The organism is Colwellia psychrerythraea 34H, from assembly GCF_000012325.1.
Classification (GTDB): Bacteria; Pseudomonadota; Gammaproteobacteria; order Enterobacterales; family Alteromonadaceae; genus Colwellia; species Colwellia psychrerythraea_A.
The window spans coordinates 1095757-1211099 of the sequence record NC_003910.7 but is presented as its reverse complement, the minus strand read 5'-3'; the positions used below and the strand labels follow the sequence as shown (position 1 = coordinate 1211099).

The following is a 115343-nucleotide window of genomic DNA, read 5'->3' as shown; positions in this document are numbered from 1 at the left end:
CTTTAGAGGTGATTAAAACAAAACGAAGCTCATCACCCAATTTAGCTAATTTAGCGGCTAGGTCAGCAGTTGCGAACAAAGTAACTTGCGCTTCTAGTGCTTTACCAACAGACTTATCTTTTCTTGCTTGCTCTAACGCGCGGTTAACTTCACCACGAACAGTCAGCAATTCAGTCCAGTACTCATTACCAAGCTCATCTGAAGATTCAGTGCTTTCGTCTTGCTTACTTTCCTGCTTCATAAGGCCATCAAACCAAACACCAGTGAAAACAAACTCATCGCGTTCACCACTAACAGGTAACGGTAAGGCTTCCCAGATTTCTTGTGCAGTAAATGACAAGATTGGTGCCATCCATGCAGTCATGGCTTCAGCAATTAAGTACATAGCTGTTTGACATGAACGACGTGCATTTGAATCGCTCTTAGCTGTGTATTGTCTGTCTTTGATAATATCTAAGTAAAAGCCACCCAATTCATTCGTACAAAAGTTCATTAACTTATGTACAACTACATGAAATTCATATTCATCATACGCGTTGATAATTTCTTCTTGTAAACGAGCTGCTTTATCGATAACCCAGCGATCAAGCGCAACCATATCTTCAACAGCAACCATGTGGTTAGCTGGTTCAAAACCAGTTAAGTTAGATAATAAGAAACGTGACGTATTACGAATACGACGGTAAGCATCGGCTTGACGTTTGAAGATTTCATCACCCGCAGTTATTTCTTGCGTGTAATTTACTGAAGCAGTCCACAGACGTAAAATATCAGCGCCTAAGTTGTTAGTAATTTCTTTTGGCGTAATAACATTACCTAACGACTTAGACATTTTGTGACCTTTAGCGTCAACCACAAAACCGTGAGTAAGTACTTGCTTATATGGCGCTGCACCATTCATCGCTACTGATGAAATCATTGATGACATAAACCAACCACGATGTTGATCAGAGCCTTCAAGATATAAATCTGCAATACCGTCAAATTCGTCACGCGCTTTGATAACTGATTCATGGGTAGTACCTGAATCAAACCATACATCTAACGTATCAGGTACTTTAATGTATTCTTTCGCATCATCGCCAATTAACTCGATCGCCTCTAGATCGAACCAAGCTTGAATACCTGATTTTTCAACAAGAAGAGCAACTTCTTCAATAAGCTCAATGCTACGCGGATGCAATGCACCCGAATCTTGATGAATAAACAATGCCATAGGCACGCCCCACGTGCGTTGACGTGAAATACACCAATCTGGACGACCTTCAACCATAGATTCTATACGGCGTTGACCCCAATCAGGGATCCACTGTGTTTTTTCGATTTCGTTTAATGAATCTTGACGTAAACCTTTTTTGTCCATGCTGATAAACCACTGCGGCGTAGCACGGAAAATTAGTGGTGTTTTATGTCTCCAACAATGCGGGTAAGAATGATCTAACGCATGATGATGTACTAAAGCACCCTTTTCTTTTAACAATTCAACAACACTAGCATTGGCTTTAAATACATGTTGTCCAGCAAGTAATGGCGTATCTTCAAGGTATACGCCGTTAGCGCCAACAGGGTTAGCCACTTCTAAGTCATATAGTTTACCAACAACAAAATCTTCTACACCGTGACCTGGTGCAGTATGTACACAACCGGTACCTGAGTCTGTCGTTACATGTTCACCTAAAACAACAGGAACCGTGAAGTCATAGAACGGATGTTGACATTGTACTAGCTCTAGCTCGCTACCTTTACAGAAACCTAATGCATGGTATTTATCAAAGCCAAAGCGGTCCATACAGGTAGTAACTAAATCAGAAGCAATGATTAAACGTTGCTTTTCACCTGCCTGTTCACATTGAACTAAAGTATATTCAACCTCAGCATTCACTGCTATTGCACGGTTAGCTGGAAGTGTCCAAGGTGTTGTTGTCCAAATCACAGCGCCGATTTCACCTTCGCCTTTATGGCCTTCTGGGTGAGAGAATTTATCTGCTACTGATTCGTCGCTAATAGTAAATTTCACATCAATAGCTGGAGATTGCTTGTCTTTATATTCAACTTCAGCTTCAGCTAAAGACGAACCACAATCAGTACACCAATGCACAGGTTTAAAACCTTGATGTAAGTGACCATTTTCAGCAATTTTACCTAATGAACGGATAATATTGGCTTCTGTACCAAAATCCATGGTTAAGTATGGCTTTTCCCAATCTGCGAAAATACCTAAACGTTTGAAATCTTCACGTTGACCATTAACTTGCTTAGCGGCGTATTCACGACATTTTTGACGAAAGTCGCTAGCGCTAATCTTATGACCAGGTTTGCCTACTTTTTTCTCAACCATTAATTCAATCGGTAAACCGTGACAATCCCAACCGGGTACGAAAGGAGAATTGAAATCAGATAAGTTTTTTGATTTAACAATAATATCTTTTAAGATTTTATTAACGGCATGGCCTAAGTGAATATTACCATTGGCATAAGGAGGGCCATCATGAAGAATAAATGACTTTTTACCTTTCTTGGCTTCACGAATCTTGCCATAAAGATCTTTAGCTGCCCAATATTTGAGCATATTAGGTTCACGGTTAGCCATATTACCTTTCATAGCAAAGGAGGTGGCTGGTAAATTCAGGGTCTGTTTGTAATCACTCATTTAAATCATTATCCGTTTATGTTGGCTGATAACTTAACAAAACGCTATAAATATCAACCAAGTTTATAACTGTTAATTGAATATATTATTTTTAATCATTACAAGTAAAGCATTAAGCTAATACTTGTTTTGCTTGTTCACTGTCTTGACGAATTTGCGCGGTAAGCGCTTCAAGGCTGTCAAACTTAATCACTGGGCGTAGTTTTCTCTTAACGACCACTTCAATGCATTGCCCATAGAGATTTTCATCAAAATCAAAAATATGTACTTCTAATTGTTGCCTAATGCCGTTAACTGTTGGCCTAGCACCAATATTTGCAACCCCTTTAAATTCACCATCATTTGTTTTTACCATCACAGCAAAAACACCACTAAGGGGAGAAACACGCCTTTTAAGTAAGACATTAGCGGTTGGAAAGCCTAACTGTCGACCTCGCTTGTCACCATGGAACACGCGACCAATTATCGAATATTCTCTGCCTAGCATCTGTTTAACTGACACTAAATCATCTTGTTCTAATGCTTGACGAATAGCGGTTGAACTAATGCGGCAATCCGCCATTTTATAACTTGCGGTATCTGAAACATCGAAGCCAAACTTTTCTCCTGCTTGACGTAACATAGAAAAGTTACCGGTTCGATTCTTACCAAAATGGAAATCATCGCCGACGATAAGATGCTTTATTCCTAATTTAGCTACCAACAAATTTTCTATAAAATGTTTAGCGCTTTGATTAGCAAATTTAGCGGTAAAATTGACACAAATAAGTCGCTGCACACCAAGTTTTGCTAATAAATTATATTTATCGCGTAGACGGCATAATCTAGCAGGTGCTGTTTCTGGTGAAAAAAGCTCTTGTGGTTGTGGTTCAAAAACTAACACTGCAGCCACACAATTCAAAGCTTTCGCTTTACTTACCAACGCCTTAATCACTTGCTGATGTCCTAAATGAACACCATCAAAATTACCAATAGTTAACACACAACTATGATCATTTAATTGAATATTATGTATTCCGCGAACTAACTGCATTAGCTATTATTCTGCCTTTTTACTATCACGCTAAATGACTCAGATAAGTCACTGACGAACATCAACTTTGACATTCGCATAAATAGTACCACTCCATATAAAGAAGTAACCACTTAGAATGACATGGACGACATTAAAACAAATAAAATATGTGTAGGTATAGTTATTCTATATCAAACAAATTTTGTGCTGTTATCATGGTGTCCATGCATTCCCGAAGGGTGGTTTTAAAGGCTTACAAGCTTCGTTATTGACCTTGATAAGGAAGTACCATTACCTACGTTCAATGTCTTGCCTGTAAGCCTTTAAAATCTCACTAAGAGGCTACTTTCTTATATGGATTGGTACAAATCGACGAATTATATAACAGCGCGCGCGAATAATCAGTAGCCCGAGCACTTTATTTATGCTTATTTTTATCTTTTTATAACCTTAAAGTCACTAAAACGTACACCTAACAAAATAATCATTACCAAATAGCTAGCAACACCGGCAACAATGCACAGGGTTAGTTGCTCTACTTGTTCTAAAAATTTCATCGTTAGCCAAACATCAAAGCTGCTGGATAATTGATAAACAACCAATGCCATAACCCCAGCACTTAACACTAATTTAGCAATAAAAATGAGTGTTTTAGCCGATAACTGATAAACACCTTGTGCCTTTAAGCCTCGATATAACAGCCAAGCATTTAATGTTGCAGATAATGAGGTTGCTAAGGCAAGCCCTACATACCCGATAAAAGGTGCCAGCATTAAGTTAAATATCATATTGGCAACCATAGCTATAATGCCGATTTTAACTGGTGTTTTGGTATCTTGTCGTGCGTAATAACCGGGAGCAAGTATTTTGATAAACATAAAACTCAACAACCCTGATAAATAGGCAAATAATGCCATGGAAACTTGTAATACAGTTTGTTGGTCAAACTCGCCCCGCATAAATAGCACCATAATAATAGGCTGAGCTAACACCATTAATCCTGCCAACGCTGGCCAGCCAAAAAGACAAATCACTCGGATCCCCCAATCTAAGGTGGCACTAAATTCTTCTGGGCTATTTTTACTGTGTAATTTTGACAAGCTAGGCAGTATCACTGTCGCAATACCAATACCAAAAAGACCCAGCGGGAATTCAAGTAGTCTATCGGCATAATAGAGCCAGCTGATAGATCCTGTAATTAAAAAGCTGGCAATAACGGTATCAAGCAATAAATTAATCTGTGTTACTGACACACCAAATAACGCAGGCACAATCAGTTTTCGAATCTTTGTGACTCCTTCACTGTGCCAAGCCCATTTAGGTTTTACCAACATGCCCGCTTTGTACATAAAAGGAATTTGAAAAAGAAATTGTATAAGACCACCTAAAAACACGCCCCAAGCTAACGCGTGAGCAGGACTTTCGGCATAAGGGGAACCAAAAATGGCCATTCCGATAATAGCAATATTTAGCAGAACAGGCGTAAAAGCAGCAACGGCAAATCGGCCCAAGGTATTAAGCACCGCCCCCGTTAGTGCTGCAAAACTAATAAACCATAGATAAGGGAAAGTGATTGATAATAAGTTACTCGCTAAATCAAACTTCTCGCCTCCTGGCGCGTCATTTAACCAATCGATAAACCAACCAAAGCCAAAAAGCATTACAAACAGAGGTGAGGCTAACATACCGAATAACGTCACTCCGGTGATAATTATGCCTAGCGTACCGGAAGCCTGTGCTATCAGTAATCGTGTTTGCTCATGGGCATTTTGTTTATCGTTTTGCTCTGCTTGTTGTTCATCTTTTACCTGATATTCACTGAGTACAGGTACAAATGCCTGAGCAAATGCTCCTTCAGCAAATAGTCGCCGAAAAAAGTTTGGGATTTTATTGGCAAATAGAAATACATCGGCCATTACCCCTGCGCCCATCACATTGGCAATAACGACATCTCGAATTAATCCTAACACTCGAGAAATCAATGTCATCACACTGACAATCATCCCTGATTTAATTAACTTTTTACTCAAAAAAACATCCTCAAACCCAAGTTAAACATGGCTATTTTATAACTATTCACTCATGTAAAAATAAAAAAAAACACAGCAAAAATAAATAATGTGTATTATGTGATGATTTTAGCTATTTAAACAATGTATACTTAACGCTGTTCACAACATGTTTTGTTATATCGGCATAGTTCTAGTCGTAAACATCAACCATATTCTTTTTAATTGCTTTTTATCGTTAACTTTTACCGTCAACATTAAATTAAACAATTAAAACATTTGACATATAGCAAAAAAAAAGGCATATTTCGTCGCCTTAAATTTAAGCTTATAATCACTCTTTTAGGAGAATACCTTGGCTAACTCAAAGCAAGCTAAGAAGCGCGCAGGACAATCTGAAAAGCGCCGTCAACATAATGCAAGTCGTCGCTCAATGATGCGTACTTTAGTAAAAAAAGTACTAGCAGCAATTGAAGCTGGTGACAAAGAAGTAGCAACTAAAGAATTAGCTGCTGCTACACCAACTTTAGACCGTTACGCAAGTAAAGGTCTTATTCATAAAAACAAAGCAGCTCGTTCTAAGAGCCGTTTAAACGCAGCAATCAAAGCACTTTAATTATTGCTTTAGCTGTACTGTTTTATGAAGTGAAAATATGGTGCACCTTATTTTCCATTGAAAAACCGACTTAGGTCGGTTTTTTTATGCCTAAAATTCCTCGTTCATGCCTATTTGAACATGCCCTATTGAAGTACACCGTTAGCTTTACAGTCAATACCACATTATATTACCCTCCACTATTGCACTCCCGTCAGTTTTTTTTTAACCTTTACGCAACTTATATGTAGAGATCTCTTATGAAAGCACTAAAACTTACAAAAATAGCCGCCGTGGTATTACTTGCAGGCGCAACGTTAACCGCTTGTAACTCTGCCACTGAAAATAATGCCAAAGACAAAACGAGTAAAGAAAACATCACCCAAAAGGCTGCTGTAGATGCACAAAGTGATAACATCTCAAGCCAACCTGAACTTCTTTCAGGTTTTGAACAACGTTTAAATATATACAAAGAAGTCACCTTAACGGCAGATTTAAGCCACTTATCTGCAAACCAAAAGCAGATGGTAGCGCTACTTATTGATGCTTCAAAAATAATGGATGACTTATTTTGGCAGCAAGCTTTTTCACAAGACAAAGCAAGTTTTTTAGCCAGTATTAGTGATTTGACAGTAAGACGCTTTGCTGAAATAAACTATGGTCCTTGGGATCGCCTGAATGGCGACAAAGTATTTTTAAGTCAAACGACGACAAAAGCACATGGCGCCGAATTTTATCCTGCAGATATGACTAAAGCAGAGTTTGAACAAAGTGAATTTAGCGATAAGAAAGGACTTTACTCCGTTGTTCGTCGTGATAATGACGGTAAATTGATGAGTGTTCCTTTCTCTGAAATTTATCATGACCAAATGACTCGCGCAGCGGCAATTCTTGATGAAGCTGCAAAGTTTGCCGACGATAAAGAATTTGCTAACTACCTAACTATGCGAGCTCAAGCATTACGCACTGATGAATATCAAGCATCAGATTTTGCTTGGATGGATATGAAAAACAATCCAATTGATGTTGTTATAGGGCCTATTGAGAGCTATGAAGACCAACTTTATGGTTACCGCGCCGCTTTTGAATCATACGTATTAATTAAAGATTTAGCTTGGAGCGAAAAGCTCGCTAAATACGCTCAGTTTTTGCCTGAATTGCAAAAGGGTCTGCCTGTAGGCAAAAAGTATAAAGCAGAGGTCCCAGGCTCTGACGCTGACTTGAATGCCTATGATGTTATTTATTATGCGGGACATTCTAATGCGGGTAGTAAAACTATTGCGATCAACTTACCCAATGATGAAGAAGTACAGCTGAAAAAAGGCACCAGACGTTTACAATTGAAAAATGCCATGCGTGCCAAGTTTGATGCCATCATGTTACCTATCGCTGATACGCTTATCGTGCCTGAGCAGCGTAAGAACGTAACTTTCACTGGTTTCTTCGCTAATACCATGTTTCATGAAGTTGCTCATGGCCTAGGCATTAAAAACACCCTTAATGGCCAAGGCCCAGTTCGCCAAGCATTAAAAGAGCATGCATCTGCATTAGAAGAAGGTAAAGCCGACATTCTTGGTTTATACATGATTCGCCAACTACTTGTTAAAGGCGCGATCACTGACGGTACATTAGAAGATTACTACACCACCTTTATGGCTGGAATTTTCCGTTCAATTCGCTTTGGCGCAAGTTCAGCACATGGTAAAGCCAACATGGTTCGTTTTAATTACTTCCAAGAGAAAGGTGCTTTTAGCCGAAATGAACAGGGCTTGTATAGCATTAATGTTGATAAAATGACCGCTGCAATAGACTCTTTGTCTGAGCTTATCTTAACCTTACAAGGTAATGGTGACTATCAAGGCGTTGATAGCTTAGTAAAAGAAAGTGGCGTTATTGGTGAAACACTTGCTGCAGATTTAGCCCGCTTAGAGGAAGCTAAAATCCCGGTAGATATTGTCTTCAAACAAGGTAAAGAAGTTTTAGGCCTTTAACGAAAAAACAAAAAAGGCGCTGTTCGAGTTTAATCGATAAGCGCCTTTTTATTAAGTAACCTGAACTATGGATAAGCAGCACTTGCTCAACATTCCTCTTCATCCAATTCTCAGCGTTAAAACGTCGATAAATAGCCGGCTATTCATAAACGTTTTGCCTTGATAATTGAATAAAATGAAACATTGATAAAGCTTATAACTACTTTAACTTTATTATTTTTTATACGTAACAATCTAAGTTGTTGATTTTACTTAAACATCAAACACTCATTATCCAGAGTTCAGGTTAAGTAAGCAAAAGGAAGTTAGCATTTACCTAAGCTAACTTCTTAAAGCAAATAGCAGCCTAGAAAGAAAAATCATCTGCATCGAGTGCCATCATCGATTCTGCACCATTTTCAACACAAGCGGCATGGCCATTGGCACGTGGCAGTATACGTTGAAAATAGAAACGTGCTGTTTTAATTTTTGCTTGATAAAAAGCTTCATCATCACAACCCTCTTTGAGCTTATCTTGCGCAACTTTTGCCATTTTAGCCCAGAAGTAAGCGAGGGTTAAATAACCTGAATACATCAAATAATCAACAGATGCAGCACCAATTTCGTCTGGGTTTTGCATTGCTTTTTCACCAACTTTTTCTGTCATTTTCTGCCAATCACCACCAAAACTCATGATAGGTTGAATGAACTCTTGCATAGCATCGTCTTCAGCATTTTCTAAGCAGAACTTAGTAACTTCACTACCGAAAGGTTTAAGAATTTTTCCTTTTGAGCCCAAGATTTTTCGCGCTAATAAGTCTAATGCTTGAATCCCTGTAGTACCTTCATATAAACAACTAATTTTTGTATCGCGCATTAGTTGTTCCATGCCCCACTCTTTGATGAATCCATGACCACCAAATACTTGCACGCCATGACTAGTACATTCTAAACCAAGCTCTGTGAGGAAAGCTTTAGCAATAGGTGTTAATAAAGCCAGCTTAGCTTCTGCCGTTGCTTTTTCTTCTTCGCAGGTACTCGCATGACCAATGTCTACTAACTGTGCTAAATAGGCGATCAGTGCTCGACCTCCTTCTGCAATAGATTTTTGCGTTAATAACATACGACGAACATCAGGATGAACTATGATTGCATCTGCCGGTCCATCAGGATTTTTAACACCCGATAAAGATCGCATTTGTAATCGGTCTTTTGCATAAGCTAATGCACCTTGAAATGATGCTTCTGCCGCTGCAACGCCTTCAGTAGCTACGCCTAAACGCGCAACATTCATAAAGGTAAACATGCAGTTTAAACCACGATTTACTTCGCCAATTAAATAACCTTTAGCGCCATCAAAGTTAATCACACAGGTTGCGTTAGCGTTGATACCCATTTTGTGCTCAATAGAGCCACAATTAACCGCATTACGATCGCTCGTTTCACCTTCGTTAGTAACATTAAATTTAGGCACAATAAATAGCGAAATGCCTTTACTGCCTTCAGGGGAACCGGGGATCCTTGCAATAACAATATGAACAATATTGTCTGATAAATCATGTTCACCCGCAGAGATAAATATTTTAGTACCGGTTAACGAGTAACTACCATCATCGTTTAACTCGGCTTTTGTACGCAACATACCTAAATCTGTACCACAATGAGGTTCAGTTAAACACATGGTGCCTGTCCAGCTACCCTCAACTAACTTAGGAATGAACTGATTTTTTTGCTGTTCGCTACCATGTGCTTCAATGGTTGCTAATGCTCCATGACTCAAACCTGGGTACATAGCGAAACTATGGTTCGCACTAGAGAAAAGTTCTGTAATTGCAGTATTTAATGAATGCGGTAAACCTTGACCACCAAAATCTACATTTTGTGCTAATGTTGGCCAACCACCTTCAACATATTGTTGATAAGCCTCTTTAAAACCATCAGGCGTCGTGACTTCACCATTTGTCCAAGTACAACCTTGTTCATCACCACTTTGATTGATAGGGGCAATAACTTGTTCAGTGAATTTTGCCGCTTCGCTAATTATGGCGTCAACCATATCTAAACTAGCATCTTCATAACCTAACTTTTGATAATGATTATCGCAATCAAGTAATTCTTGCATAACAAACTTAATATCTCTGATCGGTGCTTTATACTCTGGCATGACTTTCTCCAATGGTTAACTTTTTTGGCTTAACAAAAGCCAACTGGTCCGAGGTCTGACTTTCAAACAGGTGTTTGATTAAATCACGTTATTAACACTTTTTAAAGTATAAATAACAAAAGCTGTGATATTTCACTCATTTTAAGTCACGATTTTTTAAATTTAAGCGATAGAACACTTTAATATTCCAGTACATTTTCACCTATTTCATTTATATCTCATCGCCTTATCAACTGGGCTACAGCGAATTTAAAACTCAACACGAACAAAATTATCATTTTCGAAAAACAGTTTACACACCAACATAAAATCATCATTTTTATAGGGTTCAATTGAAGGAACACCTAAAATATCTTTAGCAACCTTGACTGAATAATTTAAATTTCCTTGTCTATTTACCAGCAGAAAAACAAAAAAACCAGCTAAGTGAGCTGGCTTTTTACTAAAAGTGGATAATAAAAAAGCTTAGTAACGTTAATTACTAAGCTTTCTTTGTCTAAATTTTTATTTCAAATAGATTCATTTAAAATGAATGATTTAAAACTTATAGCGCGATAAAATATTAATCTTCTTGATTATTATCTTCAGAGTCTACTCTATAGGCATTGTTTTGCGATTCTAAATAAGCAAAAACAGTAGTAAATGCTTGCTCTTGAAATTGCTTTAAGCCGGTATCACGAAAATCAATATCGATTTGACTTTTCGATAATTCTTTCTTAATAAAAGTACCTGATAAAACTTCAACTTCTAGTTCAGCAATTAATTGAATAGCTGCTTCAATTTTAAAACCAATAGGTCCGCCAGCAAACTTACCTTTTAAAGCACGACCTTTAATTTGCACATGAGTAACTTTGTAATCTTCCATTAACTTGGCAAAAGTAAATTGAAACTTTTTCACTTCTTCTGCATCGCCTGCATTATCAAGGCTAATTTTTTGTACGCGCGTATGAGGGATATCATACAAGTTGTTTTCTTTTGACACGATACAAATAATCGCATCATTACTTTTAATTTCTACGCCACAAGCTCTCATGGAAAAACCTCATTAATCTAATTGCCAATATTATATACTCATTATCATTCAAAGTGCAGGATTTCAGTGGGAATTAAAATGACTTTAGCCAAGAAAAATAATTCAGGCATAGTCATTCTATATTTTGATTATTTAGCTGGGTATAAACACGCAAATTATACAAAGAAGTAATTGGAACTGAACTTTATGGAACTTGATGGTGCTTACAGGTATCATTTCTACTAATTGCGTTAATTGAGTAAATTTAATGAAAAAAGTGTGTGTAATCACCGGTGGAAGCTCTGGCATTGGTTTAAGTATTGTAAAATTATTCATCAAGAATAATTACCAAGTCTTTAATTTAGATTTGTCCCCTTCTGCTGAAGGAGATTTTCGCCAGTGTGATGTTACTAACGTTAGCCAGGTAACCGAGATAATTAATGATATTACTAAGCAACACACCATAGATGTTCTAATTTCAAATGCCGGTATTCACTTTTCAGCCACGATTGAAAATACCAGTGAAGCTGATCTAGATACAGTATTTAACATTAATGTTAAAGGTGCTTATGCTGCAATCAAAGCGGTGTTACCATCAATGAAAGCTAACAAAAATGGGTCGATTTTGTTGATGGCTTCTGATCAAGCATTAATCGCCAAGCATAATTCGTTTGCGTATAACTTAAGTAAAAGTGCCCTCGCCTCTATCGCTAAAACAACAGCGCTTGATTACGCCGCTTTTAATATTAGAGCTAATGCCGTTTGCCCGGGTACCATTGAAACACCGCTGTACCACAAAGCCATTGATAACTATTGTCAGCAATCAGGTGCTGATAAAAGCGAAGTGCATAGGGATGAAGAGAAGTTGCAACCTTTGCAACGCTTAGGTCAACCAGAAGAAGTTGCTGAGTTAGTACTATTTTTAGCATCAGATAAAGCTAAGTTTATCACCGGTAGTTTACAAGTGATCGACGGCGGTTATACCGCACAATAGTTTTACTTGAAACTAAAGTTGAACTTGAACCTGCTAGCCATTGAAATAATAGAAAGTTAAACACTATGACCGTAAATATTATTGATCCACATCTGCATTTATTTGATCGCTCGCGTGGAGATTATCATTGGCTTAAATCAGAAAACCCACCCTTTTGGCCCGATAAGTCACTTATCCGACACGATTTTGATATTGAAGCATTAAATAATACCTTACATACCAACAGTAAAATAAACTTGGCTGGTTTTGTTCATATTGAAGCAGGTTTCGATAATGCAGAGCCTTGGCATGAACTTGAGTATATTGAAAGTTTACCCTGTCAAAAAAATAGAACTATCGCTAGCATCGACTTATTAGTAACGCCCGAGCACTTTCAAGCAACATTACAAAGATTGCAGCAATATCAGAGTTTAATTGGCGCTCGTCATATTTTAGATGAACAAGCGGCGGCTATTTTAACGAATAAAAACGCACAACAAAATTTTGCCAAACTTAATGAGATAACTGACTTTATTTTTGAACTGCAATTACCATTAGCTGATGAAAGTGCGATTAACCTTATACCGCTATTAACCCAAACCATCACCACAAATAGCCAACTCCGGTTCGTTATCAATCATGCTGGCTTCCCTCCTAAAAGAGTACCTAAAGACATAAACTGTCATGCATGGCAGTTATGGCAACAACATATCAGTGAACTTGCGAAGTACCCCAATGTCTTTATTAAGTGCTCTGGTTGGGAAATGCAAGACCGAGAATATTCAATGTCATGGTTTAGTGAAGTAACCAGTTTTTGCATCAGCACCTTTTCAATTGAGCGAGTGATGCTAGCCAGTAATTTTCCGCTGTGTTTACTCGGTAAAAAGCTAGGTAAAGAGGTAGGTAAAGAGCTAAGGCATAAGAGCTATGTTAGTTATTGGCAGGATATTCTTGAATCCACAGTAATTGAGCAATGCAGTAAAAATGAAAAAAACGCATTACTTTTCAGTAATGCGCTTCGTATTTATCAACTTTCTAACTGACAAAGCTAGCAGCTTAAACTATCTACTAATTCTTTATTTGATAGTTACGTTTGGCGACTTCTTAACGATTGCATCATTAAGTTCTATACCAATACCTGGTACTTCAGTCACTTGGAAAAAACCATCTACTGGTTGTGGATCTTGCAAACATAACTCCCTGTTCCAGTCTTTAATCGCGTAAGTATGGTGTTCATGAATCAAGAAGTTTGGGATAGCAGTTTCTAAGTGTAATGATGCCGCTGTTGCCACCGGACCACCACATACGTGCGCTTGTATACGAATATCGTAAACGTCAGCATAATCACAAACTTTTTTCGATTCAGTAAAACCACCACATAAACCCACATCTGGTTGTAATACATCGATACTCTGATCTTCAAAATAAGGTCTTACATCCCAACGATGATACAAACGTTCACCACCGGCAATCGGTACATTAACATTATCAGACACTTTTTTATGTACGGCTGGATTCAAATAGTTAACCGGCTCTTCGTACATCATACAGCCAACTTCTTCGACAATTCTGCCCATTTGTATTGCTGAGGCTGCGCCCATTAATGAGTGCGATTCAAAAATAATATCAACATCTTCGCCTACAGCATCACGAATAGCACGTAGTCGGTTACCAAATAAACGCATTTGAGGTTTGGTAAATAATTTTGTTCTATCAAAAGAAGAACTGCCATCACCGTTATAAACTATTGGGTCAACTTTAACCGCATCATAACCTTGTGCAATGGCTTTTAATGCGGCTTCAGCATATTGCTCTGGTTCAATTAGCTTACTTATCTCAGTATCCCAATCAAACTGAAGTTGGCTAGCATAAGTACGCAATTTATCATTTACTTTACCACCCAATAATTGATAAACCGGCACGCCTAGTGCTTTACCTTTAATGTCCCAAAGTGCGGTATCAATTGCGCTCATCGCTGAATATAAAACAGGTCCGCCGCCTAAGCCCCAAAAACTTTCGCGTAACATGCGAGACCATAAAAGCTCGGTATTAAACGGATTAAAACCAATAAGTACCGCTTCACTGATTTCTTTAATCATGGCTGCTGCGGCGCTATGCCCCCAATCATAAGCTAACCCAGCCTCACCAACACCACTAATACCTTCATCAGTATGTATACGTATAAAAACAGGGTTCCAACCAATGCGCTTAGGGCAATGGATATCAAAAACTTCAACGTGAGTAATCTTCATATTTTTCTCAACTAAGTTAATTCTTTATTTAGTTAACCTCTATTTAGTTAACTCTCATTTTCAAATAATTTGTTATGTAACGTATTCATAAAACTAGAGACAGTAGTTGCTTATCTTGAAGGTGTATCATTCTATTTAAAGGAAAACGCACGGAGTTGACGTTAGTCAATGAGTACTTTTGACGTGTAAATTGGACGATACAACAAAAAGATAATAACTACTCTGCAAAGGTTGGATCATTACGATAAACTCTTCGTAACATCGCTGGCCATGCTTTTTGACCGCCAGTTTCCCCATCGTGCACAATATTAGCTTGCGCTTTAATACCATCAATAATGCTTTGCGGGGCATAAATAGGTTTCATACCCGTTGCCATTACTTGCAACTGTATTTGGCAAGCACGCGTTAAATCGTACATATGCATAAAAGCATCACCAATGGTTTTGCCCATGGTTAAGGCACCATGATTTCGCAATAACATAAAGTTTTTATCACCTAAATCATTTTGTAATCTAAGCTTTTCATCATCATTCACCGCTAGGCCTTCATAATCATGGTAACTCATCGAAGCTAACGCAAACATAGAATACTGGCTTAACGGTAACAAACCTTCTTCAACACTAGCAACGGCAATGGTTTCATTGGTATGCACGTGCAAAGCACAAATATCATCATGGCGTACTTCATGTACTGCACTATGAATAGTGAAACCAGCAGGGTTTATTTCAAACGGGCAGTCTTTGTCGATAATATTACCCTTGATATCAATTTTAACTAAATTTGAAGCGGTTATTTCTTCAAAAGCTAGACCAAAAGCATTAATCAAAATATGTTCTGTACCAGGAATACATACAGAAATATGGGTATGAATAAGGTCATCCCAACCATGCATTTGCAATAATCGATAACAAGCCGCTAAATCAACCCGTAATTGCCATTCTTGGGCTGATACTTTATTTTTTAAGTCGAGTTTAGGCAATTGTTGCATCACAGATCTCTTTGTAGGTAAGACAAGGGGTTTATTGCACCATTTTACCTGATGATGAATAAGCAATAAAGTCGTTTAAAACATGGTTTTGATAATAGCTGCCACTATCAGAACAAATACCAATATTCGTATGATTTTACTGTATTTACCTTGTTGCTCATCGGTCATGGGTTTACCAAATTTTTCCCCCAAAGTAACCATCAAAAATACAGCAATGAAGACACAAGCCAAAATAATTATCAATGTCATTTTTATCTCTCTTCTCGTTATTTTTTTATACCCAGTTTTAGTAAAATCGATTACCATAGCGAACAGTGCAACTTACCATTTTATATCGCAATGCAGAAAACCGATAATTTTTACCAAAAACGCCGTTTTATCATCAAATTAGGCAAAGCTTTACATAAGCTGGGTTCTACGGCTTATCGCCTAGAAGACAACTTATTATCTATTGCTAAGTTTCTCGAACTTCGAGCTTCTTTTATCATCACGCCTACCGCATTAACATTCATCTTATCTGATGATGAAGATGATCAACAATATAATCACTTAGTTCGAGTGAGCCCTGGCGATATTGATCTTGGCTCTTTAGCACGTATTGATGAACTCGTTGATGAGTTAATTGATGGCCAACGCACGCTCGAAGAAGCGATCGAGCGTTTAGCCGAGGTAAAAAATAAACCAGCGCCTTACGGCACACTGTTATCTTTTTTAGCTTTTGGTGCATCAAGTGGCGCTTTCGCCATGTTAATGCATACCAGCTGGCACGATGTCTTTTGGTCAACTATTTTAGGTTGGGTTACCTTTGCCTTTGTACTTTGGTCAGAACGTTCACGGCGCATGTCAGATTTACTCGAGCCTATGGCAGCGCTCACGGCATCGCTATTAGCCTCCGCAATTTCTATGATTGACCCTAGTATTAATATTCCTATGGTTATTCTATCTAGCATCATTGTTTTTATTCCAGGTTTGTCTTTAACGGTCGGTTTATCTGAACTTGCCGCTCGACATTTAATGTCTGGTACAGCACGCATCATGGACAGTATAATGGTGCTGTTTAAGCTTTATTTCGGCGCGGTATTGGGTATGGCTTTAGGTAACTTAATGTGGGGAACCGCAATATTCCTGCCCCCTGAAACAATGCCTGTTTGGACTTCTTGGTTAGCGGTAACCACGTTATCAGTAAGCTTAGTTATTCTTTTTAAAGTCCGATTAAAAGATGCACCTTGGGGTATGATTGCTGGTTATATTGCTTTTGGTGTCAGCATATGGGCTACCGAATATTTAGGCGTGGCGCTAGGTGCATTCGTTGGCGCTTTTGCACTTGGCTTATATAGCAACTTATTCTCTCGACTGATGAACCTACCTTCTAGCATTGTAAGACTGCTTGGTTTAGTTGTGCTTGTGCCGGGTTCAAAAGTATATATTGGTTTAAACAGCGCAGTATCAGGTCAAAATATGCTAAATGTACCCGATTTAGGCTCACAAACATTTTTAATATTTATGTCTCTGGTCGCAGGTATAATATTCTCCAACGCAGTATTGCCCCACGGTAAAAACTTATAATGAGTTAGCCGTTAACTAATGTTGTGAACATCAATATTAGTTCCAATAAGGCTTGTTAACTCAATGTTGCAAGCCTGTTAACCAAACAAAACCAACGACTTACATTCAATAGCGCTTTCATCATGAATTCTGGCTATTTTTCCAAATAAAACAAATATGTAAAATGATGTTTCACTTGCTGGAAATCCTTAAAAATTCCCCGTAGAATCGAGAAATCGTGCGCATAAAGCATGTTATAGCAAACAAATTAAAAGTATAAATAATTAAAAAAATTAAAATACGATTTATATTGTGCGCACTTAAACACATTCTATGACTTATAAATAAGGACTTTTCATGAAAGCAATTATTACTAGTGCAATTTGCTCATCATTATTACTAATGAGCGGTTGTACTACTCAAGCTGATAGTAGCAATAACGCACCATTAGTGACTCAAAAAACGGCACTGGCTTCAGGCATCGAAAAAGCTAATTTAGACACCAGCGTTCGTCCACAAGATAATTTCTATCGTTATGTAAATGGTAACTGGCTAAAAAGCCACGAAATTCCAGGTGATAAAACGGCTATTGGTTCATTCTATGATCTTCGCGATCAAGCCGATGATGATGTTAAAGCAATCATAGAAGAGCTTGCTGCAGAAGATAACTTAGCTAAAGGTAGCGATGAACAAAAAGTAGCTGATATTTTTCGCTCATACATGAACACGGAAAAACGTAATAATTTAGGTGTTAAACCAATTCAACCTGTTTTTGATGCTATTAACAATATTAATGACAAATCAGAATTAGCGACTTTTTTTGGTAAATATCAAGCCGTAGGTGTAGGCAGCCCTTTAGCTTTTTACATTAGTGTTGATGCTAAAGACTCTAGCAGCTATGCCACTCACATCTGGCAAAGTGGCCTAGGTCTACCTGATAAAGACTACTATTTTAATGAAACAGAACGTTTTATCGCTTTACGTGCTGGTTATATTGCCCACATTGAAAACATGTTCAAACTAGCTGGTCTTGCTAATGGTAAAGAAGCCGCTGAAACTATCATGTCACTAGAGACAAAGTTAGCTAAATTTCACTGGACCCAAGTTCAAAGTCGCGACAGTGAAAAACGCTACAACAAGTTTGCTGTTAATAAGTTAAATGAATTAACAGATGCTTTTGATTGGTCAGCTTATTTAGCTGCGCAAGGTGTTGCCTCTCAAAAAGATATTATTATCAACCAACCAGATTTTGTTGCTGGTTTCGGTGGCATATTTGCCGAAACTTCGTTAGAAGATTGGAAAACCTATTTGAATTTCCACAGCTTAAGTAATTTCGCTAGTTACTTAAGTACTGATATTGATAACGAAAACTTTGATTTTTACTCTAAACAATTAAGTGGTAGACAAGAGCAACGACCACAATGGAAACGTGGCGTTAGTGTCGTTAACTCAAATTTAGGTGAAGTCATTGGCAAAGTATATGTTACTCGCCACTTTACTCCACAAGCTAAAGCACGCATGAGCGAGTTAGTTGAAAATTTACGTACCTCTTATGGCAATAGCATTGATGATCTTGAATGGATGTCAGCAGATACCAAAAAAGCAGCCCATGTTAAGTTAGCCGCTTTCACGCCTAAAATTGGTTACCCTGATAGATGGGAAGATTACTCTGGACTTAGCATCGACGCTGACGATTTAGTGGGTAATATTCTACGTTCTTCACGCTTATCTCATGATAAAGAAGTTTCAAAACTTGGTGGTCCAATTCAAAAATGGGAATGGGGCATGACACCGCAAACAGTTAATGCTTACTACAACCCAACGGTAAACGAAATCGTTTTCCCTGCAGCTATATTACAAGCGCCATTTTTTAATATGAAAGCTGATAGCGCTGTTAACTACGGCGGCATCGGTGCAGTAATTGGGCATGAGATGGGCCATGGTTTTGATGATCAAGGTAGTAAATATGACGCCGAAGGCAACCTTAGAAATTGGTGGACTGAGCAAGATTTAGCTGAGTTTGCTAACCGTACTAAAGCCTTAGTTGAACAGTATGATGCATATCACGTTTTTGACGACTTAGCTGTAAATGGTAAATTGACTTTAGGTGAAAACATTGGCGATTTATCGGGTGTAACTATCGCGTATAGAGCCTATAAAGCATCATTGAACGGTAAAGAAGCACCTATCATTGATGGTTTAACCGGCGATCAACGTTTCTTTATGGGTTATGCTCAAATTTGGCGCGCAAAAATTGTAGAGAAGTCTGCACGTAATCGTGTAGCGACTGACCCACATTCACCTGCTGAATTCCGTGCACTTGGCTCTCTTTCAAACATCAATGAATTTTATGAAGCATTTGATGTTAAAGAAGGGGATGCTATGTATATAGCACCAGAAAAACGCGTTAAAATTTGGTAATTAGTTTACGAATATAACGATAAGAAATAACAATTAAAAAAAGGAGCTTCAGCTCCTTTTTTTGTTCTCATTTTAAAGCTAAACTCGGAAATATTCCCGATACATAAAAATTAAAGCAGATAGAGAACCTGACTTTCATTCAAAATGAGTTATTAACGTCCCTGGTTGAGAAAAACTTTATAGAAAACTCTCTTTGATTTAACACAAAAAGACTAACTTATTAATTTCATTACGAAACAATCTTATTGATAATTGTTATCATTAAGGTTACTATATGCATCATTAATTAAGCAATATTTTTTGAGTCGAGAGTTTTTCTATGTACGTTTGTATTTGCCATGGTGTTACCGATACCCAGATAGAATCCGCTATTGATAATGGCGTAGAAACTATGAAAGGGTTAACCCAAGAGCTTAATGTAGGATCGCAATGTGGTAAATGTTGTCAATGTACTAAACGCGTACTCAACAGAAAGTTAATACAAATTGCTGAGGCACAGCCACAGGTCGCTTAAATCCTATTTAACGGATAAAATAATTAGCTAACGTTAAAGCTGCACCTCGCATATTCAAATAACATAAAAAATTAACTCATCATGGATTGTAAGTAATTCTCGATACCTGCATGATCAATTATGTATTGTTGCGATTCAATCCAATCAATTTGCTCTTCTACATTTTCCAGTAAGTCTTCAGCTAAGTCTCTACTGATATAATCTTGCACTTTCTCACTTTCTACAATTAATGTTTGTAAAGCCTGACGAGAGGCATACTCTAAATCCATATTTGATTGCAGCATCTCTGTCGTATGTTCACCAATATGTAAGCGGCCTAAATCTTGTAAGTTTGGCAGGCCTTCTAAAAATAATATACGTTCAATAAGATCATCTGCTTGCTTCATTTTCTCAATGGATATTTTATAATCTGCTTTATTGAGCTTTTCTAAGCCCCAATTTTTATACATGCGTGCATGCAAAAAATATTGATTAATCGCGATGAGTTCAATTGCCAACGCACTATTTAATAACGCAATAACTTGTTTATTACCTTTCATGACAACCCCTTAACCCGGTAAATGCTGACCCATATGAGATTGGATGTAATTTTGCAGCCCTATTTTATTAATGAGTCCAAGCTGCTTTTCAAGCCAGTAAACATGATCCTCTTCGGTATCTTCCAGTAGTTTTTCTAACATCTCTCTACTTTGAAAGTCCCCTTCGCTTTCACACAAGGTAATAGAGGCTTTTAATGCAGCGACAACTTCCATTTCAAGTGTTAAGTCATTAGTGAGCATGCTAGGAACATCGTCACCTATAATTAAATCTCGGCGGTCGGCTAAGTTAGGAATGCCTTCAAGAAATAAAATCCGCTTTATCAAAGCATCTGCATGAGTAATTTCTTCTTGCATTTCATGATCAAGTTGGTCAAAAAGTTTATCTAGTCCCCAATCTTGATACATTCGAGAATGAATAAAATACTGATCAATTGCGGCTAACTCGTTATGTAATAAGCCATTTAGACTTGCTATAACTTTTGGATTACCTTTCATTTTATACCTCTTTAATATTTTGAGAACATATTGAGAATACTGAAAATCAGTTGCCTTAAAGCGTAGTAGATGGATAAGAATTTATCGAATTATTAAGAAGAATTAATGTTACTAACTGTTTATATTTTAAGTGAAAATAATTTGTATTTTCATTAGGTATAAATAATGAAAAGTGTATCTAAGAATATCAAAGGCCCTCCTAATTATAAATATAGGCAAGCATAACTAATAGCCATCTAAACATCTAAAGTTTGCTAATGATTCTGATTCAAGATAGAATTCGTTCTCAAAGGTTTTATTGTGTTATCGAAGATGGTGTAAATCCATCGCTGTACCCGCAACTGTGAATGAACTGATGTTTATTTTTACAATAAATATTAAATCAAAGTCAGATAGCTAACGAACAAAACTATACTTATTACCGTGCGGGAAAACACGAGTCTAATTATGTCTACTCTGCTAAATATCTCTGGGCTCAGCTGGAAAGTTCTAAATAAAACGATCTTGCAAGACATTAATTTTACTGTCCGCAAAGGTGAAGTGATCGGTATTATTGGCCCTAATGGTGCAGGTAAAACCAGCTTATTACGTTGTATAATCAACCAAGCCAATATTCTTGCCAGTGCAAACGTTAGCGGCTGTGTACATCTTAAAAATCGTCTTATAACACAATTCAGTGCTAAAGAAATTGCTCAACACTTCGCTTTAGTTATGCAAAAAAATGACTCTATCTTTGCTTTATCAGTACAAGACGTGATGAAAATGGGTCTATTACCGCACAAAAGTTTGTTTTCACTCGATAGTGATTATGATAAGTCTCAGATTGAATTAGCCCTAAGTAAAGTAGGATTAAGTCACGCCCTAGAGAGTCTATTTAATCAACTCTCTGGCGGTGAACAGCAACGCGTATTAATTGCTCGAGCACTGGTACAGGCTAGCCAAATATTAATTCTTGATGAGCCGACCAATCACCTTGATGTTTATTACCAGCATCAAGTATTACAGTTAGTAAATAAGCTCAATATTACCGTGATTATGACAGTACATGATCTCAATTTAGCCAGTTTATACTGCCAGCGATTGTTGCTATTAGATAAAGGCCAATTAATTTGCGATGGTTCCCCTAAAGAAGTTTTGGCTCCAGAGCAACTAAGCAGAATTTTTGGCTTACCCTGTCAGCAGAATGTTGATGTTATCACTGGTGCCACTCAAGTCTCTTTTTATCTTGAAGAAAACAGCATGCAATACAGCGCCATTTCGGAGCCTTTAAGTGAATAAAGTATCAACTAGTTTATTCGCATTAGCGATACTAGTCATTCTATCTGCACTCGCAGCCATAACATTTGGCCCTGCCGACATCGATTCATCTCAGTTGATGGCCTGCTTAGTAGGATCTTGCCAAAACCAAATAGCGAACATTGTTATTTGGCAAGTACGTATTCCAAGGGTATTAGTTGCGCTAGTTGCAGGAATGGGCTTAGCTATAGCCGGTGCTATTTTACAAAACACTACGCGTAATCCCCTCGCCGACCCTTATCTTTTCGGGATTGTTTCTGGTGCTGGTTTAGGTGCAACAATCGCGAATATTTCCTTGGCCGATAATCTCACTATTGCGCTACCACTAGCGGCATTTCTCGGAGCACTCTTTTCAGTCATCATAGTGGTATTCATTGCTAAGGTACTCCAACGTATGGAGCAGTTATTACTCGCTGGTGTAGCCGTATCATTCATGCTTGCATCAATAACCCAATTCATTCTCTATTTTGGCGAACCTTTTGCCACCAATCGTGTCATTTTTTGGTTAATGGGCAGTTTAGCGCGCGTTGAAATGAGTAACTTCTATGTCATTGCCAGTATTTTATTAATCGCAATGATCACCGTATTTGCACTACATAGACAAATTGACGCGCTATTATTAGGCGATGAAAGTGCTGCTAGTTTGGGCGTTGATGTAGATAAGTTACGTTTACTGATGTTAGGTATTTGTGCTGCACTTACCGCGACTATAGTGGCTTATTGTGGAGGTATTGGCTTTGTTGGTTTGATGATCCCTCATATTGTTAGGCAACTCATTGGCGTAACAACGCTAAAATTAATTATTGGCAGTGCGTTAATCGGCGCTATATTTCTTATCTGGGTCGATGTAATTGCCCGATCATCACTACCTCATGCCGAGATCCCTATTGGTATTATTACCTCAGCACTAGGTAGCATATTTTTCTTATTTATCATGTATCGCTCGAGAGCGACAACTTAATCAACTTATGTTTAACAAACTAATCTTTAATAAATTAGCACAGTGGAGATAACCCTATGACTGATAAAAAAACAACTGACAGCAACATTGCTGATAACCACAAACAAAGAATGCAAAAGTTAAAAGAGAAAGTTGATTCTCGCATTGATAATGCAACGGATGAGCGCGGTTTACTTATTGTAATAACAGGTAATGGGAAAGGAAAAAGCACCTCTGGTTTTGGTACGGTTGCCCGTGCGGTTGGCCATGGTCTTAATGCTGCAGTAGCCCAATTCATTAAAGGTACATGGGCTTGTGGCGAGCGACAATTACTTGAAAATGCTGGTGTAAAATTTAGTGTCATGGGTACAGGTTTTACTTGGAATACTCAAGACAAAGAAAAAGACATCGCCGCTGCGAAACAAGTATGGATTAAATGTAAAGAGTTACTCAGCGATACAAATCTTGATGTGGTTTTACTCGATGAAATGACCTACATGCTGTCGTATAAATACCTCGATTTAGATGACGTAATTGAAACATTAAACAACCGTCCTAAACATCAACATGTCATTATTACTGGCCGCGCATGTCATCGCGCCATTATAGAACTTGCCGATACGGTTAGCGAAGTACAATCTATCAAACATGCTTTTGATAACGGTATAAAAGCGCAAAAAGGTATCGATTGGTAACGACTGTTCCCTTTTGAATTAACTAAGAGCTAACGTTTTATGAGTTAGCTCAATAATTGATGACCACATAGAAACAACCTAATGAAATTAATCTCTCTACTTTTTATTTTACTCTTTATTTCAAGCGCATCGTATGCTGAACAGAATAAAGAAACTGATAAAAAATTAACTAAAGAAAAAAGTAAACCCACCATTATCGCCCTTGCCCCTCATATTGTTGAAATGCTTTATGATGTTGGCGCCGGCGAGCAAATTATTGGTACAACATCATTTGCTGATTATCCCGAAGCAGCTAAGAAAATACCGAGAATTGGTAATTATGTACGTTTACAACTAGAACGAGTGATTGAACTACAGCCTGACTTAATTATTGCTTGGAAAAGTGGCAATCCAAGTGATGACTTAGCGCGATTAGAGCAACTTGGTTTCAACATCATATACTCCCAACCGCACACGTTTGAAGACATAGCAAACGAAGTACGCAGCTTTGCTAAAATTACTGGTCACACGACACGGGGTGAAGAAGTAGCAACAAAGTTTGAACAAGCGTTAATAAAAATAAAGCAGCAATACCAACATAAAACAGAGATAACTGGTTTTTACGAGCTTTGGTCTAGACCTTTAACAACGGTTGCAAAAGGAAGCTGGCCTCAGCAGTTCTTGAACATATGCAAAGTAAAAAACCCATTTGAGCATGTGATCACTCCCTACCCTCAAATTAGTATTGAGCAAGTACTACCCGCGTCAGTGGAACTTATTATCCAACCATTATCAGTAAATCAAAAAGAGCGCGAAGCCTTTAACTGGCAAGATTGGTCAATAATACCAGCCGTAGCTAATAAACAAATACTACAGCCTGATGCCGATGCTATGCATCGAATGACATTACGTAGCTTAACGGCATTAAAAGATTTGTGTGCAGAAATAGATCAAACAAGATCATTTCTACAACAAAAGCATAGCTAGCCTCAACGCTAGTCACTAAGAAATATTTTAGGTGCCTATTAGCTTTACATGTGAGTAAGAGAATAACTTCAGTAATAGCTAAAGGTGAAACGGGAAATTGGTTAAACCAATACTGCCCCCGCAACGGTGTGAGCTGCCAGCTATACCCAAACTACATGAAGATACAGATTTCAGCTGGAATTAGAAACGCCTTTAGGCAAGGCATTGATTGAAGAAAATAGTTATTCTATTGTCGAAATCAATAACGTAGCTTAAAGCAATTCTAAACCAGCCCAACGGGGACGTCTGAGCAAAACATGCTCTTCGTTACCTCATTTATTAAGGGGATAACCCTTAATAAAAGGAAGCGCCTTGATCATAAATTGCTCAGGCGTCCTGAAGCACACATCTTCAAGTAGTTTGGGTATATTGGTAACTCAAGTCCGGAGACCGGCCTGAAATTTAATTTATCATTGTAAGCACGGTGGGTGCTTATAACTGAGGAAAACATGAACAAAACAATAATAGCACTAAGTATAAGCAGCCTACTTTACTCATCACTTTCTTTTGCAGAGCAAACTAGCCCTACAACGATTGATAAAGCAGACGAAACCATTGTCATTACTGCTAACCGCAGTATTCAAGACAAATTTGATACCTTAGCTTCGGTGAATATATTCACTAGAGAAAACATAGAACAAATTCAGCCTTTATCTATTAGTGACTTACTTGGCCGAGTTGCCGGTATCTCTATTAATACGCAAGGTACTTCTGCGCATAAAACGTCTGCCTTTGTACGTGGTACTAATTCAGACCACGTATTAGTATTAGTTAATGGAGTTCGGATTGGCTCTGCCACACTTGGCTCGAAAAGTCTTGCTTCGATACCGGTACAGTTGGTTGAACGTGTAGAAGTCATTAAAGGACCTAGAGCTGCCTTGTGGGGATCTGATGCCATTGGTGGTGTAATCCAAATTTTTACCCGTGACTTAGCTGCAGGTGAAGGCCAGGTAGGAATAAAAGTAGGCAGTGATAGCTTATACCAAGGTTATGGTGCATTAGGCTTTGGTAATAAAGAACACGGTTACACATTAAGCGCAACGGCAGAAAAATCTGATGGTTTTGATGTAGTTGTCCCTGATGGTAATAGCCAATATACCGTAGATCAAAACGATGACGATGGTTATGACCGTCAATCAATAGCACTTTCTGGTACCAGTCAGTTTACTCAAGCCTATGCACTTGAGTTAAATACACAGTACGACCAAGGCACTACTGAATTTGATGCTAACACCAAATACGGTGGTGACGAAACCACGTATGAAAACTACCACTTTCTATTACGAAACCATCTTCAGCTAGAACAGGTGTATTTGCAATTAGGTTTAAGTACTTCAGAAGACAGCACTGAAGATAACTACAGCAAATATAACAGTCAAAATAGCGCCAGTAATGCAAATAGCTTATTCACTACCAATCGTGAGCAAGTTACCGCGTTAGCTCAACTGCCATTAGCTGACTCATCAGAAATCACTGCAGGATTTGAGTGGTATACAGAAAGCATTGAAAGTAATAAAGAATATGATGAAACCGATAGAGATGCTAACGCAGTTTTTGTCACGGGTCGTCATGATATTGAGCAAGTGAAATTAGAAGCTTCTGTTCGTTATGATAAAGTAGGCGACATTGATAGCGAGACAACGTATCAAGTAGCTGCGGGTTACCAAGTTAATGATCAACTACTATTCTCACTAAGTCACGGAACTGCTTTCAAAGCGCCTAGCTTCAACGACTTATACTACCCTTGGCAAGGCAACCCTGATTTAATATCAGAAACCGCGGATACCTCGGAATTTTTAGCACGTTTTCAAAACGATACTCTTTCTGCTGAAGTATCTATTTACCAATCAGATATTGATAACTTAATTGAGTGGGCTCCTACTGCATCAGGTGCATATAAGCCTTCAAATGTTGCAAAAGCTAAAATATTAGGTGCTGAAGCAACTTTTACTGCTGCTATTTACAACACCAATAACACATTAACATTGAGCCATGTTGATGCTGAAGACAAAACGACAGATCATCAATTAGCTAGACGACCAAATTTTTCTGCAAATTATAACTTCGTTTACTCACTCAAGCAGTTTGATTTCACCTTTGATGTAGACTATCAAGGTAGTAGATATGATGGTGCTAACGATCCAGTAAAAACATTGAAAGCCTTTACTTTGCTTGATGTTGGTTTAAATTACCGACTAAACAACCAAGTAAGTTTACTAGCGAAGGTAACAAATCTAACTGACAAAGATTATCAAACATCAAGTGAATATCCTGGTTCAGAGCGTGGTTATACCCTTACTGTAGATTATAAGTTTTAACCTAACCTTGTATTAATCAAAGCCTAATTTTCATTCACAAAAAAGCCTGCAATTGCAGGCTTTTTTTATGTAGAAATAATTAAACTATTTCAGCTTAATGCTAATTTCAACTTCATTAAGGTTTTTAACAAAATCATTGTTAGCATCTAAAGCATTCTCAACCGTATTGCCGGCTTGATAATACTTTATATAGTCTTGATAGTTATTTGTCATCATACTTTTCATTAAGTGGATATCAGTAGATTTTTTATCGGTATCAATATTAATAATGTCGGTATAACCTGTCAGGTCAGCACTGATTGCCAACATGCCTTGCTCTGGCCCGTAGAATGTCCATTTAGCAGGCATTAACAATTTAGTTGTCGGATCAAAAGTGGTAAAAGTAAAGCTTATCACTGCCACAGGGTAACCTGAGACGGCCGAATAATCGTAACTACCATCTTCTTTTATTTCTGAAAAATTTCTATCATCAATAGGTGGTTTTTGCTCATTTGCATTCACTAAAAACGAGTCTTTTGCAATGGTCGAAATCAATTGATGATGGGTCTTAATGACTGAACTACCGAAGATAGAACTGCTTTCATCAAAGGTCACACTGGCTTGAGATTGATAAAAAGTTTTACTGATATGATCATGGGTGCTAAAAACTAAGACACTATCATCGTCTTTAGTGACTGCTATAGGAAAATGCGTAGTGCCTTCAATCAACTGATTAGTATTAAAATCCTGATGTGGCATGACTAAGTCAACCGCATCCGCTACTTGAAAAGCCGATAAAGTCCAAACGCCTGCTACATTTTCCGTAAAGTCATCTGAAAAATCGGCAGCAGCTATCGCTTTTTGATTTGCATCAGTGCCCTTCACTGAAAAAGAATGTAACGGCCATTCCCCCTCTACAGCACGACACACCTTCACATCTTCAAATAAGGTTGTACTATCATCAACCTCTTTCCAGTTATCAAAGGGTAATGAACTAGTTACTTCCAATTGTGTAACAAAAGGACGATGTGAAAGCTCAAGGTTCTGCGTTACACACTCACAGCTAGTATTATCGACTAACTCATCAAACTGGGCTTGATAGTGCGATGGCGTGGCACTGCTTGCTTGATAAAAACTCACCACATTCAAGCCTTGTGCTTCACTACCTTGCTGATCTTTCGCCACTAGCGTGTAGTTTATAAACTCACTGGTAGTAACAAAACTGATCACACCACTGTCATCTGCTTTATAGGTATTAAGCGTTTGCCAAGTATCATCTTGAAGTAAAAGTTCCACGTCACTAAAGGCACTTGCCACGCCACAATCGTTAGTCAATTGTGCGGTTAATGAGAAAGTGTATTCAACTGGGTCTACTGGCACTTCAGGCGATGATGATGAACCACCACCGCAACCTTGAAGAAGAAGGGTTAACAATAAAGGAGAGATTAAATGTTTATGCAAGGGGGAGATCCTCAAGATGTTATTTCAAAATAACGGATAAGTAAAAATAATATATACCCGCTCTACTTCAAGATGCAAGTTCAGGAACACAGAGCAATTTCATTTCTAGGCGCATCAATGAAGTCATGGCATTCCCTTACAAATTGATGCAACAACGAAGTGATGTTGCTCTGTGTCCCCCTTCGGGTGGGTTTTAAAAGACTTTGTGCAGCGTTATTCATTTTAAGAAGGGAATAACCATTCTTTGCAATGAATGCCTTGCCTAAAGTATTTTAAATTCCCACTGAATCCAGCAGCTTGAAGTGGAACGGGTATAAGTATTGTATTTTTCGCATACGAATCAAAATTTTAATATGGTAAAGACAACGCAATGCCTACCGAATTATACCCAATTTTAACTTTAATTAGCTAACTTTTGTTACCTCTATGCCGATGTAATCATCTAAGAAAGACTACAAGACCATTCTTTTTGTAAAGCATACTTGACTTACAAAACAAAACCCCTACAATAAAGTCAAATAAACTTTACAAAAAATCAAAGAGAGCTGACTTATGACAAAGCAAGATTGTGAACATAATAATTACCAAGCAAAAAATAATGCTAATACCAGAACATTAAGAAATTGGACAACTGTTTGGGTTATTACTATGGCCATCGCCGCTTTTGCGCCAAGATTTATTTGGGATTTTAATACAAGCTTAACCATTATTACCTTGTTAATTAATTTAGCTGTTGGTTTTCGAATGTTAGTTGCTAATAGAGACTATTTACGTGGTTTAGACGAAATGCAGCAAAAAATACTTTTCGATGCAATGGCTTTCACCTTAGGTGTTGGATTAGTATTAGGTCTAAGTTATGAATTGTTAGAAGATATTAAACTGATTGGCTTTGAGCCTGAAATATCTCATTTAATTATTGTTATGTGCCTTACCTATTTAACCGCGATGATTGCTGGTCATAGGAAGTACCGATGAAAAACCGCTTAAAAGTATTACGTGCTGAACGTGACTGGACACAAGCTCAACTTGCTAGTGCCCTAGAAGTATCAAGGCAAACAATTAATGCTATTGAAAAAGGTAAGTTTGATCCAAGCTTACCACTAGCATTTAAAGCAGCAAGACTATTTAATTTAATGATTGAAGATATCTTTCATGATGAAGTTGAAACACTATAACTTTGTTTGAAGATACACTAGGTTACAAAACTGTCGCGCTAACCATGGTTAACACGACTTCAACCTATCCACTGCTAGCATTAATCACTACCCATTTAGTTTGTTAGTCTCGATAACTTGATATGCCTAGCGCAAGCCCCCATCTAACACCAATAAATATTAATCACTACCAGATACACTACCCTATTATGCGTTTACTCAAATCAACTATTCACCCTGACATCAACGATCTTTCTGCCACACGTTTCACCCGGAATGCGACTAGAGCGATTGTGCTTAATGGGGATAATATATTACTGCTATATACCAAGCGATATCACGATTACAGTTTGCCTGGTGGCGGTATAGATGAGGGTGAGAGTAATATCGAAGGACTCATTCGTGAGCTAAAAGAAGAAACGGGTGCGCATAGTGTTAAAGATGTTGAGGCGTTCGGTCTTTATGAAGAATTCAGGCCATGGCATAAAGAAGGCTTTGATATCATCCATATGCAATCTTATTGTTATACCTGCACCATTGATGATGAGTTACTTGAACCTGAACTTGAAGCCCATGAATTAAGTAACGGTATGCACCCAGTGTGGATGAATATCCATCAGGCTATTAGCCATAACGAAGAAACAATCGCTAAAAATGACAAAAAAGGCCTTTCAATAGAACGTGAAACTTTTTTATTAAAGCGTATTGTCAGTGAGTTACTAAATGAAGCAGAGCCTGCTATATCTCGTTAGACTTCTCATTAGTTAACGCCAAATAAAATATCTTGCTGGTTATCTAGCCACAAAGGATGTTTAGCCATCACTTTCGTAAAAACAGGGCTCTGCAAATAGCTATTTAACCATCGCCTTACCCTAGGGTAAGGTGATTGCAAATACCACTGACGCTCAACGCGAGCAAACTGTCGAATGAAAGGTACTAGCGCAATATCCGCCAAACTTTCTTTATCTGACATTAAGAACATATGCTCAGTTAAACGTTGTTCTAATTGTTCAATATACTGCTGACAAACGACTCGGCACTGGGCAATATTATCTTCTTGATAACGCTTAGCGCACTTGTAAGCTTCTAAACTGGTTTTAAAACCATTATCGAATTCATTAATAAGTGAGAGCATTTCAGGTAATGCGCCCTCTTGTTGACAATGAAGCAGATCATCAGGATCCGTTTGTTGTAATGCCCATAACATTACCTCTAAACTTTCTTCGATTACCGTGCTATTAGCTAGCACTAATACTGGCACTGTGCCTTTAGGTGAAACTGCTATCATTTCTGCTGGTTTATGACTTAATACCAAATCTCGTAGTAATACCGCCTGCTTCGCTTTAAAAATAGCGAGTCTTGCCCGCATGGCATAAGGACAATTTCTTAGCGAATAAATAATGGGTAACATACTCGTGTCATTAGTCTTTTTATTACTTTTTTCATGAAAAGTGTCATTCATTGATAGGGTATTCCAGTACAGTAATTATTAATGATCATACAAATCAGAATAAATAAGCGACTTAAACGGTATTCATTGCCTCATTTTACCAGTAAAATCCCCCCTTTGAAATTTAACCGCCGTTTAATTGGCTAAAGTTGTAAAATGAGTCCTAAAATAGAATTATTAGCCCCAGGTGGTGATATCGACGCGATCAAAGCAGCCATTATTGCTGGCGCAGATGCGGTGTACTGCGGTTTAGATACCTTTAATGCTCGAAATAGAGCTGCTAATATTTCTTTTGATGAACTCGTTGGAATTATTAGACTTGCACATGAGTATGAATGCCAAATATTCTTAACGCTCAATATCATTATTCTAGAGCGAGAATTTAAAACGCTTGCTAAATTATTAAGTAAATTGGCGAACACCACGCTCGATGGTGTCATTGTGCAAGATTTGGGCATGCTTTATATCCTTAATAAGCATTTCCCTACTCTAGATATTCATGCCTCAACGCAATTAACAACCCATAACATTGGTCAAATCCCCTTTTTGAAAAAGCTGGGTGCTTCACGTGTTAACTTATCTCGCGAATTAGACTTAAAAGAAATCAGCGCCATTACTGCCGTATCACAAAAAGAAGAAGTACTTACCGAAGTATTTGTGCACGGCTCATTATGTGTTGCCTTCTCAGGTTTATGTTATTCCACCTCAGCAAGTGTTGGTAATTCAGGTAATAGAGGCCGTTGTAGTCAAGCGTGTCGTGAAGAATATAAACCGACCGAATCAGGTAATAAATTTCCATTAAACATTAAAGACAACTCGGCATTTTTTGATTTACCAGCCCTAATCGAAGCAGGTGTTCATTCATTCAAAGTTGAAGGACGCATCAAGGGTGCTAGTTATGTGCATACCGTTATTGATAGCTTCCGTAAACAAATAGACGGATTTGTAGAAACAGGCGAATTACTTGAAGATGGCGAACGCCTTTACAAAGTATTCAACCGTGATTTTTCTAATGCCTTTTTACGTGGTGATTTAAACCAATCGATGTTTATTGAAAACCCGCGTGATAACTCTAAATACCACGCCATTGATAAAAGTAATGCTATTTCTGTCGTACAAATTCAAGACGTTGAACAAAGCTTAAATGATGAAAAAGAACAAATACACGCTGATGTATTTGATAAAATAAAACACCTAAGTATTGATAAACGTAAGCTGTCATTAGTATTCTCAGGTGAAGTAGGCGAACCATTAGCAGTAACCATAAAAATTAATGAGGCCCATGACCAGAAAATAACCCAAGGATTCAGTGAAGAAACGGTACAAGAACAAGTTCATGTTATGCATTCACAACGCGCACTTGTCGCGAGTGATAAAAACTGCATTGATCATAGTGCCATTGAAAAGCGCTTTAAAAGCTTCAATAACGCAGAATATAACTTAACTGAGCTAAGTACTGATGATATTCCAGCAAGTGCTACTATTCCTTTTAAAGAGCTTACTGCGCTTAAAAATAAAATAGCAGCTTTACTCAATGATGGTAAATCGGTATTAGCTGAAGTGGAGTTACCCAAACTAGTACGCCATGCTAAAAAAGAAACTGGTGCAAAATTATCGCTGTTAATATGCGATGAAAATGACATCAACCTTGGCGATGTAACTGATGCCGACATCTATTTCAAACTGCCTGATGCGTATAAACGTGGCTGTACTAAATACGTTAGCTTTTTCCAAGAAAACCCTCGTCTTATTCCATGGTTCCCGTCGGTATTAATTGGCAAAGACTACGATGTTGCGGTAAATATCTTAGAACAAGTTAAGCCTAAGTTAATCGTCACCAATAATACAGGTATCGCCAATAGAGCCTTTGAGTTAGGAATCGAGTGGATTGCAGGTCCTTTCTTAAATACCACCAACTCCTATGCATTATTAGCGATGAAAGAGAGCTTTAACTGTAGCGGCGCCTTTATTTCAAACGAAATAAACCGTCAACAAATGAAAACTATCGCCCGTCCTGAAAACTTCAAAATGCTCTACAGCGTTTACCACCCTATTTTATTAATGACCAGCAGACAGTGTTTCTTCCAGCAAAGTGTTGGTTGTGAAAAGCCACGTATTGATAATGGTTGTATGTTGTCGTGCGATAAATCAACGAGCATTACTAATCTTAAAGGCGTATCTTTTGCTATTGATAAACAAAAAGCCGGCTATCCAAGTATTTATAATAAAGATCAATTTTTAAATACCGAAATTATCCAAGACCTAACGCAGTTATTTGATGGTTTCATGATTGATTTAACTAATATTGGCGCTGGTGATAAAGAATCACCTGATAAAACAGTGCTCATCAAACAATTTGAACAATTACTTAACAATGACAGTAACAAAGAAAATAGCGAATCGGTTGGTTACTCAAATACATTATCAAGCGAGCAAACAGAAGCACAAAATGCGTTAAACTCACTAGTGCCAGATTCAACCAATGTGCAATACCATAATGGTCTGTAATTAACTCTGCTGTGATTAATCGAATTTTAAGAGAAATTGAACAATAAAAAAGCTGCTAGCATATACCCGATCCATTTGAATATGCTCGTTTCAGGAAGTCTGAGCGATTCATAATCAAGGCACATTTTTTATTGAGGGTTGTTCAGGAGCATATGCTCCTGCATTCTCTAATAAGCTACTTCCATGTAGCGTCCTTAAAAATAAATGTAACGCAGAGTATTATTTGCTCAGCCTTCCCCAAGGGGGCTGTTGTAGAAACGCTTTATGCTGCGTTATTGATTTCGACAATAGAATAACTATTCTCTTCAATCAATGCCTTGTCTAAAGGCGTTTCTGATCCCAGCTGAATCCTGCATCTTCAAGTGGAACGGGTATATACCTGTTAATGGCTTTTAAGTTCATTTCTATCACACTTAGCAGAGCCAGTGCATCTAACCCAGACTAACCGTATAATGCGATACCACTAAGACTTTACGATCAAGACCAAGTTAATGCCTACCACTAACCAAAGCAGTTTAACAGAACTCGCTAAGCCTACTGAAAATCACCAGCACTTCAAAATATTTAAGCCATATGGTTTTTTAAGTCAGTTTGTACCCGAATCACGCAAGAAGAAACATCTACTAGGCGAACTATTTAATTTCCCCGATAAAACGATGGCCATTGGGCGATTAGATCACGACTCTGAAGGGTTATTATTACTCACAACTGACGGGATGATGAGCTACAAAGTCAGAGACAAAAGTATAGTAAAAGAGTACTACGTACAAGTAGATGGAGAGATCACGACAGACGCAATATCACAGCTGCAAAATGGTGTTGAAATTGGTATCAATAGCACTAAGTATCTAACCATGCCTTGTAAAGCATTCAAGCTGGACTGTGAACCTCAACTCCCCGCACGTGGTCGTAAAATCCGCGATCCGAAACATGGCCCTACTAGCTGGATCTCTATAACGCTCTGTGAAGGAAAAAATCGTCAGATAAGAAAAATGACGGCTGCCGTGGGCTTTGCCACATTAAGACTGGTCAGAGTTCGAATTGGCAACATAGGTATCGATAACTTAATTGCCGGTGACGTTGTTGCGCTACCTAATTTTGGCGCTGCACTTAATCGCTAACGCATTACGCATTACGCATACTCCTTTATTCTTCAGAACACCAACTCGATAACCTTCCCTTTAATTAATTATCATATTTGCAGCCATAACTAACAATAACGCCGAGAATATTCTTTTAATCGTTGAAACGGGTAAATAATGTGTCGCTTTTGCGCCTAACGGCGCGGTAAACCAAGAAGTACACACAATACCTAATAAGGCAGGTAAATAGACAAAGCCAGCAAAACCATCGGCTAAAGCAAAATAAGCACTACCTGAGCTGATGTAACCTATTGAACCAAATAATGCGATGACAATGCCGCAAGCAGAAGCACATCCTATGGCTTTTTTCATATCCAGTGAGAAGAACGTCAACAAGGGCACTAAGAGTGCACCACCACCGATACCTATCATGGCAGACAAGCCACCGGTAATCGTGGTAAAAAAGGTTAACAGACCTTTATTAGGTAGTTGACGTTTGCTAGGAGCATCACTTTTACTGCTGTAAAACATTTTCACCGCAATAAGTACCACAGTCACGGCAAACACGATTCGAACAACTTGCTCTGGTAATAGTGCCGCTATAAAACCACTGATAAGCGCGCCGAGGGCAACGCCCGTCATTATCCAAGGGGCTAGGTTCCACGGCACATTACCATTTTTATGATGAGCTATTGCTGAAGAGGTTGATGTGAACAATATTGACGCCAATGATGTTGCAATGGCAACGATAACCACCTGCTCTGTTGGTAAAACGTCAAAGTATAGTAAAAGACTGCTCAGCACAGGAACAATAACTAATCCTCCGCCAATACCTAACAACCCCGCCAAAAATCCTACGCCACTGCCAAGTAACGCGCAGTATATAATCAATAATATTAATTCATTCATTCAATTTACTTCTTTATTTACTCTAGGGATTATTTACTACATAACTGCTGTTATGTTCACATTATGCTAATTAATATAACTGAAAAACATCCGAACATTCAATTAGATAAGACATGAATATTTCTCATGTACGGTGTGAAATAAATGCGCTTTTAATCATGCATCTATCCAAGTATAAATCCTACTCAGCTATTAATTCTCGACAAAATCACCATTGATTCTTAGTTAGGTTAGAAGCACAAATCAAATAAGACTGTGAAGATGACTGATTAAGAACATTAGAAAATAGGATACGGATCACAATGAATAAAGATTTCAGCTTTACTATCAAGAGCATTTGTCTCGATGAAAATTATCACCCGTCAGACAAGACGCGTATCACTACTAACTTTGCTAATTTGGCAAGAGGAAGCTACCGTCAAGCAAACTTACGCAACGCTTTAAAGATGATTGATAATAGTTTTAATGCCTTGGCGCATTGGGATAACACCAAAGGAGATCGTTATTCTGTTGAACTTGAAATCATTTCCGTTGATATCGATATTAAAGGTAGTGGTCAAGCTTTCCCATCGATTGAAATATTGAAAACGAATATTGTCGACCATCAAACTAACAAACGCATTGAAGGCATTGTAGGGAATAATTTCTCCTCTTATGTGCGAGATTATGATTTTAGTGTATTACTGTTGGATCATAATAAGGATCAACCTAAATTTAGCATTCCAAATAACTTTGGCGAACTACATGGCAAACTCTTTCAGTATTTTGTTAATTCAGATGTTTATAAACAAAATTTTACTAAAACACCTGTTATATGCCTCAGTGTTTCGGATACCAAAACCTATCATCGAACTGAAAATCAGCATCCGGTATTGGGTGTTGAATACCAGCCAAATGAATCTTCTTTAACTGAGCAATATTTCAAAAAAATGGGCTTACAGGTTCGTTATTTCATGCCGCCAAACAGTGTTGCGCCTTTGGCTTTCTATTTCTTTGGTGATTTACTTAATGATTACACTAGTCTTGAGCTTATAAGCACTATTAGCACGATGGAAACTTTCCAAAAAATATACCGACCTGAGATTTATAATGCGAATGCTGTGGCTGGAAAATCCTATCAACCAAACTTAAAGAACCTAGATCATTCATTAACTCAAATTGTTTATGATCGAGAAGAGCGTAGTCAGTTGGCTAATGAGCAGGGAAAGTTTACTGAGGAACACTTCATTAAACCGCACCAAACTGTACTTGAGCAATGGTCTGCTAGTTATGTTAATAGTTACGCTCAATAGCTAGGTTAAATACTTACCTTCAATCATTACGTTCAATACTTACCTCAATAAAAAAGTTCAAAAGTTAACCCTTAATACGGCATCATTTATTATGAAAACTAATATCCTTAAAGCACTACTACCTACTTCCACTGCTGGCAGTTTACCTAAACCTGCTTGGCTTGCAGAGCCTGAGACACTTTGGTCACCTTGGAAATTGCAAGGTGAAGAATTAACAGAGGGCAAACACGATGCATTACGTTTGTCATTGCAAGATCAACAGCAAGCAGGTATTGATATTGTCAGTGATGGCGAACAAACGCGCCAACATTTTGTCACTACATTTATTGAGCACCTCAACGGCGTTGATTTTGAAAAGCGTAAAACCGTTAAAATTCGTGATCGTTATGATGCAAGTGTACCAACAGTCGTTGGTCCGGTTAGTCGTCAAAAGTCTGTTTTTGTTGAAGACGCCAAGTTTTTACGCCAGCAAACCAAGCAACCGATTAAATGGGCCTTGCCTGGTCCCATGACGATGATAGATACGCTTTATGATGACCATTATAAAAGTCGCGAAAAGCTTGCTTGGGAGTTCGCCAAGATTCTCAATCAAGAAGCTAAAGAATTAGAGGCGGCTGGTGTTGATATTATCCAATTTGATGAGCCTGCATTTAATGTCTTTTTTGATGAGGTAAATGATTGGGGCATTGCTTGTTTAGAGAGAGCAATTGAAGGACTTAACTGTGAAACTGCAGTGCATATTTGTTATGGCTATGGTATCAAAGCCAATACAGATTGGAAAAAAACCTTGGGGTCAGAGTGGCGACAATATGAAGAAGCTTTTCCCAAACTACAAAAATCGAATATCGATATTATCTCACTAGAATGTCACAACTCTCATGTGCCAATGGAGCTACTTGAACTTATTCGCGGTAAAAAAGTGATGGTCGGCGCCATTGATGTGGCAAGCAATACTATTGAAACACCTGAGGAAGTAGCCAATACGCTACGAAAAGCACTTAAGTTTGTAGATGCCGACAAGCTCTACCCTTGTACTAACTGCGGCATGGCACCTTTATCTCATCAAGTAGCGAGAGGCAAGTTAAATGCATTAAGTGCAGGTGCGGAAATTGTTCGAAGAGAACTGTCGACCTAGGCCATGATTGATAGCTTTGCTGTCTATAGAATGAAAGTAGACTACGTCTTTACGCTGTAAATAGCCCAGTCCTTTTGTCGGGCGAACTGTCGTTAAAAGATATAGTCGCTTCCAACAATAAACATCAATGCTATCTCGGTTTTTACCTCGTTCACTGTTATGTTCAATTGGTAGCTGGTTAAGGGAGTAAAACTCCCCTTCTTCGCTAATTAATGACTACACGTACTGCAAGTAATAGTAAAACTATGCCAGTAATTTTATCAATAATATGACTATTCGCTTTCAATTTTTCCAATACGGGCCCTCTTGTTAAGCCAAAGACCACAAGGCAGTACCATAGTGTATCGAGCCCACCAACGGTAAAAATCATAATTAATTTATGGGTTAAGCTGGCATTAACATCAACAAACTGACTGAATAAGGCTAAAAAGAATATCGCCAACTTAGGGTTTAAAAAGGCCAATAAAAAACCGTCGCGCCAGCCATTTATACGTTTATCGTTTTGCCCTTTTACAACATCAAGGTCAATATTACTGCCATTGCTTTTTAGCGCGTTGAAGGCCAAATAAAGTAAAAAGGCGGCACCTGTATACTGAATAATTTGAAAAACTATGGGTGACTGGACAATCACAAGGCCAATGCCGGTTACCGCAATAGCCGCATACAAGCCAACACCAAAGCCATGACTGATGGCGGTAGCTAAACCCGGTTTATGGCCACCCAACATAGTATTACGCACAACTAATGCCAATGAAGGACCGGGTGATAATGCTCCTAACACACAGATAACAACTAACGATAACCACAACTCTAAACTCATAACTCATTCTACTATTTGATTAAAATTACACTTAATTAATACCAATTTGCTTAATTAAATGAGCTACTTTTTCATAAGAAAAATGAGCAGATAGTTATGCAGATTGGTACGGATACGGATATATACCCGCTCTACTTGAAGATGCTCGTTTCAGGAAGTCTGAGCGATTCATAATCAAGGCGCATTTTTTTATTAAGGGTTACTCCCTTAAAAAGAAATGCAACGCAGAGTATGATTAGCTTAGCCTTCCCCAAGGGGCTGGTTTAGAAACGCTTTATGCTGCGTTATTGATATTAAGAAGGGAACAACCATTCTCTTCAATCAATGCCTTGCCTAAAGACCTTCAAATTCCAGCTGAATCATGCATCTTCATGTGGAACGGGTATATGCTTATCTAACCATAAAAATCGGTAATAAAAAACAGGCAACTTACTATAAAGAAGATGATTACCAATCAAGGCCCTTTTGCGCCTTTACCCCAGCTTTAAATGCATGCTTTATTGGTTGTACTTCTGAAACGGTATCAGCCAGCTCTACCAGTCGGCGGTGACAGGCACGTCCAGTAATTAATACATGCTGCATTTTAGGCCGATTATTTAGTGCGTCGATAATATCATCTAATTCAATGTAACCGTACTTGACCATGTAGGTCATTTCGTCCAGTAACACGATATCAAGGCTTTCATCCTTCAACATCTCTTTACTTTTTTGCCACGCAACTTTGGCTGCAATGGTATCTGTTTCAGTATTTTGTGTTTCCCAAGTAAAACCCGTACCCATGACATAGTGTTGAACATCGAATTGCTTTAAAATATTCATTTCGCCACATTCCCACTTAGTGCCTTTAATAAATTGCACTACACCTGCTTTTTGTCCATGGCCAATAGCGCGTAATACCGTACCAAAACCAGAGGTACTTTTACCTTTACCATTACCAGTTATCACAACCAATACACCGCGTTCTTCGGTGGCTTGAGCAATACGTTTATCGACATTTGCTTTAATCTTTTTTTGTCGCTCAATATGTTTTTGTTCTTTAGCTTCAGCTAATTCATCTTGTTTTTCAATTTCAGTATCTTTTTTAATATCATTCATCACTTTCTCACTCTCTATTTATTCATAGCAATTAGAAAACACACCACGTTTTTATTATTTTTCATTACTAATCAAGATTAACTTACCTGTTTCAGGGGCGAGATACACTTGCCCTATAGATTGATAACCTTCTTGGCTATACAGCTTTTTTTTAAGGCTTCTGGCGCTGAGGTTAGCTCTTTACCAACAAAGTCTACCGGCTGAATTTTGGCCGACGACTATTTACTTGCTGAAGACTATTGATTAACTGCGGACTGCTGATTTACCTAAAAATGTTGTTATAAATATGGACTTAACGCGACAAGTACCGCGATCAATCCCTACGAAAAAACGAGCATAATATCAATTAAGTTTGCTAACGGACTTAAAGGCTGTTTTGCTTGACTGTCTAACTGGCTGCTGCGCCATTACTAGAGCTAACGACTACAAGTAACGTGCTTTATCGAAAATTCGTAACGTTAGACTCGGGTTGCTTGGGAAATACCAATGCATATATGAAGCTAAAATATTGTTGTGTTGGTAAACATACTCGCCTGCACGCTCACTTGGATGATGAGTAGTTTGACTGCTAGGCTCTAATTCAATCTCGGCGCAAGAGTAATGGAAGCTATGCCCTCGCATAATGTTGTCTGCGCTATCTTCAGCAGCATCAGCAAATGAGGGTAAAGGAACCCATTGCGATCCAATGGCCGCAAGTTTTTTCTGCATAGTGGCTTTACCCGGCATAAGACCTAGCATTGAAAACTGTTGCCCTTCCATATCGGTAAGCTGTTCAAGCAAATACAACATGCCACCACATTCAGCAACAATGGGTTTATTACTGGCAGAAAATGCTCTTATATCACTAAGAAAAGTTACATTGTTCATGAGTTGTTCGGCATAAAGCTCAGGGTAGCCACCTGGAATATATAAGATATCGCCATCAGGTAAATGGACATCAGCCATTGCCGAGCAATAAATTAATTCCGCTCCTGTTTGCGTTAAGAAGGCAATATTGGCGGCATAAATAAAGCTAAAAGCACTATCTCTAATGATAATAATGCGCGTACCCGCTAATGCACCTTCAATAATGTTTTCTTGGTTATCATCTTCTTGAGCAAAAAACTCAACTTGCGACGGTAACTCTGTTAAACCGGTATTAGCAATGTGACTGGCCGCTTTATCAAGCTGAACATCAATATCACTAAGTTCTTGTGCTTGCACTAAACCTAAATGACGCTCGGGTAATGTTATGGTGTCATCTTTAGGAATTCTGCCATAGAAACGAAACGCTTTAGGTAAACTAACACTGAGTAATTCTGCATGACGTTCGGTATTTACTCGATTTGCAATTACGCCTGAAAAGGGCAAGTCTTCGCAAAATTTTGCTAAACCAAAGGTCACTGCAGCAAAGGTTTGTGCCATCGCTTTTGCATCAATTACGCCCAGTACTGGGATATTAAAATACTTAGCTAAATCGGCACTGCTGGGTGTGCCATCAAACAGCCCCATAACACCTTCAATTAAAATAAGATCTGAATCCATAGCCGCTCGATGCAGCAAAGCTCGACAACCTTGCTCCCCGACAAGCCACAAATCTAATTGATACACTAACTCACCACTGGCTTGGCGTAATATCATGGGGTCAATAAAATCGGGACCGACTTTAAACACAGTGACTTTACGCCCTTGAACACGATGATAACGCGCTATTGCGGCTGTTACAGTCGTTTTACCTGAGCCAGAATGTGGTGCGGCAACAACAAGGGCCGAACACATAACACCACTGCCAATTTGCTGCTCTGGCTTATGTTGGAATGCTGTATTTTGAATTACTTTATTTTTTGCTGATGACATTAAATTTGCCTTTAAAACACCTGTAATATGAACTTAGCCGTTGTGAGAGTAACCGACTAAAGTTTGCCGCTGTTATTAGCACTTTCACTAGCCGCAGTACTGGTATTTATCGCTTTGTCAGTGAAAAAATGACTGACAGTAAAATCAATAACAACCGCCGAAATCACATAGAAAACAGGATTAGAAATAGATTTAAAATAGTACTTATCAACACGTGTGCCATATTCTGCCCACGATAACTCTGGGAACTTACCCGACAGTGTGTAATAGCTACCATTTGAAATAAAGAAGGCAATTGAACTGGCAATAAATAAAGCGAGTGCCACTTTAATAATATTGATTTGCCAACTATTTTTTTGCCAGTTTGGTTTGCTGTAATAGCCAACCGTAAACATAGCGCCATAACTTAGCACTAACATAGGGTAAGAAGAGGTGATGCAATCGCCAAACTGACCGCGAGAATAGGATGAAGCCAAATCGATGGTGATTGATAAAGTATAAAAAAACCAGAAGGCTTTAATATTTCTCAAGTACATTCCTGCGAGGAAAAAAATTGCAATTGATGCGCTTGGCAGGTGATTTAAACTGGTAAAGTGATGTGTACGAGTGGCAAGCATAAGTAATGTTAACAAGGCAAATACAGCGATAAGCAAGCTAACAGGAGATGTTTGGTTGACTGATTTCATAACGTTCCCGTTGTCAAAAATGTACAAAAGAGTAACGGTGTAGGAAATCAAAGTCAGTAAATGCTAAGGAGCAGGCCTACGCTATATCCTATATGATAAAACGCTATCAACAACTCAATCATCGAGCAATCAATAGGTAAAATCAATAGTCAGGTAAATCAATAAACCCGTGTTCATGCGTTAACGATCACTCTTTATAGCTATTAATTGCTGTAATTCAGCGCATTTACTTTTCTCTGAATTACCGCCCACCGCAGTTGTCGAGTAATAGTTATTTATCATTGATAAATAACTATAATTTAGGCCGGTCTCCGGACTCCTGATCATCGCACTTGCAACACCTTCCCATACGTTCATTATTGTGATGACCTAATAATGATTCAATACAGTGGTTTTGTTGCTGCTCACAGTTACCGTTGCGGGGGCAGTACTGGTATTTAACCAGTTTCACGTTTCATCTTCATTAGTGCCATTTACCTAATAACGTTTATCAGGATAAATTAACACCGAAGACACCTAAATCTGCGCGGATACTACGTTATACATGATACTTATTCAACAATTAACGATGTCATAGTTAAACATGTTAATGAAAAGAGAATAGCCACTAGAAATAATATTTGCGTTGAACCTATGTAACGATTTAGTTATCCTCCCTCGCTTAAAGGATAAGAAAGCGTCATAATTGCTATTGGAATAAAATGAAAACAACTTTATATTTAGCTCGTCATGGGCAAACAAAATGGAACAAAGTCCAACGTTTTCAAGGCCAATTAGATAGCAATCTGACACAAGTAGGTAAACAACAATCTGAACAGCTTGCCTTAAGCCTTGCCAACCAACAAATTGATTTAATTGTTTCATCAACCCTAGGACGTGCTGTTGATAGCGCTCTAATTTGCCAGCGCATATTAAATACTCCTATTGCACGTTTAAATGACCTCACGGAAAGAGATTTGGGGTCTTGGCAAGGGCAATATATTGCTGCCATTAAATCCGACGAAAACTACCATGAAATATTGCATCAATTTACCGAGATAACACCGCCAAGTGGCGAAAGTGCAATAAGCTGTGGATCACGTATTTATCAAGCACTTAAAGAATTAGCCAATAATCATTGTAATAAAAACATATTGGTTATTTTCCATGGTGAAGCGTTGCGCTGTTTTTTAGCTAAATTAGGCCATAACTCAACCGATAATGCCTATGAGTTATTCGATAATGCTTGTCTATTACCATTAACTTACCGCCATGATGATGATAGTTTTCAGCTAGCAAGATAATTTATTTTTATACCTCAAAAAGACGTAAAAAAAATTAATATAACGAAGCATTTAATTACTCAACCTTGAATAGTACTAGAGCGTCTTAACTTCATGTCAGAATTTATCGCAAACATCTACCAGCAAGCCATAACGCTACTACCTGATTTTGCTACGTTCATTACCTTATTACTGGCGCTATTGCTTGATAAATATTTAGGTGAAGCAAAGCGTTTTCATTACTTAGTTGGTTTTGGTTGGTTAGCAAAAAAACTAGAGACTAAACTAAATCCTTATCAGAAAAAAGCTCAATATCAAGAGAGTAACACTGGCGATAAAGCTACTTTAAAAGCAAAGTTACTGGGTACTTTGGCTTGGTGCCTATTGGTTTTACCTTTGCCGCTGATTTATTTTTATCAGCTGAATCATCTAATATGGTATTGGCAAGTATTGCTCGATGCTAGTGTGATTTATCTAGCCATAGGTTTAAATAGCTTGCATCAACACGCTATGCAAGTATACAAGCCCCTTAACGCTGAAGACTTAACAAGCGCCAGGCATTTCACCGGGTATCTGGTAAGCAGAGATACCTCCAACCTGTCAGAGCAAGAGATGTCTAGAGCGACTATAGAGTCGATGTTAGAAAACGGTCATGACTCGGTTATCGCATCTTTACTTTACTACCTTATTGGGGGGGCGCCACTGGTAATAATACATCGATTAGCCAACACCTTGGATGCAATGTGGGGATATAAGAACTCACGTTTCAACGACTTTGGTTATGCCAGTGCTCGACTTGATGATTTACTCGGTTTTATTTCGGGTAAGTGTTGTACCCTGCTTTATGCCATTCAAGGAGTGAAACAAGGGAAGATCATTAAGGCTATCGTTAATGCCTATAGGCAAGGTAATCAATACAAAAGCCATAACGGTGGTTGGGTAATGGCTGCTGGTGCCACAGTGATGAGTAGACAATTAGGTGGCAGTGCGCTTTACCATGGACAAACTGTCAATTCTGTTGTCTTAGGTTGCGGTAGCTGTGTTACCACGAAAGACATCCCGACAAGTTTACTTGTGGTTTCTCGGGCCAGTTTAATATTAGTCACTTTAGTACTCATTATTCAGTTAGTTTGTTATTTGGTTTATTAGTTTTTCGTTATAATTCTCGTTTTAATTTTCATTTAAACTCTTCATTTAAAACATATATATAGGAATAAGATGGCATTACTTCATGGCGGGCAACTACAACAGGTGGCAAAACAATATAACATTCCGCCTAGCGATTGGATTGATGTATCGACAGGTATTGCGCCTATTAGTTACCCTATTCCAATTATACCATTAAGTGTTTGGCAACAATTACCACAACAAAACCCAGATCTGATCGCTGCAGCACAGCAGTATTACCAATGTTCACAACTTATGATTACCAATGGTAGTCAGGCAATAATTAAAGCTTTACCAGCGTTATATCGTCAAAAGAATGCAGAGAGTCAAGATGTTTACTTACCTGAACGAGGTTATAAGGAACACGCTCATGCATGGAAGAATGCCGGTTATAATTTACACTTTTATCAGGAGTTTCTTCCAGAAATGTCAGAGATATTGCCCAATAGTGTGTTGGTGATCATTAATCCTAATAACCCAACGGGACAGTTTTTTAATGGTCAGGTAATTGCTCAATACCAAGAACGATTAAAGCTAATTAACGGCCTGTTGGTTCTCGATGAAGCTTTTATTGATGTAGTACCAGGCAATCAATCTTACTATAATCAACTAGAAAACAGCCATAGTTTGGTATTACGCTCTTTTGGTAAATTCTTTGGTTTAGCTGGAATTAGAATTGGCTTTTTAGTAGCTAATGGTTATTGGTGTGGGGCATTTAAAGAATTGCTAGGCCCATGGCAAATCAACGGACCAGCGCAATTAATTGCACAACATGCCCTGCAAGATACAAGTTGGCAAACGAGGCAGAAGGATACATTAACACGACTTAGAATTGCTCAAGAGCACATGCTTAGGCAAGCATTCCCTCAAATCATTCTTCGAGAGATTAACGGTTGTAATTTATTTCTCACCCTAAGTTTTCATCAGCAAGATACAGCAAAAAAACTGTACCATTTACTTTGTCAACAAGGGGTCTATTGTCGACTCGCTGATGAGCAAGATACTCTTAGGTTTGGTATTACTACAGAAGAGCTACTTGAGCGTTTAACGCTTGCCTGTAGACAAGCTTATCAGCAATTAACGTAAGCTAGAAACAGCATAAAAATATCAGATATTACATAAGCACCTAATGCCTATCAGTAAAGAAATATTTAATGCTCCATTGACCAATCTTCATGTCGGGTTATATGAGTGTCCAGCTGAAGATACTTTTTTCAGAAAACCTGAGTGAATCATCAAAGCACATTTTCTGTTAATGTTCTTGCCTTAAAAAAATATAACAACGAATTTGACTTGCTACCACCAAAAAAATGGCTGGTTTATAAAAATGTTATACAACGTTATTTATTTCGATAAGGAGTACAGAGATGTACCTTATTAGTAAATGCAGGAGTAATTACCCTCAGCATATCCTCCTGAATTTATTCAAGAACCCTCTTTTGTGAAAAACGGAACTGCCAGCTATATGAAGTGATGATATATGTGAAATTAACAAATAAAGCTTGTTAGCTTTTCTGTAAGAGATCACTTTTTAAATATAATAAAAAATCTTTTTCCCTTAATGGCTTACTAAAATAATAACCTTGAAAACGATTACACCCCAACTCCTCAAGACACTGTTTTTGTGCCTCAATTTCTACCCCTTCAGCAAGACAATTCATTGATAAACTCTTGGCTATAACCAAAATACCTTTAACCACACCAAGCTTAATTTTATTGCAATGAATATCTTGAATGAATGAGCGATCAATCTTTAATGTATTTAGCGGTAAATTAAGTAAATAAGTTAATGAAGAATAACCTGTGCCAAAATCATCAATAGCAAATCTAATACCATAGTGACCTAGGTCCTTAAATAACTTATTGGTATTATGTACGTTTTGTAGAAAAACATTTTCTGTAACTTCTAATTCAAGTGCAGAGCCTGGTAAATTAGCGTCATTTAACCCCGTTAATATGCAATGTTTCAACTTTTCAGGATACAAACAATTCTTAGCCGAAATGTTAACCGCAACATAAACTGACGGACATATTAATCTTAACCGTGCAATCATTTGCAAACTTTGATTAATAACCCAGTGAGTGATTTCTTCTATTAATAAACTTTCTTCTGCAATGGGGATAAACTCATCAGCCGAAATAACTCCCAATTCAGGGTCTTCCCACCTTAATAAAGCCTCAATAGCAAAGACACCATCTTCATTAATTTGTGGTTGAAAAACTAAATGTAATTCCTCATTTTTAACGGCTAATCTCAACAAAGTTTCCAGCTTTTGCCGACAATGAATTTTATCGGAAAGACGGCTAGAATATAATTTAAAGCTGCTTTTTCCCTGTTTTTTCGCATGATACATCGCAATATCAGCATATTTAAGTAACTCTTCTGAATTTTTACTATGTTCTGGGAAATAACTAATACCAATGCTGGCACCAATAAAAATACTATGTTCATCAATTTGAAAAGGCTCTTTAAGCGCTTTAATTATTCTGGCTGAAGTGATATCAGCAATAGCTTTCGATTGCTTGTTAAGCAATAGAACGACAAATTCATCACCACCATGTCGAGCTGCAAAATCTTCTTTTCTTATTTGTTGATTAATGCGTTGAGTAACCCGACATAATAACTCATCTCCAACATCGTGCCCCATGGTATCGTTAACCACTTTGAAACGGTCTAAATCAATAAATAACAAGGTAAAAGGTATAGGGTTATCTTGGGTAATTGCCAATTCCATTCTTTGATTAAACTGATGCCGGTTTGGCAAACCTGTCAGTGTGTCGTAACACGCTTGATGCTCTAACTGTTCTTGTAAATTAACTCGACTTAATGTCACTCCCATAATTCCACTAAGCATTTTTATAACACCGAGCTGTTGAGCTCTTTCATTAATTTTCACGTTACTAGCGGCATTTAGCAAACCAACAATTTCGCCCTTCACTCGAACAGGCACACTCCAGCCTGAACACAAACCGTTTTTACTTAATATTAAATGATCAGTAAAATTGGTTACAGCCAAATTTTCAAAAAATTGAGGGCTCCCTGATTGTAAGACAAATTGTAATGCACTGTTTTCCATGTCAACAGTAGCCGACTTCATAACCTCATTTTCAGAAAATACTGACCGTATTTCAAAACATTTATCTTTATAATTAGGCACACAATAACTGATTCTTTGTGCTGAAATAATGTGACTTGCCGAACGAGTGATAATAGAAAAAACCTCACTTTCATTCGTAGCAGCACAAAGCTCTTCAGCTACGTGGTTAAGAGACTCTAACTGTTTTGAATAGGTTTTATACTGCTTAACGCCAATTTGAGCTTGTTCAAGTAGATGTTGCCGTTCTAAATAATTAGAGACTAACGTACTAACTAACGTTAACAGCTCTAACGAAGTACTATCATAAGCATTCTCTTTGTAACTACCTATATTCACCGTTCCTATTATACGATCACTAAACTGTAATGGTGAATTCATAATTGATAACAAGTCTTGCTGATAAAGCTGTTGAGCATCTATTTCTATGCGGTCAGCATTTAGCTTAGAAATAATTGTTTTTTCTTGCTGTACAGCTAAACCTGCCAGCGAATTATCAACGGAAAAGTATTTTCCAATAGATAACATTCCCTCAGGTCCCTGTAGGGAAAAGACTTCAAACTCATCTTTATTTTCTGTTATTAAAGTAACACTACCTCTGTCAGCTTGTAGTATCTTAGGTAAATTTTCAGCTAGTTTATTATAAATTTCTTTTTCAGAAACAGCCTCAGTAATTGCTAACGTAAAATTGCCTAAAGCAATGGATGCTTCAGGAGAGATAGATATAAGTGATGGTACTTTAGATTTCAAATTCAATCCAAAAAGAAATTATAGGAATTTTATCAAGGGGTGTGATTTATCAAACTTTATTATAGTAAAAATGTAACTACTTGCCCATTTTATGATTAAAGTTTATCTTTTGTTATCATTCTATTATGAGCTATAAATACACATTATTGATTGACACTTAATAAGTTACATTGTCATTTCAATTCAGGGGGTATATCCCCATGTTATCTCAAAATGCAGAATTCAGTTAGAATTAGAGATGCTTCGCCTCTTAGCCTTTTAATTCTCGTTAAGTGATCAATAAGTTAGTACTATTGGTATAACATAATGCGTGAACTTAAAAGCTCGAACCACAATTGGCTTCTAAACGGTGGGTTAAGTAATCTTCATGCTAGAGAGAAATAAAGGTAACGAGTCCTGAAAATAATTTACTTGTTAAGTAAATACTGCTTATCCAGTGTCATGTTAGTTAAATAACTGTCTATATCTTCAATTTCGATAGGCTTAGAATAATGATAGCCTTGAAGGAAATGCACACCTAACTTCTGTAATTCCCGTGCTTGCGCTTCAGTCTCCACACCTTCAGCAATAACCAAGAAATCTAACGATGAGGCGATATGCATTACTGCTGAGATAATCGCATGACCATTGGTATTCATTTTATTCACAAATGAACGATCAATTTTAACCATGTTGATCGCTAAGTCTTGGATAACCGAAAGAGAAGAATATCCGGTACCAAAATCATCAATAGAAACCTTAATTTTTCGAGCTTGAAGTCGTTTTATTTGGTTTGATATGATACTAGTATCAGCAGCAAATACCGACTCGGTTATTTCTATATGCAACAAATCGCCAGGCAATGTACTGTTTGAAAGTGCATCATCAACAATAGCTATAAAATTCTCATCTTGTAGCTGAATCACGGAAACATTTACACAAACTGACAGCGGTTGTTCCGAACTCCATTGGCTGGCTTGCAAACATGCATTTCTTAGTACCCACGCACCGATTTTGTGTATTAAACCGTATTGCTCAGCAATACTAATAAAATCATCCGGAGGGATATTTTCCTCATCGAGTTGCCAACGAAGCAGCGCTTCAAAAGCAACAACTTCATCATTTTTAGATGATATTATCGGTTGAAAAACGAGTCTTAATTGTTCTTTCTCAATCGATTGAGTCAGTTCATTTTTCAGACGAAGTTCATAAGAATAAAGTTTATCCATTTGTTTGGAGAATACGCCAACAGTCGAACGCGCTTGTTTTTTCTGATAGTACATGGCCATATCGGCAGATTGAATAAGACGATCTTCTGTTTTTGCGTGCTCAGGATATAATGCAATACCTATAGTTGCACCGACAGATAAAACGCTATGTTCAGTATTATGAGGGGCAGATAGTACCTCTATCAGTTGCTTAGATACACCAACAGCGCTGACTTCATCAGTATCTGCTAGTACCATCAAAAACTCATCACCACCCCAGCGACACAATAGCTTGGTATCAAAAGACCACTGTTTAAGACGCTCAGCAGATTTTTTTAAAATTTGATCCCCAGCTTGATGACCAATTGAATCATTTATTTTTTTAAAGCCGTCTAAGTCGATAAATAACAGTGCAAAAGGTTTATTGGATGAAGCTAACGCAGTCTTTAAATGTTTTAAAAAGGCGGTTCGGTTATATAATCCAGTGAGTGAATCAAGATTAGAGAGTTCATAAATTTTTCTCGTTCGCTGCTCAACTTTTTCTTCCATTTGATGAACTAACACCTTATTTTCATTTTTTAAAAACAAGGTATTTCGCGTGAAATCTGCCGATTTCTTTGAAGTAATAAGCATTACGATACTGTAGGAAACTCCCAAAAAACCCAGTAATTGTAATGCATGTTGATCGGATAAGAGTAAGCCTATCGAGGCAGGAGAAAGTAGTATGAATGCATAAAACATTGCGGTGTATTTATGAGCCGCAAGTATCGTAGCTGAACCACCAGCCATAGCAGCTATGGCTATAAGCGTTGTAGTTAATTCGACAGAGCTATTGTATTTCGTGATATAAACTAAGTAGATAGCCCACATAATTGCTGTAGGATTCACACCGGTAATATAACGCTTAACCGCTTTTTCTCCATCAAAATCAGTGTGCTGCAGTTTAGTTTTCCAGATAATGACATCAACCATTCTGAGCACAAGCAATATGCTCATCCCCCACCACCACATGTGTTTAAAAGAGTCGGTTAATGGGTTACTGAACATGAAGACTAGAAAACTAGAAGTAATCAAAGAGATCACAATACCGGAAACTGCATTGCCATATAACAATGCCGCAGCATCACGCTGCATGTATTTGTTCAATTCTAGTTCACTTCTGGTCAAAAAGACCTCTACTATTATTTATCATCTTTTTATAAGTATATACCAAATAAAATGACATGATCCTCTATGTCAGGTTATCAAGTCGCTATTATCATTATCCATTTTTGAGCGTTCGAACAAAACGATGCACTATAACTATCGAGGTAATACCGCATTATTATTCTAAAAATGGGTTGTGTAATATTAGAGGCTTTTAAGGCTTAGTCAGATGAGTTTATATTGATTAATATTTGAAGAAATAGGCTGTTACAACATCGATACTTTTGATGTAAATTTTCACAAAGTTAGCTATTAGTGGACTATTTCAATTATTCTCTAATACTAAAAAAGGGTAATAACATTCACATGTTACAACCCTTTGTTTGTATATGGCTTTAAAGAATCAACTAGTGTGTTTCAGAAACCATATTAACTGTGTATTTAGGTATATCGACGACTAAGTCTTCATCACCAACAATAGATTGGCAGCTTAGGCGAGATTCAGGCTCCAAACCCCATGCTTTATCAAGCATATCTTCTTCAAGTTCATCGCCTTCTTCGATAGAGTCAAAACCTTCTCGAATGATGATATGACACGTAGTACAAGCACATACTTTTTCACAAGCATGTTCGATACCAATGTCATTTCTTAAGGCTACGTTTAACACGCTCTCACCTTTTTCGGCTTCAACTACTGCGCCATCTGGGCATAACTCTTCATTAGGTAAAAATATAATTTTTGGCATTTTATTTATTCTCTGCTTGAAAGGCTTTCGCCTAACTTAAATATAATCAGGATCTTATCAAAGATAATCTAAATTTTATCAACTGCTTGGCCTGCAAGGGCTTCACTAATTGAACTATCCATACGACGTTCAGCAAATATTGCTGTACTGTCGTTTAACTTATCCAGTGCATTTTCTATCGCTTTAATTTCTTGACCTTGGCTAACCTGAGCAAGTGACTTAATTGCGTTTTCAATAACCGTAATTTCATCACTATTAAGTAGCTTACTGTCAGCCAATAAAGCAGCTTGAACAGACTCTATAACGCGTGAGGCTTCAACTTGTTGCTCTTTCAACATACGCGCTTGCATATCATCAGCCGCATTGCTCATTGAATCTTTGATCATCTGACTAATTTGATTGTCATCAAGACCAAAAGAAGGTTTAACTTCAATGCTCGATTCCACACCAGATGACTTTTCCATCGCCGAGACAGAGAGTAAACCATCCGCATCAACTTTAAACGTTACACGAATATGAGCTGCACCAGCAGTCATTGCAGGAATGCCGCGTAATTCAAAACGGGCTAACGAACGACAATCCTCAACTAATTCACGCTCACCTTGTAAGACGTGAACGGCCATGGCCGTTTGACCATCTTTAAATGTGGTAAATTCTTGCGCTTTTGCAACAGGTATTGTGGTGTTTCGTGGAATAACTTTTTCTACTAAACCACCCATAGTCTCTAGACCAAGAGATAATGGCGTAACATCAAGTAATAACATATCACTATCAGGTTTATTACCCACCAAAACATCTGCTTGAATTGCAGCGCCAATCGCAACCACTTTATCAGGGTCAATTGACGTTAACGGTGTTTTATTAAAGTGTTTTTCAACTTCGCTACGCACTAAAGGTACACGAGTTGAACCGCCGACCATGACAACTTCTATTACTTCATCGATAGTAATATCAGCATCTTTGAGCGTACGACGACAAGCACGTAATGTTTTATTAACTAATGAGCTAATAAGTTTATTTAACTGTGCTTTAGTTAAACTTGTTTTCCAATCACTGTCACTATCAAGAGAAATTGTGATATCAACTTCCTCTTTAGTTGTTAACTGTTCTTTAGCAAAACAAGCTTGCTGCATCAGTTGACGCTCTAACGAAGGTGATAAAGGTCTTACTAAACCGGCTTGTTCAACAAGATAGTCAACTAAAACGACATCAAAGTCATCGCCACCTAGCGCAGAATCACCACCAGTTGCTAACACTTCAAATACGCCTTTGTTTAAACGTAAAATAGAGATATCAAAAGTACCACCGCCTAAATCATAGACCGCAATAACGCCTTCTTGGCCTGAGTCTAACCCGTAAGCTACCGCTGCAGCTGTTGGTTCATTTAATAGACGCAACACACTAACACCCGCCAATTTTGCCGCATCTTTGGTACTTTGCCTTTGGGCATCATCAAAGTGAGCCGGGACAGTAATAACAACACCAGTGAGCTCTCCACCTAAAGCCGCTTGTGCTCTTAGGTTTAAGCTTTTTAATATCTCTGCCGAGACTTGAACTGGGTTAACAGCACCTTGTCTAGTCATAATTTCAGGATGATTTTCATCACCACAAAACTCATAAGGTAACGAAGGATATTTACTTTGAATATCTTTAAGTGAGCGACCTATCAAGCGTTTTGCAGAAGTAATCGTATTTTGAGCATCTTCAATGCTAAGTGCTTGAGCTGTTTGACCAACTAAAACATTACCTGCCTGATAGCTAACAATAGAGGGCAATATATCACGGCCTTGATCATCACTTAAGGTACTTGCGTTACCGCTTTGTACACTTGCTATTAAGGAATTTGTGGTACCAAGATCGATGCCTGCAGCTAATCTGTGTTCATGAGGAACGGTGCTTTGACCGGGTTCTGCAATTTGTAATAAAGCCATGATGTTAATTCAATGAGTTAGTTTAAGTTTATGTATGTTTTTCTTAGCTTAATAAAAAGTATGTCTTGTTAAAATGTTTGCTAGCCACGCTAGTCATCAAATAAACTGTCTTCAAGACGATCCACTTCAATATTGAGCTTTTGATAAAACTTTAATTTACGTAAATTATCGCATGCAGCGCTATTCGATGCTGCATTATTTTCACTAATTTGTGTTCTCATTACTTGAGAAAGCTGTAAATATTCAGTCGACAAAACACTTTGTACTTCAAGTAATGCTGCATCAACGTCACCAGAATGCCTAACGTCTTCAAGCATTTCTCGCAATTCCATTTGACGCATCAAAAAACTAGTATCTTGAAAAGAATGCTGTTCGTTTGGCATTTCAACACTACGTTGCACAAGTATATATTCAGCGCGTTGCAATGGATTTTTAAGAGTTTGATAGGCGTCGTTAATCTGCGCAGATTTTTGTACAGCTATTCGCTGTTCTTGCTCAGAGGCGTGAGCAAACTTGTCAGGATGCACAGTCTTTTGCAAGGTTTGATAACTTGACGAAAGTTGTTGTAAATCGACATCAAAGGAAACTTCAATGTTGAATAATTGAAAGTAATTCAAAATTTTTACTCTGATTTTATATGGACTGGCACTTACAAAGTGATCTCGCCATAATGAATTCAGCTCAACGATAGTTTGCTCTGATGCAAGGCGAAAGCACAGAGTTGACGTTAGTCAATGAGTACTTTCAACGCTGCAACTGAGCAAAATAGCTAAGAGATGAACTCGTTATCACACATTAGCTTAGACGTTGAACGACTCACCACACCCACATTCACCTTTAGCGTTGGGATTGGTGAATTTAAAGCCTTCGTTCAAACCTTCTTTAGTAAAGTCGAGTTCAATACCATCAAGGTAAACTAAGCTTTTCGCGTCGATGATGATATTAACATCTTTAATGTTAAACAATTGATCATCTTCATTTAAATCATCTACAAATTCGAGCACATAGGCTAAACCTGAACAACCAGTGGTTTTAATACCTAAGCGAAGCCCAAGTCCTTTGCCACGGTTTTGCATGAACGATTGAACGCGTTCAGCAGCAGCAGGAGTCATGGTAACAGCCATTGTTATCTCCGTTATTTACTTTGCTTGGATTTATAATCTTCAATCGCTGCTTTAATAGCATCTTCAGCTAAAATAGAGCAATGAATTTTTACTGGTGGTAGCGCTAACTCTTCAGCAATAGCGGTATTTTTAATTTCACCCGCTTCTTCAATTGATTTACCTTTAACCCACTCAGTAACTAATGAGCTTGAAGCAATCGCAGAACCACAACCGTAAGTCTTGAATTTTGCATCTTCAATGATACCGTCATCAGAAATTTTTAGTTGTAACTTCATTACGTCACCACACGCTGGTGCGCCAACCATACCAGTTGCTACTGATGGATCGTTTTTATCCATTGAACCTACGTTACGTGGGTTCTCATAATGATCTAGTACTTTTTCGCTGTAAGCCATGTGACTCTCCTAGCATGTGTCAAATAATTCGTAAGAACTATTTAACACCAAATGTTATTTAAAATAATGAATTGTTTACTAAACTTTTATTATAAAGAGCGTCTAGTGAGCAGCCCATTCAATTGAATCTAAATCGATACCATCTTTGAACATTTCCCAAAGCGGTGACATATCACGTAAGTGACCAATTGCACCTTTAATAAGTTCAATTGCGTAATCAATTTCTTCTGTCGTAGTAAAGCGACCAAAGCTAAAGCGAATTGAGCTATGCGCCATTTCATCATTTAGACCTAAAGCACGAAGTACATACGATGGCTCTAAGCTTGCTGATGTACATGCACTACCAGATGATACGGCTAAATCTTTCAATGCCATGATGAGTGACTCACCTTCAACAAAGTTGAAACTAACATTTAAATTACCAGGGTAACGTTTATCCGCATCACCGTTAATAAAGACTTGTTCCATGCTATTTAAGCCGGCCCATAAACGATCGCGCATTGCAGTAACATGTGCTTGATCTTGTGCCATTTCTTCTTTAGCTAATCGACATGCTTCACCCATACCGACAATTTGATGTGTCGCTAAGGTACCAGAACGCATACCACGTTCATGTCCACCACCATGTGTTTGTGCTTCTAAGCGAATGCGTGGTTTACGGCTTACGTATAACGCGCCAATACCTTTAGGTCCGTACATTTTATGCGCTGAAATTGACATTAAATCAACTTTCAATGCTTGCATGTCGATGTTGATTTTGCCTGCACTTTGCGCGGCATCAACATGGAAGACAATTTTACGTGCACGACACATTTCACCAATTTCACTGATGTCTTGAATAACACCAATTTCATTATTTACTTGCATGATACTTACTAAAATAGTGTCATCACGCATAGCGTCATTCAATTTATTTAAATCAATTAAACCGTTTTCTTCAGGATCAAGATACGTCACTTCAAAACCTTGACGTTCTAATTCACGACACGTATCTAAAACGGCTTTATGTTCAGTTTTGCAGGTAATAATATGCTTGCCTTTCTTATTATAGAAATTAGCAGCACCTTTAATAGCAAGGTTATTAGATTCAGTAGCACCTGACGTGAAAACAATTTCACGTGGATCAGCATTAATCAATTCAGCAATTTGATTACGAGCGATATCAACCGCTTCTTCAGCTTGCCAACCAAATTTATGTGAACGAGATGCAGGGTTACCAAAATGACCATCATTGGTCATGTACTGCATCATTTTTTCTGCTACGCGCTTATCTACTGGTGTAGTAGCTGAATAATCAAAATATATAGGAAGCTTCATTCGCTAACTCTCTCCGATGGTAAATATTTAATACGACGCGACTAGTTATTACCAGTCGTTCATTACATCTTTTGTGGTTATTAATGTTTCTAACGCTATGCTTTTGTGAGCATTGATATGTAATTTATCTTGGCGCTTAGAAACTTCTTGTACATCACCTTTCGCGACTAATTCGGATAAGGTGATATTTTTCAAGAATTCTTCAATTCGTTGGCTTAATCCTTCCCACAAGGAATGAGTTAAGCATTGTTCTCCATCCTGGCAATTGCCTTTACCTGAACATTTAGTTGCATCAACACTTTCATTCACAGCATAAATAACATCTGCAACGGCAATCTGCGCTGAGCATCTGCCCAAGCGATAACCGCCACCAGGACCACGAACACTTGTCACAAGCCCTTCTTTACGTAAACGTGAAAAAAGTTGCTCTAAATATGACAAGGAAATACCTTGGCGCTCTGAAATATCAGCCAAAGATACAGGTCCAGACACTGCATGAATAGTAACGTCTAACATGGCAGTAACTGCGTAACGACCTTTAGAGGTAAGTTTCATAATCTGTTCTCAAACACTATGTTGGTGTACTCAAAACATCAATTTAGTAGGATGACTAAATTAAAACCATTTGACAGCAAAACAAAATATAAAAAATAATATAAAAAATAATATAAATGTCTTACTTTACAAATGCTGGGCAATTTTACATAACCCTACAAATTAGTCAAGTAAATACCCTAGTGATTTACTCAGGTATTATACACCAAGAAATATCATGCGAGAAGTAATAGTTGACTGTTTTACTCAACTATTACTTTTATTACCAGAATTGAATAGCGAGGTTAAATTTCAGGATCAAAGCTTGCCACTTTATTTTCACGGCGCTCTGCCGCTGCTTTTTCATCTTCGACAAACTCACCTACTCTTAACTCAGGCAAGTTTTTAGGGCAAATATCACCACCTAAGGTGTTAATTTCTTTGCAAAGTTCACTCACTCTATCATCCATTAAATGCATATGATCAAGTAAACGACCAATGGCTTTAGCCACAGGATCTGGATTATCATGGGACACCGCATAAGCATCAAAGCCATATTTTTTAGCAACTTCTTCTCGTTGCTGGTTTTCATCTTTACTGTGTTTATCGGGCACGATTCGACCAGGAATACCAACTGCTGTTGCATTAGCGGGTAAATCTTTAACAACAACTGAGTTAGAACCGACTTTTCCGCCCTTACCTATAGTTATTGGTCCAAGTACTTGCGCACCAGCACCTATAACAACATTGTCTTCCAAAGTTGGATGACGTTTTCCTGCCTTCCAACTCGTCCCACCTAAGGTGACACCGTGATAAAGCGTGACATCATTGCCTACTTCAGCTGTTTCACCAATAACAATGCCCATACCGTGGTCAATAAAAACACGGCGACCTAATTTAGCGCCAGGGTGGATCTCAATACCCGTTAACCAACGAGAGAAAGTTGATATAGTTCTCGCTATAAGTTTCCAATCAGCACACCATAATCTATAACTTAATCGGTGAATCCAAATTGCATGTAAACCCGGGTAATTGAGGATAACCTCAAAACTAGTACGAGCGGCTGGATCTCTATCAAAGACACTATTGATATCTTCTTTGATACGACTAAACATAAATTATTCCTTCTCTTTTCTTTTCTATTAAGTGGCGGTTATGACTTCTCTTTACTAGACCTTTCCATCGAGGCAAAAATCCCACGCATCATCTTAATTTCTTTAACGTCTGGTCTTGCACGATTGAATAAACGTCTTAGTTTAGTCATCACTAAACCTGGATGATTTTCTACAATAAAACCTGTCGCTTTAAGTGCTTTTTCAAAGTGCTGATAAAAACGTTCAGTTTCTTCGATCACAGGATACAGTTCATCATCTTCATTTTTAGTCTTGGCAATTGAATTACCATTACCCGTACTGCGTTCTTGATAATTTTGATCATGCGCTAATAAATAACTAGTACGTACTTCATAACTTAAAGTCTGTACAGCCATTGCTAAATTTAACGAACTATACTCAGGGTTTGCTGGTATCTGAACATGAAAATGACAAAGTTGTAATTCTTCATTGGTTAAACCACTATTTTCACGCCCAAAGACTAACGCGACTGGATATTCATCCGCTTCAGCAATCATCTTTTCACCACAACCTCTAGGCTCTAACATAGGCCAAGGCAATGTACGTGAACGAGCACTGGTTCCGACAACTAAGCCACAATCTTCAATAGCCTCAGCCAAAGTGCTAACAACTTTAGCATTAGCTAAAACATCGGTAGCTCCTGCAGCCATAGCTTGAGCTTGACCATTAGGCATTTCAATAGGATCGACTAAAATCAGCTGACTTAGTCCCATTGTTTTCATTGCACGTGCCGCACTACCAATATTTCGGCAGTCGGAAGTGTTAACTAAAACAATTTTAACACGATCTAATAATGTACCTGTGGTATTACTTGGTTGAGAACCTTGTTGAGAATCTGACATTTTTTACTCTTCTTGTTTGCTTTTTTGGGAAAAGACCAATCGAACTAATTTATTTATCACTTAACGAAAATCAAAAGACTTATACACAGCCATAGGTTGTAGAGAATAGTTATTCTATTATCAAAATTAACCACGCCATATATAGGTATTATATTTTACTATTAGGTAAGTGCTCTGCAAAATTTTATTAGCAAACAAATAACATCACAAAATAAATATAGACTAACTATACTTACATTATTAAACCTGATCTAAGTTCGCTACTGAAGCGCTAAGTTTTACAATAAATGAATTCATTGGTATGAAGCCCATCTAGATGGCCAATATTCTATCATAGAAGATTACTGCTGTAGCTAACAAAAAGCACGCTTATTGGGCATATTTATCTATGGTAATTTGATATTTAATAGTTTTTTTTTCTCTATAGAGAAGTGATTGACCAAACTGATTACTTATTGAACATTTATTTAATAATATTATCGCTAAATAATTTTTTATTTGCTATAATTCGCGCGCTCAATTTTCAAGACAATGTTTGCTTGGAAATGTATTGTTCTTTTAAAATTTATTTACAAATAGGTACTCTAAATGCATCCCATGCTAAATATTGCCGTGCGCGCAGCGCGTACAGCCGGTAAAGTTATCGTTCGCTCTATGGAGCAACTTGATAAAGTTGAAGTTGAATCAAAAGGAACTAACGATTTCGTCACCAGTGTTGATATTAGCTCTGAAGAAGCCATTATTGAAACTATTCGTAAATCTTACCCTGACCACACTATTATTGGTGAAGAGTCTGGTATTTTAAAAGGCAGTGATGATGATTACCAATGGATTATTGATCCATTAGATGGCACAAGTAACTTCATTAAAGGCATTCCTCATTTTGCTGTTTCAATTTGTTTAAAAGTTAAAGGCAAATTAGATCAAGCTGTTGTATTTGACCCAATTCGTGGCGAATTATTCTCAGCCAGTCGTGGTAAAGGTGCACAACTAAACGGTTTTAGAATCCGTGTAAACAAAAACAAAGAAATTGCAGGCACTATATTAGCGACTGGATTTCCATTCAAACATAAGCAACACAGCGTAGCTTATATGGCAATGTTTTCAAATTTATTCCAAAAATCTTCAGATATGCGCCGTTCAGGTTCAACTGCACTTGACCTTGCCTATGTAGCAGCAGGCCGTGTTGATGGTTTCTTCGAAATTGGCACTAAACCTTGGAATACCGCTGCTGGCGAACTATTAGTGATTGAGGCAGGTGGTTTAGTTACTGACTTTACTGGCGGTCATAATCATGCAAATTCAGGTAACATTGTTGCAGCAAATACTCGTATATTAAAAGACGTTTTAAAAGAAATTCGCCCACATTTAGGTGATGCGCTTAGCAAGTAATATTTGTATACCCTTTCCACTTGAAGATGCTCGTTTCAAATCGAGCGGGTATAAGAGTTCACCTAAGTTATAGCAGAATAATATTAAGCGCCACAGCAACCTTAGTCAATTAAGGTCACTGTGGCGCTTTTTTTGCTTTAGACTAGCAATATAGTTATTTGCACATATTGTTAAGAGAGCTCATGGAAAATATCAACACAACAAAACAAGCTTTTATTGCTGGCGAAGTAGCCCTAGTTGGCGCCGGTCCCGGAGATCCAGATTTACTTACTTTGCAGGCCTATCGTTTTATCAAACAAGCTGAAGTTGTTATCTATGACAGGCTAGTCAGTGCGGCAATAATGGCGTTACTGCCAAGTGATTGCCAACAAATATATGTTGGTAAAAAACAAGCAGATCATAGAGTTCCACAAGAAGGCATCAATCAGTTACTCGTTGATTATGCTTTATTGGGTAAAAAAGTGGTGCGTTTAAAAGGCGGCGACCCTTTTGTTTTTGGACGAGGATCTGAAGAGGCTCAATTCTTATTGAGCCATGGCGTTGCTTGCCATATAGTCCCAGGAATGACAGCCGCATCGGCTTGTACCAGTTACGCTGGCATTCCCCTAACTCATCGAAAAGTCGCACGAAGTTGCACCTTCATAACGGGTAATGTGCAAGATAATGGTGCATTAGATCTACCTTGGCAGGCATTAAATGATAAAGAGCAGACCATTGTTTTTTACATGGGGATAAAAAGCTTACCTATAATCACCGCTCAGCTCACGGGAGCCGGTCGTGATATAAATACGCCAGCAGCATTAATCAGGAAAGGCACTCACCAAGATCAACAAGTAATAAAAGGGACGTTAGCAAATTTAACTGACTTAGTGGCTTTACATAGGATTACGCCACCCAGTTTAATTGTGATTGGTGATGTTGTAGGGCTATTCCCCAGTGAGCAACTAACTAATTTAGGCTACCTAACCCCTTAACATTTTTTCTTTAAGGTGTTGAGCGTCAAAATTTAGCATAAAAAAAGCCTTATGAAGAATATATATTATTCTTCATAAGGCTTTTTTTGTTAATTGATTCTAATAATCAATTAATTACTGAATCAACTGTGTTATTTATTTTGTAGGGCGTATAGCTCTACGTGGTTTAGGACCAGTACCATCGTATTCAGGTTTTTTACGTCTAGAAGAATCATTGCCCGGTTTTGCTTTATTTCCACCTGCATTGTTCCCGTTAGCATTACGACCTGAACGTTGACCATCTTTGTGCTCAACTCTGCCCTTACCTGCCCCATGAGGTTTTGCTGATTTTGGTGGTTTACCTTGTTTTAAAGGTTTGATAACACGTGATTCGCCTAATTCATTAGCGGGTATAAACTTCTCAATCACTTTTCGTTCGATGTGCTGCTGAATAACATGTTCAATGCCCCACAATAAATCTAATTCATCGGCACACACTAGAGATAATGCTTGTCCGGTATTACCTGCACGGGCTGTTCTACCAATACGATGAACATAATCCTCAGGTACATTAGGTAGGTCGAAATTAACCACTTGTGGTAACAAATCAATATCAATACCACGTGCTGCAATATCAGTTGCTACTAATATTTTCACTGAACCATCTTTAAAGGCAGCAAGTGCTTTAGTACGCGCTCCTTGGCTTTTATTACCATGAATAGCCGCCGCAGTTAGCCCTTCAGCTTCAAGATGCTTTGTTAGCTTATTAGCACCATGTTTGGTTTTAGTAAAAACTAAGACTTGTTGCCAATTATTTTCTTTTATTAAGTGCGTTAATACAGCAGGTTTGCGTTTTTTATCAACCGCAGTTAACCATTGAGTCACTTTTTCTGCTGTGCTATTTTCTGCATCAACTGAAATTTCTAATGGGTTATTTACCATGCCTTTAGCTAATGCACGTATCTCAGGTGAAAATGTTGCTGAGAATAGTAAGTTTTGACGGTCTTTTGGCAAAGCTGTCATCAACTTTTTAATATCGCGAATAAAGCCCATATCTAACATACGATCAGCTTCATCAAGAATAAAGACTTCAAGTTGGCTAAACTTAACTGCTCTTTGATTGTATAAATCTAATAGACGACCTGGTGTTGCCACAAGTACATCAACACCCTGGCGAAGACGCGCTATTTGTGGATTAATTTTAACACCACCAAAAACAACCATTGAGTGTAAGTTTAAATACTTACCGTAAACCTCAATGCTCTCGCTTATTTGTGCAGCTAACTCGCGAGTAGGCGTTAATATTAGCGCTCTTACGTTGTTAGATGAAACCTTGTTACCTTTACTGCTAGAAAGGCGCTGTAATAATGGCAAAGTAAACCCTGCCGTTTTACCCGTACCTGTTTGTGCGGCTGCCATGACATCACGACCAGAAATAACTGCTGGGATCGCTTGGGCTTGAATAGGAGAAGGTGTTTCATAGCCCTTATCACGTACTGCTTTTAGTAATGCTTCTGATAAGCCTAAATCAGTAAACTTGGTTGGGGTATCACTCATAAGAAATCTCTTTAAAAAATATCAAGCAAATACTGACAGCGCTAATGAAAATGTTGGCAGCATGGAAGGCCGTGCAGCATACAGCAAGGTTAATACCAAGTCTATTACCACGCCAAGATATTTACTGCAAAGTGGAGTATATAGCGCCACTTTGCAGATAAAATAAAAGCCATAAACACCATAAAAAAAAAGCCGAGTAACTTTCGTTACTCGGCTTTTTTATATCAAAATTACTTACAATACTTAAGGCATCATAGCTTCTTGATCTGCACCTTCTTTTTCAATGACTTCAGGTATTAAATCTTCTTTTGAAATACCTAGAGATAATGCCACTAAACTAGCAACATAAATTGAAGAGTAAGTACCAACAAAAACACCGAATAATAATGCCGTGGCAAAACCATGAATCAGTGCTCCACCTTGAAAGAACAAAGCAGCTAGAACTAATAGTGTGGTAATTGAGGTAATAAAAGTTCGACTTAATGTTTGCGTTAAAGAGATATTAATTATTTCTTCAGCTTCACTGTTGCGCACTTTTCTAAAGTTTTCACGAATACGGTCTGAAACAACAATAGTATCGTTAAGTGAGTAACCTATCACAGCTAATATCGCTGCAAGTACAGTTAAATCAAACTCTAGTTGTAAAATTGAAAACAAACCAAGTGTTAATAATACATCGTGAAATAACGCTACCACTGAGCCTACAGCAAAGCGCCATTCAAATCGAAAAGCAACGTAAATCAAAATACAGATCAGCGCTGTTAGCATAGCTAAACCACCCTGCTCTGCTAACTCATCACCAACGCTTGCGCCAACAAACTCAATACGACGCATATCAACCGTTTGGCCAGTCGCTCCTTGTAAGACATCAAGTACTTCATTGCCAAGCATTTCAGCTTTAACGTCATCACGTAAACCTAAACGAATCACAACATCACGGCTACTACCATAAAATTGCACTTTCGCATCAGCAAAGCCATTAGTTTTCATCACTAAACGAAGCTTTTCTAAATCTGCTGCTTCTTGAAAACCAACTTCAATCAAAGTACCGCCAGTAAAATCTAAACCAAAGTTCAGTTTATTAGTGGCTAGAGAGAAGATTGAAGCAATCATTAATAAGGCGCTAAATACTAAGGCTATCTTGCGATAGCTCATAAAGTTGACAGTTTCTTTTAATTGTAAAATTTGCATAATTTTAATTCCTGCCTTCTTTATATCGGAAGCTTTTCAAGGCGTTTACCGCCCCAAATAGCGTTAACTACGGCACGAGTACCAACAACCGAGGTAAACATTGAAGTAATAATACCAATAGATAACGTCACGGCAAAACCTTTCACAGGTCCAGTACCAATTGCAAACAGAATTAACGCTGCAATTAAGGTAGTGATGTTGGCATCAATAATCGTTGAAAATGCTGCATCATAACCTTGATGAATTGATTGTTGAATCGTTTTACCTTCACGTATTTCTTCACGAATACGTTCAAAAATAAGCACGTTAGCATCGACCGCCATACCAACTGTTAATACGATACCAGCCATACCCGGTAATGTTAAAGTAGCGCCAGGAATCATCGACATAACACCAACAATCAACACTAAGTTTGCACCTAGAGCAAGGTTAGCCACCACACCAAAGGCACGGTAATAAATCATCATAAAGATAAACACTAAACCAAAGCCCATTAAGATAGCTTCGAAACCAAGTCTTACGTTTTCAGCTCCTAATGTAGGCCCTACAGTTCGCTCTTCTACGATGGTGATTGGTGCAATCAAAGCCCCTGCACGTAATAATAATGCTAGGTTATGCGCTTCAGCAGCACTACCTGCTCCAGTAATACGGAAGGTTTTACCTAAACGTGATTGAATAGTTGCAACAGAGATGATTTCTTGTTGTTTTTCAAAAATGATGTTGCCTTCAGCATCTTTTTTGTCAGTCGCTTTATATTCAATAAATACCGTTGCCATTGGTTTACCAATATTACTTTTGGTACCACTAGACATTTTAGAGCCTCCAGCACTATCAAGTGAAATATTCACTTGTGGTCGAGAGTACTCATCAAAGCCTGATTTAGCATCAGTGATGTGATCACCGGTTAACATGATGCGTTTTTTCAATAAGCTTGGTCTACCGTCTTTATCTGTTAACAAAATAGAGTTTGCTGGAATACGACCATTTAATGCATTAGACAAGTCACCTTCGGTATCGACTAATCTAAATTCAATGGTTGCGGTAGCATTAAGGATTTCTTTCGCTTTGGCAGTGTCTTGAACACCTGGTAATTCGATAACGATGTGTTTTTTGCCTTGGCGTTGAACAAGCGGCTCGGCAACCCCTAACTCATTGACACGATTTCGAATAATAGTGATGTTTTGCTGTAAAGCATATTCACGAATTTCTTTAAGCTTTGGCTCCGTCATTTTTGCTGTTAGCGTTAGCGTATCGTCATCAGTACTTAGCAGCAAATCACGGTAACGCTGTTTCAGTAATGATTGTCCCGCTTCTAAGTCTTCAATTTTTCTAAAAACAACGACTACAGAATTATTAACTTCTTTAACACTGCGGTAGCGAATTTTTTCATTGCGTAAATCACCGCGAAAATCACTCACCATACCTATTTTAGCTTTATTGATGGCCTCTTTCATGTTCACTTCCATCAAGAAGCTAACACCACCACTTAAATCTAAACCTAACTTCATTGGCTTTCCGCCAATTGCTGCTAGCCAGCTTGGAGTATTAGGCGTTAAATTTAAAGCAACTGAAAACTGTTTACCTAAATTATCATCTAATACATCACGCGCTTTAAGTTGATCTTCAGTATTATTAAAACGTGTTAATACTTGTCCATTCTCTAAAGCAATACTAGCAAAGCTTAGGTTACTTTCTTCTAATTGTGCTTTGATACTATCAAGCGTAGCAGCATTTGCTTCAACACCGCGTAAGCCTGAAACTTGCACTGCAGGTGATTCGCCGTATAGCATTGGTGTGGCATAGAGCGCACCTATAGCGACAATCATTGCCACCATTAGTGTCTTCCATAAAGGGTATTTGTTTAACACAATGTGTCCTTTTTATTTATTTCTTTTTGCGCGAACAAGCTGTTCACTCTACTTAACAATTGATAGGCTTTAGCTAACAATAGTTACTGTAGTGTTAAGCTCGCAGCCAGTTAATACAGTAACAAAAAAGAAACACGCAGTTGACGCATGTCAATGAGTATTTCCGATGCAGTTACTGTATTAATTGGCAATGAGATAAGCTGCTACAATGATTTCATTGTGCCTTTTGGAAGTACTGCGTTTATGGCGCTTTTTTGTACTGTAACTTCAGTGCCTTCGCTAATACTAACAACGATAAAATCTTTCTCATCAGATACTTTAACGATTTTGCCAACAATACCGCCTTGTGTTAAGACTTCATCGCCTTTACCTAATGAAGACATTAAACCTTTGTGCTCTTTTACACGTTTAGCTTGTGGACGATAGATCATGAAGAAAAACACTAAACCAAAAACGGCTAGCATAATGATCATTTCCATTCCGCCACCGGCTGTTGCTGGTGCTGCTGCGGCGTGTGCTGTACTGATAAATAAACTCATATATTTCTCTACTTCTTATTTTTAATTATAAATTAGTTAGTGACTTTGTATTTTATTGCTCTTTCGCCCAATTGATATGTCAAAGATACTCACTGACTAACGTCAGCTCCGTGCATTTTCCTTTCAATTAAATGAAAGCCCTTCAAAACACTAAGCCACTAGATTTAACAAAACCTTTCAATTAATGAAAGCTAAACTTGCTTACTACCTTCTGCTAATGGCGGCACAGGTAAACCACGTAAAGCGTAAAATTCTTCTACAAAGGCGTCTAATTTACCTTGCTCAATGGCATCACGCAAACCTTGCATCACTTTTTGATAAAAATGAAGGTTATGTAAGGTATTTAATTGCGAACCCAGTATTTCTTTACACTTGTCTAAATGATGTAAATAAGCACGTGAGTAATTCTTACAGGTATAACAATCACAAGTATCATCTAGTGGTGCAACATCTGTTTTATGGGCAGCATTTCTGATCTTAATAACACCCGTATTCACAAATAAATGACCATTGCGGGCATTACGTGTAGGCATCACACAATCAAACATATCGATACCACGGCGTACACCTTCAACTAAATCTTCCGGTTTACCTACTCCCATCAGATATCGGGGCTTATTTTTAGGTATCAAGGGTGCGGTATGATCTAATATTCGAACCATATCTTCTTTGGGCTCACCTACTGACAAACCACCAATAGCGTAACCATCAAACTCAATTGCTTTTAAGCCGGCAACTGATACTTCACGTAAGTCTTCATACATGCCACCTTGAACAATACCAAACAATGCGTTCGGGCTGTCGCCGTGAGCATCCTTTGAACGCTGTGCCCAACGAAGCGAGAGCTCCATTGAATCTTTAGATTCTTTATGGCTCGCTGGGTATGGCGTACATTCATCAAAAATCATCACTATATCAGAATTTAAACTACGCTGAACTTCCATTGAACGTTCAGGGGTCAGCATAATTTTTTCACCATTAACGGGTGAGCTAAAACGAACACCTTCTTCGGTGATTTTACTCATTTTCCCTAAACTAAAGACTTGAAAGCCGCCAGAGTCGGTTAAAATCGGTCCATTCCAATTCATAAAGTCATGCAAACCACCATGCTGCTCAATAATATCGGTACCTGGACGTAACATTAAGTGAAAGGTATTACCCAAAATGATATGAGCACCAGTAGCCTCTACTTCTTCAGCTTTCATGCCTTTGACCGTACCATACGTACCCACAGGCATGAATGCTGGGGTTTCCACCACACCACGGTCAAACGTTAATCGACCACGACGGGCTTTACCATCAGTGGTGATTAGTTCATATTTCATTTTATTTTTTACTGTTTCAGTCATAAATTTTCTCTCTCACCTACTAGCTAAACAGGCTGGCGGTGTTGGTTTAATAAATAGTATTTTTTCTATAACGTTTACGGCGTATCTTGCTTAATTAGCTCTTGTTTCGTAAGGAACATAGCATCACCATAACTAAAAAATCGGTATTCTTGGCTTATCGCATGTTGATAAGCAGACATAATATGGTCATAGCCAGAAAATGCACTCACTAACATAAGTAAGGTTGACTCAGATAAGTGAAAATTAGTTACTAAAGCATCAATGATTTGAAATTGACAACCTGGGGTGATGAATATATCGGTATCACCATAAAAAGCACTTAATGGTTTGTTTTTATCCAGTGCTGCTTTTGCTGCACTCTCAAGTGAGCGAACAGAGGTTGTTCCAACCGCAACAACTCTTCCGCCAGCGGCTTTCGTTTTGGCTATTTGGGCAACAACTTCATCTGATACTTCAACATACTCAGCGTGCATAATATGATCAGCAATTTCATCTACCTTAACTGGTTGAAAAGTCCCTGCACCGACATGCAATGTAACAAATGCCAGTTCAACGCCTTTGGCCTTAATTCTTTCTAATAAAGCTTCATCAAAATGTAAACCTGCTGTTGGAGCAGCAACCGCGCCGGGCTTTTCATTGTAAACAGTTTGATAACGTTCTTTATCACTGTCTTCATCTGGTCTATCTATATAAGGTGGTAGTGGCATATGCCCTATTTTGTCTAATATAGTTAACACTGACTCGTCACTGTTAAATTTTAATTCAAAAAGTGCACCATGGCGCGCCACCATAGTCGCTTTAACTTTAACGTCACTGTCTTCATTACCTAAGAAAAGTTCGTTGCCAACTTTAGGAGACTTACTCGCACGAATATGAGCCAGAGCTGTGTTTTGGTCGATAACACGCTCAACCAGCACCTCAATTTTTCCACCACTGGCTTTTTGACCAAACATTCTGGCAGGGATCACTCTGGTATTATTAAAAACCAGCAAATCACCTGAGTTCAATTGCGCGACAATATCGGTAAAAACACCATCGGTTATAGCGCCTGAGTTGCCATTTAAGGTCATTAAACGACTAGCAGTACGCTCAGCTTTTGGGTATCGAGCAATAAGGGCTTCGGGTAAATCAAAGGAAAAGTCTGAAACACGCATGATATTGGCTATTTTTCTGCTTTAAAAAAAGCGTAATTTTAGAGCTGCACGCCATTGATAGCAAGTTAATTCGCCACTTTTAAAACTTAAGAGTCAAGATCAGAGAACAATCTTGTGTTGAAACAACATTATTGCTTGTTATAGCCAGTATTTAGGAAAATTATCTCTGTAATTGAGCTTTTAGTGTATGTTGGTAAATAAGCTGTGCTGACACGCCCTTACTTAAATCGACTAAAGAGTTAATTGCCCTATGAAAGATGAACTTGCGCTTACTATAGCCAATACAATTATTAATGGTTTTGAACGCCATTTTGCAATTTTTACCGAAATTACTCAATCTGCCCGAAATCGATTTCAACAATGTCAATGGAATGAAATTCATCGCTCTGCTAGGGCAAGAACCAATTTTTATGACGAACGTGTAAAAGAAACATTCAACGATATAAAAGAAGACTTTAATATTAGCTCGCTTGATGATGCGTTATGGCAACGAGTTAAAGCCGTCTACTCTGATTTATTAATCAATCATAAACAACCAGAATTAGCTGAAACCTTTTATAACTCGGTTTTTTGTCACTTATTCGAGCGTAAGTATTATCACAACGATTATATCTATGTCGAGAGTACCGCGCACCGACTTGATGATAAAACACAGCCGGAAATCTATACTTCTTATCAGCCAAAAGAACTTGGCTTAAAACAAACGATTTGTGACATTATGAATAGTCATAGAACGGTGATCCCATTTGAAGATCTCGATCGTGATGTTGATGCGCTTATTAATACTTTTCGCCGAAAAGCACATAAAACCCGTGTTAAATTAGAAGATTTGAAGTTTGATATTCTTAACTTTACCTTTTATCGAAATAAAGGTGCTTACCTCATTGGCCGGGTATTATCGCCAGCGGGAGAAACACCATTTATTATTGCGGTGCTTAATAATGAAAAGGGTGGTTTGTATATAGATGCATTACTCACCAGTAGTGAAAGTATGGCGGTTGTTTTTGGTTTTGCTCGCGCTTACTTTTTTGTTGACTGTGAACATCCTTATGCGCTGGTTAACTTCTTACAAGGGCTAATGCCCCATAAAACCAAAGCTGATTTATATTCTGCTATTGGATTTCATAAACAAGGAAAAACACAGTTTTATCGAGATTTTCTCAACCACCTCGATAGCAGTGATGACCAATTTGAATTAGCTGCTGGTATTAAAGGTATGGTGATGTCTGTATTTACGCTGCCCTCATACCCTTATGTTTTTAAAATCATCAAAGATAAGTTTTCACCCAGTAAAAACATAACCAAAAAAGATGTAAAAGGAAAATATCGTTTAGTTAAGTTACACGATAGAGTCGGTCGGATGGCCGATACTATGGAATATTCAGAAGTAGCCTTTCCTAAGTCGCGTTTTAACGATGAGCTTTTGGCTGAACTTCAAAAAGTAGCACCATCAATCATTCGCTATGAAGGTGAAGGCGAAGAAGCTCTTATTATTATTGAGCATTTATATATAGAGCGCCGAATGGTGCCACTTAATTTATACCTAATGGATGCCCTTAAAAATAAAGCACAGCAAAAAATTGATGACGCCTTATTCGGCTATGGTCAAGCCATTAAACAGCTAATCTCCGCAGATATTTTTCCTGGCGACATGTTACTCAAAAACTTTGGTGTGACACGCCATGGACGGGTGATTTTTTATGATTATGACGAAATAGCTTATATGAATGAAATCAACTTTAGAGTAAAACCTAAAGCGGTGACTGAAGAACAATTATATGCGGCTGAACCTTGGTATAGCGTAATGCCTGGAGATATGTTCCCAGAGGAGCTCGCTACGTTTGCACTCGCAAATCCAAGTTACCTCAAAGCATTTAAAATACACCACGAAGATTTATTAACAGCGGCATATTGGCAACAATGCCAACAAGATGTCGCCAATGGTATTTATAAAGATGTTTTTCCTTATCCTGATAAATATCGCTTTTGTAATTTAAGTTTTGGTAGCATTAAAAGATAAACAGCAGCTGAAATTAACGAGTAAGTGTACCGGCATAAGTAAAAAATGTTGGTATTCCATCTATACCCGTTACCATTTTAGGTAAATAATAACCAAGTTTAGTCATTTGAGATAAAGAGTGAACTTGGTCAATTTTACCTAGCTATCAAACTTCACTAAATAGAACAGGCTAGTTTACTAGCACTTTGTTGATAAAACAGTCGAACAAACACTAAATACAAAAAAAAATCACCTTTACTCTTTACCTTTGCCTGCGCATCAGTATAATTCGAATCTGTTGCAGGGGTGTAGTTCCAATTGGTAGAACAGCGGTCTCCAAAACCGATGGTTGGGAGTTCGAGTCTCTCCACCCCTGCCATTTTCTTCTTGTTTTTTCTGTATTATTTAAATATTCTCTTCATAAAATCTAAGTCAACTCTTTGTAGATATTTATAACCTATTGAACAAAATAACACTTAGTTCATATTTTATTATTCCTATGAATTTATCTACTTTTAGTCTGTTGCAAATTCTGTCATTATATTTACCCTTAAATCTAGAGCAAATAAGCCATCACCGATGAGCATTAATCAACATCAATTTGAGCAACTCTCTGAAATGGGTATCAGCCTTTGGCAGCATCGTACCTGTGATACGCCAAAAGACACCGTTCAAGCTCAGCCCGAACACTATATTGATATCGATTTAAAGTATTTAGCTAGTCAGCAACTATTCAATGACATTTTATTAGCCATAGGTTTAAGTATCGGTGAAATAAATCATCAAAGTGATCACCTAGATTTAGGGCTTTTTAACTGGTATTTCACAGCAACATCATCACAAAATGGAATCAAATGGGTCGAGCAACAGCTGTTCACTCCACCTATCACTGAACTTTCAAAATCGCCTGCGCTTAAAAAGCAATTATGGCAATTATTGACTAAGCAAACACAATGAGTTGGCAAACCCAATGAGTAATGGAACAAAATCTAAAACAAACCACTTTACTGAAATAGCGCGCATTGACCTAGATACGTTAATGCCAATAGAGCTCGCTTGTCATTCACACCCTTGGAGTGAGAAAACTTTTTTAAGTTGTATTGGTGGTCGTTATTTCGGCGAAAAACTAGCTATTAATTTTGCTCAAAACGCAGCAACAGAAATACCCGACAATCATGCTATTGGTTTTTATATTGGTGAATATGTGCTCGGTGAAGCGACACTGATGGACATTTGTGTAAATCCTACTGAGCAAGGTAAAGGTTACGGAAAAGTATTACTAAACCAATTTTTAGCTCAAGCTAAAAAGCTCGGTACCACCAAGGTATTTTTAGAAGTTCGTGCAAAAAATATCGCAGCACAAATGCTTTACATGAACGCGGGTTTTATCGAAATCAATCGCCGCACAGGTTACTATCCAAGTAGCACTGGTTTTGGTTATGAAGATGCCATTGTCATGTCATTGGCTTGTAAGTAATTAATTAGTTCGTTCATTCATTAATAACGATTAGTCCTCTTTACTGCATCAAACCAGCCAGCCCGTTAACAAATAACAACACTTGAATACGTAAAGTAGCTAGTTAATCGCTCTCCTTTAGTTAAGATACTGAACAAGAACCGCAATAAGGTTTTTACAGTATTTCTTACACCTAATTAAGGAGAGCAAAATGTTTACTAAGATAACCCACACAACAGATAGCCTGCTGTCTAATGAAGGTGTCACAAGCCTTATTGTCAATGATGCGCTGAGAAAAATTAGCCAGCTTACCGGTTTAAGCCAGCAACAAGCTTTCGCATTATTATCGAGTCAAGTAACTCAACAATACAACAATACTGACCATCGAGAAATAATTAAGGTTCAAGCGCCTTTATTAGAGCAAAAAGAATCCCAATTCATTTCAAGTTTGTTTAATTAATTTTTGACCTAACCTCAGCTGAATTATTCTTTTTAAGAATTCAATAACAAGCAGCTAACGTTACTGTAACCTCAGTCTTTATCTCGATTTATAATTCGTTATATTCACTACGCCATCCATCACCCCTCGATCACCCGACCCGTGATAATGCATCATTATTTCTTCCGTTATAAAAAACATCATAAAAGAATAAGACGAACTTAAACAACACGCCCTTTAATGGTACAATGCGCGCAATTTTTAATAATAATGAGAAGCGCTGTACTAAGCCAAGTACTAAAGTCACTTCTCTACTATTTACTTAACAGGTAATTTGCATGTCTGTACAGCAACAGCAAGTCGATTTACGTCGCACCTTTGCCATAATTTCTCACCCTGATGCGGGTAAAACCACCATCACCGAAAAAGTACTTTTGTTTGGTCAAGCCTTACAAAGAGCCGGTACGGTAAAAGGTAAAAAATCAGGTCAACACGCGAAATCTGACTGGATGGAAATGGAAAAAGAGCGTGGTATCTCAATTACTACCTCGGTAATGCAATTTCCTTACAATGACTGTTTAGTAAACTTACTTGATACCCCTGGTCATGAAGATTTCTCGGAAGATACCTACCGTACGCTTACTGCGGTTGATTCATGTTTGATGGTAATTGACGTTGCTAAAGGTGTTGAAGCACGTACCGTTAAATTAATGGAAGTTACTCGTCTTCGCGATACGCCAATTATTACCTTCATGAACAAAATGGACCGCGATGTACGTGATCCAATGGAAGTCATGGATGAAGTTGAAGAAGTATTAAAAATCAAGTGTGCTGCTATTACCTGGCCAATAGGCATGGGTAAAGAATTTAAAGGCATTTATCATATTCTTGATGACGAAATTACTTTGTATCAATCTGGCCTAGGCCACATGATTCAAGAAAAGCGTGTTATTAAAGGTCTTAATAACCCCGAACTTGATAAAATAATTGGTAACTATGCTGATGATTTACGAGAAGAATTAGAGCTTGTTTCCGGCGCGTCTCATGACTTTAATTTAGAAGAGTTCTTAAAAGGTGAATTAACGCCAGTATTTTTCGGTACTGCATTAGGAAACTTTGGTGTAGATCATATGCTTGATGGTCTGACTAAATGGGCACCTAAGCCACTACCTCGCAAAACAGATTTACGTGAAGTGACTGCTGAAGAAGAAAAATTTTCTGGTTTTGTCTTTAAAATTCAAGCCAATATGGATCCAAAACATCGTGACCGTATCGCCTTCATGCGTATTTGCTCTGGTAAGTATGAGAAAGGCATGAAAATGAAACAAGTTCGTCTTGCTAAAGATGTAAAAATTGCCGATGCGGTAACCTTTATGGCTGGTGATCGTTCAAACGTTGAAGAAGCCTTTGCTGGCGATATTATTGGTTTACACAACCACGGTAGTATTCAAATAGGTGATACTTTCACTGCCGGTGAAATGATGAAGTTTAGCGGCATTCCTAACTTCGCACCGGAAATGTTCCGTCGTATTCGCCTTCGTGATCCATTGAAAGCTAAGCAGCTACAGAAAGGTTTGATTCAGTTATCTGAAGAAGGTGCTGTACAAGTATTTAGACCTTTCATTAACAACGATATGATTGTTGGTGCTGTTGGTGTATTGCAGTTTGAAGTTGTTGTGCAGCGATTAAAAACTGAATACAAAGTTGATGCAATTTACGAAGCTATTAGTGTTGCTACCGCGCGTTGGTGTACTTGTGATGATGAACGTACTTTAGAGCAATTTAAAAAGAAATCGGGTGATTACTTAGCCTTAGATGGTGGTAATAACTTAACCTATATCGCACCAACGATGGTTAACTTATCGCTAGCACAAGAGCGAAATCCTGATATCGTGTTCCACTCGACTCGTGAACACTAGTTTGGTGTCCTAGTTCGTCATTTTTCGGTGTTGCTTGATAATTTTTATGCTGTCACTTAGTGTACTAAGCTCCCTTATAAAAATGATCAAGCGCCTTGTAAAATAAACGAACTAGTTAACCAAACAGAATTAAATCGTAAATAAAGATTAAAAATATTTTGCTGATTATTTTAATAATGAAGCAGAACTTAAAAAATAAATTTCACTAACTGCGTAATAGCTTCTTTATCGCAGTTAGTTGGTTCAAGGTTAAAGAAATGACACGGAGCATGCAGCGCATGTGAGTATCATTGATGCCAAGATTGAGCCAAATAACAATGATAAAGAGTCTATTACAATGAATATTAAGAACATATTAAGCGAAAGAGTCAGTGCAGCTATGGTTGCTGCTGGCTTACCTGAAGGTACTAATCCTGCAATTAGCTTATCTAACCGTCCTCAGTTTGGTGATTACCAAGCTAATGGTGTGATGGGCGCAGCAAAAAAACTAAAAACCAATCCCCGTGAGTTAGCAACCAAGGTTGTTGCCGAACTAGACTTAGACGGCATCGCTAGCAAAATTGAATTAGCCGGCCCTGGTTTTATTAATATTCATTTAGATGAAAGCTGGTTAGCGGCGCAACTAAATGAAGTTGCTCAAGATGACTTTATTGGCGTAGCACAACGCGGCACAACCCCTGGTGATGAATCGCAAACAGTCGTTGTTGATTATTCAGCGCCTAACCTTGCCAAAGAAATGCATGTTGGTCACTTACGTTCAACCATCATTGGTGATGCTGTTGTACGTGCATTAGAATTTCGTGGTGACAAAGTTATTCGTCAAAACCACATGGGTGATTGGGGTACGCAATTTGGTATGTTAATCGCACACTTAAGCGATAAACTTGCCAGTGATGAAGTTGCTGAAACTGCCCTTGCCGATTTAGAAAATTTTTACCGTGAAGCAAAAGTACGCTTTGATAACGAAGAAGGTTTTGCTGATAGAGCACGTGCTGATGTAGTTAAACTGCAAAGTGGTGATGAAGCTTGTGCCAAGTTATGGCAACAGTTTATTGATATTTCAATCACGCACAGTGAAGAAATTTACGCTAAATTAAATGTGTCATTAAAACGCTCTGATATTATGGGCGAAAGCGCTTATAACGACGATTTATCTACTGTTGTTGATGAGCTTATGGCGAAAAAAATAGCGGAAGAGAGTCAAGGCGCTAAAGTTGTTTTTATTAATGAAATGGCTAACAAAGATGGTGAAGCACCAGTATTTATCGTACAAAAATCGGGTGGCGGTTTCTTATACGCAACAACAGATTTGTCTGCATGTCGTTACCGCAGTGGTAAACTAGCAGCCAATCGCATTATTATTTTTACTGATGCTCGTCAAGCATTACACTTTAAACAAGTTGAAATTGTTGCGCGTAAAGCTGGCTTATTACCTGAAAATGTCGGTTACCAACATTGCCCATTTGGCATGATGATGGGTGATGATGGCAAGCCATTTAAAACCCGTACTGGCGGTACTATCAAGTTAGCTGAATTACTTGATGAATCTATCGTGCGTGCTGCGGCATTAATCAAAGAGAAAAATCCAGATATTACTGATACTGATCTAACTGAAATATCTAAGAAAGTAGGCATAGGCGCAGTTAAGTTTGCCGATTTATCAAAAAATCGTACCAGTGATTATATTTTCGACTGGAAAACGATGTTGAGCTTTGAAGGCGCTACTGCACCTTATTTACAATATGCTTACTCTCGTATTCAAAGTATCTTTTCTAAAGCTGGCACAGTTAAAAATGATGCGGTTATCAACATAATCGAGCCACAAGAAAAAGCTTTAGCATTAAAGTTATTACAACTTGAAGATGTGGTTGATGCAGTCATCAGTGAATGTACACCTAATTTGTTATGTAACTACCTTTATGAATTAGCCAGCCTCTACATGAGTTTTTATGAAGCCTGTCCTATTCTTAAAGAAGGCATTAGCGGTGAAGTTAAAGCTTCACGTCTAGCGTTATGTAACGTTGTTGCTGATACCTTAAAACAAGGGTTAGATATATTAGGCATTGAAACAATGGAACGTATGTAAATTTACCCTAGTAAACGTGATTGGAGCGTCAAAAAATACTCACTGACATTCGTCAGCTTCGTTTTTTTCCTTCCACTAACGTTTACTAGAAATAAATTACAATAAACGGAGTTTGTTATCTTAACTCTTACGTCATTCAAGTAATGTAAGATCGGGAGTCCAGTAATCAAAATGGATGCTCAATTAAAACACCCAGAGCATGACGACGGAAAGGTTTAGTGTTCAAGAATAGAAGTCCTATTCTTAATAGTTAACTCTCAATAATAAATAATCAAAGGGGCAATGATGCAGTTTACCGATAGCCATTGCCACCTTGATGATATTGCTTTTAGTGAGCAACTACCCGCTTTATTAGCCCAATGTCAGCAACTTGCAATTAACCGTATAATCGTGCCCTCTATTGCGCCTGACAACTTCACTCAAGTCCTTAATCTAGCAAAGCGCTGCCGTGATAACCTTAGTAATATCACCAACACTAATCCGATTAAGATTTACCCTTGCTTAGGTATTCATCCGTGGTTTTTACAAGCCCTTAATGACTCTCACCTTCAAACATTAAGTGAGTTAGTAATTAAGTCGCGAAACGAGATAATTGCCGTAGGAGAGATTGGCATTGACGGCGCTATTGCCAAACAAGCCGTAAACCATGGACAAACCCCTGAAGATAACTTGCATCATCAACAGCATTTTTTTGATTTTCAACTCAATCTCGCTAAACAGCAAAACCTACCGGTAATAATACATCACAGGCAATCTCACGATAAAATAATGCCGTTCCTGAAAAAATATCAGTTAGAAAGAAAAGGCATCATTCATGGATTCTCAGGTAGTTATCAACAAGCTATGGGGTATATTGATTTAGGTTTTAAACTCGGTGTCGGTAGTACTATTACTTATTCTCGTGCTAAAAAAACCATCAATACCCTCAAGCGCCTTCCCTTAGAGAGTTTAGCTTTAGAAACTGATGCGCCATCGATGCCGTTAAGTCGAGAAGTGACAGGTGAAGAAGTTCTGACAAATAATGAGGGTACGGAACAAGAAAAGCTTGAGACGGTAGTTAGCTCTCCAACTAACTCCCCAGTAAATCTAATAAAAATTTTTGAAGTGTTATCAACCATACGCCCTGAAAGTTCAGAGGAGATAGCAAATCAGCTTGAACATAACATCAATCAGATATTTTTCACTTAAATGAAATGTATTAGTCTGTTTTAGACTCAGAATCTAAACGATATCCGCGCCTGCTAAAACGATTTAACCCCCGAGTAAGTAGGAACCCTACGACGCCTGCTAATAACAACATTAAGCGTTGTAAAGACTGTTGTTCTTCATCCGCTTTAGCTAAAATATCAGTTAAATAAGATTGCTCGATAGTAAATCGAAGATAACCATGTAGATTGTAACTGCTTGAGTCTGTTTGACGTATTTCTTCAACAAAAGGCGTTAAGGTATCTGTTACATTGCGTTGATGAGGAGAAATTCCGTAAAGGTCGTTAATACTCTTTGCACTAGGCGGAGCGAGTTCATTACCCTGCTTATCTTTTTCCACCGAAGCACTCGATACGACTAATAGCCCTGTAGCATCATATAAATGGGCTTGTTTAACAAAGTTAACTTTTGTTAAACCATCAAGATAACGTTGTAAAAACGCATCTTGATCTACTTTACTTTCATGTGATTGCTCAAGAATAACCGCAACCCCCGCAATCGCCTGTTGAAGTTGCTGCTTAGCAATATAATTAAAGTGCGCCGTTAAGTTATCACTATTTCTCTCTCCGGTTGACTGCCAGAGACTCATCAGTACTATGATAAGCAAAATTGCACTAGCTAATTGCAGGATTTTATTATAAATCGAGGATAATTTAGGGTATAAAGGCTGTTCGGCTTGCTTCATAAGAACACTGGTGACATTTTAGCGCATCGATAGTGCCACTATAGTTAGATTATTAACTGATGTGAAGTTTATTAATTTTAGAACATACCCAAGAGAGTTAACGTGTCTTTTATTACCACTATATTACCCCTTTCACTTGAACAGTATTTAGCCAATAATTTACAAAATCAACAACTACCTATCGCTTTTAGTTTGTCTGAAAAAGCAGTTACTTTAGCTGATAATATATTAAGTGAACCGGCAACAGAAGAGCAGATAGAGTTGGTTGTATTCCAACAACTTCCACTGTCGCAGCTGTTAGCATTGCAAAACGATGCTCAGCTTGAAATCATAACGCTCACTACGATTAATCACCGTAATAATCAAACGAGTTGTCGTTTTCAAGTGAACTGTGCTGACTTTATCAAAACCCGTAAAGCAGTAGCTGACTTCGCTTTAGCGAATAAAATTGAAGCCGCTTTATTAACACAGGTACCTAAATTAGCAGTGCCTGGATTATTAGTGATGGATATGGACTCAACCACCATAGAAATTGAGTGTATTGATGAAATAGCTAAGCTAGCGGGCGTTGGTGAAGAAGTCGCTGAAGTAACAGAGCGCGCCATGTTGGGTGAACTCGATTTTGCACAAAGTCTGCATCAACGTGTAGCAACATTAGCAGAGTCACCGGAAAGTATATTAAGTGATGTAGCAAAAAACATTCCCTTAATGGCTGGATTAAAACCACTCATTGTTGAGCTTAAAAAGCACAATTGGCGTATTGCTATTGCTTCTGGTGGTTTTACTTATTTTGCCGATCATCTAAAAGAAACCTTAAACTTAGATGCTGCTTTTGCCAACACCCTTGAAATTATTGATGGAAAACTCACCGGTAAGGTTTTAGGTAGCGTGGTTGATGCGCAAGTAAAAGCGGATTCTTTAGCCATTTTAAGTAAAGAGTATCAAATACCAGTAAATCAAACCGTTGCGATGGGTGATGGTGCCAATGATTTAGTGATGATGGCTGCGGCAAGCTTTGGTGTTGCTTTCCATGCTAAACCTATTGTATTAGCTCAAGCTGATAGCAGCATAAACGAGCAAGGTTTAGATTGCCTGTTACACTGGTTAGCGTAGTTTTTATCATGTCATCTAAAGTTTTAGAAGGCTGAACACAATCTATATTCGCTCTATTTCAATAGGTAAATTCAGACATATTGAAATAGTGCGGGTAAATAATAACAATCAGGTTTAGTTTTACACTGAAATTTTCAACTGCAACAAATAGCAAAAAACTTATTGAGTCAGCTTATATCTCAGTAATGTTTCTTGTGTGACATCAATTAGCTGAACTAACCCCGCAACACTATAGATATCTTGCTCAAGTTGTTTACCACGATGTATAGCATAAGAGCCGATATACGCCAGCTCTGGGTTTAAATGTTCCATATGAGCCTCATCACTACGTGATAATTTCAATTGCAGGCTGTAAAAGTCACCTTGTTTCAAAGCGTTTTTAATAAAAAAGTTTCTCATCTGTGGCGTATTAAGCTCACTCACTTGCTTTATTGTTACCGATTTTTCTATGTCTGTAATACTTGCATCGATAGCAATATAGATGAGTTCACTAACGGCAGTATCACTCGCCACTAGTTTTTTCATATGTTGATCGATTAAATTACTGACCTGCAAATTCCCTAACAGAGGGTATAAATTATAATAACCATGACGATCACTTAATCGTAACATCGCTGATAATAAATTTTTATGGCTTTGATAACCGTGCGTCCCTACTACTAAGTTTTCTACTTTATAGCGACTACCACTTGATTGCACCATCGCAGTAGGTATTTCCATATTCACCGCATACAAAGTTCTTAGTGCACCTGATAAACCAGGTGTTAGCATGGCATACTCATCAGGGGTTAATTTATTTTTGTTCTTATCAATTAATAATTTAAAAAATGATCGTCCTATATGTTGATGCTCTTTAACGGACACACGCAGGTTGACCACCTTTTTATCTTTACTGATCCTCATGATCTTATAAGGTAACTGCTTTAGATCAAAAGCTGAGGTTATTTTCTGTAATTTTGGAAAGCTTAAATGAACGATATCGCCCTTTGATAACACAGCGGGGTTTTCTAAGTCCACTTTTAGCCCTGAAACAGAAAAATCTGCCGACAATCCAGACCAATTTGAAGCTTCAGACTCAATGCTAACGGGTGTTTGGTATTTAAAGCGAACTTCTTGACGTTGATGTCCATAACTTAAGGTTATTTCATCGACACGGCTTTCTTTATCATTATGCTTTTGACGTAAACTTTTAAGCCGATCAAGATCGATACCCTCATAGCCTAGCGCTTGATAATCACTAAAATCACTAGTACCAGTAACATCAGTTGCCGTTACTGCATAGGGTAAACCTGCAAGAATATCATTCACTTCATTAGTTAGTGGGGGATTTAAATAGTTTTGCTGCTTAGTCAGAGCAGTAGATAAAGTAAATGGCGAATAAGCTTGTTCCGCATCTATCGTCAGCGACTTTAACGCTGTGATAGCAAAGCTAGTTTTACTCGCTGCAAAAGCTAAGAACTGCATAAAAAAAGCATTATCATGTTTAAGTTGCTCTTCATCTACCGTATAGAAAAACTTGTCACCTTTATGTTGATGAATAAAGCTAAAGACTAATAAACTCTTACCTTGTTGTTGTAAAACATTTAAACGCGCTAGTCGCTCAGCATTAATAAGGTAATGCAATGCTGAGCGCTTTTTTTCATCGTGCCAATATTGATATAACTTTTGATTGTTTTTGGTAGTTAGCGCATAGCGAGGTGAAATTTTGTTCATATCCCCTTTGGCACTATGCATAAATATAATCAATTCATTTAATTTAACTAGTGCATATTGTTCAAGGCTTCTCGTCTGTAATGCCGCTAGACTGTTATCTAAGTTGATTTTATAACGGCGTTTATTTCCTTGAATATAACCCACTAAGAATCGTTCAAAGCTATCATTTTCAGGAATATCTATACGCAGACAACCTATAAGTTGAGTCCCTGAGTCTCGTAAGACATTTTTAACTTCAAAATAAAACGAATCATCTTTACTAAATTGAAACTCTTGCTCTAAACCAGTAAAGGCGATGCTTAATTGATCACCTTTAAATAAAGAAATATCATTAATCAGTTTAAACTTGATCCCCTTAACACTCAGATCAATACTGGTTGTCACTAACTGTTGCTTATTCAGTACGGTTAAGGTGATAGGAATAGCAAAGTTCATTCGCTCTTCAGCACGGTTGGGATAGTTTGCTAAGAAATTTAGTTTTGCTGGATATTGGAGCTTTTCTGTTCCTGATTTATTATTGTTATTAATACTATCAACGACGCTAGGGGTAACCTTTTCATTTTGATAAATATTACGAAAACTATTTTTAGCATTTTTAACTGATTCGTACACGCCAAAAGTATAACTACCATATACCGCCACATTTTCTTTGAAAGTGGCAATAGCAACATCGTCCAAAAAATGAGTTTGACCTTGAAAGTCAAATAACTGACATTCACCATTGACCAAGCCACGTAAATCAATGGAACGCGCACAACCACCCGCTAAGCGTTTTAATTCCATTTTCAACAAAAACTTTTCAGTTTTATTAAGGTGCTCAGTTACAGCACTATAACTAGCTTCAAAACTATTTTTGTTTACCTCACCACGAAAATTGGCAATGATTTTATGATGTTTACTGAAATCTTTATCCATAGTTTTATTATTAACTTCTGCTTTACCATATGTTTTAACACTAAATTACAGCGTCGCTGTTAGGTTAGAATTTTTATCATTACTTTTAACTTAGACAAAAAAATCAAAATCATTATAATCTAACCGACTTTATCATTAAAAACTAAGCAATTTCTATGCCTCTCAATGATGGAGATCAAACAAAATCATTCATTTTTATAAATTGGTTTTTATTGATAGTGTAAATTAACATAATATTGTTCAATGACAGACGCTTATTACCGTCATGTTATCGTTTAAAGGGTGGTAAATCTAGATGGTAAAAGCAGCAAAAATCGAATTTGTATGCACCGATTGCGGTATGAATCATACCCGTTGGCAAGGACAGTGCCGTTGCGGAGCATGGAATACCCTGGTAGAAATGAAAATACCAAAAGCAGCAAGTAAAAATGCAGCTACTCGTACAACAAGTACCGGTGGTTATGCAGGTTTAACGGGTGGCGGCTCTAAAAAGATTAACGAAATAGAATCCATTGATGCAGAAAAAAGATCAACAGGTATCGGCGAGCTTGATCGTGTTTTATGCGGAGGAGTGACAACAGGATCGGTAAATATTATTTCTGGCGATCCGGGCGCAGGTAAAACGACCCTACTCTCCGATCTTGTCGCTCGTATGTCAAAAACTCACGCCTCACTTTATTGTACCGCTGAAGAATCCCTTTCTCAGTTCAAAAACCGTGTGCACCGATTAAAGTTGGATTATGACGAAGATAACCTTTACCTATTAGCTGAAACCAGTGTTGAAGCCATCATTGATGAATTAGATAAAAACAAAATTAAGTTTGCGGTAATTGACTCTATCCAAGCGGTAGTCACTGAAAATGCAAATGGCAGTCCTGGCTCTCCTTCACAAGTAAAAAGCAGTGCGCAATCACTGACCCAGTACTGCAAGCAAAATAATGTCACTATGTTTATTATTGCCCATGTAAATAAAAACAACGAAATTGCCGGCCCGCAAACACTAGTACACATAGTAGATGCCCTGTTGCATATTGATACTAATGACGGTCAAATTCGTACGCTTAGAGCGAACAAAAACCGTTTTGGTGATATCGACACCGTCGGTATTTTCAAGATGTGTGAACGCGGTATGCTCAGTGTTGATAATCCGAGCGAAATATTTTTATCGGGTTCTAGTACCGAATCTCCTGGTTCAACAATCACCTGTATTCGTAAAGGCAATCGCAATCTGCTGTTAGAAATTCAATGTTTGACCACTGAAACCGAGGCAGAGTTTCCACAACGTGTTTGTGTTGGTTTGAACATGAACAGAATTAAAATGTTAACCGGGATATTGCGTAAACATACCAAAACGAAGATATTTCACGATACCTTTTTTAATATTGTCGGCGGCTTAAAAATTGATGAGTCTGAAACCTGTATCGATTTAGCCTTGGTCACAGCACTATTAAGCAGCCTGAATGACTTTGTTATACCTCGTAATACCTGCATCATGGGTGAATTGAGCTTAAATGGCGACGTTAGACCTATAGACAGCGGCGTACCTCGTGTTAAAGAAGCAGCACAGCATGGCTTCACCGAAATATTTATTCCTTACCGTAATTATCATAAATCAATGGAAGGGCTTGGCGCTAACATCAAAGCAGTAAAAACCATTCATGAGCTCATTGAGTTGATAAAATAATGAGCTGAAAGCCTAATAGCTTGCAGGCTATACAAATAGTTTGTTGCCATTATTGTTTACACTGAGACCAATTTTTAAAGATAATATCCCTTAAAATATTGGTCCTTTTTTAGCACTACGCTAGTTTAATATACTAGCGTTTGTTAAAGTGCTCGGGCTAAAAAACATTGGCATGGACGTCATAGGCACAGCGTACACAATTACCTATTTTCACAAACCAATAAACAACTTAATAAGATAACTTTCCTATGAAATTTACTGTTAAAAAAGCACTTTTCTCTCTCCTTTGCTCATTAGCTTTACCTTTGAGTGCAAATGCAAGTGATGAAAAAGTCAAAGTGCCTAGCGCAGAGCAATTAACCATTGAGCGCATTTATAGTTCGCCTTCTCTTAATGGTCAAACACCCAAGTCATTGAAATTTTCTCCAGACGGAACACGGGTAACTTACCTCCAAGGTAAAGCAGAAGATCTAAACCGTTATGATTTGTGGGAATACAATTTAGCCAGTAAAGAAAATAAACTGCTTGTTGATTCTCAATCATTATTTAGTGGCCCTGAAAACTTATCTGACGAAGAAAAAGCACGCCGTGAACGCCAACGTATCTATGGTGTTGGCATTATGGAATACCAATTTTCGCAAGACGGTAGTGCATTACTGTTCCCGCTTAATGGTGATATTTACTACTACCATTTAACAACAAAAACAGCTAAACGCTTAACTGAAACAGCCGGTTTTGAAACTGATGTAAAATTCTCACCTCAAGGCAATTTTGTTTCTTATATTCGTGAGCAAAACATTTATGTATTAAATATTGCTTCCGGTGAAGAGCGCCAACTTACCATCGATGGCGGTGGCACCATTAAAAATGGTATGAGTGAATTTGTTGCTCAAGAAGAAATGTCGCGTATGACCGGTTATTGGTGGTCGCCAAATGAAAAGCACATTGCTTTTTTACGTGTCGATGAGACCCCAGTAAAAACGGTTATTCGTAACGAGATATACGCTGAAAAAATTGAGCTAATTGAACAGCGTTACCCTGCAACAGGGACTAATAATGTTCATATTCAACTAGCCGTTACTGACATTAAAGGTAAAAAAATCCGTTTTGTTGAGTTAGGTGATAATAAGGATATTTATATCCCACGAGTAAAGTGGCTTAGTGATAGTAAAAAGGTATCTTACCAATTACAAAGTCGTGACCAAAAAACGTTAACATTAAAAACGTACAATTTAAAAAAACGTCGCCAAAAAACCTTACTAGTAGAAAAATCTAGCCATTGGCTTAACTTGCATAAAGATTTAACTTTTTTAAGTGACAATAAAACCTTTATCTGGGCTTCAGAACGCGACGGCTACAAGCACCTTTACCATTACAACTTAAAAGGTGAGTTAATTTCTCAGTTAACCAAAGGCGAGTGGGTAGTTGATTCACTAACACGTGTAGATGAAAAGAATGGTTGGGTTTACTTTACCGGTCGTGCTGATACTCCCCTTGAACGTCACTTATATAAAGTTCCTCTTAGCGGTAAATCACCTGAAAATGTACAACGTATAACTAAACGCAACGGCTTTCATAGCATAAACTTCAGTCAAACCAGCGAAAGTTATATTGATAGTTTCTCAAATACTAAAACACCTAAACAGGTAAGTTTACACTCGGCGAATGGTGAACATATTACTTGGTTAGCTGAAAATAAAGTAACGCCAGAGCACCCTGTAGCACCTTATTATAATGGCTTAGTCATGCCTGAATTTGGTTCATTAAAATCAGATGATGGAAAAGCTGATTTGTACTACAAACTTTATAAGCCTAAGAACATGCAACCAGGCAAAAAGTACCCTGTCATTGTTAGAGTTTATGGCGGCCCTCACGCACAACTGGTCACGAATAAATGGCAAGGCGCTGATATAACTCAATACATGTTACAACAGGGTTATATTGTTTATCAGCTTGATAATCGAGGCTCTAACTACCGTGGTACCGCGTTTGAATTTCCAATCTATGAGACGTTAGGCCAAGTTGAAGTTGCCGACCAAATTACGGGTGTGAAATATCTCCACACTCTGCCCTATGTTGATAAAGAACGCATTGGTGTTTTTGGTCATTCATACGGTGGTTATATGGCTTTAATGACTATGTTCAAAGCAGGCGATTACTTTAAAGCCGGTGTAAGTGGCGCGCCTGTAACAGATTGGATGCTCTACGATACACATTACACTGAACGTTATTTAAATCACCCTAATGTGAATGCTGCAGGCTATCAGCAAAGCAGTGTATTTCCTTATGTTTCTGGCTTAAGCGGTCCAATGATGGTTTATCATGGCATGGCTGATGACAACGTATTGTTTACCAATACCACGAAATTAATTAAAGCCTTACAAGATGAAGGTAAATTATTCGAACTGATGACCTACCCAGGTAGTAAACACAGTATGCGTGGTAAAAAAGTAAAAGTGCATTTAAACGCGACTATCATGGACTTCTTTGATAGACACTTTAAATAACCTGTTCAGTTTTAGCTTTGGGATTAACTATTAGGGATTAACTACTAGGAGTTAACTCCTATAAATTGGTTATATCGAACAACTCAAACGGCAAGTAACTTAAGTTACTTGCCGTTTTTTTTGCTTTGTCATTTTTGGTTTAATTAATTCTTTGAATAACAACTCAATTATTTATTAGTTTTTTATTAGCATATTTCATGCCCAAAAAACCCTAAAAATCGGGTTACATTTAATTGCATTTATCTACCATTTTTCTATTGCATTTTTATGACTGAAGGAGGATTATGAAATTGAAGATAACGACACAGATAAAGTTAAAGATAACAAAAGAGGTAAGACTATGAAGATTAAAATTTCTGGACACCACGTTGAAATAACTGAAGGTATCAAGCAATCTATCGAGAATAAGTTTGCGAAAATCTCTAAACATTATCCGTCAATTATGACGCTTAACTCGACCATTACCGTTGAACCGCATCTGCAAAAACTTGAAGTAACCACACTGTATGAAGGTGAAAAAGTAACCGTAAATGCTTCTGACAAACAACTTTATGTTGCCATTGCAAAAGTAGCAAAAAAACTACAATCAGCACTAGCACATCGTAAAGGAGTATTATCCGCCAAATTCAATAATAAGTTTGAAGTACCACAAACAGACTTATATCAATCAGCATAATTTAGATATGAGCTAAGGCATAAGCCAAGGCCAGTAAAGTGCTTGTAATAACGTAATACATTACCAGCAAAATTCATTTTACTAAAAAGCATTAACTAGAAAACGAAAAGGCTGCACCATGATAAACATGGTGCAGCCTTTTTTATTAGTCTCAACTTGTGTAACTTAAATAGGTAATCAGTTCACCTATTTAAACGACTCAGTTTATTCTGGTTCAGCTTACTCTGGTTCATAGTCTAAGTTTGCAGATAACCAACGTTCTGCTTGCTCTAAGGTAAATCCTTTACGAACTGCATAATCTAGCACCTGATCTTTAGCTAATTTTGCTACCGCGAAGTATTTAGACTCTGGGTGCGAGAAGTACCAACCACTCACTGCAGCACCTGGCCACATCGCATAACTTGAGGTGAGGTCCATATCAATGTTTTCTTTAACATTGAGTAACTCCCACAATAAACCTTTCTCAGTATGCTCAGGACAAGCAGGATATCCTGGTGCAGGTCGAATACCTTGATAACTTTCGCGAATTAACGCGTCATTATTTAAATCTTCATCAGGGGCAAAACCCCAATATTCTTTACGCACTTTCTCATGTAAATATTCAGCACTCGCTTCCGCTAATCTATCCGCTACCGCTTTAAGTAATATTGAATTATAGGCATCGTGATCTGCATCAAAAACTTTGACTAAATCTTCAACACCAAAACCTGCTGACACAGCAAAAGCACCAACATAATCTTCAATGCCTGAGTCTTCTGGTGCGATATAATCCGCTAAACAACGGTTAAACTGCCCTGCTGGTTTTTTACTTTGTTGACGTAGTTGGTGAAGTCTCATTAATTTATCGCTGCGACTTTCATCTGTGTATAGCTGTATATCATCTTGATTACTGTTTGCAGGAAACAAACCAAATACTGCTCTAGCACATATTTTTTTATTATTAATAACATCATCAAGCATGGCGTTAGCATCATTAAATAAGCTTGTTGCTTCAACACCAATCACTTCATGTTTTAAAATAAGCGGATACTTACCAGACATTTGCCATGTCATGAAAAATGGCGTCCAATCAATATATTTTCTAACTTCATTCAAATCGATATTATCAAGGACAGTTACACCCAGTTTGTTAGGTTTTTTAGGCGTATAATCTTCAAAATTAATTTTAGTAGCATTAGCACGAGCAGCTTCAAGGCTTATTAAACTTGAGCGCGGACCTTTTTTATAATGACGAACACGTACGCGTTCATATTCTTCTTGGGTACTGGCAAAGAACTTTGCTTTATGCTCACTTGATAATAAATTACTTACTACTGATACCGCACGTGAAGCGTTTGATACATAAACTACGGGTTCATCATATTGCGGCTCAATTTTTACTGCTGTATGGGCTTTTGACGTGGTTGCACCGCCAATTAATAGAGGCAGTTTCAAGCCTGTACGTTTCATTTCTTTAGCAACATAAACCATTTCATCAAGCGACGGTGTGATCAAGCCCGATAAACCGATGATATCGACGTTTTCTTCTTTAGCAACACGTAAAATATCATCGCATGAAACCATCACGCCAAGATCTATAATTTCGTAGTTATTACATTGCAGCACTACGCCAACAATGTTTTTCCCGATATCGTGTACATCGCCTTTTACCGTCGCGAGCAATACTTTACCGTTGGTGCTTATTTCAGTTTTTCCCTCTTCGATGTAAGGGTTTAAATAAGCAACCGCTTGTTTCATTACACGGGCTGATTTTACCACTTGCGGTAAGAACATTTCACCCGCACCAAATAAATCACCGACGGTATTCATGCCATCCATCAATGGCCCTTCAATTACATCTAATGGTTTCTCTGACGCTAAACGAGCTTCTTCGGTATCCTCAATAATAAATTCATTAATACCTTTAACTAACGCATGAGATAAACGTGCGTTAATCGGTAATTCTCGCCAAGTTAAATCAGTCTTTGAGGCTTGTCCGCCAGCTTTACCATGAAACTCTTGCGCAATATCAAGTAAGCGTTCAGTCGCACCATCATCCTTATTTTGAATAACGTCTTCTACCGCTTGTTTTAGATTTGCTGGTAAGTCTGAATAAATAGCTAATTGGCCAGCGTTAACAATCCCCATGTCCATACCATTTTTAATGGCATAGTATAAAAAGACTGCGTGAATGGCTTCACGCACTGGGTTGTTTCCTCTAAATGAGAAAGAAACGTTAGATACACCACCTGAAATCATCGCATAAGGTAGATTTTTCTTAATGTCATCAACTGCTTCGATAAAATCGACCGCGTAGTTATTGTGCTCTTCAATACCTGTGGCGACAGCAAAAATATTCGGGTCAAAAATAATATCTTCTGGCGGGTAACCAATTTCATCAACCAACATATGATAAGCACGATGACAAATTTCATATTTACGCTTACGCGTATCAGCTTGTCCTTCTTCATCAAATGCCATAACAATAACAGCCGCGCCGTAACGACGAAGCAATTCAGCTTGGTGACGGAAGTTTTCTTCGCCCTCTTTTAAGCTGATAGAGTTAACAATGCCTTTACCTTGAATACATTTCAGGCCCGCTTCAATGATATCCCACTTAGAGGAGTCAATCATGATCGGCACTTTAGCAATATCTGGTTCGCCAGCAATCAGGTTCAAAAAACGCACCATGGCGGTTTTTGAGTCCAACATGCCTTCATCCATGTTGATATCAATAATCTGCGCGCCATTTTCTACTTGTTGTAGAGCTACAGAGATAGCTTTATCGTAATCTTCTTCAACAATTAAGCGCTTAAACATGGCAGAGCCGGTAACATTGGTACGTTCGCCCACGTTTACAAACAAGCTATCTTTGTTAATGGTTAATGCTTCTAAACCAGATAAGCGACAGGCAATTTCACGTTTTTCAACTTTACGCGGTTTTATTTTTGCAACTGAGTCAGCCATGCCTCTGATATGCTCAGGCGTGGTACCACAACAGCCACCAATGATATTTAAAAAGCCTGATGAAGCCCACTCTTCTACATGAGTGTTCATGTCTTCAACGGTGAAATCATACTCACCGAAGGCATTTGGTAAACCCGCATTAGGATGGGCAGAAACAGCCGTATCACAAATACGGCTTAATTCAGCAACATACTGGCGTAATTCAACGGGACCTAAGGCACAGTTAAGACCAAAGGAAACAGGCTTTGCATGACGTAATGAATTGTAAAAAGCTTCTGTGGTTTGTCCTGATAGAGTACGACCCGAGGCATCAGTAATAGTACCTGAAATCATTACAGGTAAACGCTCACCTAATTGGTCAAATACAGTTTCTACTGCAAATACTGCCGCTTTAGCATTTAAGGTATCGAAAATAGTTTCGATTAAAATAATGTCACTACCGCCTTCAATCAAAGCTAACGTGGATTCAATGTAAGCATCTTTTAGCTCATCAAAGGTAACGTTACGATATGCAGGATCGTTGACATCAGGAGAAATCGAACAAGTTCGGTTTGTTGGCCCTAAAACACCCGCAACAAAACGAGGACGATCTGGGTTCTTTTTAGTGTACTCATCAGCCGCTTCTCGCGCTATTTGAGCAGCAACACGGTTAATCTCAGCGCTATACTCTTGCATGTCGTAATCGGCCATGGCAATCGTTGTTGCGTTAAACGTATTCGTTTCAAGAATATCAGCGCCGGCTTCAAGATACTCAAGATGAATCGCTTTAATGATTTCAGGTTGAGTAAGCACTAACATATCGTTATTGCCTTTTACATCGGTATGCCAATCAGCAAAGCGTTCCGCTCTAAAGTCTTGCTCTTCAAATTTATATGCTTGGATCATGGTGCCCATTGCACCATCTAAAATTAAAATGTTTTTTGCTAACTGTTGCTCAAATAAGGCAAATGATGATGATTTTTTCATGTTCTTTTTCCGCTGTGTCGAAAGTTATTTAATGGCTGACTAAGATAAATAATAGTGACCAACTAATTAATATTAGTTGGTCTTTTAGTGAAAACTAAATAACAGTATCAGGGTGAATAGCTCTAATATTTGAAGCATCTAATTGATATGGCGTCATTTGATAAACATAGTAGTTAAGCCAATTAGTATAGAGCAAACTACCATGACTACGCCATGAGCCAACGGGTGATTTGCTGGCGTCATCATCTTGATAATAATTTTTGGGTAAAGCAGTATCAGCACTTTTATTACTATCTCGTAAATATTCTTCATGCAATGTGCTTGCATCGTATTCAGGATGACCCGTCAAATACACTTGCTGTTTGTTTTTACTGGCAGCTAAATATACACCTGCATCAGCAGATTCAGCTAATATCTGTATTTGAGGAATGCTTTCATAATCTGATTTATCAATGTAACCATAACGAGAATGTGGCACATTAAAGTTTTCATCAAATCCTCTCGTTAATGACTCTTTATCATCAAGCGGTTTGTGTTTAAACACACCAGAAAGTTTTTCTTTGCGCAAATGACGGTTTAAACCGTAGTGATGATATAACGCAGCGTGTGCAGCCCAACATGAGAACATGGTTGAAGTTACATTTTTTTCTGCCCAATCAAACACTTCACAAATTTTATCCCAAAATTTCACTTGCGAATAATCAAGCAAAGCTAGCGGAGCACCTGTGATGATTAGACCATCGTATTGTTTGTGTTTTATATCATCAAACAAATGGTAAAAGTTTTCTAGATGCTCTTCTGGCGTATTTTTGGACACATTTTTATGTATACGAATAAATTCAATATTTATCTGTAACGGTGTATTAGACAGCATGCGCAATATCTGCACTTCAGTTTCAATTTTATTCGGCATTAAGTTGAGAATAGCGACTTGCATTGGACGAATTTCTTGAGATGCTGCTCGGTTCTCAGACATAACAAAAATATTTTCATTATCTAAAATTGATAACGCTGGTAATTGGTCGGGAATTTTAATGGGCATGACGCTACCTAACAAAAAATACACATAATAATTAAGAGTTATACTGTTACTTAGATCACTAGATATGTCAACATCTAAACGTATAGACGTCTATACTGTTTTTATCGTCTAAATCATAAATCGAGCTAATAACCACCTATTACAGTACTTAACGCCATGTTTAGCCTTTTCTGGATAGAGCTCAAACATGTATATAGCCCATAATGATGTCTATCAATTATAGAGCCTTTTTTCCCCTTTTATTCATATCAGCAAATAATAAATATAAATAATCTTGCTAGATATTAGAGCTAATTCCCTTGGTACATCTGCTTAAGTGAGTTATTAATCCCACGAATACTTACATTAATCGCACTAAATAAGTGATCATTTTCAGGTGAGTTATAGCAATCGGACTAATAATGACAATTGACAATAAGTTACCATCATTGCCTAAAGTAGCTATTGAATTAAAAATGTCGAGAAGTCGTTTGAGGTAAGTAATACTTCAAAGAAAACAACACGACATTTTAGCTAGTCTAAAATGCCGTGATATAGTTAAAAAAACTTACTAAAGAGAAAACGAGCACTCATATTAGCTTCATCTTCAACCAATGGGCTATTGGTTATTACTGAATCATACCAAGTGTAATCAACTACAATACGGGTAAAGCCACCTAAAAAAATGGGCGTGGCCAAGGATAAAGAAATAGTAGTATTTAGTGCGGATTTACCAAGATATTGAGATGTAAATTCATTAGTTTCGTTTGCCTTCACACCATAATAATAATCAACATGATTGCTGTCTAAATAGCTGACACTTAAACTGGGTTCAAAGAACAAAGGACCTTTGCGAAACACACGCGAGATGTTAGCTTTAGCTTCATAACCATTAGATCTGCCAAGTACATCAAACATGCTTGAAAGGCCTATTTTCCAGTCCTTCTTCTGATAAGAAAGTCCTAATCCAGCATCCATAGAAAACTTTCTTTCTTGCATATTTTCAAAAATAAAACTGTCAGACTCATCAAAGCCTTGAAATCGAGGGGCGATCTGCACAGTCAATTCAATATCAGAAAATTCCAATGCATCATAACTAACGAAGGGCCCTAAAACACGAAAATTATCACCTCGGTAACCTATAATAGGTAAAGGAATGACTCGATAATCATAGCCAGAATATATCTCTTGGTTGATACCTAAACCTAAGCCATACAAAAAACCTTTCGGTTCAATACGCTCTCTAACGTCTCCTCTATCTCCGTCCGCAAACACAGCACTACTCAATAATGCTAGGCTCCAACAAAGGGCCAGATATTTCATTTACTTTCCTTAGGTTAATATACTATTCAAAGACTAAAATGCTATTCAAAACCTACAATACGCTTCAATAGAAGTATTTAGATCAATTATGCTTTTAATTTTAACCAACATAAAAAAAACCATAACTAAAGTTATGGTTTTGAATTGGTTGTCACAATTTAGTTGGCTAAATTTTAATCTTTAAAGTTAGTAAACTGAAACGACTGTTCTAGCTCAGCAGTACGCACTAATTGCATTACCGCTTGTAATTCATCACGCTTTTTACCTGTTACACGAACTTGTTCACCTTGAATCGCAGCTTGTACTTTCAGCTTTTCGCCTTTGATAAGCTTCACTAGTTGCTTAGCCATATCTTGCTCTATACCTTCTTTAAACGTTACTTGCTGACTCCAATTTCTACCTGAAGCACTTGCATCTCCAACGGCCATTGCTTTAGCATCAACATTACGCTTAGCTAATTGGCTTCTTAGCAAGTCGCACATTTGCTTTAATTGAAAGTCACCTTCAGCTTTGAGGATAATATTAGGTTTTTTCCATTCAAAACTTGCTTCAACACCACGAAAATCAAATCGGGTAGTAATTTCACGATTAGCATTGTCGACAGCATTTCTTACTTCTTCTAAATCAGTCTCTGATACGATATCCATTGATGGCATAATTTTTCTCTATGTAGGTTGGATTAACTCAATACCGCTATTATACCTTCACGTTTAATGCACGCAACTAAAGTAACAATTGAAGCAAGAAAATATGTTATGCAGCAACTTAACGATAATGCAGGACAGAAAAGTGCAACAAGAAATACTGTGTTAATCATGCTAATATTGAATAACTTACTTAGTTAATTGCAGATTACTTGTGAAAGCTCGCCCGCATTATTACTTTTTTATTACGGTCATTGTCGTAATTCTATTACTGCTTTTCGCGCATGATTTTTTACCCGATGTTTTACGAAAGCGCATATTTCAAATTCCAGAGATTGATACCATAGGGCACTTAACTAGCTTTGTCATTTTAACCTGGGTTTGCCACTCTATTATCAAATTGTCACTGTCTCTTTCTGTGCCTTTGCTTATTTTCTATGGCGCTTTGACAGAAATTGGTCAATCCTTTTTGGGGTATAGAACGGGGCAATTCGGAGACTTTATTGCTGATGTTGTAGGCATCAGTTTATTCATGTTAACGAAATGGCTGTACCGCAAGTTTTTCCATAGAACTAGAGTCAATACGTTGTAACTACAAATGTTACTCACTGCTACGAACTTAATACAATGGTACATAATAAACTCATGATTAATAAGCCAGATAATATTGTTGTCGTTGGACAAGGAGCAATGGGACTTCTTTGGTACCATCACTTATCTCAACAGAATATTTCACATAGCGACATCCCAAACGTCAATAAAAACAAGAAGGTTACTCTACTTGCCTCGAATAAAAATTCACTGAGTAACCATGAGCTAGAGACGGCCACTTATCAATTTATCACCTACCAGCAAGCTCAAGAAAAAACTTATCCGCTAACCTATAGTCAAGCGGTTGATGTAGAGTCAGCTGATGTAATTATCTTATGTCTAAAGTCATTTAATATTGCCACCGCAATAAAGAAAATAGCTAAGAACATTAATCCTCATTGCATCATTATTCTTGCTCATAATGGCATGGGTACCTTTACGGATGTGGAGAGCCTACTACCCCGTCAGCAAATTATACTGGCGATGTTAACAACTCATGGCTGTTTACGAAATGCACCATTAGCTATTACCCATACAGGATTAGGTCAAACCGATATAGGACTACTTTCTGGAAAATTAAGTGTATCCCAACAAACTCAACTCACCAATCTATTGAACCATGCCCTGCCCCAAGTAAGCTTTCATCAAGACATAGTGACAAAGCAGTGGGTAAAGTTGGCAATTAATTGTGTGATAAACCCTATCACTGCCATTAATAACATTGAAAATGGCGAGGTAAATGACGAGAAGTTTTCTGCACAGATCAATGCGTTATTAACTGAAATAAGCGAAGTGAGCCAAACTGAAAATATAACGTTAGCATTTACTGACTTAAAGGCAATGGTTCATAAAGTAGCATTAGCAACAGCGAAAAACTGCTCTTCAATGAGAAGTGATGTTTTGACGGGAAGATCTACAGAGGTTGATTATATTAACGGTTATATTCACCGCTTAGGTAAGAAAAATAATGTTGCCACGCCAGAGAATACTCGTCTGTGGCAACAGGTGCTGAACCTTAACGTTAGCTCTAGAGGTTAAGTCTAAAAGTTAAGGACGGTACACTTTTACATTTTTGAAACCATTATCAAGTAAATATAAGGCTTGAAGTTTACTCATCACACCGTGATCACAATATAACAAGTATTCTTTCGTCATATCTAAGTCACCAAACTGTGTAGATAATTTGTAAAAAGGAATGTGCTTAACTTCAACATCACCTAGCTCTAACGGTTTATCTTCTTCTTCTTCAGGGCTACGAATATCTACAACAACAGCATTCTCAGGAATGTTTTCAACAAGATCTACAGCATGAATTTCTTCTTCTGCTTCTTTGCCTATATCGCGAATATCATAAACACGCGTTTCACTAACAACCTTGTCTAAAACATCAAAATCAAAGTTACCTTCTTCTTCTTCAACTTTAGATAAAACAGCTTTTACCGTTGGTTTTTTAGAAATAACTCCACAGTATTCTGGAATGGTTTTAGAAAATTCTTCTGTTCCTATTTTGCGCGCTATATCAATAATATCTTGCTTATCGTAAGCCGCTAATGGACGTAAAATCAGCGTATCAGTTACACGATTGATAACGTTTAAATTAGTTAAGGTTTGACTTGAAACCTGACCTAAACTCTCACCCGTAACAAGTGCTTGAATTTTACCTCGCTCTGCTATTTTTGTGGCTGCACGAATCATCATGCGTTTAAGTACCACGCCCATCTGGCTATTTTCAACATTCTCTAGAATCTCAGCAACAACAGGCTCGAAGTCTACCGCAAAGAATTTAACTTTATGTGAGGCACCAAATTTGTTCCACAAATAATAACTGATTTGTTTAACACCCACTTCGTGAGCAGAACCACCAAGATTAAAGAAACAATAGTGAGTACGTGCACCTTTCTTGATCATTTGATAACTTGAAACACCTGAGTCAAAACCACCTGACATTAGTGATAACACGTCTTCTTGCGTCGCTATTGGAAAGCCGCCTAAGCCCTTATGTCGCTGGGTAACAATAAAAAGATCTTTGTTTTTAATCTCTAGATGAATAGTAACATCTGGATTTTTTAGTTTTACTTTCGCACTTTCTACCTGTTGATTTAAACCACCACCAACGTACTGTTCAACTTTTAATGAATTGAAATCATGATTTCCTGTCCGTTTAGCACGTACACAAAAAGTCTTATTTTCAATAGATTCAGCATGGACAGCGAGTGTTTTTTCATAAATATCATGAACATCAACAAATTCACTTTGCTGTACTTCTAAGAACATAGGAATGCCAGGAATGCATTTAAGGGCTTCTACTAAACGTTCACGGTTTTCAGGCGAATTGTCTTTAGTATTAACTTCAATATTATCCCAGTTCATACGTGTAGTGACTTGTTCGTCAATACGACGTAAAACATTCTTAACGCTAGACTCTAATATTTTAGTAAAACGTTTACGGACGGGGCGAGATTTGATGGTAATCTCGGCTTGAAGCTTTACGATAAATTTCATCGGTTATGACCTAAAAAAGACAAAAAAATAATGGCGCGCATTGTACACTATTTTTCAGGTTCTGTTGAGTTTTCGTTTTAGTGCTTACTTTAAAGGGATATAAAGAAAGTAATGTGAGTAGAGTGTAATCCAGTTACTCAAGACAATACGAATCTGCATTGTCTAATAAGCTACGTCCGTGTAGCGTTACTTAACTATTTACAAGGCCGAGCGTTAACAACTGAAAGTGTTACAGGCTCTGTCCTTTTAAACTTTAACCTCGATGCTAACTTTCTATTCTTTAGTGATACCAATTCGCTCAGTTTCTTTGGCTTTACCTTGATTGATAGCTATTTCAACACGGCGATTTCGGCGGCGATTTAACGCATTAGTATTAGGCACTAAAGGTCGAGTATCTGCATGTCCAGCGGCCACTAATCGGGTGGCGTCAAAGTCAGGAACCTTAATTAACTGATGCGCTATTGCAACAGCACGTTTACTCGATAGATCCCAATTAGAGCTAAACAATTCAGAATCAACGCCGCGATTATCAGTATGTCCTGAGATCATGATTTCACCTGGCACAGTATTTAATAACTCACCAATTTCACGAATTACAGGCCAAAACTTAGGCTGTAAAAATGCAGATCCTGAAGGAAAAGAACCATTCTCTCTTATGCGAATAATAACTTGTTGGCCCAAAGACTCTAGTTCTATCGCACCATCTTGAATTTGCTGCTCTAACTGTTCAGCTATTTTCTTCACTAATTCGTTTACTTGTTCTTGAGCAGCTTCTTCCATATCTTGCTTAGCTTGATCTAATGCCTGCTGTGAAAGTGCATCTTCCGTATTTTGAGATTGGCCACCACGTTCAGTACCTCGCTGCTCTTGTCGACCACCTGCAGAGGTTTCATCACCCGCTTGAAACTCAAGCATCTGCTGAGTCATTTCCATGGTTTGTTGTTGAATAACTTCAATAGGGGTTGGCTCAGGTTTTCCAGGTCGGAATTCTTGAGCAATAATACTGGTACCTTTGGGAATATCTTTTACTTCAATTTTATTTTGCACACCAAAGGCAAACTTCATCGAGCCCGCAATTTGTTTAAACTTTAAAACATCCATTTCTGAGAATGATAAAAGCAAAACGAAAAAACACATCAACAAGGACATAAGATCGGCAAAAGTTCCCATCCACGCAGGCAGCCCAGGAGGTGGACATTTACATTGTTGTTCAGCCATGCGCCACTCCTAATATAAAGCCACTTAACATAAGTCTGTTCATGCTATTCATCAGTTGTATCGACTTTTCTTTTACCTTCAGCTAAATAATTTTTTAATAAGCCTTCGATAACGCGTGGATTTTGACCATCTTGAATACCCAGTACAGCATCAAGCACTAATTCTTGATTCATTTTTTCTTCCGCCATACGCAGTTTCAACTTTGAAGCGATAGGAATAGCGATAACATTGGCTAAAAAGGCACCGTAGAGTGTTGTTAATAAGGCAACCGCCATAGCGGGACCAATCGACTTTGGATCATCCATATTAGATAACATGGCAACGAGACCGATAAGCGTGCCAATCATACCCATTGCAGGTGCGACATCAGCAAGGGCCATCATCATATCCGAACCTGTTTCATGCCGCTCTGTGGTTAAATTAATATCTTTTTGTAAAGTCGCTCTCACTACATCGGCATCATGGCCATCAACGAGCATGTCTACGCCCTTTTGCATAAAAGGGTTAGTAATTTCTGCTTCTTCTAACGCTAAAAAACCACCTTTACGCGCTGCATCAGCCATATCAACGGCTTTCTCAATTAACTCTTCAGGCTTTTCAAGTTTAAACATAAAAGCTTTGCCAATGATTTTTCCTATACCAAAGAACTGCCCTAAGTTGTAATTAGATAATACGATAAAAATTGAGCCACAAAAAACAATCAATACCGACTGGGTATCAGCGAACATCATAATGTCGCCTGATAACACCATCGCCATGACTAATAAACCAATGGCACCTAAAATACCAATTAACGTAGCTAAATCCACAAAACTCTCCTAAACAACTAACTAATCGCGCTTTAACACTCATCAGCATAAGAAAGGGCTCACTTCTTTACGCTGAATGGTATTAGACCGTACTTAATACCCGTAATCATTCAAAATGCTCGATTCAGAGTGCTTGAGCAATTTCAGTTTGAGGCGCGTCAATTAAATTAGGGTTATTCCCTATTTCCTTGACGCAACAATAAAATGAGATTACTCAAGCGCTTCTACGATGGGGCTAAAAACGATTTATACGTCGTTATTGATTTTGAAAATGGAATAACAATTCCCTACAATCAATGCCTTGCCTAAATCGTTTTTTCTCCCACTGAAACATGTATTTTGAATTGTCACGATTATAAATAAAAGAATAGTACATTAAGTGCAAACTATTCGCTAATCTCTAACGAATAATTCACTAATAATAAAATACGTATATAAGTTTATTATCGCCCGTAGTGTCAATAACTTAACACTAATGATAAAATATTTTTAAAACTATTATTGAAGTAGGTCAATTGACCCACGTTGCAAGCTAAGGTAAGTTTGCCGGAATTAATTAATCATTATGTGCTTAGAGCAAAAATCATGGCTAAGAAGAAACTAGAAAACCTCTCTTTTGAAGAATCATTAAATGAACTTGACACAATAGTGCAAAGTTTAGAGCAAGGTGAATTAAGCTTAGAAGAATCGATGACACTTTTTGAACGAGGCCTGAACCTGAGCCAATTAAGTCAGGTGAAATTGCAAGCTGCAGAGCAAAAAGTACAAATTCTGCTTGATAAAAATGGTACTGCTAAGTTAACTGACTTTGATAGCAGTGCAGGCGAAAGTTAATGACTACATTAATTTCTTACGCCCATTATCAAGAGCGCATTAATGACTTTTTAGCCGCTAAGCTCGAAGGCCTTACCATCAATGATCCTAAGCTTATTGAAGCCATGCGTTATGGTTTGCTTATTGGTGGAAAACGCATGCGTCCTTACTTAGCCTATATTACCGGCGAAGCAGTTTCAGCTGATTTGAACGATATTGACGCAGTAGCCGGTGCTTTAGAGTGTATTCACGCTTACTCACTTTTGCATGATGACTTACCTGCGATGGATGACGATGATTTAAGACGCGGTAAACCGACTTGTCATAAAGCATTTGATGAAGCAACAGCAATACTAGCGGGCGATGCTTTGCAGACACTTGCTTTTGATATTTTAGCTAATCATACGTTTTCAATGAATCAAAGTACTGCTGGAATGCCTATCCAGGTAAAACTAATTCAACAATTAGTTAAAGCTTCTGGTTATCAAGGGATGTGTGGCGGACAAGCACTTGATTTAGCGGCAACGGGTAAAAACATTTCACTAGGTGAATTGGAAGTTTTACATTCGCTTAAAACTGGCGCTTTATTGGAAGCATCAGTATTAATGCCAGCAATGTGCAGTGGACAAGTCACCCGTGAATATAAAATAATATTAAGCGAGTACGCACAACTCATTGGCTTAGCCTACCAAGTGCAAGATGATATTATTGACTTAACATCAACCGAAGAAGAACTAGGTAAACCCGTTGGATCTGATATAGCAGCGAACAAAAGCACTTATCCTGCACTGCTCGGTTTACAAGGTGCACAAGACAAAGCGGAAAACTTATTACAACAAGCGCTTCAAGCTTTGAGCAGATTACCTTACAATACCCAATCTTTAGCAGATTTTGCCACTTTTATTGTTAAACGCAGCCACTAGGCGTTTAGACTGAGCAAAACTTTAAATAAAATAATAATTACCAATAGACAAACTATGATTACAAACCTTGCTGACTACCCATTACTTTCTCAGATTAATATTCCAGAGGATCTGCGCAATATGCCGCAGGAACAACTGACACGTATTAGTAATGAATTACGTAGTTTTTTACTTAATTCAGTAAGTAAAAGTAGTGGACACTTTGCATCAGGCTTGGGCACAATTGAGCTTACTGTAGCCTTACATTACGTATACAATACCCCGTTTGATCACTTGATTTGGGATGTTGGTCATCAAGCATATCCGCATAAAATTTTAACTGGCAGACGTGATCAGCTACACACTATAAGACAAAAAGGTGGTTTACATCCTTTCCCTTGGCGTGAAGAAAGCGAATACGATACCTTAAGTGTTGGTCATTCAAGCACCTCAATTTCTGCCGCTTTAGGTTTAGCTGTAGCCGCCGAAAAAGAAGCAAAAAACCGTAAAACAGTTGCTGTCATTGGCGATGGAGCTATGACTGCTGGTATGGCTTTTGAAGCATTAAATCACGCAGGTGATATCAAAAAAGATATGTTAATCATCTTAAATGATAATGACATGTCGATTTCAAAGAATGTTGGCGCCTTAAATAACCATTTAGCCAAATTGCTATCAGGCAGTATTTTTACTGGTTTTAGAGAAAGCAGTAAAAAATTATTAGGCAATATTCCACCAATAAAAGAACTTGCTAGTCGTGCTGAGGAGCATTTAAAAGGCATGGTCGTGCCAAGTACTTTTTTTGAAGAGTTAGGATTCAATTATATTGGTCCTATTGATGGCCATGATGTTGAAAGCTTAGTCACTACAATTAAAAACATGCGCAACCTAAAAGGGCCGCAGTTTTTGCATGTTGTTACGACCAAAGGTAAAGGTTATCAAGCAGCAGAGCAAGATCCGATAAAATATCATGCTGTACCAAAGTTTAATCCTGAAGAGACCAACTTACCCCAGTCAAAACCCAGTTTGCCTACTTATTCAAAAATTTTTGGCGATTGGTTATGTAAAACCGCTGAAATTGATAAAAAGTTAGTCGCTGTAACTCCTGCCATGGCTGAAGGCTCTGGTATGGTTGAATTTAGCCAACGTTTTCCAGATCAATACTATGATGTGGCAATTGCTGAACAGCACTCAGTAACCTATGCTGCAGGTCTTGCCATTGGTGGTCTAAAGCCGGTAGTAGCAATTTATTCTAGTTTTTTACAACGTGGTTATGATCAATTCATTCACGATGTAGCCATACAAAACTTACCTGTCATGTTTGCTATTGACCGTGCGGGTATAGTAGGCGCTGATGGGGCTACCCATCAAGGCGTTTTCGACTTAAGTTTTTTACGTTGTATCCCTAATACCGTTATCATGGCACCGTCTAATGAACGAGAATGTCAGTTAATGTTAAACACTGGTTACAAGTTAGATGGCCCTAGCGTTGTTCGCTACCCTCGTGGCAATGGTACCGGCGAAATACTCCCTAGTGTTGATGAAACCATTGAACTAGGTAAAGGTGTGACCATCCTTACAGCCACAGTTATAGAAAGCCAAGAGCAAACAAACAAAAGCATAGCCATATTAAGTTTTGGCTCTATGCTAGGTGAAGCAAAAAAAGCGGCTTTAGAACTTAATGCAACGCTAGTAGATATGCGCTTTGTTAAACCACTTGATGAAACACTTATTGATACGTTAAATGCCAAACATGACTGCCTGGTAACGGTTGAAGATAATGCTATAGCTGGCGGTGCTGGCTCAGGCGTAAATGAATATTTACTTGCCCAAGGTAAACCAGTTACTATTCTAAATATTGGTGTTACTGACCATTTTGTTAAACATGGCACTCAAGAAGAAATGCATCATGAATTAGAGTTAGATGCCGAAGGTATTGTCATTAAAATAAAACGCTTTATTAACTAACTTTATGACAAGATATAACATGTAATAAAAAAGGATAATGAAGTAAATTCATTATCCTTTTTTATTGGTAGAGTTTTAACAGTAAAGCCCTACCTCTATTACTAATATTAGACGGGTTAAAAGTCACAACTCACGTTGGCAACTTAGCCAGCTGCTATAAATTTTCTACATCGATTCTATTTAGAAGGTTGTGTTCAAGTGCGGCTTTTTTCTCACGCTCTTGTCGTTTTTCACACGGGTTGTCGCAGTTACATTCTTTATCGATGCCAACGCTCGCTAAACCGCCACAACTACCTGCTAGTGTTTTGTTTTGGAAAATATAACCTACTGCCATGGCTGCGCCTACAATAAGGAAAAAACCAAAAGAAATAAGGAAAATCATCATAATGCTATGCTCTCAATTATAAACAGCCAATGCTCAAGACAAGAGTCATTGTAATAAATATCATCCACGGCCCTTTTGTTAAGATAAGAAGCCGACGCTATGTGTTCAACAAATGGTGTTACATGAACAGGTGTTATTTCAAATACTGTTTGAATTTTACCGTAAATCGTTCGTCAAAGCCATTTTCAGTCTTAGAAATAAATAATGCTGCCAAGTTATTTTCGCTAGCAAAAGCCATTCCCTTTTCCATGCCCATTACCATCAAGGTAGTTGATAAGCCATCAGCCGTCATAGACGAAGGATGAATCACGGTTACGGATACTAAGTTATGATCGATAGGTTTGCCCGTTTCTGGATCAATAATATGTGAAAAACGTCTGCCATCCGCTTCAAAATAATTACGGTAATCACCAGAGGTAGCTACCGCATTGTCTTTGGGAATAACGACTTGATGTACCGCACGCTCTTCACCACTTTGATCAAGGATAGGTCTTTCGATTGCAATAGCCCACAGTTCACCTGTGTGTTTAAAGCCCCTTAATCGCATTTCTCCGCCAATTTCAACTAAGTAGTGAGTAAATCCATTACTTTCAATTAGCTCGGCAACAACATCGACGCCATAGCCTTTAGCGATAGTAGATAAATCAATATACAAGTCTGGTATTTTTTTAGAGAGAAGATTACCCTCTAGCGTTATGTTTTGTAGACCGATACGCTTTTTAGTCGCCGCTAATATCTCATCGCTAGGAACAGTTTCAGGACGCTGTTCTGGGCCAAAGCCCCACAAGTTAACTAAGGGTCCGACAGTAACATCAAGCTTACCTTCACTTAATTGACCAAGACGAATAGATTCTTTAAGAACACGAGCAAAACCTGGTGAAACTTCGATAGCTGCAGTTGATGTGGATTGGTTAAATTTCGATAACTCAGAATCAGGAATATAAGTAGACATTTCTTGATTAACTTGTTCCAGCGCTGCATCAATTTGCTGTTGTAACTTAAGCTCTATCAACTGTTCTTTTGTCGCGACTACTTTAATATTATACGTAGTCCCCATGGTATGCCCTTGCAGCAATATCTCAGTATTTTTTGAAGGGTTGCTCGGGAAGCAAGCAGACAGCGTTAACACCAAAGTGGTCAACAACAGTAGTTTAAGTGTATTCATATTTATTCCAAATTATTATATATATCGCTATATTCTTTTCCAAAAATATAGCGATATAAACAACCTTTTTCTTAAAATAAAAAGACGACCGAAGTCGTCTTTATTTTAAATGTCCATCAATAGTATATTTTAAGCTTAAGCGTCGAATAGCAGTGCTAATTCAAGGCGGATGCACGGAGCCTATGACTATAGGTGAGTACATCCAACGATGAAATAGTGCTGCTAGGCAAGCTTAAAGTAAAATATTAACCACCGAAGTCATCCAACATAATGTTTTCATCTTCAACACCAAGATCTTTAAGCATACCGATAACAGCAGCATTCATCATTGGTGGACCACACATGTAGTATTCACAATCTTCTGGTGCTTCATGGTCTTTCAAATATTCTTCAAAAAGAACATTATGGATAAAACCAGTTAAGCCATCCCAGTTATCTTCAGGTTGTGGATCAGATAAAGCAACATGCCATTGGAAGTTATCATTATCAGCCGCTAGGCCGTTATAATCATCTTCATAGAACATTTCGCGCTTAGAACGGGCACCATACCAGAAACTCATCTTACGTTTAGATTCTAAACGCTTAAGTTGGTCAAAGATATGAGAACGCATTGGCGCCATACCAGCACCACCACCGATAAAGACCATTTCATTATCAGTTTCTTTAGCGAAGAACTCACCAAATGGACCAGAAATAGTTACTTTATCACCAGCCTTAAGGCTAAAGATGAACGATGACATTTTACCTGCTGGTAAATGCAAACGTCCTGGAGGCGGCGTAGCAATACGTACGTTAAGCATAATAATGCCCGCTTCTTCTGGGTAGTTAGCCATTGAGTAAGCACGTAATGTATCTGTGTCTACTTTTGACTCTACGTCGAAGAAACCAAAATGTTTCCAATCGCCACGGTACTGCTCATCAATATCAAAATCACTATATTTAACATGATGTGCTGGTGCTTCAATTTGAATATAACCACCCGCTTTAAACGGAACTGATTCACCATTTGGAATTTGTAGTTTCAGTTCTTTAATGAACGTTGCTTTGTTATCGTTAGAAATAACTTCACATTCCCATTGTTGAACACCGAAGATTTCATCTTCAACTACAATATCCATGTCCTGTTTAACAGCAACTTGACACGCTAAACGACAGCCAGTTTTGGCTTCACGTTTATTGATGTGACCTTCTTCCGTAGGAAGAATATCGCCACCACCTGAATGCACATCTACACGACATTGGCCACAAGTACCACCGCCGCCACATGCTGAAGGAATAAAAATCCCTTGATCAGCTAGTGCACCTAATAATTTTCCGCCTGCAGCCGTTTTCACTGCTTTTGCCGGGTCGCCATTTATACTGATCGTTACTTCACCACTTGATACTAACTTAGATTTAGCAAATAAAATCACTAAGACTAAGGCAAAAATTATCGCAGTAAACATCGATACGCCGAGAATAATTTCCATCGACTATTCCTTAAACTTCTCTAAGGGTGCAATACACAACATGTGCATTACACCGACCAAATTTATAACGAAATACCACCGAAAGAAAGAAAGCCAAAAGCCATCAATCCAGCAGTAATAAATGTAATACCTAAACCTTTCAAACCGTTTGGTACATCAGAATATTTCATCTTTTCGCGCAAACCAGCCATCAATACAATGGCTAACATCCAACCTATACCTGAGCCAACGCCGTAAACGACACTTTCGCCAAGGGTAAGGTTTTTCGCAACCATAAAGGAAACGGCACCAAAAATGGCACAGTTAACCGTGATTAAAGGTAGGAAGATGCCAAGCGCTTGATACAAAGCTGGGAAATACTTATCTAAAAGCATTTCTAAAATTTGTACTAAAGCAGCAATTACCCCGATAAAGGTAATAAATGACAAAAAGCTAAGGTCAATTGATTCTTTCGGATCAGTAATCCCCATTAAGCTGTCAAGTGCACCCGGTGCTAAAATTGCTTGGTAGATGATTTGGTTAGCAGGAACCGCTAAACCGAGCACTACAACAACTGCAACACCTAAGCCAATCGCTGTGCTAACTTTCTTTGATACTGCTAAGAAAGTACACATACCTAAGAAGAAGCTTAACGCCATATTCTCAATGAAAATGGTTTTAATAAAAATACTTAAATAATGTTCCATGATTAATCCTTCTCAACTTGTTCTGGTTTCCATTGGCGTACAGCCCAAATGATTAAACCAATAATGAAGAATGAGCTAAACGGTAACACTAATAGACCATTACCTTGGTACCAGCCGCCGTTTTGAACTAATGGTAGAACTTCAAAACCGAAAACTTTACCAAAGCCAAGTAATTCACGAAAGAAAGCGACAACCATTAAGACTGCGCCATAACCTAAACCGTTACCAATACCGTCTAAGAAGCTCACGCCAGGCTTTTCTTTCATAGCAAAAGCTTCAGCACGACCCATAACGATACAGTTAGTAATGATCAAACCAATATAAACCGATAATTCTTTCGATAATTGGTAAGAGAAAGCTTTTAGTACTTGGTCAACAACAATTACTAGTGAAGCAATAATCGCCATTTGCACAATAATACGTACACTTGATGGTATTTGATTACGGATAATCGAAATAAACAAGTTAGAAAATGCAGTTACCACAATTACAGCAAGTGTCATAACTAACGCATTAGCCATTGAGCTTGTTACAGCAAGCGCTGAACAAACACCTAATACTTGTAATGCAATCGGGTTATTATCAACAACAGGTCCGAAGAGGACTTTTTTAGTATCTGAAGACATTAGTTCAATCCTCCATTACGGAATTTAGCAATAAAAGGACCATAGCCTTCATTACCTAACCAAAAATGTAAGGTACGCTGAACACCATTACTGGTCAATGTCGCACCAGATAAGGCATCAACACCGTGAATATCACCTTTTTTAGCGCCACCTTTAACGATTTTAATCGCGATATCGCCTTGCTCGTTAAACATCTTTTTACCAGGCCATAAGGCTTTCCAGTTTGGGTTAAGCACTTCTGCGCCTAATCCTGGAGTTTCCTTAAGATCAGAGTAAACAACGCTTTGAACGGTATTGAAATCTGGTGATAAGCCAACAAAACCGTACATTAGATCCCATAAACCACTACCTACAATAGGTAATACAATAGTATCTAATTGACCTTGTTCATTTTTAACTAAATAAACAACAGCACGATCAGCTCGACGGTTAAGACCAGCAATATCACTGCTCGGCTTAGTACTTTTTGCTGCATCACGAGAGTCTGCACGCTCGTCAAACGCATTAACATCACCTTCAATAATTGTACCTGTTTTTAGGTCAATCATTTTAGCTTCAACACGTTTGTTATAAGTACCAACAATATCTTTACCTGCATCAGCTAATAAGCCCGATGCTTCAAGAATTTTAGTTTGCTTATCAAGCAATTTGTTAGCTTGTTGTAGTGGTTTTAGTCCAACCGCGGCAATAGATACCAAGGCTGCACACACTAAACAGATAACTAAAACAAAACCTAGGGTTCTGCCAAATGTTTCTTTATTACTAGACATTACGTGCAAGCCTCCGTTTGATATTGCCTTGTACTACAAAGTAGTCAAACAATGGTGCGAACAAGTTAGCGAATAAAATAGCTAACATCATACCTTCTGGGAATGCCGGGTTAACAACACGAACCAATACCACCATCACGCCAACTAAAGCGCCAAACCAGTATTTACCTGTATTTGTAAACGAAGCAGAAACAGGGTCAGTTGCCATAAACATCATACCAAAAGCAAAACCACCAATAACTAAGTGCCAATGCCAAGGCATAGCAAACATAGCATTAGTATCACTGCCAATAGCATTGAATAATAATGAGGTAATAACCATACCGCCAAACACACCTAAAACGATGCGCCAAGAAGCAATACCTTTATAAAGGATGTAAGCACCACCCAATAAAATAGCAAAAGTAGAAACTTCACCTACTGAACCAGGAATAAAGCCCCAGAAAGCGTTCCACCAATCAGCATTTACCGAGTAATCAACAAGACCTTGGCTAGCAGAGCTAAGCATAGTAGCGCCAGAGAAACCATCAGCAGCAACCCATACAGCATCACCTGAAATTTGGCTTGGATAAGCAAAGAATAAAAACGCACGACCCGCTAATGCTGGGTTTAAGAAGTTTTTACCTGTACCACCAAAAATTTCTTTCGCGATAACGATACCAAAAGTAATACCGATGGCAACTTGCCATAAAGGAATACTAGCCGGTAAAATAAGTGCGAATAAGATAGACGAAACGAAGAAACCTTCATTCACTTCATGCCCACGTACTGCCGCAAATAATACTTCCCAGAAGCCACCAACAATAAAGGTAACGGCATATATAGGTAGGAAGAACATGGCACCGTAGAACATCATATCGAATGTGCCAGAGCCAGCAGTTAATGAACCACCTAATAAGCTGAATAAATCAACCTGCCAAGATTGTGGTAAAGCGTAACCAGCAGCCAAAGCATCGACAGCTTGGAAACCAATGTTATACATACCAAAGAACATGGCTGGGAAAACCGCAAGCCATACTGTGATCATGATTCGTTTTAAATCAATGCTGTCACGAACGTGTGTTTTACCTTTATTAACCATACCTGGAGTAAATAACCCCGTAGCTACAGCTTCATAAAGTGCAAACCACTTTTCTTGTTTGCCGCCTTTTTCAAAGTGCGGCTCAATATCTTCAATAAACTTTTTCAAGCCCATGACTAACCTTCCTTTTCGATTGTGGTTAGGCAATCACGAAGAATTACACCGTAATCTGTTTTGCCGGGACAAACAAATGTACACAGTGCTAAATCTTCTTCGTCTAGCTCTAAGGCACCTAGTTGTTGCGCGCCGTCGGTATCACCAGAACAAATATCGCGTAAAAACAAGGTAGGTAAAATATCTAATGGCATAACACGTTCAAAGTTACCAATTGGCACCATGGCACGTGAGCTACCGTTAGTCGTAGTAGTCATACTAAATAACTTACTCGAGAAAAAGTGCGACATATAAGCACGAGTTACTGAGAACTTATTAGGACCTGGGTACATGTAACCGATAAATTCTTTTTCACGACCTTCAAGAATTAATGATACTTGTACGTTATAACGACCTAAATAACCGTGAACAGCGCTGGCTGTTGCACCCATTAATAGTGAACCAGAAACAACACGTAATTCACCTTCAGCGGTTTCGCCTGCTGATAATTCAGCAGTGCTAGCACCTAAAACCGTACGTACTAAACGTGGGTTTGTGGCGGCAGGACCGGCAAGTGAAATAACACGAGTATTATCGATTTCACCTGTAGTGAACAATTTAGCAATCGCGATAACATCTTGATAACCAACATGCCAAACAAATCTTTCCGCACTTGCAGATTTTAAGAAGTGAATATGCGTACCTACAAGGCCTGCAGGATGCTTACCAGCAAATTCAGTTACTGTTGCATTGCTATCTACAGGGATATTTGCCCCTGGCGCTTTGCTAACAAATACTTCACCACTTGTTAAACGAGATAAAATGGTTAAACCATTTTTAAACGCTTCACTTTGCTCACCGATAACGATTTCTGGATTCGCCGCCAATGGATTGGTATCCATCGCACTAACAAAAATCGCAGAAGGTTCACTATCAATAGCAGGTACTTTGCTAAATGGACGCGTTCTTAATGCTGTCCATAAACCTGAATCGACTAAGTTCTTAACAACGTTTTCACGTGCTAGAGAAGCGAATTCAGTTGCTGGATAAACGGTAAACGTTTCTTGATCGTAGCCATCGACATCGATAACAACTGATTGTAAAACACGTTTTTCACCGCGGTTAATTTCTTTTACAACACCGGCAGCTTGAGCTGTGAATATAACGCCAGGATTTTTTTTATCTTCAAAAATCACCTGACCTTTTTTTACGCGGTCACCCACTTTAACAAACATGGTTGGACGCATACCCACAAACTCTTCACCGAGTGTTGCAACGGTTTTGATGGACGGACCATCATGGATTACCTGCTGCGGAGCGCCTTTTACAGGAACATCCAAGCCTTTTTTTATTGTAATCATAAACACTTGCACTACTTTTGATGGGAGTATAAAAATCAGTTCATTAGTTTATCTAATGAATATCACAGCATAAAAAGCCTAAATATCAATTAGATAAAAATTAAGTCACCAATTTCAGTGTATTTCAGTGAAGAATTAATTTTAGCGTTACCGCTAAAGAAAAAGACCCACTGGCTCTAAGTTAAAATTTTCTGGCGCGATATTACCACAAAAAGACCTTTTTATTCTACGGGCATTTTAAATTTTTCATTACTATTTACGTCAATAAATGTCTATTTTGCGCAGCTGTTGTTAATTATTTCGTTTTGTAAATAAGACCTTGGTGGAACAGGAGAACATTAGTTGGACCTCACAATAGATTTCTCAATACACCTGCAAATATTTTTAATCATTACGTATAAACTAATTTTAAATGTGAATTTTAGACATAAAAAAAGCAGCCCTTAATTGCTGCTTTTAACATGTAATCATTCATGACAATAATTACCTGTTTATCATCCTAAGATAATCTAAATTTAGGCTTGAAAAATAGCCTCTATTGACAAGTTTTGTTGGGATAAAATGTCACGTAAACGTTTTAATGCTTCAACTTGGATTTGACGAACGCGTTCACGTGTTAAACCAATCTCACGGCCAACATTTTCTAGCGTTGATGCTTCATATCCAAGTAAACCAAAACGTCTAGCCAACACTTCCCTTTGTTTGGTATTAAGCTCATTTAACCAATGAATAATATTATTACTCATATCTTCTGACTGTAAATCACTTTCAGGGCCGGTACTTTTTTCATCAGCTATAACATCTAATAAAGCTTTATCTGACTCTCCTGCAAAAGGGGTATCTACAGAGGCAATACGTTCGTTTAATCGCAACATTTTATTAACGTCGGCAACAGGTCTATCTAGGTGCTGTGCGATATCTTCGGCGGTAGGTTCGTGATCGAGTTTTTGAATTAGTTCACGAGAAGCACGTAAATAAATATTAAGTTCTTTAACAACATGAATGGGTAATCGAATAGTACGGGTTTGGTTCATTATTGCCCGTTCAATGGTTTGGCGTATCCACCACGTAGCATAAGTTGAAAAGCGGAAGCCTCGCTCAGGGTCAAATTTTTCAACGGCTCTAATTAAGCCTAAGTTTCCTTCTTCAATTAAATCAAGTAAAGGTAGTCCGCGATTATTATAACGTCGGGCTATTTTCACAACTAAACGTAGATTACTCTCTATCATCCGTTTTCTTGATGGTTCGTCCCCTTTGAGGGCTAGACGTGAGAAGTAAACTTCTTCTTCAGCGGTTAATAGCGGTGAAAAACCTATTTCACTTAAATAAATCTGTGTAGCGTCTAGGTTTGACGGTGCATCTTCCTTCGATTCAATAGTTTTTTTTTGTTCTTTTAATTTGACCATGCTATTTCTCCCAAATTTGCAAAGCTTAATTTTAATTTTAATTTTTAAATATTCACGACAACTCCGATTTTTTAGTATTTATTTTATGGTTTCTTATTTACGACAATTATTATTTTTTTGGTAAATATTTTAAAGGATTAACTGATTTCCCTCGAAAGCGTATCTCAAAATGAAGCATTACTTTGTTGGCATCAGTGTCACCCATGGTGGCAATAACATCACCGATATTTATGATCTGCTGCTCTTTAACGAGAATACGATCATTATGGGCATATGCACTTAAATAGTCATCGTTATGTTTTATAATAATGAGTTTACCGTAGCCCCTAAGGGCATTACCTGCGTATACCACTTTACCTGTCGTCGACGCTTTAATTTTTGTTCCGCGACGGCCTGTAATATCTATGCCTTTATTACCCTGTGCACTATTTGAAAAATACTCTACAACTTTGCCCTTAACCGGCCATTGCCATCGACTAATTTTTTGTGAAAACTTTTCCGATGCTAAAGTGCTGTTTTGGTATGATTTTCGAGTGCTTACATTTTCACCATACGCCTGCTTTTTAGTAGATGCAAGTGTATTTTTTGAGCCATTTTTTTTATTAGCGGTAGAGCTTTTAGTCGAATTTTTATGTGATACCTTGTGTTTACTTACTTCCGCTGTTTTTTTAACCTTAGATTCAACTAAAAATATTTTTTGTCCTGGATATATTCGATACGGCGAGGAGATTTTATTTATCCGAGCAATTTTTCTAACGTCTGAGTTCGCACGCCATGCAATCGAATAGAGAGTTTCTCCTTTTTTAACAAGATATTGCGAAGTCCTAATAGAGTCTTGATTACGTTCTCCTAGCACAATATTTGATACAGGTGCAGGTGTATTGCGGCTACTACAAGAGAAAAGAGTGATCGCAAAAATAACGTAAGTAAATAAGTATTTAGCTAGTCGAAAAAAACTCATAGGAAATCCACTACAGGAATATCCACTGTATTTTCCATACAACCAATTCAATACTTATGCTCATAAAATGAATATCAATTCACCTTAGCGTAAAACAAAATAACCAACAACGATGGCGCCAACAATTCCCCAGCCTAAAACATCAACCCACTGCTTTATCTTTTGTTCCATGGCACTACCGCCCCACTTAATTAGGCCCGCCACTAGGAAAAAACGTAAACCTCGACCTATAGCAGAAGCAATAAAAAATGGTAAGAAAGCCATATGCAAAAATCCCGCACTGACAGTAAACAATTTGTAAGGTATTGGTGAAAATCCAGCAATAAATACTACCCATACACCCCACTCATTAAACCAACCAATAGCGATATCAAATCGCGCTTGATAACCAAAGTTAGAAATAAGTGGCTGGATCCACGGTTCAAACATTAAGTAACCAAGCCAATAACCAACTGAGCCTCCTAGAATTGAAGCAATGGTGGTTATTCCCGCAAAATACCATGCCTTTTGTGGTTTTGCTAACACCATAGGCGCAAGTAATACATCAGGTGGGATAGGGAAAAATATGGACTCAGCAAAGGTAAGTGCTACTAAGAAACGCGGGGCAAACTGATGTTCTGCCCAGCGTAAAGTCCACTGGTAAAGACTTGAAAAAACTTTCACTACAATAAATCTCCGGGTACTAAAGGTACAAAACGCACAGCTTCAACTTGCTGCTCGTTATAAACATCACCTTCTCGGGTGATAATTTTTAAAATTTGAGTTTGCTCTCCAACGGGGATAACTAAACGCCCACCATCAGCTAACTGATCTAATAAGGCGGGTGGTACACTCGAAGGTGCCGCAGTAACTATGATGGCGTCAAAGGGGCCTTTGCTTCGCCAGCCCTGCCAACCATCACCATGCTTCATTGCTACATTGTGTAAATCCATTGCGCGTAAACAGCGTTTTGCTTGCCACTGTAACGCTTTGATTCGCTCAACCGAAAAGACCTTATCTGTTAGCTGAGCTAAAATAGCGGTTTGATAACCAGAACCAGTACCTATTTCTAATATATTTTGCGGCCGGCCATCTGCTAATAGTAACTCAGACATCTTAGCCACAATGTAAGGCTGTGAAATAGTCTGCCCTTGCCCAATGGGCAAGGCAGTATTGTCATAAGCTTTATGTGCCAAAATTTCAGGCACAAATATATGCCTAGGAGAATGAGCTATAGCCTTTAGAACAGCAGGATTACTAATACCTTCACTCTGTAATTTTTGCGCCAATAACTCTCCACTGCGCTTTGATTTTCCGCCTATGCGACTAGACATCATAAGAATACATCCGATTTAATCTGATAAGTTAAGCGCTGTAAGCCAACTTTTAATATTTTCTATACTACGATGAGCAGTCATATCAACGGTTAGTGGTGTTACAGACGCATATCCATTGGCAATAGCATGGAAATCGGTTCCTTCTCCTCCATCGAGTTCCTGTCCTAGCACGCCATACCAATAAATATCACGCTGCCATGGATCTTGCATTTTTTGCATACGTTCAGCTTGGTGACGGTGACCTAAGCGTGTGACTTTTATCCCTTTTAGCTCAGCTAATGGAATATCAGGGACATTAATATTTAAAATTTGATCTGCTGGTAATGGATGAGTGCGTAGACGTTTGATTATTTTTGCAGTGACAATCGCTGCCGTTTGATAATGTTGCTCATTATTTCCCGCCAAGGATACTGCAACTGCAGGCATACCCATATGACGTCCTTCAGTTGCCGCTGCCACAGTGCCTGAATAGAGAGTATCATCACCTA

Annotated in this window: 96 protein-coding genes, 1 tRNA gene and 3 riboswitches (2 of these 100 only partly in view); of the genes, 41 read left to right on the top strand and 56 right to left on the bottom strand. The window is 38.0% G+C overall.

The annotated features are described in order from the left end of the window. The 3 genes from ileS to murJ form a co-directional block, all read right to left on the bottom strand. Positions 1-2650, bottom strand: the 5' portion of a protein-coding gene (ileS, locus tag CPS_RS05270; RefSeq protein ID WP_011042019.1) for an isoleucine--tRNA ligase. 212 nt of this gene lie to the left of the window's left edge; 2650 of the gene's 2862 nt are visible here — the first part of the coding sequence; the start codon lies at positions 2648-2650; the stop codon falls past the left edge of the window. A gap of 112 nt (positions 2651-2762) precedes the next feature. After that, positions 2763-3683 (bottom strand): bifunctional riboflavin kinase/FAD synthetase, encoded by a 921-nt coding sequence (gene ribF / locus CPS_RS05265; RefSeq protein WP_011042018.1) that lies wholly within the window; start codon positions 3681-3683, stop codon positions 2763-2765. A 416-nt stretch (positions 3684-4099) separates the two neighbouring features. Beyond that, the gene (gene murJ / locus CPS_RS05260; protein ID WP_011042017.1) at positions 4100-5695 is read right to left on the bottom strand and encodes a murein biosynthesis integral membrane protein MurJ; all 1596 of its coding nucleotides are present in this window, start codon (positions 5693-5695) and stop codon (positions 4100-4102) included. A 334-nt stretch (positions 5696-6029) separates the two neighbouring features. On the opposite strand from murJ, the gene rpsT reads away from it, so the two are divergent. Then, positions 6030-6290 carry a 30S ribosomal protein S20 gene (gene rpsT, locus CPS_RS05255; protein ID WP_011042016.1) on the top strand — a complete coding sequence of 87 codons (261 nt, stop codon included), beginning with the start codon at positions 6030-6032 and terminating at the stop codon, positions 6288-6290. Between the two features lie 239 nt (positions 6291-6529). After that, the gene (locus CPS_RS05250) at positions 6530-8260 is read left to right on the top strand and encodes a dipeptidyl-peptidase 3 family protein (protein ID WP_011042015.1); all 1731 of its coding nucleotides are present in this window, start codon (positions 6530-6532) and stop codon (positions 8258-8260) included. Between the two features lie 346 nt (positions 8261-8606). Here CPS_RS05250 and CPS_RS05245 read toward each other — a convergent pair whose 3' ends face one another. Both CPS_RS05245 and CPS_RS05240 read right to left on the bottom strand, forming a co-directional pair. Then, the gene (locus CPS_RS05245; protein WP_011042014.1) at positions 8607-10403 is read right to left on the bottom strand and encodes an acyl-CoA dehydrogenase C-terminal domain-containing protein; all 1797 of its coding nucleotides are present in this window, start codon (positions 10401-10403) and stop codon (positions 8607-8609) included. A 562-nt stretch (positions 10404-10965) separates the two neighbouring features. Beyond that, positions 10966-11436, bottom strand: a complete 471-nt coding sequence (locus CPS_RS05240; RefSeq protein WP_011042013.1) for a DUF3010 family protein — start codon at positions 11434-11436, stop codon at positions 10966-10968. A 247-nt stretch (positions 11437-11683) separates the two neighbouring features. Between CPS_RS05240 and CPS_RS05235 the strand changes: the two genes are divergently transcribed. Both CPS_RS05235 and CPS_RS05230 read left to right on the top strand, forming a co-directional pair. Beyond that, positions 11684-12409, top strand: coding sequence for an SDR family NAD(P)-dependent oxidoreductase (locus CPS_RS05235; protein ID WP_011042012.1), 726 nt, complete (start codon positions 11684-11686; stop codon positions 12407-12409). A 65-nt stretch (positions 12410-12474) separates the two neighbouring features. After that, a complete protein-coding gene (locus CPS_RS05230) occupies positions 12475-13431 on the top strand; it encodes an amidohydrolase family protein (RefSeq protein WP_011042011.1) in 957 nt (318 codons plus the stop codon). 33 nt (positions 13432-13464) lie between these two features. Here CPS_RS05230 and CPS_RS05225 read toward each other — a convergent pair whose 3' ends face one another. The 3 genes from CPS_RS05225 to CPS_RS23850 all read right to left on the bottom strand — a co-directional run bounded on the left by CPS_RS05225 (position 13465) and on the right by CPS_RS23850 (position 15877). Beyond that, positions 13465-14640, bottom strand: a complete 1176-nt coding sequence (locus tag CPS_RS05225) for a mandelate racemase/muconate lactonizing enzyme family protein (protein WP_011042010.1) — start codon at positions 14638-14640, stop codon at positions 13465-13467. A gap of 217 nt (positions 14641-14857) precedes the next feature. Then, positions 14858-15628, bottom strand: a complete 771-nt coding sequence (locus tag CPS_RS05220) for a class II aldolase/adducin family protein (RefSeq protein WP_011042009.1) — start codon at positions 15626-15628, stop codon at positions 14858-14860. A 75-nt stretch (positions 15629-15703) separates the two neighbouring features. After that, the gene (locus CPS_RS23850; protein ID WP_187148291.1) at positions 15704-15877 is read right to left on the bottom strand and encodes a hypothetical protein; all 174 of its coding nucleotides are present in this window, start codon (positions 15875-15877) and stop codon (positions 15704-15706) included. Between the two features lie 90 nt (positions 15878-15967). Here CPS_RS23850 and CPS_RS05210 point away from each other — a divergent pair, with 90 nt between their 5' ends. From CPS_RS05210 to CPS_RS05200, 3 genes are all read left to right on the top strand, one after another. Continuing rightward, the gene (locus CPS_RS05210) at positions 15968-17194 is read left to right on the top strand and encodes a threonine/serine ThrE exporter family protein (protein WP_011042008.1); all 1227 of its coding nucleotides are present in this window, start codon (positions 15968-15970) and stop codon (positions 17192-17194) included. Positions 17195-17530: 336 nt separating this feature from the next. Further along, positions 17531-19594 carry a M13 family metallopeptidase gene (locus tag CPS_RS05205; protein ID WP_011042007.1) on the top strand — a complete coding sequence of 688 codons (2064 nt, stop codon included), beginning with the start codon at positions 17531-17533 and terminating at the stop codon, positions 19592-19594. 319 nt (positions 19595-19913) lie between these two features. Continuing rightward, a complete protein-coding gene (locus tag CPS_RS05200; protein ID WP_011042006.1) occupies positions 19914-20108 on the top strand; it encodes a (2Fe-2S)-binding protein in 195 nt (64 codons plus the stop codon). Between the two features lie 71 nt (positions 20109-20179). On the opposite strand, the gene bfr (CPS_RS05195) is transcribed toward CPS_RS05200, so the two are convergent. Further along, positions 20180-20647, bottom strand: coding sequence for a bacterioferritin (bfr, locus tag CPS_RS05195; RefSeq protein ID WP_011042005.1), 468 nt, complete (start codon positions 20645-20647; stop codon positions 20180-20182). A gap of 9 nt (positions 20648-20656) precedes the next feature. Next, positions 20657-21142: a bacterioferritin gene (bfr, locus tag CPS_RS05190; RefSeq protein ID WP_011042004.1), complete on the bottom strand. Its 486-nt coding sequence runs from the start codon at positions 21140-21142 to the stop codon at positions 20657-20659. A gap of 264 nt (positions 21143-21406) precedes the next feature. Next, a riboswitch (cobalamin riboswitch) is annotated at positions 21407-21561 on the top strand. Between the two features lie 28 nt (positions 21562-21589). Here bfr (CPS_RS05190) and CPS_RS05185 point away from each other — a divergent pair. From CPS_RS05185 to CPS_RS05165, 5 genes are all read left to right on the top strand, one after another. After that, on the top strand, positions 21590-22420 hold the full coding sequence (locus tag CPS_RS05185) for an ABC transporter ATP-binding protein (protein ID WP_011042003.1): 831 nt from the start codon (positions 21590-21592) through the stop codon (positions 22418-22420). Next, positions 22413-23399, top strand: coding sequence for a FecCD family ABC transporter permease (locus tag CPS_RS05180; protein WP_011042002.1), 987 nt, complete (start codon positions 22413-22415; stop codon positions 23397-23399). Before CPS_RS05185 ends, CPS_RS05180 begins: the two co-directional genes overlap by 8 nt. A 56-nt stretch (positions 23400-23455) precedes the next feature. Continuing rightward, positions 23456-24073, top strand: coding sequence for a cob(I)yrinic acid a,c-diamide adenosyltransferase (cobO, locus tag CPS_RS05175; RefSeq protein WP_011042001.1), 618 nt, complete (start codon positions 23456-23458; stop codon positions 24071-24073). An 81-nt stretch (positions 24074-24154) separates the two neighbouring features. Continuing rightward, positions 24155-25039 (top strand): cobalamin-binding protein, encoded by an 885-nt coding sequence (locus CPS_RS05170; protein WP_011042000.1) that lies wholly within the window; start codon positions 24155-24157, stop codon positions 25037-25039. A gap of 12 nt (positions 25040-25051) precedes the next feature. After that, a riboswitch (cobalamin riboswitch) is annotated at positions 25052-25492 on the top strand. Positions 25493-25527: 35 nt separating this feature from the next. Continuing rightward, complete coding sequence (locus tag CPS_RS05165; RefSeq protein ID WP_011041999.1) at positions 25528-27396, top strand: TonB-dependent receptor domain-containing protein; 1869 nt, start codon at positions 25528-25530, stop codon at positions 27394-27396. An 84-nt stretch (positions 27397-27480) separates the two neighbouring features. On the opposite strand, the gene CPS_RS05160 is transcribed toward CPS_RS05165, so the two are convergent. Beyond that, positions 27481-28836 carry a hypothetical protein gene (locus CPS_RS05160; RefSeq protein ID WP_011041998.1) on the bottom strand — a complete coding sequence of 452 codons (1356 nt, stop codon included), beginning with the start codon at positions 28834-28836 and terminating at the stop codon, positions 27481-27483. A gap of 552 nt (positions 28837-29388) precedes the next feature. Between CPS_RS05160 and CPS_RS05155 the strand changes: the two genes are divergently transcribed. From CPS_RS05155 to CPS_RS05145, 3 genes are all read left to right on the top strand, one after another. Next, positions 29389-29811 (top strand): hypothetical protein, encoded by a 423-nt coding sequence (locus tag CPS_RS05155; RefSeq protein WP_011041997.1) that lies wholly within the window; start codon positions 29389-29391, stop codon positions 29809-29811. Further along, positions 29808-30011, top strand: a complete 204-nt coding sequence (locus CPS_RS05150) for a helix-turn-helix transcriptional regulator (protein WP_011041996.1) — start codon at positions 29808-29810, stop codon at positions 30009-30011. The genes CPS_RS05155 and CPS_RS05150 overlap by 4 nt, the downstream gene beginning before the upstream one ends. A 188-nt stretch (positions 30012-30199) precedes the next feature. Beyond that, the gene (locus CPS_RS05145; protein ID WP_011041994.1) at positions 30200-30742 is read left to right on the top strand and encodes an NUDIX hydrolase; all 543 of its coding nucleotides are present in this window, start codon (positions 30200-30202) and stop codon (positions 30740-30742) included. 8 nt (positions 30743-30750) lie between these two features. On the opposite strand, the gene CPS_RS05140 is transcribed toward CPS_RS05145, so the two are convergent. Beyond that, positions 30751-31452 (bottom strand): glutathione S-transferase, encoded by a 702-nt coding sequence (locus CPS_RS05140; protein ID WP_041736691.1) that lies wholly within the window; start codon positions 31450-31452, stop codon positions 30751-30753. A gap of 144 nt (positions 31453-31596) precedes the next feature. On the opposite strand from CPS_RS05140, the gene CPS_RS05135 reads away from it, so the two are divergent. Then, entirely contained in the window at positions 31597-33948 is a 2352-nt protein-coding gene (locus tag CPS_RS05135) for a peptidase U32 family protein (protein ID WP_011041992.1), read from the top strand. A 491-nt stretch (positions 33949-34439) separates the two neighbouring features. Then, positions 34440-35069, top strand: coding sequence for an rRNA large subunit pseudouridine synthase E (locus CPS_RS05130; protein WP_011041991.1), 630 nt, complete (start codon positions 34440-34442; stop codon positions 35067-35069). Positions 35070-35129: 60 nt separating this feature from the next. Here CPS_RS05130 and CPS_RS05125 read toward each other — a convergent pair whose 3' ends face one another. Then, positions 35130-35939, bottom strand: coding sequence for a sulfite exporter TauE/SafE family protein (locus CPS_RS05125; RefSeq protein WP_011041990.1), 810 nt, complete (start codon positions 35937-35939; stop codon positions 35130-35132). Positions 35940-36241: 302 nt separating this feature from the next. Between CPS_RS05125 and CPS_RS05120 the strand changes: the two genes are divergently transcribed. Together CPS_RS05120 and CPS_RS05115 are read left to right on the top strand one after the other, a co-directional pair. Beyond that, complete coding sequence (locus CPS_RS05120; RefSeq protein WP_011041989.1) at positions 36242-37231, top strand: DUF1852 domain-containing protein; 990 nt, start codon at positions 36242-36244, stop codon at positions 37229-37231. A gap of 91 nt (positions 37232-37322) precedes the next feature. Continuing rightward, on the top strand, positions 37323-38366 hold the full coding sequence (locus CPS_RS05115) for a methionine synthase (RefSeq protein ID WP_011041988.1): 1044 nt from the start codon (positions 37323-37325) through the stop codon (positions 38364-38366). Between the two features lie 205 nt (positions 38367-38571). On the opposite strand, the gene CPS_RS05110 is transcribed toward CPS_RS05115, so the two are convergent. The 4 genes from CPS_RS05110 to CPS_RS05095 all read right to left on the bottom strand — a co-directional run bounded on the left by CPS_RS05110 (position 38572) and on the right by CPS_RS05095 (position 42803). Then, complete coding sequence (locus CPS_RS05110) at positions 38572-39186, bottom strand: LysE family translocator (protein WP_011041987.1); 615 nt, start codon at positions 39184-39186, stop codon at positions 38572-38574. Between the two features lie 447 nt (positions 39187-39633). After that, positions 39634-40281 (bottom strand): cob(I)yrinic acid a,c-diamide adenosyltransferase, encoded by a 648-nt coding sequence (gene cobO, locus CPS_RS05105; RefSeq protein WP_011041985.1) that lies wholly within the window; start codon positions 40279-40281, stop codon positions 39634-39636. A gap of 423 nt (positions 40282-40704) precedes the next feature. Further along, on the bottom strand, positions 40705-42117 hold the full coding sequence (locus tag CPS_RS05100) for a cobyrinate a,c-diamide synthase (protein ID WP_238383591.1): 1413 nt from the start codon (positions 42115-42117) through the stop codon (positions 40705-40707). A gap of 56 nt (positions 42118-42173) precedes the next feature. Next, positions 42174-42803, bottom strand: coding sequence for a hypothetical protein (locus CPS_RS05095; protein WP_011041983.1), 630 nt, complete (start codon positions 42801-42803; stop codon positions 42174-42176). Between the two features lie 284 nt (positions 42804-43087). Continuing rightward, positions 43088-43299, bottom strand: a riboswitch (cobalamin riboswitch). A 205-nt stretch (positions 43300-43504) separates the two neighbouring features. Here CPS_RS05095 and CPS_RS05090 point away from each other — a divergent pair. The 3 genes from CPS_RS05090 to cobD all read left to right on the top strand — a co-directional run bounded on the left by CPS_RS05090 (position 43505) and on the right by cobD (position 46318). Further along, the gene (locus CPS_RS05090) at positions 43505-44086 is read left to right on the top strand and encodes a histidine phosphatase family protein (protein WP_011041981.1); all 582 of its coding nucleotides are present in this window, start codon (positions 43505-43507) and stop codon (positions 44084-44086) included. A gap of 93 nt (positions 44087-44179) precedes the next feature. Then, the gene (locus CPS_RS05085) at positions 44180-45214 is read left to right on the top strand and encodes a cobalamin biosynthesis protein CobD/CbiB (protein ID WP_011041980.1); all 1035 of its coding nucleotides are present in this window, start codon (positions 44180-44182) and stop codon (positions 45212-45214) included. 69 nt (positions 45215-45283) lie between these two features. Further along, positions 45284-46318, top strand: coding sequence for a threonine-phosphate decarboxylase CobD (gene cobD / locus CPS_RS05080; RefSeq protein WP_011041979.1), 1035 nt, complete (start codon positions 45284-45286; stop codon positions 46316-46318). Positions 46319-46737: 419 nt separating this feature from the next. Here cobD and CPS_RS22800 read toward each other — a convergent pair whose 3' ends face one another. From CPS_RS22800 to trmJ, 11 genes are all read right to left on the bottom strand, one after another. Then, on the bottom strand, positions 46738-49077 hold the full coding sequence (locus CPS_RS22800; protein ID WP_049757753.1) for a bifunctional diguanylate cyclase/phosphodiesterase: 2340 nt from the start codon (positions 49075-49077) through the stop codon (positions 46738-46740). 407 nt (positions 49078-49484) lie between these two features. Then, positions 49485-51431, bottom strand: a complete 1947-nt coding sequence (locus tag CPS_RS05070) for a putative bifunctional diguanylate cyclase/phosphodiesterase (RefSeq protein WP_238383590.1) — start codon at positions 51429-51431, stop codon at positions 49485-49487. A gap of 386 nt (positions 51432-51817) precedes the next feature. Next, positions 51818-52156 carry an ISC system 2Fe-2S type ferredoxin gene (gene fdx / locus CPS_RS05065; RefSeq protein ID WP_011041974.1) on the bottom strand — a complete coding sequence of 113 codons (339 nt, stop codon included), beginning with the start codon at positions 52154-52156 and terminating at the stop codon, positions 51818-51820. Positions 52157-52224: 68 nt separating this feature from the next. Continuing rightward, positions 52225-54087 (bottom strand): Fe-S protein assembly chaperone HscA, encoded by a 1863-nt coding sequence (hscA, locus tag CPS_RS05060; protein ID WP_011041973.1) that lies wholly within the window; start codon positions 54085-54087, stop codon positions 52225-52227. A gap of 89 nt (positions 54088-54176) precedes the next feature. After that, positions 54177-54704, bottom strand: a complete 528-nt coding sequence (gene hscB / locus CPS_RS05055) for a co-chaperone HscB (protein ID WP_011041972.1) — start codon at positions 54702-54704, stop codon at positions 54177-54179. Between the two features lie 183 nt (positions 54705-54887). Continuing rightward, positions 54888-55211: an iron-sulfur cluster assembly protein IscA gene (gene iscA, locus CPS_RS05050; protein ID WP_011041971.1), complete on the bottom strand. Its 324-nt coding sequence runs from the start codon at positions 55209-55211 to the stop codon at positions 54888-54890. Between the two features lie 11 nt (positions 55212-55222). Continuing rightward, positions 55223-55606 carry a Fe-S cluster assembly scaffold IscU gene (iscU, locus tag CPS_RS05045; protein WP_011041970.1) on the bottom strand — a complete coding sequence of 128 codons (384 nt, stop codon included), beginning with the start codon at positions 55604-55606 and terminating at the stop codon, positions 55223-55225. A 102-nt stretch (positions 55607-55708) separates the two neighbouring features. Then, positions 55709-56923 (bottom strand): IscS subfamily cysteine desulfurase, encoded by a 1215-nt coding sequence (locus tag CPS_RS05040; RefSeq protein ID WP_011041969.1) that lies wholly within the window; start codon positions 56921-56923, stop codon positions 55709-55711. Between the two features lie 48 nt (positions 56924-56971). Further along, positions 56972-57478, bottom strand: a complete 507-nt coding sequence (iscR, locus tag CPS_RS05035; RefSeq protein WP_011041968.1) for a Fe-S cluster assembly transcriptional regulator IscR — start codon at positions 57476-57478, stop codon at positions 56972-56974. A gap of 284 nt (positions 57479-57762) precedes the next feature. After that, entirely contained in the window at positions 57763-58572 is an 810-nt protein-coding gene (gene cysE, locus CPS_RS05030; protein WP_011041967.1) for a serine O-acetyltransferase, read from the bottom strand. A 38-nt stretch (positions 58573-58610) separates the two neighbouring features. Continuing rightward, positions 58611-59432 (bottom strand): tRNA (cytosine(32)/uridine(32)-2'-O)-methyltransferase TrmJ, encoded by an 822-nt coding sequence (gene trmJ, locus CPS_RS05025; protein ID WP_011041966.1) that lies wholly within the window; start codon positions 59430-59432, stop codon positions 58611-58613. Between the two features lie 588 nt (positions 59433-60020). Here trmJ and suhB point away from each other — a divergent pair. Together suhB and cobA are read left to right on the top strand one after the other, a co-directional pair. Beyond that, positions 60021-60824, top strand: a complete 804-nt coding sequence (suhB, locus tag CPS_RS05020) for an inositol-1-monophosphatase (RefSeq protein WP_011041965.1) — start codon at positions 60021-60023, stop codon at positions 60822-60824. 182 nt (positions 60825-61006) lie between these two features. Then, positions 61007-61798, top strand: coding sequence for a uroporphyrinogen-III C-methyltransferase (gene cobA, locus CPS_RS05015; RefSeq protein WP_011041963.1), 792 nt, complete (start codon positions 61007-61009; stop codon positions 61796-61798). A gap of 135 nt (positions 61799-61933) precedes the next feature. Here the strand turns inward: cobA and CPS_RS05010 are convergent, their stop codons facing one another. The 6 genes from CPS_RS05010 to queA form a co-directional block, all read right to left on the bottom strand. After that, positions 61934-63334: a DEAD/DEAH box helicase gene (locus CPS_RS05010; protein ID WP_011041962.1), complete on the bottom strand. Its 1401-nt coding sequence runs from the start codon at positions 63332-63334 to the stop codon at positions 61934-61936. A gap of 243 nt (positions 63335-63577) precedes the next feature. Then, on the bottom strand, positions 63578-64525 hold the full coding sequence (gene secF, locus CPS_RS05005) for a protein translocase subunit SecF (RefSeq protein WP_011041960.1): 948 nt from the start codon (positions 64523-64525) through the stop codon (positions 63578-63580). Between the two features lie 20 nt (positions 64526-64545). Next, positions 64546-66393: a protein translocase subunit SecD gene (gene secD / locus CPS_RS05000; protein ID WP_011041959.1), complete on the bottom strand. Its 1848-nt coding sequence runs from the start codon at positions 66391-66393 to the stop codon at positions 64546-64548. 203 nt (positions 66394-66596) lie between these two features. Next, positions 66597-66932, bottom strand: coding sequence for a preprotein translocase subunit YajC (gene yajC / locus CPS_RS04995; RefSeq protein ID WP_011041958.1), 336 nt, complete (start codon positions 66930-66932; stop codon positions 66597-66599). Positions 66933-67123: 191 nt separating this feature from the next. After that, positions 67124-68257 carry a tRNA guanosine(34) transglycosylase Tgt gene (gene tgt / locus CPS_RS04990; RefSeq protein ID WP_041737349.1) on the bottom strand — a complete coding sequence of 378 codons (1134 nt, stop codon included), beginning with the start codon at positions 68255-68257 and terminating at the stop codon, positions 67124-67126. Positions 68258-68355: 98 nt separating this feature from the next. Further along, positions 68356-69435 (bottom strand): tRNA preQ1(34) S-adenosylmethionine ribosyltransferase-isomerase QueA, encoded by a 1080-nt coding sequence (gene queA, locus CPS_RS04985; protein WP_011041956.1) that lies wholly within the window; start codon positions 69433-69435, stop codon positions 68356-68358. 250 nt (positions 69436-69685) lie between these two features. Between queA and aceK the strand changes: the two genes are divergently transcribed. The 8 genes from aceK (at position 69686) to CPS_RS04945 (ending at position 78522) form a co-directional block, all read left to right on the top strand. Beyond that, positions 69686-71455, top strand: a complete 1770-nt coding sequence (gene aceK, locus CPS_RS04980; RefSeq protein WP_011041955.1) for a bifunctional isocitrate dehydrogenase kinase/phosphatase — start codon at positions 69686-69688, stop codon at positions 71453-71455. Positions 71456-71736: 281 nt separating this feature from the next. Continuing rightward, a tRNA-Trp gene (locus CPS_RS04975) sits at positions 71737-71813 on the top strand. 200 nt (positions 71814-72013) lie between these two features. Beyond that, positions 72014-72391 carry a DNA polymerase III subunit psi gene (locus tag CPS_RS04970; protein ID WP_011041953.1) on the top strand — a complete coding sequence of 126 codons (378 nt, stop codon included), beginning with the start codon at positions 72014-72016 and terminating at the stop codon, positions 72389-72391. 13 nt (positions 72392-72404) lie between these two features. Further along, the gene (gene rimI, locus CPS_RS04965; protein ID WP_011041952.1) at positions 72405-72911 is read left to right on the top strand and encodes a ribosomal protein S18-alanine N-acetyltransferase; all 507 of its coding nucleotides are present in this window, start codon (positions 72405-72407) and stop codon (positions 72909-72911) included. A gap of 190 nt (positions 72912-73101) precedes the next feature. Continuing rightward, positions 73102-73350 carry a hypothetical protein gene (locus CPS_RS04960; RefSeq protein ID WP_011041951.1) on the top strand — a complete coding sequence of 83 codons (249 nt, stop codon included), beginning with the start codon at positions 73102-73104 and terminating at the stop codon, positions 73348-73350. Positions 73351-73667: 317 nt separating this feature from the next. Continuing rightward, complete coding sequence (gene prfC / locus CPS_RS04955) at positions 73668-75248, top strand: peptide chain release factor 3 (protein ID WP_011041949.1); 1581 nt, start codon at positions 73668-73670, stop codon at positions 75246-75248. Positions 75249-75585: 337 nt separating this feature from the next. After that, complete coding sequence (gene argS, locus CPS_RS04950; protein WP_011041948.1) at positions 75586-77334, top strand: arginine--tRNA ligase; 1749 nt, start codon at positions 75586-75588, stop codon at positions 77332-77334. Between the two features lie 285 nt (positions 77335-77619). Continuing rightward, positions 77620-78522: a TatD family hydrolase gene (locus CPS_RS04945; RefSeq protein ID WP_011041947.1), complete on the top strand. Its 903-nt coding sequence runs from the start codon at positions 77620-77622 to the stop codon at positions 78520-78522. A gap of 10 nt (positions 78523-78532) precedes the next feature. Here the strand turns inward: CPS_RS04945 and CPS_RS04940 are convergent, their stop codons facing one another. Further along, positions 78533-79225 (bottom strand): hypothetical protein, encoded by a 693-nt coding sequence (locus tag CPS_RS04940; protein WP_011041946.1) that lies wholly within the window; start codon positions 79223-79225, stop codon positions 78533-78535. 102 nt (positions 79226-79327) lie between these two features. On the opposite strand from CPS_RS04940, the gene serB reads away from it, so the two are divergent. After that, positions 79328-80338: a phosphoserine phosphatase SerB gene (serB, locus tag CPS_RS04935; RefSeq protein ID WP_041736683.1), complete on the top strand. Its 1011-nt coding sequence runs from the start codon at positions 79328-79330 to the stop codon at positions 80336-80338. Positions 80339-80497: 159 nt separating this feature from the next. On the opposite strand, the gene CPS_RS04930 is transcribed toward serB, so the two are convergent. Further along, complete coding sequence (locus CPS_RS04930) at positions 80498-82966, bottom strand: PilZ domain-containing protein (RefSeq protein WP_011041944.1); 2469 nt, start codon at positions 82964-82966, stop codon at positions 80498-80500. A 295-nt stretch (positions 82967-83261) separates the two neighbouring features. Here CPS_RS04930 and radA point away from each other — a divergent pair, with 295 nt between their 5' ends. From radA to hpf, 3 genes are all read left to right on the top strand, one after another. Beyond that, entirely contained in the window at positions 83262-84650 is a 1389-nt protein-coding gene (gene radA, locus CPS_RS04925; protein ID WP_011041943.1) for a DNA repair protein RadA, read from the top strand. A gap of 248 nt (positions 84651-84898) precedes the next feature. Continuing rightward, the gene (locus CPS_RS04920) at positions 84899-87157 is read left to right on the top strand and encodes a S9 family peptidase (protein WP_011041942.1); all 2259 of its coding nucleotides are present in this window, start codon (positions 84899-84901) and stop codon (positions 87155-87157) included. 340 nt (positions 87158-87497) lie between these two features. Then, a complete protein-coding gene (gene hpf / locus CPS_RS04915; protein WP_011041941.1) occupies positions 87498-87833 on the top strand; it encodes a ribosome hibernation-promoting factor, HPF/YfiA family in 336 nt (111 codons plus the stop codon). 219 nt (positions 87834-88052) lie between these two features. On the opposite strand, the gene metH is transcribed toward hpf, so the two are convergent. From metH to CPS_RS04895, 4 genes are all read right to left on the bottom strand, one after another. Next, a complete protein-coding gene (metH, locus tag CPS_RS04910) occupies positions 88053-91745 on the bottom strand; it encodes a methionine synthase (protein ID WP_011041939.1) in 3693 nt (1230 codons plus the stop codon). 94 nt (positions 91746-91839) lie between these two features. Beyond that, positions 91840-92787 carry a homoserine O-succinyltransferase gene (locus tag CPS_RS04905; RefSeq protein WP_011041938.1) on the bottom strand — a complete coding sequence of 316 codons (948 nt, stop codon included), beginning with the start codon at positions 92785-92787 and terminating at the stop codon, positions 91840-91842. Between the two features lie 537 nt (positions 92788-93324). After that, positions 93325-94089, bottom strand: a complete 765-nt coding sequence (locus CPS_RS04900) for a MipA/OmpV family protein (RefSeq protein WP_011041937.1) — start codon at positions 94087-94089, stop codon at positions 93325-93327. 173 nt (positions 94090-94262) lie between these two features. Then, complete coding sequence (locus CPS_RS04895) at positions 94263-94745, bottom strand: YajQ family cyclic di-GMP-binding protein (RefSeq protein ID WP_011041936.1); 483 nt, start codon at positions 94743-94745, stop codon at positions 94263-94265. A gap of 202 nt (positions 94746-94947) precedes the next feature. On the opposite strand from CPS_RS04895, the gene CPS_RS23675 reads away from it, so the two are divergent. Both CPS_RS23675 and CPS_RS04890 read left to right on the top strand, forming a co-directional pair. Further along, positions 94948-95325 (top strand): VanZ family protein, encoded by a 378-nt coding sequence (locus CPS_RS23675; RefSeq protein WP_011041934.1) that lies wholly within the window; start codon positions 94948-94950, stop codon positions 95323-95325. A gap of 53 nt (positions 95326-95378) precedes the next feature. Next, positions 95379-96362, top strand: coding sequence for a ketopantoate reductase family protein (locus CPS_RS04890; protein WP_049757747.1), 984 nt, complete (start codon positions 95379-95381; stop codon positions 96360-96362). A gap of 9 nt (positions 96363-96371) precedes the next feature. Here CPS_RS04890 and thiI read toward each other — a convergent pair whose 3' ends face one another. The 3 genes from thiI to pomA all read right to left on the bottom strand — a co-directional run bounded on the left by thiI (position 96372) and on the right by pomA (position 99853). Continuing rightward, positions 96372-97826 (bottom strand): tRNA uracil 4-sulfurtransferase ThiI, encoded by a 1455-nt coding sequence (gene thiI, locus CPS_RS04885; RefSeq protein WP_011041932.1) that lies wholly within the window; start codon positions 97824-97826, stop codon positions 96372-96374. A 273-nt stretch (positions 97827-98099) separates the two neighbouring features. Beyond that, entirely contained in the window at positions 98100-99044 is a 945-nt protein-coding gene (locus tag CPS_RS04880; RefSeq protein ID WP_011041931.1) for a flagellar motor protein MotB, read from the bottom strand. 44 nt (positions 99045-99088) lie between these two features. Beyond that, the gene (gene pomA, locus CPS_RS04875; protein WP_011041930.1) at positions 99089-99853 is read right to left on the bottom strand and encodes a flagellar motor protein PomA; all 765 of its coding nucleotides are present in this window, start codon (positions 99851-99853) and stop codon (positions 99089-99091) included. A 585-nt stretch (positions 99854-100438) separates the two neighbouring features. Between pomA and CPS_RS04870 the strand changes: the two genes are divergently transcribed. From CPS_RS04870 to dxs, 3 genes are read left to right on the top strand one after another with little or no spacing between them, the layout of a single operon-like run. After that, positions 100439-100687: an exodeoxyribonuclease VII small subunit gene (locus CPS_RS04870; protein WP_011041928.1), complete on the top strand. Its 249-nt coding sequence runs from the start codon at positions 100439-100441 to the stop codon at positions 100685-100687. After that, positions 100687-101589 carry a (2E,6E)-farnesyl diphosphate synthase gene (ispA, locus tag CPS_RS04865; protein ID WP_011041927.1) on the top strand — a complete coding sequence of 301 codons (903 nt, stop codon included), beginning with the start codon at positions 100687-100689 and terminating at the stop codon, positions 101587-101589. The genes CPS_RS04870 and ispA overlap by 1 nt, the downstream gene beginning before the upstream one ends. A gap of 54 nt (positions 101590-101643) precedes the next feature. Next, positions 101644-103536 carry a 1-deoxy-D-xylulose-5-phosphate synthase gene (gene dxs, locus CPS_RS04860; protein ID WP_011041926.1) on the top strand — a complete coding sequence of 631 codons (1893 nt, stop codon included), beginning with the start codon at positions 101644-101646 and terminating at the stop codon, positions 103534-103536. 154 nt (positions 103537-103690) lie between these two features. On the opposite strand, the gene nqrM is transcribed toward dxs, so the two are convergent. The 13 genes from nqrM to surE all read right to left on the bottom strand — a co-directional run. Further along, on the bottom strand, positions 103691-103921 hold the full coding sequence (gene nqrM, locus CPS_RS04855) for a (Na+)-NQR maturation NqrM (RefSeq protein ID WP_011041925.1): 231 nt from the start codon (positions 103919-103921) through the stop codon (positions 103691-103693). A 133-nt stretch (positions 103922-104054) separates the two neighbouring features. Further along, positions 104055-105086 carry an FAD:protein FMN transferase gene (locus CPS_RS04850; protein ID WP_011041924.1) on the bottom strand — a complete coding sequence of 344 codons (1032 nt, stop codon included), beginning with the start codon at positions 105084-105086 and terminating at the stop codon, positions 104055-104057. 245 nt (positions 105087-105331) lie between these two features. Then, positions 105332-106555, bottom strand: coding sequence for an NADH:ubiquinone reductase (Na(+)-transporting) subunit F (gene nqrF / locus CPS_RS04845; RefSeq protein WP_011041923.1), 1224 nt, complete (start codon positions 106553-106555; stop codon positions 105332-105334). A 62-nt stretch (positions 106556-106617) separates the two neighbouring features. Further along, complete coding sequence (gene nqrE / locus CPS_RS04840; protein WP_011041922.1) at positions 106618-107241, bottom strand: NADH:ubiquinone reductase (Na(+)-transporting) subunit E; 624 nt, start codon at positions 107239-107241, stop codon at positions 106618-106620. A 2-nt stretch (positions 107242-107243) separates the two neighbouring features. Next, positions 107244-107867: an NADH:ubiquinone reductase (Na(+)-transporting) subunit D gene (locus tag CPS_RS04835; protein WP_011041921.1), complete on the bottom strand. Its 624-nt coding sequence runs from the start codon at positions 107865-107867 to the stop codon at positions 107244-107246. Beyond that, the gene (locus CPS_RS04830; protein ID WP_011041920.1) at positions 107867-108637 is read right to left on the bottom strand and encodes a Na(+)-translocating NADH-quinone reductase subunit C; all 771 of its coding nucleotides are present in this window, start codon (positions 108635-108637) and stop codon (positions 107867-107869) included. Before CPS_RS04830 ends, CPS_RS04835 begins: the two co-directional genes overlap by 1 nt. Next, entirely contained in the window at positions 108630-109832 is a 1203-nt protein-coding gene (locus CPS_RS04825) for an NADH:ubiquinone reductase (Na(+)-transporting) subunit B (protein ID WP_011041919.1), read from the bottom strand. Before CPS_RS04825 ends, CPS_RS04830 begins: the two co-directional genes overlap by 8 nt. Before the next feature lie 2 nt (positions 109833-109834). Next, positions 109835-111172 (bottom strand): Na(+)-translocating NADH-quinone reductase subunit A, encoded by a 1338-nt coding sequence (locus CPS_RS04820; RefSeq protein ID WP_011041918.1) that lies wholly within the window; start codon positions 111170-111172, stop codon positions 109835-109837. Positions 111173-111687: 515 nt separating this feature from the next. Continuing rightward, positions 111688-112578, bottom strand: coding sequence for an RNA polymerase sigma factor RpoS (gene rpoS, locus CPS_RS04815; protein ID WP_011041917.1), 891 nt, complete (start codon positions 112576-112578; stop codon positions 111688-111690). Between the two features lie 109 nt (positions 112579-112687). After that, positions 112688-113539: a peptidoglycan DD-metalloendopeptidase family protein gene (locus CPS_RS04810; protein WP_011041916.1), complete on the bottom strand. Its 852-nt coding sequence runs from the start codon at positions 113537-113539 to the stop codon at positions 112688-112690. Between the two features lie 84 nt (positions 113540-113623). Next, positions 113624-114202 (bottom strand): YqaA family protein, encoded by a 579-nt coding sequence (locus CPS_RS04805; protein ID WP_011041915.1) that lies wholly within the window; start codon positions 114200-114202, stop codon positions 113624-113626. Next, complete coding sequence (locus tag CPS_RS04800; protein WP_011041914.1) at positions 114202-114852, bottom strand: protein-L-isoaspartate(D-aspartate) O-methyltransferase; 651 nt, start codon at positions 114850-114852, stop codon at positions 114202-114204. Before CPS_RS04800 ends, CPS_RS04805 begins: the two co-directional genes overlap by 1 nt. 18 nt (positions 114853-114870) lie before the next feature. Continuing rightward, positions 114871-115343, bottom strand: partial view of a 5'/3'-nucleotidase SurE gene (surE, locus tag CPS_RS04795; RefSeq protein ID WP_041737346.1) — the 3' portion only. 283 nt of this gene lie beyond the right edge of the window; 473 of the gene's 756 nt are visible here — the last part of the coding sequence; its start codon lies off the right edge, out of view; the stop codon is at positions 114871-114873.

What these genes read in the sequence shown, in the direction of transcription:
- cobO (WP_011042001.1), top strand. Translation starts at nt 23,456, where the DNA reads ATGACTGATAAAAAAACAACTGACAGCAACATTGCTGATAACCACAAA.
- CPS_RS05240 (WP_011042013.1), bottom strand. Translation starts at nt 11,436, where the DNA reads ATGAGAGCTTGTGGCGTAGAAATTAAAAGTAATGATGCGATTATTTGT.
- dxs (WP_011041926.1), top strand. Translation starts at nt 101,644, where the DNA reads ATGATTACAAACCTTGCTGACTACCCATTACTTTCTCAGATTAATATT.
- CPS_RS04870 (WP_011041928.1), top strand. Translation starts at nt 100,439, where the DNA reads ATGGCTAAGAAGAAACTAGAAAACCTCTCTTTTGAAGAATCATTAAAT.
- prfC (WP_011041949.1), top strand. Translation starts at nt 73,668, where the DNA reads ATGTCTGTACAGCAACAGCAAGTCGATTTACGTCGCACCTTTGCCATA.
- ribF (WP_011042018.1), bottom strand. Translation starts at nt 3,683, where the DNA reads ATGCAGTTAGTTCGCGGAATACATAATATTCAATTAAATGATCATAGT.
- hscA (WP_011041973.1), bottom strand. Translation starts at nt 54,087, where the DNA reads ATGGCTTTATTACAAATTGCAGAACCCGGTCAAAGCACCGTTCCTCAT.
- secF (WP_011041960.1), bottom strand. Translation starts at nt 64,525, where the DNA reads ATGCAAATTTTACAATTAAAAGAAACTGTCAACTTTATGAGCTATCGC.
- CPS_RS05235 (WP_011042012.1), top strand. Translation starts at nt 11,684, where the DNA reads ATGAAAAAAGTGTGTGTAATCACCGGTGGAAGCTCTGGCATTGGTTTA.
- CPS_RS04820 (WP_011041918.1), bottom strand. Translation starts at nt 111,172, where the DNA reads ATGATTACAATAAAAAAAGGCTTGGATGTTCCTGTAAAAGGCGCTCCG.
- CPS_RS04810 (WP_011041916.1), bottom strand. Translation starts at nt 113,539, where the DNA reads ATGAGTTTTTTTCGACTAGCTAAATACTTATTTACTTACGTTATTTTT.
- CPS_RS04880 (WP_011041931.1), bottom strand. Translation starts at nt 99,044, where the DNA reads ATGGCTGAACAACAATGTAAATGTCCACCTCCTGGGCTGCCTGCGTGG.
- cobA (WP_011041963.1), top strand. Translation starts at nt 61,007, where the DNA reads ATGGAAAATATCAACACAACAAAACAAGCTTTTATTGCTGGCGAAGTA.
- metH (WP_011041939.1), bottom strand. Translation starts at nt 91,745, where the DNA reads ATGAAAAAATCATCATCATTTGCCTTATTTGAGCAACAGTTAGCAAAA.
- CPS_RS04890 (WP_049757747.1), top strand. Translation starts at nt 95,379, where the DNA reads ATGATTAATAAGCCAGATAATATTGTTGTCGTTGGACAAGGAGCAATG.
- trmJ (WP_011041966.1), bottom strand. Translation starts at nt 59,432, where the DNA reads ATGTCAGATTCTCAACAAGGTTCTCAACCAAGTAATACCACAGGTACA.
- CPS_RS05150 (WP_011041996.1), top strand. Translation starts at nt 29,808, where the DNA reads ATGAAAAACCGCTTAAAAGTATTACGTGCTGAACGTGACTGGACACAA.
- thiI (WP_011041932.1), bottom strand. Translation starts at nt 97,826, where the DNA reads ATGAAATTTATCGTAAAGCTTCAAGCCGAGATTACCATCAAATCTCGC.
- tgt (WP_041737349.1), bottom strand. Translation starts at nt 68,257, where the DNA reads ATGAAATATGAACTAATCACCACTGATGGTAAAGCCCGTCGTGGTCGA.
- CPS_RS05245 (WP_011042014.1), bottom strand. Translation starts at nt 10,403, where the DNA reads ATGCCAGAGTATAAAGCACCGATCAGAGATATTAAGTTTGTTATGCAA.
- CPS_RS05220 (WP_011042009.1), bottom strand. Translation starts at nt 15,628, where the DNA reads ATGCAACAATTGCCTAAACTCGACTTAAAAAATAAAGTATCAGCCCAA.
- CPS_RS05120 (WP_011041989.1), top strand. Translation starts at nt 36,242, where the DNA reads ATGAATAAAGATTTCAGCTTTACTATCAAGAGCATTTGTCTCGATGAA.
- CPS_RS05095 (WP_011041983.1), bottom strand. Translation starts at nt 42,803, where the DNA reads ATGAAATCAGTCAACCAAACATCTCCTGTTAGCTTGCTTATCGCTGTA.
- CPS_RS04945 (WP_011041947.1), top strand. Translation starts at nt 77,620, where the DNA reads ATGCAGTTTACCGATAGCCATTGCCACCTTGATGATATTGCTTTTAGT.
- CPS_RS05010 (WP_011041962.1), bottom strand. Translation starts at nt 63,334, where the DNA reads ATGAGTGATACCCCAACCAAGTTTACTGATTTAGGCTTATCAGAAGCA.
- CPS_RS04905 (WP_011041938.1), bottom strand. Translation starts at nt 92,787, where the DNA reads ATGCCCATTAAAATTCCCGACCAATTACCAGCGTTATCAATTTTAGAT.
- CPS_RS04830 (WP_011041920.1), bottom strand. Translation starts at nt 108,637, where the DNA reads ATGTCTAGTAATAAAGAAACATTTGGCAGAACCCTAGGTTTTGTTTTA.
- rimI (WP_011041952.1), top strand. Translation starts at nt 72,405, where the DNA reads ATGAGTAATGGAACAAAATCTAAAACAAACCACTTTACTGAAATAGCG.
- CPS_RS04970 (WP_011041953.1), top strand. Translation starts at nt 72,014, where the DNA reads ATGAGCATTAATCAACATCAATTTGAGCAACTCTCTGAAATGGGTATC.
- suhB (WP_011041965.1), top strand. Translation starts at nt 60,021, where the DNA reads ATGCATCCCATGCTAAATATTGCCGTGCGCGCAGCGCGTACAGCCGGT.
- hpf (WP_011041941.1), top strand. Translation starts at nt 87,498, where the DNA reads ATGAAGATTAAAATTTCTGGACACCACGTTGAAATAACTGAAGGTATC.
- queA (WP_011041956.1), bottom strand. Translation starts at nt 69,435, where the DNA reads ATGCGTGTTTCAGACTTTTCCTTTGATTTACCCGAAGCCCTTATTGCT.
- CPS_RS04930 (WP_011041944.1), bottom strand. Translation starts at nt 82,966, where the DNA reads ATGGATAAAGATTTCAGTAAACATCATAAAATCATTGCCAATTTTCGT.
- iscR (WP_011041968.1), bottom strand. Translation starts at nt 57,478, where the DNA reads ATGAAACTTACCTCTAAAGGTCGTTACGCAGTTACTGCCATGTTAGAC.
- CPS_RS05210 (WP_011042008.1), top strand. Translation starts at nt 15,968, where the DNA reads ATGCAGAAAACCGATAATTTTTACCAAAAACGCCGTTTTATCATCAAA.
- CPS_RS04900 (WP_011041937.1), bottom strand. Translation starts at nt 94,089, where the DNA reads ATGAAATATCTGGCCCTTTGTTGGAGCCTAGCATTATTGAGTAGTGCT.
- bfr (WP_011042004.1), bottom strand. Translation starts at nt 21,142, where the DNA reads ATGAAAGGTAATCCAAAAGTTATAGCAAGTCTAAATGGCTTATTACAT.
- CPS_RS05170 (WP_011042000.1), top strand. Translation starts at nt 24,155, where the DNA reads ATGAAATTAATCTCTCTACTTTTTATTTTACTCTTTATTTCAAGCGCA.
- CPS_RS05085 (WP_011041980.1), top strand. Translation starts at nt 44,180, where the DNA reads ATGTCAGAATTTATCGCAAACATCTACCAGCAAGCCATAACGCTACTA.
- yajC (WP_011041958.1), bottom strand. Translation starts at nt 66,932, where the DNA reads ATGAGTTTATTTATCAGTACAGCACACGCCGCAGCAGCACCAGCAACA.
- CPS_RS05100 (WP_238383591.1), bottom strand. Translation starts at nt 42,117, where the DNA reads ATGTCATCAGCAAAAAATAAAGTAATTCAAAATACAGCATTCCAACAT.
- CPS_RS05200 (WP_011042006.1), top strand. Translation starts at nt 19,914, where the DNA reads ATGTACGTTTGTATTTGCCATGGTGTTACCGATACCCAGATAGAATCC.
- CPS_RS04960 (WP_011041951.1), top strand. Translation starts at nt 73,102, where the DNA reads ATGTTTACTAAGATAACCCACACAACAGATAGCCTGCTGTCTAATGAA.
- CPS_RS04800 (WP_011041914.1), bottom strand. Translation starts at nt 114,852, where the DNA reads ATGTCTAGTCGCATAGGCGGAAAATCAAAGCGCAGTGGAGAGTTATTG.
- CPS_RS05155 (WP_011041997.1), top strand. Translation starts at nt 29,389, where the DNA reads ATGACAAAGCAAGATTGTGAACATAATAATTACCAAGCAAAAAATAAT.
- fdx (WP_011041974.1), bottom strand. Translation starts at nt 52,156, where the DNA reads ATGCCAAAAATTATATTTTTACCTAATGAAGAGTTATGCCCAGATGGC.
- CPS_RS05125 (WP_011041990.1), bottom strand. Translation starts at nt 35,939, where the DNA reads ATGAATGAATTAATATTATTGATTATATACTGCGCGTTACTTGGCAGT.
- CPS_RS05230 (WP_011042011.1), top strand. Translation starts at nt 12,475, where the DNA reads ATGACCGTAAATATTATTGATCCACATCTGCATTTATTTGATCGCTCG.
- CPS_RS05205 (WP_011042007.1), top strand. Translation starts at nt 17,531, where the DNA reads ATGAAAGCAATTATTACTAGTGCAATTTGCTCATCATTATTACTAATG.
- aceK (WP_011041955.1), top strand. Translation starts at nt 69,686, where the DNA reads ATGAAAGATGAACTTGCGCTTACTATAGCCAATACAATTATTAATGGT.
- CPS_RS04850 (WP_011041924.1), bottom strand. Translation starts at nt 105,086, where the DNA reads ATGAATACACTTAAACTACTGTTGTTGACCACTTTGGTGTTAACGCTG.
- radA (WP_011041943.1), top strand. Translation starts at nt 83,262, where the DNA reads ATGGTAAAAGCAGCAAAAATCGAATTTGTATGCACCGATTGCGGTATG.
- CPS_RS05090 (WP_011041981.1), top strand. Translation starts at nt 43,505, where the DNA reads ATGAAAACAACTTTATATTTAGCTCGTCATGGGCAAACAAAATGGAAC.
- CPS_RS05225 (WP_011042010.1), bottom strand. Translation starts at nt 14,640, where the DNA reads ATGAAGATTACTCACGTTGAAGTTTTTGATATCCATTGCCCTAAGCGC.
- CPS_RS05040 (WP_011041969.1), bottom strand. Translation starts at nt 56,923, where the DNA reads ATGAAGCTTCCTATATATTTTGATTATTCAGCTACTACACCAGTAGAT.
- nqrM (WP_011041925.1), bottom strand. Translation starts at nt 103,921, where the DNA reads ATGATGATTTTCCTTATTTCTTTTGGTTTTTTCCTTATTGTAGGCGCA.
- iscA (WP_011041971.1), bottom strand. Translation starts at nt 55,211, where the DNA reads ATGGCTGTTACCATGACTCCTGCTGCTGCTGAACGCGTTCAATCGTTC.
- iscU (WP_011041970.1), bottom strand. Translation starts at nt 55,606, where the DNA reads ATGGCTTACAGCGAAAAAGTACTAGATCATTATGAGAACCCACGTAAC.
- nqrE (WP_011041922.1), bottom strand. Translation starts at nt 107,241, where the DNA reads ATGGAACATTATTTAAGTATTTTTATTAAAACCATTTTCATTGAGAAT.
- CPS_RS04920 (WP_011041942.1), top strand. Translation starts at nt 84,899, where the DNA reads ATGAAATTTACTGTTAAAAAAGCACTTTTCTCTCTCCTTTGCTCATTA.
- CPS_RS23850 (WP_187148291.1), bottom strand. Translation starts at nt 15,877, where the DNA reads ATGACATTGATAATTATTTTGGCTTGTGTCTTCATTGCTGTATTTTTG.
- CPS_RS05250 (WP_011042015.1), top strand. Translation starts at nt 6,530, where the DNA reads ATGAAAGCACTAAAACTTACAAAAATAGCCGCCGTGGTATTACTTGCA.
- CPS_RS05115 (WP_011041988.1), top strand. Translation starts at nt 37,323, where the DNA reads ATGAAAACTAATATCCTTAAAGCACTACTACCTACTTCCACTGCTGGC.
- CPS_RS05185 (WP_011042003.1), top strand. Translation starts at nt 21,590, where the DNA reads ATGTCTACTCTGCTAAATATCTCTGGGCTCAGCTGGAAAGTTCTAAAT.
- CPS_RS05130 (WP_011041991.1), top strand. Translation starts at nt 34,440, where the DNA reads ATGCCTACCACTAACCAAAGCAGTTTAACAGAACTCGCTAAGCCTACT.
- ispA (WP_011041927.1), top strand. Translation starts at nt 100,687, where the DNA reads ATGACTACATTAATTTCTTACGCCCATTATCAAGAGCGCATTAATGAC.
- cysE (WP_011041967.1), bottom strand. Translation starts at nt 58,572, where the DNA reads ATGTTTAGTCGTATCAAAGAAGATATCAATAGTGTCTTTGATAGAGAT.
- CPS_RS04835 (WP_011041921.1), bottom strand. Translation starts at nt 107,867, where the DNA reads ATGTCTTCAGATACTAAAAAAGTCCTCTTCGGACCTGTTGTTGATAAT.
- CPS_RS05135 (WP_011041992.1), top strand. Translation starts at nt 31,597, where the DNA reads ATGAGTCCTAAAATAGAATTATTAGCCCCAGGTGGTGATATCGACGCG.
- cobD (WP_011041979.1), top strand. Translation starts at nt 45,284, where the DNA reads ATGGCATTACTTCATGGCGGGCAACTACAACAGGTGGCAAAACAATAT.
- cobO (WP_011041985.1), bottom strand. Translation starts at nt 40,281, where the DNA reads ATGAATGATATTAAAAAAGATACTGAAATTGAAAAACAAGATGAATTA.
- argS (WP_011041948.1), top strand. Translation starts at nt 75,586, where the DNA reads ATGAATATTAAGAACATATTAAGCGAAAGAGTCAGTGCAGCTATGGTT.
- rpoS (WP_011041917.1), bottom strand. Translation starts at nt 112,578, where the DNA reads ATGGTCAAATTAAAAGAACAAAAAAAAACTATTGAATCGAAGGAAGAT.
- CPS_RS05145 (WP_011041994.1), top strand. Translation starts at nt 30,200, where the DNA reads ATGCGTTTACTCAAATCAACTATTCACCCTGACATCAACGATCTTTCT.
- nqrF (WP_011041923.1), bottom strand. Translation starts at nt 106,555, where the DNA reads ATGGAAATTATTCTCGGCGTATCGATGTTTACTGCGATAATTTTTGCC.
- bfr (WP_011042005.1), bottom strand. Translation starts at nt 20,647, where the DNA reads ATGAAAGGTAATAAACAAGTTATTGCGTTATTAAATAGTGCGTTGGCA.
- CPS_RS05110 (WP_011041987.1), bottom strand. Translation starts at nt 39,186, where the DNA reads ATGAGTTTAGAGTTGTGGTTATCGTTAGTTGTTATCTGTGTGTTAGGA.
- CPS_RS04825 (WP_011041919.1), bottom strand. Translation starts at nt 109,832, where the DNA reads ATGGGCTTGAAAAAGTTTATTGAAGATATTGAGCCGCACTTTGAAAAA.
- CPS_RS04895 (WP_011041936.1), bottom strand. Translation starts at nt 94,745, where the DNA reads ATGCCATCAATGGATATCGTATCAGAGACTGATTTAGAAGAAGTAAGA.
- CPS_RS04940 (WP_011041946.1), bottom strand. Translation starts at nt 79,225, where the DNA reads ATGAAGCAAGCCGAACAGCCTTTATACCCTAAATTATCCTCGATTTAT.
- CPS_RS05165 (WP_011041999.1), top strand. Translation starts at nt 25,528, where the DNA reads ATGAACAAAACAATAATAGCACTAAGTATAAGCAGCCTACTTTACTCA.
- CPS_RS05140 (WP_041736691.1), bottom strand. Translation starts at nt 31,452, where the DNA reads ATGAATGACACTTTTCATGAAAAAAGTAATAAAAAGACTAATGACACG.